Raw genomic sequence first — 115,343 nt, forward strand, 5'->3', positions numbered from 1 at the left:
ATTACTCTCCTTCGGCTCCGACTCGCTCCGCTCCCTGCTGTCCGTTTTGCCTTGCCAAGCAAGCTTGGGGCAAAAAGGCAACGCCGAACTCGAGAAATTACTCTCCTTCGGCTCCGACTCGCTCCGCTCCCTGCTGTCCGTTTTGCCTTGCCAAGCAAGCTTGGGGCAAAAAGGCAACGCCGAACTCGAGAAATTGCGTTCATTATAACATAACTTTATGTCAAATTTATGTTGCAATCATGTTACAAATTTAAAAAATCAAAAAAACGTTTGACAATGGTAAACAAAAATTATATCATAAATAAATATTTTACCACTCGGATAAACATGCTTGCCAATGTATATTTATACAATTCAGTTTATATTTTAACTACACGGAGGTAGTACAATGGCAATTCATACCAATAATATACCAGAAATTTTAGATATTCTTACCACGCACCGACGTGCTCTTCATTTAATTCCTGAAATCGATATCTATTTACCCAAAACAAGGGATTATATAATGAATATTATCGGTAAAATGAACTGTGAAATTACAACAGTTGTACATACAGGTCTTTGCGCTTTTTTTGATAAGGGAAAACCTTCGACTGTCGCGTTTCGTAGCGATATGGACGCACTTAAGGTGACTGAAGCGAATACACACGATTTTGTTTCCACTCATCCGGGACAGATGCATGCTTGCGGCCACGATGGACATATGTCCATACTGTTAGCCTTTGCAGAATATGTAAATTGTACGGAAGATTTCCCGCATAACATTCTCCTTATTTTCCAGCCTGCTGAGGAAACCACCGGAGGAGCAAAAGAAATTGCGGAGTCCGGTATCTTCGAGAAATATCATGTCATTCGCACATTTGGAATACATCTATGGCCGCCTCTTGCAAAAGGCCAGCTTTCTACGAAACCAGGCGCCCTTATGGCGAAATCCTCTGAGTTAACCATAGAAATCGAGGGAAAAAGTGCTCATGCTGCTACGGCACATGAAGGGATTGACGCACTTTACATTGCAGCGCAATATCTCCTAGATATCTATAAGATGCAGGTAACCGAAATCCCTGTAGAAGAGAAAACCCTATTAAAACTTTGTAAAATGACGAGCGGAACTGTCCGAAATGCAATCGCCGCACAGGCTTCACTTCTTGGGACAATGCGTGCCTTTAATATGCATACCTTTGATTTCATGGCAAAACGATTAAACGAAATTGCTAACGCATATGAAAAGGAGTATGGCTGTAAGATTGACGTAGATATAACAGAAGGTTATCTGCCTGTAATCAATGATGCAGAACTATATCAGACCATTCAGCCTTATCTTGAACAGCTTGAGAATTACCAAGAATTAAGCGAGCCAGTCATGATTTCGGAGGATTTCTCCTTTTACGGGACGAAAGCACCCTCTGTATTTATGTTCTTAGGGACCGGACGGGATCTCGCTCTTCACAGCGATCACTTTGATTTTGATGAAGAAATCTTGTTAGCAGGCTATCAGTTTTATCAAACGGTAGCTTCCATTCAATAAATTAGTCCTCAATTATTTTATAATATTTCCTACAGTTCTACCAAAACACGTAGGAACGCACCTTCTCAACAGGTGTGAATGTAACTCAACATAACAAAAAGCGCTGCCTCAACATAGAAATTACTCTATTCTGAGGCAGCACTTTTTTGCCCTATTAAATTATCAGCTGCATTACATGTCGTTGCAGATGTATTGACCCCAATGTCAAAGGATGCTATGATACAATTTAAGATAAGTAAGAATTGGGAGATAGAAGAATGAATGCTTTAGAAAGAAGAAATTTAATTGTGAACGAGCTAAAAAATGCAAGCTCACCGATAAGTGCATCTTCACTTGCCTCACAACTAAATGTGAGCAGGCAGATCATCGTAAGTGATGTTGCATTGCTAAGGGCCTCCGGTATTGATATTTCTGCGACTCCAAGAGGATATATTTTAGCGGATCAAGAAATACCCTCGGACTATGGGTTTATAGGGTTCTTAGCCTGTAAACATACAGCACAGCAGTTAAAAGAAGAGCTTTATACAATAGTTGATTTTGGAGCAGAAGTTCTAGATGTTACTATTGAACATTCTTTATATGGGCAATTATCCGGCCGATTAGATTTAGGCTCCAGATATGAAGTAGATTTATTTTTAAAGAAGGTACAAAATGGTCCAGACTTGCCTCTTAGCATTTTAACGGAAGGTATTCATCTTCATAAAATAGGCTGTAAAGATGAAAAAACGTTTGAACTGATCAAGCAGACCTTAACCGAAAAAGGGATGCTTCTTATATAATGAAATAGGATATACAAAAAAGCATGCTTTACGGGCATGCTTTCTTTTTTACATAATAACTCAACATATACCAAACAATCATACTACGGGGCCCATGTAAAACCAACAGCAAGCTTATACGTTCCCTTCCTGCGGTTCATGGATTAATCACCACTTAATCCGATAAGCCTTCGTAATATCTTTCTAAGACCAACCTTCAACCTAAAACTCCTCCAATTTTAGTCCGAATGCCGGCTTTAACCGTCCTCAATTTTTCATAAAAACCCTCCTGCCCTCAGGGCAGGAGGGTTTTGTTTAATTATCTATGTAACTAAATTAAATGTTTTCCTTAATGCAAGCTTCGAAGATTTCAAGACCAGCATCAAGCTGAGCATCAGTTACGCAAAGTGGGCAAAGGAATCTGATAACGTTTCCGTATGTTCCAGCTGATTCAAGAAGAAGACCCTTCTGAGCAGCACCAGCAACGATCTTGTTAACAACGTCAGCATTAGCTTCTTTACCAGCCTTAGTCTTAACGAATTCAACACCCATCATGGAGCCAACGCCTCTAACGTCGCCAACTACTTCATACTTATCCTTCCATTCGTTGAACTTAGCCATGCACTTGTCAGCGATTGCTAATGCCTTACCAGGATAGTCATCTCTCTTCATAATTTCAACAACCTTTAATGCAGCAGCTACAGCTACAGCATTACCGTTGTAAGTTCCGCCGATTGTTCCTGGAGCTACCTTATCCATGATTTCCTGGCTAGCAGTGATCGCGGAAAGTGGAAGACCACCAGCGATTGACTTAGCAGTAGTCATGATATCAGGAGCACATCCAGCTTCAGCAAAATACTGAGAAGCGAACATTCTTCCGGAACGAGCCCAACCGGACTGTACTTCGTCACAAACCATTAAGATACCATACTTGTCGCAGATAGCTCTAACAGCCTTAACCCATTCGATTGGAGCAGGAACGAATCCGCCTTCACCCTGAACTGGTTCGAATACGATAGCAGCTACATATTCAGCTGGAGTAGCTTCTACGAATACTTCTTCTAACTTATCGATGTAGTACTGGATAGCTTCATCATCAGTTAAACCAGCTGGCTTTCTGTATAGGTAAGGGAATTCAGTTCTGTAAACGCCATCAGGGAAAGGTCCCATACCAACGGAGTATGACTTCTTAGCAGTCATAGCCATTGTCATTACAGTTCTTCCGTGGAAAGCACCGGAGAATACGATGATGTTAGGTCTGCCAGTAGCACTCTTAGCAATCTTAACAGCATTTTCATCAGCTTCAGCACCGGAGTTAGCAAACATAGTCTTTTTCTTGTCGCCCTTAACTGGAACGATTTCATTCATCTTTTCAGCTAATTCGATAAAGCCTTCGTGAACAACAATGTTCTGCATAGCGTGGAAATACTTGTCACACTGTGCCTTAGCAGCTTCAATTAGTTCAGGATTGCTGTAACCGATATTTAATACGCCTACTCCGCCAATCCAGTCAAGGAAAATGTTTCCGTCAACGTCTTCGAACATAGCGCCTTCACCACGAGCGATAACGCAAGGATATCCACACTTAATTGCATTTGGAATAGAAGCAGCTCTTCTGTCCATAATAGCCTGTGCTTTAGGTCCAGGTACTGTTGATGTAATAATCTTAGGTAAAGCTTCTCTTAACATTTTCTTTCCTCCATAATCATCTTCAATAAAATATAACTTTAAATTAATTAATTTATTTCCAGCTCAGTGAGCTTTCGATACAGAGTCGCACGTGACAGCTTTAACTCATCCGCTACTAACGCTTTTGCGTTTTCGCTGTCCGCATATTTTTTGAGTTTACGTTTAATGATTTCTCTCTCGTAATTCTTAACCTGTTCCGCAAGCGGCAAATTACTGTCCTCAAATTTTAAAACAGTATCTTCTCCGCGTTGAAGCCTCATAGGCACTGCATCCATTTCGATGATCTGCCCAAAAGCCATGTTAGTACCATATTCTATCGCATTTTCTAATTCCCTTACATTCCCCGGCCAATCATAGTTCATATACAGTTTCACTACGTCTTCAGCAAACCCTGTAATATTCCTGTTCATGAACGTATTGTATTTTCTCAGGAAATAATGCATAAGCAATTTAATATCTTCCCGGCGTTCCCTAAGAGATGGTGTCTGCAACGGTATTACACTCAACCGATAATACAAATCTTCTCGAAAAGTGCCTTCTCGAATCATTTCTTCCAAATTTTTATTGGTAGCAGCAACAACCCTTACATCTACGATGACCGTCTCGTTTCCTCCGACCCTTTCGAATCGCATGTTTTGAAGAACGTGTAATATTTTTACTTGTAGATGAAGCGGCATATCTCCTATCTCGTCCAGAAAAATCGTGCCGCCCGATGCAGCCTCAAATTTTCCTACTTTACCTTTTTCATTCGCTCCTGTAAAAGCCCCTTTCTCATAACCAAAAAGCTCACTTTCCAGTAAGTTTTCCGGTATAGCACCACAATTAACTGTGATAAAAGGCCCGTTTGCTCTGGCGCTAGCATAGTGTATGGCTTTAGCAAACATTTCTTTGCCGGTTCCACTTTCTCCGTTAATCAAGATCGTGGAATTTCCTCTAGCTGTTAATACTGCCTGATGTTTCGTTCTTTTAATCGCATCACTTTCTCCGATGATGTCATCAAAAGTATATTTCAAGGCTCTGTTATTTATATTATAAATTAGCTTTTGTGCTTCCTCAATGTCTCTGAAGCACAACACAATACCCTCGATTTTTCCTTTTTCATAATAAGGCTTCGCCGTGACAATCAGGTGAAGATTTCCTTGAGAACCTTTGTAAATTTCTTCATTCTCCGTATATCCGATACCTGTCCGCACCACTTCCAAAGCGGGCGTGCCCATCATGAATTTGTTAATATGACATCCAAGGATATCTCCCTTTGTTGTCTTAAAGAGATTTTCCGCTATGCTATTGCAATGTTTTATGTACCCACTTCTATCGAGTGCAAATATGCCCTCATGGGTCGTCTCTAAAATAGTCGTCATCTCATTCATGGATAACTCTGTATTGGTTAGATCCGCTTGCTGTGCAGCCTTAGCCGCGAGAAGATCTGCCATCTTTTCCACAAAAGTAACCATATGGCGGTTTTTATCGAGTAATATGCGGCGCTGTTCTTCGCTTACCGCAATAAGCCCTATGATGCCAATGATATTATTTCCGACTTTTATCGGTGTACAAATTTCTGCAAGCTCTAAAATTTCTCCTTTATACCAGGGAGCACTGTAGAATTTTTCACTCTGAGCATCTGCAATATATTCCGTTTTCCCGGTTCGGAGCACCCTTGCATATAAATAATTCCCATCCAAATGCCCTGCTTCTTCCTGCAGGCCAATTCGGTCAATGTAGTCGCCTGTTCCGCCTACAATGGTCAATTGATTATCTACAATTTCTACTTCCAGACCAACGGCTATCGCTATCGCTTCCGCAACCTGCTGTACACTGTCTGAGACATTTTTTAGTAACGACAATTTCCCCTCCTTACGGTTCCCGTAATTCTTCATTTCACTGGCAAAATCGCTTCTGAAATTTGTTTAAATAAAGCCGAAAATTTCAGTTGCATTTATACAAAATATACTTCAAAATTTTGCCCTTTGTCGTCCCATATCCTTAATTATAACAAATAATTTCCAAATGCATAGTCATTTTATAAAAGTTGTTATTGTCTGAAAATTTAAGATTCATTGCGCCCTTTTTTGGGTATATAAGCGTCAGAATTTACTGAATATTCTCTTTAATTTTTTAACTTGTTTGCAACAATATGCATTTTTTTATAATTAACTTGTCCTCTTTACTCTGGTTTCATCTCCAAGTTCGTTTCCTCTTCTTTCGTTACCGCAGACCCAAGATTTAAGGAGTTTTTCTCCAGTTCAAGAACGATATTTCCGATCTCTGCCATCCTCTCCGGAGACAGGTCAGAACTAATCGCCAATTGGGTATTATAGAGGATTTTTTCCAGTTCATCATGAATCGTTGAGATGCGTTTTTTCACAGCTATTAAATTGTCAGAGTCCATCGCTTCTCTATAAGCATCCTCTCGGTTCACTACCTTATGATTCTTTAAGTCAAACTCAGAAGTACCTTCAACAACAGTAGCATCATAGCCTAGCTCTTCTTTTATTGTTTTCGCGAAATCATATTTGACTTGCTGCTCGCCATGAACCAAAAATATTTCTTTAGGCTTTTCTGTAAATCCGCCGATCCAAGAAATTAAGCCGTCTCTGTCCGCATGTCCGGAAAAGCCTTCCAAATTATAAATCTCCGCATTCACATGCACCGTTTCGCCAAATAGCGTGATGTCTTTTTCTCCGTCAACGATCAATCTGCCCAGCGTTCCCTCTGCCTGATAACCCACGAAAATAATACTTGTCTTCGGATTCCATAAATTATGTTTTAAGTGGTGTCGGATTCTTCCGGCTTCACACATTCCGCTGGCTGATATAATAACTTTCGGATGCTTATCCATATTTAAGAACATAGATTCCTCCGTGCTTCGGGTGAACCTTAAATTCTTAAAATCAAGGGGATTATCTCCTTTTAATATATAGGCTTTTGTCTCTTCATCAAAAACCTGTGCATTCTTTCGGAATACTTCTGTCGCAGTTGTTGCCATAGGGCTGTCAATGTAGACGATCAGGTTTTCGAGCTGTTTTCTATAGGCGGAATTATCTTGATAAAAGCGATTAAACTGATAAATAAGTTCTTGTGTTCTCCCCACTGCGAACGATGGAATCACAACAGTTCCACCTCTTTGAATGGTTTTTAATACAATCTTGATTAATTCTTCAATACTAGAAGAGTTTTGCGGATGTAATCGATTTCCATAGGTACTTTCCACAATCAAATAATCGGCTTTTTTTATCACGGTCGGATCCCTTAAAATGGGTCTGCCGGCTACACCTAAATCTCCCGAAAATACGAGTTTTGATACATTTCCATTTTCTTTTATCCACAATTCTATAATAGCAGATCCTAAGATATGGCCAGCATCATTAAAGACCACTTCCACATCATCACATAATTCAATCAGCTGATCATATAAAACCGGTTTAATATATTTTAAAGAGTCCAATGCATCATTATATGTATATAATGGCTCCACCAAAGGCTTCCCGGCTCTTTCCGCTTTTCTGTTCTTCCATTCGGCTTCCTTTTCATGGATATAACCGCTGTCCTTCAGCATGACTTCAAGTAAATCAGCTGTTGCATCTGTACAATATATTTTATTCTTAAATCCTCTTTTCACCAGCAAGGGGATCCTTCCGCAGTGATCAATATGCGCATGACTTAATACGACGCAGTCAATCTCTGCCGGGTCAAAAGGAAAATCTTCAAAGTTCATTGCTTCCATAGCCTTACCGCCTTGGAATTGTCCGCAATCGAGCAAAATTTTATGTTTTTCCGTTGTAATTAAATGGCAGGAGCCTGTTACACCTGATGCTGCCCCGCAAAACTGAATCTTCATTCCCTAGTCCTCCTGAATATATTGCAAAAATTCTAGCAACCAACACTTCTCTATCAATCTTTGATTTGCGATTTGTTTACAAGAATCTTTACTCCTACCTTGCCATGATCAACCAGATTACTCTTGCATGTCTTTATTATACCCCTCTATTTTACAAATGGAAAGGAAAAACCGCAGATATCCTTCGTTTCTCTTTTTTTGCGGTACTTTTTTGTTATTTTAATAAGTTATCTATAGTAAATATGGTCATTTCCGTAACAGTATGATATGCTATTTTTAATAGTTTATATCATGCAAGCAACGTCGCAGCATGATTCAGTGAACGCTTCCTTGCGGCAACGCCAGTTTCAATGAATTGCGTTCATTATATCGTTTAAAAAGGTGTGCTTTATTATGTTTAAATCCATTCAAACCAGAGCTATGTTTTTTTTGGTATCCTTATCCATCAGTTTATTGATTGTACTCGGTTATGTCATTATAGCGAGCACGGAAAATATCGGGCATGATATGAAATCGACCGCACTGGAAGAGCGCTCTGTCTTACTGTCGCAGCTGATCAAATCGAACTATTTGCAGAAAAATGTTGAACTCTCCCCTGCAAAAAGTTATTCGCTCTTGCTTAAGACAAATGAACTCCCCTCCAAAATCATTCAAGAAACTTTTATGATCAATAAGGATGGTAATACGATCGGGTATTATGACAAAGAAGTTCCGTATAATTTGAATTTCAAAGATCAAAGCGACGAGCAAGTCATTTATAAGAATGGACAGGATTATATTGTCGGACTATCTTCTTTAGCGGATATTCCCGGACTGGAGGGCTGGTATATTGTTACGGAAGAATCCTTTAGTTCTTCCTTTGCTAAAATCAATAATATCAAAACAGTTGCTATCATACTTATTACAGCCCTTTTATTTGTGTTTTGGCCCCTATCTAAGAAGTTTTCATTTTATATTACGAACCCAATTAAAGATTTATCTGCCGCAGCTTCTCAGATTGCTGCAGGCGATATCAGCCATGAGATTACGGTGAAAAAAAATGATGAACTGGCGGACATTGCCGCTTCATTTAATGCCATGTTAAACAATCTCAAATCCACGATGCGCCAAGTGTTGGCCAAGTCCGGCGAGGCGGCTTCCATGCATGAAATTATGGAATATGTAGAACAGGCATATGACAACCTGCCCGGAGGCATCATCAGCATCAACAACATAGGAGAAATAACGACCTTCAATGAAGTAGCCTCCGATCTTATCGGCATTAAAGAATCGGAGGTGTTAGGGCTCGATATCAAGAACCCTTATCCGAAAGAAATTAAACCGCTTATTGATCCTTTAAGAAGATGTTTGGCGAAGGGAAGTATTAAATTAAAAACCATTACCGACATTTTTTCCGTGTCAGGAGAAAAAATTCCTATTCTATACAGCATCAATATTCAGTTTGGCTTAAAAAACGAAGTAATCGGTGCCGTTTGCGTTTTTCGAAGAATAGAGGACATCAAACGTTTCGAAGAAAGTGCTAACCGTGCTAAAAATTTGGAATCGTTAGGCGAGATGGCAGCCAGTTTAGCCCACGAAATCAAAAATCCTCTGACGAGTATCCGAGGTTATGCTCAATTAATTAAGCTGGATTTAAGTGAGAAGAAATTGAATTTGGAAGAATTGGATATAATTATGCATGAAACCGATCGGCTTACGCTGATGTTGGACCGCTTCTTGAATTTTGCCCGTCCAAAGATACCCGAGCTTGTACCGATTGATTTAACACAGATGGTGAAATATGTACTGACTTTGACTCAAAATGATTTACCTCATAATATTAAAATTAATACCAACTATCAAGGAACGCCGAAAGTTATGGTGGATGCTGAACTTTTTGAACCCGTTATATTAAACCTTGTACTCAATGCAATCCAAGCAATGCCGAACGGCGGTGCAATAGATATTAAGACCGGCTATAATGATATGCGGAAAATGGTTTATTTAGAGGTGAGGGATAACGGTATAGGGATCCCTATCGAAATCTCAGAAAAAATTTTCGAACCATTTTTTACCACAAAAGTAAACGGAGTAGGTATGGGACTTGCCATCTCTTCTAGAATTATCGAAGCACATAAAGGTATTTTAGAGGTGGAAAGTGTAGTAGGGCAGATGACGAAATTTACCATACTGTTGCAGTCTGTTGAAGATAAAAGTTATCAAGATTTTCAGGAGGAATAGATGGTGGAACTAATAAACATATTGGTCGTTGACGACGAACTGAATGTACGGCAGCTTTTAAGCAAGGTCCTCACAAAGGAAGGATATCGTGTCTATACTGCTTGTGACGGGATAGAAGGTCTGGAATTGCTGCAGACAATAAGCATTGATATTATTATCAGTGATATTAAAATGCCCCGCATGTCCGGAATCGAATTTCTGCATAAAGTAAAGGAAATAGAACCCGATATAGGCTTTATTTTAATCACAGCATTCGCCACCACAGAAACAGCCATAGAAGCTTTAAAAAGCGGAGCACAGGATTATGTGACCAAACCATTTGACTTTGCTGAAATTCTTACTGCGGTAAAAAAACTCAGCATAACAAATCAGCACGGATACAATTATAACTTTAAACAGGAGAACGAAAACTTCGAAACCAGCAGCAATAGCCCTACGATGATAGATATCCTGCAACTAGCTAAGCAGGTGGCCGGTTCCGGTTCCACCGTCTTATTGACAGGAGAAACCGGAACCGGGAAAGAGGTCATCGCATCCGCGATTCACCGATGGAGTCCACGAAGAGATAAATCCCTTATAAAAGTAAATTGCGGAGCCATTCCGGATAACTTGCTGGAAAGCGAATTATTCGGATATGAAAAAGGAGCTTTTACCGGTGCTGTTTCTTCCAAACCCGGGCGATTCGAATTTGCTGACGGCGGCACCATTTTTCTGGATGAAATCGGGGATATTTCGCCGTCGTTGCAGGTAAAATTATTGCGTGTCTTACAGCAAAAATCATTTGAACGATTAGGCGGTCTGAAAACCATTGTTGCAGATGTACGGGTCATCGCTGCCACCAATAAGAATTTATTCGAAGAAGTAAAGCAAAAGCGCTTCCGGGAGGATTTATACTATCGGCTGAATGTAGTGCCCATTCACTTGCCTCCTCTTCGTGAGCGACCTGAAGATATAGAGAACTTAATCAATTACTTCCTAGAGAATTCGGCTAATATCTCGGGGATCAATGCCCCTAAAATAATGAGTGCCGATGCCCTGGACTGTTTAAAAAATTACTATTGGCCCGGCAACATCAGAGAACTCGAAAATATCATCGAACGCTGCGTGGTCATTTCATCGGGTTCCATTATTCATGTGAACTGTCTTCCTATTGAAATTCGAGAAAGCAATATGGATTTTGCCGTTAACCAAGAAAATGAAACCATGCTGAATGCCGCTATCGACAACAGGGAGAAGGAAGTTATCTTAAAAGCCATTCAAGAAAACAACGGAAATAAAACGAAAGCAGCATTAGCCCTGGGAATCAGCAGGCGTTCACTCCATAGAAAGCTTCAGAAATATGATATGGTAGATTAAACATTTTGATTTTGCAGGTTAAACTTATCCCTATGAAAACGTACTATTAAAGAATAGCGCACAATAAAGGGAAGTTCTTTTAAAAAGAACTTCCCTTTATCTTGTCATAAATTATGTTAAGAGTTATATAATGGTGGAACCAAAAATGAGTCCATATTATACTGCTTTTGCCGGCGCTTTCTTTTCTTCTTCATCCAACGTGTTTTCTTCGTCAGTCATCGCTTCAACTTCCGGAGACCAAAGGTGCCCGAATGTAGTATCGCCCTTGAAGAAGTCTGTTCCGTAGGATAACAGGCAGCAAAGAATACCAACGCCAAGACCTGCCGCCGAACCGCTTGTTAACAGCACACCGGCAATAACACCGGCAATACCAAGGTCCTTAAAGCTCTGAGCCTGCTGCACTCCGATACGTACACTTACGAATCCCTGAACGATCATAGTCAAAGACATGGCAACGGTTAAGATCGGCTGAACCAAGGTTACAATCGGTAACATCCAGTAACCGGTAAAGGTTCCGAATCGGAAAGACGCTGCACCGCCAAATAGAGACTGCATGCTCTTTGTGCCCTTCTTATAACGTTCACAAACAACCACCTGCATTGCTGCCCATAGAGGACCGCACATCGTGATGTCAGGACCAATAACACCCATAAGGGTATTTCTTAAACCGAAAATTAAATGTGCACGGTTTGGATTATAATCAATCAGTTCATCATCTCTGGTTACATCTGCATCACGAACTAACGCTTTACTTTGAACCACATCTCCGAATAAAACGATATAGATAGCAATTACAGTAGGGATGGCTTTAATAAACATTGTCACGGAAGGCCAGCCAACTGCACCCCAAGGTACCCATTCTGTCCAGAGTTCAGCAAAGTTCGGATTGCTGAAACCCCATTGGATATGCGGCCAAGGGCTTTCACCCACAAGAGGAGCAACGATTACCGCAATAAGAACGGCTGGTAAAATGCCTAAGTTGGCAACTACTTCCCAAAACTTGTTTTTCGTGCTTAATCTTTTGAATCCATTTGAAAACAATAAGTAGAACGCTACCACTAAGCAGAGGGTTGTTGTATATGGCATAACCCCAAACTTTCCGCCTTCTTGAAATATCATCGTTATGGCAGAAATACCGGCGCCTAAGATAATTCCGGATTTGATAGCCGGAGGAATCAGCCCAATAATTTTTCCTGCAACACCTGTTAAGCCTAAAATAATTGAAAATACACCTAACGTAATTTCAAAGGCTACTAACGCCTGCATTCTGGCGTGACCTTCCGGGAAAGTCAAACAATACGCTGTTAATAGGGGGATAGCCGGTGTGATCCAGCCCGGAACAACCGGGTCACCTAAAAACGTATGCCACGTGTATAAAAATCCATTTAACACGACTACAGCTAGTGCAACTTCAAAAGACATTCCCAATGCATCCTGCAAAAGCGGAATGGCACCTAGGCAGACGGCACACATCAATAAACCTTGAATATAGTCTGCAATCTCAAAACGGTAATGAATAAACGGCAGACGAAGTTTGAAAGGCCCTGCTTTAATAAAAGGGGCTTCTTCGCCATACGGCATGTACTCTCTCATAGATATACCTTCTTTCCTTTATAAATAGATAATTGCTGTTTCGAGCACTCCTCCTTAAATCTTTCAGAGGGACTGCTCTTTTTAGTTTACGTCTATATATAAAGCAATTGTCATGCCAATCATCAAATAAAACACCTTATTTTTCTAAATAGGACTTGCTATATATCCTAGACTGATTAATTTCAAGGGGCTTGCCTTCATATAACATTTTTTATCTGGGTTTCTAAAATCAATGTTTTATATTTTACTGTGACATACCTGTCACACAACGGGCTTTTGTGTCATAGCAGCTTTTATCCATGGCGGGCGTTATCGTCTCAATCGGGCGCCCGTTTTGTTACTTTTCCGCACATCTTGTCCACCTTTTGATTACTATATCGCTTTTGCACCAATGACTTGGTTGTTTGAAAATCATCCTATTTATCGCATCAAAAAGGGGCTATCTAAAAAATTCAAACTATTTTGAGATAGCCCCTCCTTATGTGGTTTTATCCTTGTTCTATACTATTTTATGTTTATGCCCGTATCAACAAATAGGTCTATCAGCTTGCATCTGCCTTTAATACTGCATTCAGCATGACGGTTGCACCGTTCGTACATTGCTCAGGACTGGAATACTCCGGCTCGCAATGGGAATGACCATCTTTTGAAACGACGAAAATCATAGTCGTTGGAAGCATGTAGCTTACAAATTGGGCATCATGGCCGGCACCGCTGTTAATATATTGATGCTTTACACCGGCTTGCTCGGCGGCTTCCTTTACATAGCTCACGAGTTCCTTATCAAAGTATACCGTATCTCTGGCCCAAGCCAACTCCACCTCACATCTGCATTTTGCCCATTCCCTGTCTGCAAGGCCTTTTACAATGGCAAGAACTTTCTGTCTTACCGCAGGGTCTTCGTGCCGTACATCAATGGAGAAATCAACAAAATCCGGAATAACCGTATGGACGCACGGATGGCATAAAATCTCTCCAGTGGTATAAACCAATTCAGGTCTGTCAAGCTTATCAATTTCCTCATGAAGATAACATAAAGCCTGGGCGGCTGCATGAAGTGCATCCTGCCTTTTATGCATAGGAGTGGTTCCCGCATGGTCAGACTGACCATAGAACCGGATTCTATAATTAAACATGCCTAATACGCAAGTGACTACGCCCACATCATTTCCTGCATCCTCCAGAATCGGACCCTGCTCGATATGAAGCTCAAACATGCATTTATAGTCATCAGGATTCAATCGGTTCTTTTTATCTCCTTTAAATCCGCTTGATTCCAGCGCTTCACCGAAAGTTCTCGTGCGATCCAGCACGCTCTTCGATGCCAGCATATCTTCTTGTTTAAATTTCTTTGCGATCTCAGTCGGTAAAAAGTCATTGCAGACTACGCCGGAAGACATCATAGCAGGCGGATAAAGCGAGCCTTCTTCATTCGTCCAAATCATGGCCGTAACCGGATGTGTATGCGGAATATCCTCTGCTGCGATCGTTTCCAATACCTCCATAGCCCCCATGACACCCAGTATGCCATCGTAATTTCCGCCATTTTTTACAGAGTCGCAGTGCGAAGCCATGACAATCCTTTTTGCTGAAGGGTCTGAGCCGGGAAGTGTTGCATACATGTTTGCCATGTCGTCCGTAACAATTTCCGCATGAATTGCTGTCATCCTTTTTATAAATTCATTTCTTGCCATAATAGCTTCCGGTGATAGTGAATATCTAGTGATGCCACCGTGCCCGGCATCCCCGAATGTGCTAAACGTCTTAATTTTGTCCTCCATCCTCTTCACGTCACAAGTATACATTATAATACCCCTCCATTCGTTTTATTCGTAATGCTTCTTAATCTGCACACCGCTCGGCTTTCGGCCCTCTTTCCACTTGATTTCACCCGGTCTGATACAGCCTTGAACAGGACATACATTGAGACACAAGTGGCATCCGACACAGTGTTCATTTAATTCAGGCCGTCTTTTTTTCTCGTTCCAATCAATCGCCTGATGAGCTGCATCGTAACAAGAGATGTAACACCTTCCACAGCCAATACACTTCTCCTCATCGAACTCAGGCAGAATTTTGAAATCTCTGTTCAGTTCCTCTGCCGGAACTAAATTTGGAAGGGCCAGGCCGATAAAGTCCTCCAGTTTTTCATAACCATGTTCATCCATAAAATGACTGACACCGCTTATCATATCTTCAACAATGCGATATCCATATTGCATAATAGCCGTCGTAACCTGAATATTTCTGCATCCAATTAATAAGAATTCTACGCAGTCCCTCCATGTTTCAATTCCACCTATCCCGGACATCTCTGTCTTCCCAATGGTTTCATTTTTCATCATTTGAGTGATAAAGCGAAGCGCAATCGGTTTAATCGCTGCACCCGAATACCCTGAAATAGAAGATTTTCCATTCACCACCGGCATACCTGTCATATTTTCAAAATCAATATTCGTGATAGACTTAATCGTGTTGATGGCCGAAATTCCGGCGGCTCCGCCTTCCAACGCGGCAAGTGCAGGAACCTCTATATTGGTAATATTGGGAGTCATTTTTGCTATGAAAGGGATTTTGGTAGTGCTGGTTACAGCCTGACAATATTGTTTCACCAGTTCTACATTGGTACCGACGTCCGAGCCCATCGAATGGGTCGTCATCTGAGGGCAGGAAAAGTTTCCTTCAATCAGGTCTGCACCTGCCTGTTCACACATCTTCGCCAGTTCTCTCCACTCCTCATCGGTGGATCCCATAATAGAGGCAACCATCACTTTTTCCGGATAATCCCGCTTTAGCTTCATCATATTTTCAAAGTTCACTTCAGTGGGCTTATCGGAAATCTGCTCCATATTCTTAAAGCCTAACCATGGCAGCCCCTCTTTATTTGTCTGATCAAATCTAGGCGAACATTCATCGGCTACAAATATGCCAACGGTTTTATAAAAAACGCCTCCCCACCCTTTTTCAAAGCTTTTGGCGACCATTTCATAATTGCTTCCGACTGGTGAAGAGGAAAGGAAGAACGGGTTCTCACATGGAACACCTAAATAGTTGATCGATAAGTCTTTCTTTACTGCCATTCTACTTCACTCCTTTCTGCGCAAGATAAGTGAGGATGGCATCAGCAGCTTCTTTCCCTGCCGCTACCGCTTCTACAACAGTCTTTCCGCCATTCACGATATCCCCGCCGGCAAAGACTTTAGCATTACTGGTCTGTCCGCTCGAAGTTACCGCGATAGTCCCTTTATCCGTCAGCGTGACTTCCGCAATTTGTTTCACATTCTCCGGTTCCTGCCCGATTGCAAATACAATCGTATCGGCATGAAGACTGAGAACGGAATTCTTGTCTCGGCCTATAAAGTTGATTCTTTCAACAAAATCAGTCCCTTCTATCTCTTCGGGAGCCATATTTGTTGTAATTCCGATTCCTAAGCTTAGCGCATATTGGAATTCCGTCATATTGCCGGGAGCTTCTTCCAACGTTCGCCTATAAACAATTCGCACCTCTTCCGCACCTAAGAGTTTTGCCGTCACGGCACAATCAACTGCAACATCTCCGCCGCCCACTACAACAACTTTCTTTCCTGCCTCAAAAGCTTCCGTTCTTGCTTCCTTTAAGTACTGCGCTGCAGCATAGACACCTTCCAATTCGATTCCTTTTATAGGAGGTAATTTTGCACCCCAAAGACCTGTGCCGACAAAGATCGCGTCAAAGGCTGTCAAATCTTCCGCTTGAACCTGTTTGCCAAATTCAAATTGAACGCCTAATGCTTTTACTTGATCGATATCATGATCTACCACATACTGCGGCAGCCTGCTTGGAACAATTCCATACGTAAGCACACCTCCGGCTTTTTCTTCCCGTTCAAAAATAATTACCGCATAACCCTCTTTAGCCAGCTGTGCAGCGCAGGCTAAAGAAGAAGGCCCTGCTCCGACACAGGCAATGCTTCCTTTTTTCTTCTTGGCAGGTGCTTTTAATACCTGCATGCCATATAGTTTTTCCTGCTCGATCGCATATCTCTGGAGTTTGCCGATTTCGATCGGTTTATCGATGCCGCATCGGCTGCAGGCTTCTTCACATAGTTTATCGGTTGGACAAACTCGGGCACAAGTTCCTCCCAATATATTATTTTCTCTGATTGTTTCCGCAGCGCCCTTCACGTTTCTAAATCGTATGGACCGTATAAATTTTGCAGGATCAGTGCCAGCCGGACACCCTTTACTGCATGGCGCATCATGACAAAGCAAACACCTTGCCGCTTCTTCCATAGCCGTCCTATGCGTAAAACCAGCAACGGCTTCGGAAGTAACCTTTCCTTCGACTACTTTACTCAATTTGTCCTCCTCCTTTTTCATACCTCATAACCACCGCAACATCGATATGCGTGTTAATTCGTGCATGGACTAGGGAAAATTTTCCCTATGAAAATAGTCTTGGGTAAGCCGGTATTCCACTATTTAATTAAAATGTTTCTTCAGATAAGTGAGCCTCTTTAGATCGGTTATAGTGTAACCGGTTACACAGAATAAGTATATTACTGAGTTTTCAAAAAATTCAAGAGGCCCATCGTTTTTATGTAATTTTTTAGCGGTGCTGTTTTCACCACGTTAACGTTAATTTATTGGTTGGACATACATCATTGCATAAACCGCAGCCACCGCATAGGTTTTCGTTTACCAGCACATTCTTGTCTCTCCTTTTGATCGCACCATAAAGACAGGAATGGATACATTGATTGCACCCCTCTTCACAAATTTGATCATTTGTTGTACAAGTTACCGGTTCCACTTTCATCTCATCAAAGGACTTTAAATTTCTTAAAGCTTTCCCCCGTATGTTTTTTATGCTGGTGATGCCATTCTTTCGTTCCCAGGTCTCTAAGTCATGAATCATCTCTGAAATGATTCCATGGCCATGCAACATGACCGCCGTCCCCACTTGTACAGCCGAAGCACCCAGCATAATGTATTCCAGCACATGCTGATAATTTTCCACTCCGCCTATCCCGCATATCGGTACATCCACAGCTTGTGCAACAGTGGCAACCGAAGCCAGGCCCAAAGGCCGAATAGGTGCACCGGAATAGCCTCCGTACGTCGTTAACGTAGGCTCACATTTTTCCAAATCCACCCCTAATATACATCGAATCGTATTAATCGCACTTACTCCGGAAGCTCCGGCTTTCTGAGCGGCTTTTGCTACTCTTGAAATATTCGTGACATTTTGAGAAAGCTTCACAGCAACAGGGATTTTCACGTTATCAACCACTTCTTTTGTCATTTGAAAAATAGTCTCCGGGTCGGAAGCTACAATTTCAAGTGATTCCCACATCGGATTCGATAAGCTTATTTCAATTGCGTCTGCACCAAAGACCTCCATTTTGGAAGCTAAATAGGCTAGCTCCGAAGGAGTGTGCGCCGAGATGCTCGCGATAACGATCCCACCGTTTTTCTTTGCATACTCTAAATCCTTCTGCCAGCCTTCTACCTGAATATCACAATACATCCTTATATTTTGCACACCACAGCCATTATAGGCAATCCTAGGGCGAACATCTACCGCTACATCCGTAACAATGGTTTCAGTGACAACAGCACCGGCACCGGCAGCAATACCCTTTCGTATGCTGCTTCCATCCCGGCTCCATGGTCCTGCAGCGACCATCACCGGATTTTTCATCTTTAATCCCAAAAATTCTGTTTTCATAAGCATCCCCTTATCTGCATACGAACGTGGAATTGACATTAACCGCGAAACATTTCCTGAAGTCTTTCTGTGTGCCCGCATGATTTTCTTATTTTTATTTTCGACTGCAATTCGATTTCTTTTGATCGATGCAGTTCTAAATATGCTTGGTTTTTTTGATCTGCATCTTCTATCATGTCAAATAATAGTCTGGCACCGACTACCCCCATCTTATGCAATGGCTTCTCAATGGTGGTCAGCTTCGGGTCTACCATATTTGACATCCGAATATTATCAAATCCTATGATGGATATTTCTTCCGGCATTCGGATGTTATGGTCTTTCATTGCATCCATTACGCCAAATGCAATCAAGTCACTGGTAGCAAGGATGACCTCCGGACGTTCTTGCATCTCAATAAATCTTTTGGCACCCAAATATCCACCTTCAATATTATTTTCTGTTGCTATTATATATGCCGGATTCCGCTCTATGCCTTCTTTCGCCAGAGCTTGTTCGTACCCTTCAATCTTTCTCTTATTCTCCAGCTCAGGCGTCTTCCCATACAGAATGGCAATTTTACGATAACCGACCTCCATTAAATAATTTACGGCTTTAAAAATCGCCTGCTGACAATTTGTTCGAACAACAGGTACGTTGGGCTTGCCCTTATTTTCCCCGATCATCACCACCGGCACACCCTGACTATAGATGTTCTCAATTTCGTCCGCCTCTAGATGAGACGAAATCAAAATGATGCCGTCTACTTTTCTATGGATCAGGCTTTCTGCGTATTGTCTTTCCTTTTCAGGATCATTTTCAACATTACACATAAAGGTAATATAATCCTTTTGACGGGCCACATCTTCCACACCTTTCACAATTTCCATATTGGCCGGATTCAAAATATGTGGGATCATCAGACCTATGGTCTTGGTCTTGTTAAAATTCAGTCCCCGCGCGAACCAATTCGGAGTATATTCTGCCTCTTGCATAATTCTTTCAATCTTTTCTTTGGTTTCCGGTGCCACACTTTCAGGATGATTTAATACTCTTGATACGGTGGCTACCGATACGCCGGCTTGTTTTGCAATTTGTTTAATATTCATTAGGCTGCAATCTCCTCCTCTTTATCCTTATCTTATGTTGTGAAATGCTATAAAAAAAGCGGGTATTCTGAATGAACCCGCTCCTGAAAGTTATTGTCGATTCTGCTTAAACATCACTTTGGTTACGATATTGTTCAGAATTTTCCTTTATGTAGATTAAACCACTTTCATTGTCTCATTTCAAGGGGAACCTTCCCTTGAATCACTTTTTTGTTACTGGTTACATGTTGACATTTCACCTCATTCTAGAGATAGGTTATTACTCTTGAAGCTTCTTACATGCCATGACTCTTTCCGTGTCGGATATCCCTTTGGAGGTAGGATCGGAAACATATCCAATTAAAGCAACAATCGCACACCCCAGTTTAAATGGATTCATCAGCAGCTCTTTCACTTGTTCCCATAATATATTCCAACTGGTAAATATCTCAGGGCTTATACCTATTGCAGTAAAGATAACAGCAAACAGGCCAATCCAGAAATAAGGGTTTTGTGCTCGAAGCAGCCAATTGATATGCATAATTCCTCTTCTATTGCGTCTGTCGTCCTTCGTTTTTACTTTTTTGCTTTTACGTCTAAATCCCACGACCGTTCTCCTCTCACCTGTTTTAGTAACATTCTATGTCATTTCTTTTTCTATCAGTACCTTTGATTCCTATTTTTGCGATTAACAATCAAATGTCATTTTTTATGTGCCAAGAATGTGTTATATACAATTTTTAAAAAACTGTATATTGTTATTGTATATATCGTTTATATCTACTAATTATCATTTATTGTATCTATTAAAATTATTATTTTTATATCTTTTTTTATATACAACTCACATAGTATAATAGACAATGAACAAAAATAGGAGGACTTTATAATGAAACAGGATACAACTATAAAACGCTTATGTGAAACAGCACTATTTACTGCGTTAGTCTTTTTAGGGATTTTTACGTTTAAATTTCCGCTGCCTTTTGGCTATGTTCATTTAGGAGATTCCATGATTTTTCTTGCTGTACTGATGTTGGGCGGAAAAAGAGGTGCCCTTGCCGGTGGGATTGGCGGCGCTCTTGCAGATTTAATAAGCGGCTACGCCATTTGGATGCTTCCTACATTTCTATGCAAATTCTTTTTGGCGATATGTATGGGAATCATCATAGAAAAACAATTATTTAAATTAGAAGGAAAATCTGCTTGGCTTGTCGGAGGACTGTTGGGAGGACTGGTTCAAACCATCGGATATATGATTGCATCTTATGTTCTGTATGGAATGCCTGCTGTTGTGGTTGCCATACCATCTCTGGCTTTTCAAAGTATCGCTGGGCTTATTATCGCTCTGGTTGTCGCTGCAGCTCTTCAAAAAACAGCATTGCAGAAATATTTTTTACATAGAGCAAACAAAAAAGTAAGTAACGAAGTATCCGATTCTTTATAGATAAAACAATCTTATTCACATATTCATACGCTAATAAGGGCGTTTCCAAACTGTTCACAGTTGGAGACGCCCTTTTTTTTGCTCTATAGATGCTATGCGGCTATGCAGCAGCAAGAAATTATTTTTCTGAGCTAGTTGTTCCTCTTACATATTGCTCGTTATACTCACCGGGGATATGGCCCCTTAAAATAGCCTGCTTCACAGGATTCGCCTCATCAATCATTGTGTTATGGTCTTCCGAATTTTTAAACTCGGAAGTCTCAATTAAACCTTCCGGAAACATTTCGCCGTTAGAAGTTCTCAAATCCACATTATCAACTTTATTTTCCATATTTTTTACCTCCTATTACGATTAGTATGGGTATGGAAGTATAAAATATTCTGTCACAAATAGTTTTTATTAAAAGTAAACTAAATACTCTTTTATTCTTGTCCTTTTTTTGTCCCTTATAAGCATACATTTTAACTTTCCCGATCTTTACAGGAACAATCGGAAGGATTGACACATTTACTTCATCCCTTTCAGCTTTCGGTCATTTTTTATTCCGTGACGGAAATTGAGTTGGATTTTCTGCCACTGACACCGTTCGCTTCATCTACAACAAGAGAGAAGATGTGCGGGGTCATTATAAATATGATTGAAGTTGCATCTGCTAAAACAATGATACCATACTCGTTCAGAGAAATTTCACCAGAAGCGCTTGTAGTAGGACCTGCCATTACCGATATGCTGTCACCAACTTCAACGTAATTATAAATATTTTTAAGAAAGTCCGTATCACAATTTTGCGGGAACGGATCAGGGGGATTCAAATAAGTTATTGAATCATCATACACACTATCAGGGAAATAAAGCATCGTTATTTTATCAATGCTGAAAGCAGCCGGTTGACCTCCTGATTGAAGAATAAGCAAAGGAATGCTTCCGGCATCAGGCGCTTTGTAAAGTGAGTCGATTGTTCCTGAAACGGTTGCAAGCCTATTCGAGAACATACTAACAGCTGCACCCGGATAGATAGTCACCACTTGCTCCAAAAGATTGGCAAATTGATCCAAGGCAAAGCAACGGCTATTGTCAATTGTATATTCATTTAAATAAAAAATACGCAGATTCGCTTTAAATGTCATCATATTTGGTAAAAAAACAGTGGCATTTGAAGCATTTACCAATGAAAAATTAACAGGAGCATCGTCAACATTTAAAACGGCTATTCCGCCCATGTTTCCTGTTTTAATCGGTGAACTGCTATCAAATTCAGTCCCTTTGTCAGAGATCAACTTAAAAATGACACCAGACGAACCAGAGGTTGACTGCATAGATACATACCAATCGATTATATACAGGCCTTGTTCATAAACAGTAATAACCCCGGTGGTGTTATTATAACTCACGTTCCCTATCATACTGATTGTTTCATCAAATATAACATTATCATTATTGTTTATAATGCTATCATTATTATTTTTTTGAAGCTGCAATACTATATTACTCATATCTATACCCTATAACCTTATTTTTTCTTTATATTTATTATATGCTTTTGATTGAAAAACGTTAAAGATAATGGGTGATTGTATCAGATGGCTTGCCTTTCCCAATAAAAATAAGGTACAGCATGAACTGTACCTTATTTTTATTGGGTTTTTAGGAAACATAAGTTATTCTTTTAATGATGCGGTGATAATGGCCATTTTATAAACCTCATCTGCATTACAGCCTCTTGAAAGGTCATTAATTGGGGCATTTAGTCCCTGTAGGATCGGTCCATATGCATCAAATCCCCCGAGGCGCTGAGCGATCTTATAACCAATATTGCCGGCATTTATATCGGGGAATACGAACGTGTTGGCTTTACCTGCGACAGGAGATTCCGGCGCTTTTGTTTTGGCAACTTCAGGCGCAAAGGCAGCATCAAACTGCAACTCACCGTCTATTGGGAAATCAAGATTCATCGCCTTTATTTTTTCAACGGCTTCTCGAACTTTATCTACAGTTTCTCCTTTACCGGATCCTAATGAGCTATATGATAACATGGCAACTTTTGGTTCAATTGAAAAAACTCTTGCCGTTTTAGCCGTTTCGACTGCGATTTCAACAAGTTCGTCAACGTTAGGCGTTATATTGATAGCACAATCACCCATCGCATATCTTTCGTCGCCTTTTTCTGTTACGCGCTGTAAAATAAAGCAACTTGAAACAATGCTGTTTCCAGGTTTTGTCTTAATGATTTGAAGTGCCGGACGAACCGTATCTGCGGTTGAATATGTTGCACCTCCTAAAAGGCCTTGAGCATATCCTATTTTTACCAACATAGTTCCGAAATAATTTGTCTTTTTCAAAACCTCTCTGCAAGCTTCTTCATCCATTTTTCCTTTTCTCAGTTCAACCAATTTAGCAACCATTGAATCCATTTCCGGATAATTTGCCGGATCGAGAATTTCAATACCATCTATAGGGAATCCATATTTTTTTAATGCTTCATGGATTTCCTCGGGATTCCCCAACAACAGCGGCTCCAGAATATTTTCTTGCTTTAAGCGGCTTGCAGCTTCAAGAATTCTTGGATCCGAGCCTTCCGTAAACACAAGTTTTTGTTGATCTTTTTTTAAATTTTCAATCATAGTTTCAAACATCATCTTCATCCTCCTAAAGAAACTTTACCAACTTCGACTCCATAAAAGTATAATGAAGCATTTCATATATTGGTTATGTATTAGTATCTCATTAGAGTATACCATATAAATAGTAGTTCACGACATATTGAGCTTACATTTTGTCCAGTATTTTTTATAGAACTATCGAAGGTTTTTTTAACAGGGCAATTATGAAACTCATATAATAATTAATGATTTTATTTAATAAAAATGATGTTATTCATTAAGTTGGTATGAGGAGTAATAACAATGATTCATAAAAAACAATATGAAGGGATCCCTTCTTGGCAAATAAACATAATCCTTCGTTTATCCAATGCATGGAAAGAATTAGCCATCTTTTCCAGACTTTATCTAATTAGTTCCTATACGGGTCTAGAGGACCGCGAATCTATATCTGATAGATTAGCTGAAATACCAATAGAACTTGGAAATACAATTAGATTATTTTTTGGAGATGATATAGCTGCCAGATATACAGACTTAGTAAATCTACAAGTTTCACTAATAAAAAATTTAATTGACGCTCAAGTAAGAGGTGATGATGCTGCTGTAAAGGATAATATAAATCGATTATACGGCACTGCTGATATGCTTGCCGCTTTACTTTCAAATGCTAATCCATTTTGGACACAAAGTGAAATGCGTAATTTAAGGTATACTTACTTGAGTTTAATGCTAGAAGAAATAACAACATTTATAACAAAAAATTATGCAACTTCTATAGATATATTTGATAGACTTTTATCTTATTCAACTGTATTAGGAGACTATTATGCAAAGGGACTATACGATTATATAATGGCTAATAGAGCAAGAACCCCCTAACCCGTACCCTTGATTCGATTCCCTTCTTGCGAACAAAAAATAAAACAAGAGAGAATAAATCCCTCTTGTTTTTATGGAGCGGGTGAAGGGAATCGAACCCTCGCCTTAGCCTTGGGAAGGCCACGTTCTGCCATTGAACTACACCCGCAAGTTTTTTATGTTGCTGATACATTATATCAAATAAAAAAACTTAATTCAAGCTCATATCAAAAGAAAAGCACCAGAAAATGTCTGGTGCTATCGCTTCATCGCGGTTTATTTTTTATTCGCTTCCATAATCAAGTCACGAACACGTGTAGAAATATGCTTCGCTTCTTCTTTGGATAAACCTGCCGTCTCAATCGGCGGCAATATCGTAATCTTAACGTGTGCTGGATGAATCCAAAAACCATGTGCTTCCATCGCGCGATAAGAACCGTCAATCGCCACAGGCACAATAGGGGCACCTGTTTTCATAGCAATTTTAAAAGCACCCGCTTTAAATTCTCCTGCTTCGTCTTGTTTACTTCTTGTTCCTTCTGGGAAAATAATAATCGAACGGCCTTCTTCAATAACTTTCTCTGCTTCCGCAAAAACTCTTAGCGATTGTCTTGCATTGTCACGATCAATGAAAAGACAGTCAAAAAGTTTCATCCAATTAGAGATCATCGGCATTTTCTCTAAACTGTCTTTTGCAATCACTGGATTGGGTTCTCCTAGTTTAGCAAGCATCAACGGAATATCAAAATTTCCTTGATGATTGCTTGTAAACAACACCGCTCGGTCTGCAGGAATATTCTCAAGTCCCTGTACGGTGCAAGTAACACCTGCCATTTTTAGCAAACTAGACGCCCACTGTAGGACGACTTGATTAATTCCAGATAAGTCTTGCTCCTTTGGAGCGCCTTCAGCTCGTCGCTTCTCATAATATTTTTGTTTTGGGTATATCTTGATGAGATACAACCAAAAATATATGAACCAAATAATAGTACGCATAAGAATTATTACTCCATCTATTTCATTGCTGCTAAAATTTTTGCTGGCAGCATTCTACATCTTTCTTCTGAAACAGAAGCCACAGATACTCTAAGACCTTTTGCTAGCGGTACTAGAAAAATTCCTTCAGCCTGCAGTTTCTTTCCAATTTCATCAGGATTCTCACAAGGAATGGATGCAAAGAAACCTGAGTCAAACGGTACAATTTCAAGACCTACCTTGGCGGCTTCTTCTTCGAAAGCCTTTCCTCGCTTCACTAACACTTCCCTGTAGAATTCTCTTTCTTCGTTCACTTTTTCCAGCAGCTTCAGATCATCATAGATCTTTGTTAAAACTACCATAGAAGCTCTTGTACAGTTGGACCAAGAAGCTCTTGCAGAGAATTGCGTTACCCTTACGAATTCATCTGCTATTTGTTTGTCAGGTGTCATACAGATCATTGCTCCGCATCTCATGCCGTAAAGCGTAAAGGTTTTTGATAAGCTGTACGCAATAATCGGAAGGATATTCTTCGGAAGATTTTCTAGCTTTGGCATAAATTTTCTATACTCAATGCCATCTCCTGCAAAGTCGATATAAGCTACGTCTACTAAAAGCGCCACTTTTTTATCTTGACCTGCAGCTGCCTCCACTGCCGCTAAAATCTGATCCCAATCTTCTAATGTAAAGGTATATCCTGTTGGGTTATGTGCAGGTGTGTTTAAAATAATCATTAGGCTATCTTGCTTCATTAACAGTTCGTTTATTTTTGTTTCAAAAGCTTTTACATTGAATCGGCCTTCTTTATCAAACAAGGTGTATGTCGTAACGCTTCTTCCGATTTCTCCGGCGATAGAGTTATAAGTTGCCCAGAACCAGTCGGAAGTCAGTACCTGATCTCCAATAGCGGTATAGTTCGCAATCGTATTTCGGATTGCGCCGGTTCCACCCGGTGTCGCAACGGCTTCGGTAAAGCACTTTGGTTCATAACTGCCGAAAGTAGCTTTCTTAATGCTTGTTTTAAATTCCGGCGTACCGCCAATCGGTGCATACTCCGCATAATCTTCAGGAGTTAAATTTCTCAATACTTCAACAACAGAGGATAGCACAACGAGTTTCCCTTCATCATCTAAAAGTGCTCCAATTGTGGCATTCGTTACTGCATCTTTTCCTTTTTCTGCAATCATCTCTTTCGCTAATCTGCTGATACCAAAGATCTTATCTTCCAATGGAATAGTTCTTCCATTTGCCTGTGCCATAATAAATTCCGACATGTATACACCTCACTATCACAAAATTTTCCAACTAAAAATTCCCATAACGTCTAAATATCACGAGATATTATACTATAAGTATGCATTTTACACAAGGTTTATCCGTTTATTTATTCATCGTAAAGATTGTATGAAATGCTGTAATAGGGCAATAATAACTTAAGGAGGTGTAAGAAATGCGTCAGAATAGAATAGGAAAAAGTTCAAAAGATAGAGTAGCTATTGCTCTTGTGTTATGTTTCAGTGTTGTTGCCTTGGCTTCTGTTTTTACTGTAAAATCAAGCATCGATAAAATAAATTTATCCAATGACGGTATGATAGCTCAAAACAGTAAACCAGAAGAACAAAGCGTTACAAAGCCGGTCCCAACAGTTGACAGTATGGATAATCCAAGCAGTAAGCAGGGAGAAAATAATAGTAGTGAGAAAAGTGCCGCGTCGTCATGGGCACTCCCTGTAGATGGCACCGTTAGTGTAAAATATTCCACAGATGTACCGATTTATTCAAAAACCCTCGACCAATATATGGTTCACAATGGTATTGACATAAGTGCTCCGCTTGATACGCAAGTAAAAGCTGTAGCAAATGGAACCATCGTAAATGTATATAAGGACGATGCGCTCGGAACAACAATAGAAATTAATCATGGAAATGGCTTTATTACAACATATTCAAATCTTTCTATCGACAGTATGGTAGAACAAGGGGATGTCGTGAAAAAAGGTGATATCATCAGCGGGGTTGGTGATACAAGTCTGTTTGAAGCTTTAGATGGCCCACATCTTCATTTTGAAATGAAGAAAGACGGACAATTGGTGAACCCTGCAGATTATCTGCCCCTATAATAGTTGATAAACCCTGAGTATAGATCACTACACTCAGGGTCTTTTTTTATACTTTAAATCGTACGTAATTTATATTTTTTCCTATTGTTTTAAATTTATCCTCATATTCCGTAGTAATATATTTTGCCGCCAAGTCAGATTGATGGAGGTCTTTACTGCAAAAAACAATTTTATATTCATTTTGTTGAATTTCCTCTAGTGTAAATTCAAATAGCTGATCATTATCTGTTTTAAATTCTATAAAAGCATCTGGCTTCAAGATTTTTTCATATCCTTTTAAAAATTTTGTATGCGTAAGTCTTCTTTTTGCATGTCTCTCTTTCGGCCATGGATCGCTGAAATTTAAAAATAAGCCCGATAGTTCTTCTTCTTCAAAAAATTCCGTGACGTCTTGCATAAAAGCTTGCACAAATCGTATATTACCGATATTAGATTTGTCTGCTTTTTCAAGGGCCCTTAGAATAATAGTTTCTTGCGCCTCTATCCCTATAAAATTAGCATTCGGATTATGTTCAGCTTGTTTCAATAAGAATTGTCCCTTTCCGCATCCAAGTTCCAGATACAACTCTTTTTCATTTTCAAAAACTGTGTTCCATTTTCCTTTCATGGCTTTGCCATCTTTCACGCTGTAGGCAGCGTACTCTTCTAACCGTTTTTCTACATTCTTTACTTTTCTTTGTCTCATTCTATTGTCCAATCTATTACTTAATGAAAACCAATGGTTTGATCCTTTACTATAAGTTTTCCTCTACTCGATAACGATCACGATAGTTTTACCGTGTTCATACCAATTGTAGACAAACTTGGCGTGAGAGGTGTAGTTTCTGACACATTTGTGCGATAAAGGAATTGTACCGATGGTGCTGGAAAATTCCTTTATACCCGGATCAAGCCTCTGTCCGGTGGATGAATATTTATAAGCAGTGGAGATTCCGTGAATGTAAGCACCCGCGGTAAAACGTACCGCATACGGTGCATACCCCTCTATCGTATTTGTGCCGTCTTGCAGATAATAAAAACGTTCTCTCCTCTCAATCGCATAATAGTAGCCTAAAGGAGTGGGCTGATGATATTGCCCGACCTTGCCTGTAGTGGCCATGCTATAAGAAGTAATAGACCAGACGTCATTCCATCCTGCCTTAATACCGTTTCCCTCTGCCTTCCATAATAAGTCCGAATTGTCCTTGTCTCCGCCTGAGGTGTATTCTCTGCCTTTTTCAAAAGTTGCGATATTTTGGTTCGTTCGATCTACAACGATTGCTTTTTCCAGGGAAGTTAAGCAGTCATCCGTTCGAACATATTGTCTTGGAACAGAATACTCCAGATCCGTTCCTACCGGAGAAATCAAGGTGTAATCGCTGTCCTCTTCCAACACATTGACCAACGTACCATCCGGTAGATACACAAACTCATTCAAGTCCTGTAAGTTCGGATAGGCAGGGGCGCTCGCACTCCTGCTGTTGCCTAGGCTGTCAACAGTTCCATTTTTATAATAAGGAGAATATCCGTTTCGATTTTTATAATTATCAATGTACGTTAAACGATGCTGCGTGGCAGCTTCATCTGCTATTTTGATATGTTTAAGCATTTCGTCAAATTGGAAATGCCTTTCCTCTCCGTTTATCGTATACGTATACGGCTCTTCAACCAAATATTTGTCATACTTTAAATTAAATCTATACGGATTGGTTCCTTGTTCTTTTTCAGCAGACTTGTCTTGCGGCTTCTCCGCTAATTCATCTGAATCTTTCTTCTGTGTTTGACTGATTTCAGAAGCCTGTCCTTCGGATAACTCCGTTAAGCTGTTCGATTCCTCCGATTCAACAGTCACCGATTCTGAGCTTTCTAAAATCTTAGCCTGTGAAGTAGGGCCTATAATCAATATAAATAATAGAATCACAATTAGACTCAATGTTATGAGTATCAATTTAATATGCTTCACTCAACACCTCGACTCCTGACATTTTAAAGTTTGATAGCAGTAAAAGATTTATTATACTATTCTCCATAATATATGTGATTCAAAAATTATTAATGCTAAAAACATGATAAGTATTACAATTGCTGTCGTATCTCTGCCCTTCAACTTCATTTCATGGAGCCTCGTTCTGTGCTCACCGCCCCTGTAACACCTAGCCTCCATCGCCATAGCTAAATCCTGTGCGATACGAAACGCACTGATAAATAGCGGTACAAGCAACGGAATTAACCCCTTCGCTCTTTTCATGATATTTCCGCTTTCAAAATCTGCTCCTCTTGCCATTTGCGCTTTCATGATTTTATCCGTCTCTTCAAGCAGCGTTGGAATAAATCGCAGGGCAATGGTCATCATCATCGCCAATTCATGAGCGGGTACCCCGAATTTTTTCAGCGGGTTTAATAGGTACTCCATCCCATCTGTTAAGCTGATTGGCTTTGTGGTTAACGTAAGCACGGAAGAACCGAAAATAAGCAAAATAAGCCGTGATCCCATAAAGCATGCATTGTATAAGCCTTCTTTGGTTAACCTCAAGAAACCCAGTTGATATAAGGTTTGTCCGTCCGTCATAAACATGTTAATCAAAAAGGTAAACGCAATAATTAGAAATACTGGTTTTAATCCTTTTGCAATAAAACGAAAAGGCACTTTTGATATAGCGATTACAATTGCTAAGGCCAGTGAAGACAATACAAACCCAATAAAATCTGTTACTACAAAAAGTGCAATAATATATAGAAATGTACCGACAATTTTAACCCTTGGATCCAGTTTGTGAATCGGTGATTCATTTGGGTAATATTGCCCTAACGTAATATCTCTGATCATAATTTTTCCTTTACACGAAAAACGTGCCTTACGCACTTACCAGACAATTGCTTCGCAATTGTCTGGTAAGTGCTATACGGAAATTCGCCGGCTTGAGCCGGTCGGAATTTTTCCGTTCGCCACTCATTGTCTATTTTAAATGCTTCAGTAGTTCTGCTACCGCTTCGTCCATAGTAAGAACATTGGCCTCTAATGGAAGCCCTTTATCGGCAAGCCGATGCATCAATTCCGCAACAGGAGGCACACTGAGTCCCATTCTTACCAGCTTATCACGCTGTCCGAATATCTCTCTTGGCGTACCGCACATAACAAGCTTACCGCCCTCCATCACCAGAACCTTATCCGATAATCGGGCGATATCTCTCATATTATGAGAAACTAAAATTAAGATAATGCCCTGCTCCTGATGGATTCGTTGAATGACATCCAATAAATCCTTATGTGCTTTGGGATCTAACCCTGCTGTAGGCTCATCAAGCACTAAGATTTCTGGTTTCATAGCTATTACACCTGCAATAGCAACTCGTCGCTTTTGCCCGCCTGACAATTCAAATGGAGACCGTTCGGCTATTTCATCATAATTCAGTCCTACCAGTTCGATCGCTTCTCGAACACGACTTTCTATTTCTGCCGGGTCTAATCCTAAATTCTCCGGTCCAAAAGCTACATCTTTCTTTACGGATTCCTCAAAAAGCTGGTATTCCGGGTATTGAAATACCAAGCCGATTCGTTTGCGAATTTCTCTCAACGGCACGCCGGGTTTGGTGATATCCACATCACCGATAAGGATGCTGCCCGATTTGGGTTTGAGCAGTCCGTTAAAATGCTGTACTAATGTAGATTTCCCCGATCCGGTATGCCCGATAATGCCCACAAATTCACCGTCATTGATTTCAAAGGAGACGTTATCAAGTGCTACGGATTCGAAGGGCATGCCTTCGCTGTATATATGTGTTAGGTTTCTTACTTGAATTGACATAAATAATCCACCATTTCCTCTGTTTTAATAATATGCTCCGGGATAGGAATCCCTTCTTTTCGAAGCCTGTCTGCCAAATCCACAGCCACAGGAACATCGAGCTCTAATTCTCTTATTTTCTCTATATTTGAAAAGATTTCTACAGGAGTACCGTCCAATATCATTTCACCTTGATCCATAATGATCACTCGATCCGCGTCTGCCGCTTCCTCCATGAAATGCGTAATCAATACTACTGTAATTCCTTGATTATTCAACTTGTTTATGATTGCCATGACTTCGCTCCTGCCTTGAGGATCCAGCATGGCCGTCGGTTCATCGAATATGATGCAGTCCGGCATCATCGCTACAACGCCTGCAATGGCAATACGCTGCTTCTGTCCACCGGATAAGGAGTGGGGTGCTTTTTTCCGATGTTCGTACATATTGACCGCCTGCAATGCATCATCTACGCGTTTTCTGATTTCAGCCGGATCAATCCCTAAATTTTCCGGCCCAAAAGCAACATCATCCTCTACAATGGAAGATACTAACTGGTTGTCCGGGTTTTGAAATACCATACCTGCAGACTGACGAATATCCCATATATGCTCATAATCTTTGGTATCGTAACCGTTTACATAGACTATCCCACTGGTAGGCAACAATAATGCATTTAAGTTTTTTGCTAAAGTGGATTTCCCCGAACCATTTTTGCCGATGATTGCAACAAAACTACCCCTTGATACTTCAAGGGTAATATCTTTAATTGCTTCCACTTCTATTTGATCAGCTTCTCTGATATAGCTGAATCTCAAATTTTCTATCTTAATGATCTCATTCATTTTTGCCTTTGTTTCCTACTCTTTGTTTATAAAATATTACTATTTACAGTGGATTTTTAGAAATACAACAGATACGCTCTCGGTTTCGGATGCGCATCATTCTAAAGCTCATTGAAGTATATGGAATGCATTTTGATAGGAAATGCAGATGGATATTTTGAGAAATGTTTATTTTTCAAATTTCGTGAGCAATGCTTTCAGCGAGTTGGCTTTTCTATCTGAAAGCAGTGAAAGAAATTTACTAAAAGATTCATTCCGAAAACCAATCCTGATGCATTATCTATCAAAATGCACTCTTATAATCCATCTTGTGAATTTGAAAAAAAGGCAACGTGCACTTCGTGCTCTCCGACTCGCTTCGCTCCCTGCTGTCCGTTTTTTCACTAAATTCACTTCGTGAATTTGAAAAAAAGGCAACGCCTTTGGCTCCTACGCTCTCTTCGTTCGCTACGCTGTCCGTTTTTTCACTAAATTCGCTTTCGCGAATTTGAAAAAAAGGCTCGCAGTTACTGCGAGCCTCATTATTATTAGTTATACAAGCTCTAAGAATACTACTTCTGCGCAGTCTCCTTGTCTTGGTCCTAATTTTAAGATTCTTGTGTACCCACCGTTTCTTGTAGTGTACTTTGGAGCTATTTCTTCAAATAACTTTGTCACCACATCTTCATCGTAAACATATGCAAGAACCTGTCTTCTAGCATGAAGATCACCTCGCTTTGCAAGTGTGATTAACTTTTCAGCTTCTCTTCTAGCTTCCTTTGCTCTATGGTCAGTTGTCGAAATACGTCCTTCTCTGAAAAGATCCGTTACGATGTTTCTCAACATTGCTTTTCTATGAGCAGTAGGTCTGCCTAATTTCCTATATCCTGGCATTGCTATTCCTCCCTTCCTGACTTGTCTTTTTTGCCCACTGCTTTGTCATCCAGCTTGTGCCGGTGCTAACCTATCATTTATATGATCCGCTCCTCGCAATCTGTTTTCCTCGCATTAGTCAAAAAATTCTTCGCCATCAATTATTGCTTAATCGTCGCTTGGTCTTAAACCAAGACCTAACTCTTCAAGTTTGTGCCTTACTTCATCTAAGGATTTCTTACCTAGGTTTCTAACCTTCATCATATCTTCTTCCGAACGATGAGTAAGCTCCTCAACAGTATTTATCGCAGCTCTCTTTAAGCAGTTGAATGAACGAACTGAAAGCTCAAGTTCTTCAATGGTCATTTCAAGAGCTTTTTCCTTCTGGTCTTCTTCCTTTTCAACCATGATTTCCATGTCATCCGCTGCATCATTAAGCTCGATAAACAGGTTCAAATGCTCCTGCATAATCTTTGCTCCGATGGATACACCTTCATCCGGCTGAATGGATCCGTCCGTCCAGATTTCTAGGATCAATCGATCATAGTCTGTTACCTGACCAACTCTTGTGTTCTCAACTGTAAAGTTCACTTTTCTAACTGGTGTGTAAATCGAATCCACAGGAATCACTGCGATTGGTGTGTTTTCATTCTTGTTTTGTTCAGCAGGAACATAGCCTCTGCCTTTTGCTAAGTTTATTTCCATAACCAGTGTTGCATTTTCTTCAAGTGTTGCTATATGCAAATCGGGATTGAAGATTTCCATTTCCATATCGCCGATAATATCTGCAGCAGTTACTACCTTCGGACCTACAGCATTAATAATCACTCTCTTGGTATTCTCACCGCTTAACTTAACAGCCAGTTTCTTAAGATTCAAGATTATTTCTGTAACATCTTCTTTTACTCCTGGAATAGTTGAAAATTCATGAAGAATTCCATCAATTTTAATAGAAGTCACAGCAGCTCCAGGAAGCGAGCTAAGAAGAATTCTTCTTAAGCTGTTTCCCAGTGTAGTTCCGTATCCTCTTTCAAGAGGCTCAACTACAAACTTACCATAATTCGCATCTTCATCTGAGTAGATACACTCTATTGTTGGCTTTTCGATTTCTATCACTCAAAAACCCTCCTTCTTCTTCCCAAAGTAATTTGACTAAGCAATATTACTTGGAATACAATTCGACGATAAGATGCTCAGCAATCGGAGTATCAATATCCTCTCTTCTTGGAACAGCAACTACCTTACCTTCAAGCTTTTCTACGTCAACTGTGATCCATGCTGGTACGCTTATTGCCATGTCCTTGATTTCCTTGAACTTAGGTGAGTTTTGGCTCTTTTCCTTCACTTTGATTACATCTCCAACCTTTACTTCTAAGGAAGGTATATCTACCTTCTTACCATTTAAAGTAAAGTGACTGTGTGTAACAAGCTGTCTCGCTTCTTTTCTTGATGATGCGAATCCCATTCTGAATACTACATTATCAAGTCTGGTTTCAAGCATAATTAAAAGGTTTTCACCGGTCATTCCCTTTCTCTTTGCTGCTTTATCAAATAAATTTCTAAACTGAGTTTCTAACATACCGTAGAATCTCTTAGCCTTCTGCTTTTCTCTTAACTGTAAACCATACTCAGAGATTTTCTTTCTGCTCTGACCATGCTGTCCAGGAGCGTAATTTCTCTTTTCTATAGCGCACTTGGAGCTATAACATCTCTCGCCCTTTAAGAAAAGCTTTTGACCTTCTCTTCTGCATAATCTGCAGTTAGCACCTGTATATCTTGCCATCTTAAATTACTCCTCCCTTCAATTAAACTCTTCTTCTCTTTGGTGGTCTGCAACCATTATGAGGAATTGGTGTAATATCCTTAATCATATTGATTTCTAAACCTGCCGCCTGTAATGCTCGGATTGCAGCTTCACGTCCGGAACCAGGTCCCTTTACGTACACTTCAACCGTCTTTAAGCCATGTTCCATAGCAGCCTTTGCTGCTTCTTCTGCAGCCATCTGAGCTGCAAATGGAGTGGACTTTCTGGAGCCTTTAAATCCAAGAGCTCCTGCACTAGACCAGGATAACGCGTTCCCGCTCAAATCTGTAAGAGTCACAAGAGTATTGTTAAAGGTGGATTGGATATGAGCCTGGCCTTTTTCAATGTTCTTACGTTCTCTTCTCTTTTTTCTTACTGTCTTTTTTACAGTCTTAGCCATTATTTCCTACCTCCTTACTTCTTCTTCTTTCTACCTACAGTCTTCTTCGGACCTTTTCTAGTTCTAGCGTTTGTCTTAGTTTTCTGACCTCTTACAGGAAGACCTCTTCTATGTCTAATTCCTCTGTAACATCCGATTTCCATCAGTCTCTTGATGTTAAGCGAAACTTCTCTTCTTAAGTCACCTTCTACTACATATTCCTGTTCAATAGCTTTTCTGATTTTACTAGCCTCATCCTCAGTTAAATCTTTAACTCTTGTATCAGGATTGATTCCAGTTGCTTCTAGAATAGCTAATGCAGTTGGTCTGCCAATACCATAAATATAAGTAAGGCCGATTTCTACTCTTTTTTCTCTAGGTAAGTCTACTCCGGCTATACGAGCCATAAATTCCTCCTTCTCCCATCTTCCGTCACGCAATAAAAGCGTAATATAAACGGGGTATTACATTTTTCAACTAAAGTAATTGTTTTTAATCACGCGTTAGGGCAGTCCCCTGATTGATAAAGGACTCAGCCGCTCCCCTCTTACATGAAAATATCATATCAACCTTGTTTCTGCTTGTGCTTTGGATTTTCACAGATAATCATCACTTTACCGTTTCTCTTGATTATCTTGCACTTTTCACAGATAGGCTTTACTGATGCTCTAACTTTCATCTTTAAACCTCCTTGCTTGTAGAAATTCTATAATAACCTAATCTAATTCGCTATTTATACTTACAGGTACTCTATTCCCTTTGAAGCTTAGATTCCTATTATAAAAATCTCCTACGCAACTAACTTTATTTATCTCTCCAAGTAATTCTTCCACGAGTCAAATCATACGGTGATAATTCCACCTTTACTCTGTCTCCCGGTAAAATTCTTATGAAATTCATTCTGATTTTTCCTGAAATGTGTGCAAGCACTTCGTATCCATTTTCCAGCTTTACTACAAACATTGCGTTTGGCTGAGCGTCTACAACGGTACCAAATACTTCAATGACGTCTTTTTTCGCCATAACTTCCTTTACACCTTCCTTTATAAGGTAAGCAACTCTGGCTCACCATCAGTGATAACAACAGTATTCTCATAATGCGCAGACAACATCCCATCAAGAGTCACAACTGTCCAATTGTCCAGTTGAACTTCAACTTCGTAGTCGCCCTGATTAATCATCGGTTCAATGGCTAACACCATTCCCTTCGCTAATCTAGGTCCTCTACCTGGCTTCCCATAGTTCGGAATCTGCGGTTCTTCATGCATTTGCTTTCCTACACCATGGCCTACAAAATCTCTTATTACCGAGAACCCTTCCCCTTCCGCCTTCGTTTGAATGGCATGGGAAATGTCCGATAGTCTATATCCGACTTTACAGAATTTTAAACCTTCGAAAAAACTCTCTCTTGTAACTCGTATCAATCTTGCAGCTTCGTCACTTATCTCGCCTACAGCGTATGTCCTGGCAGCATCGCTTACATATCCCTTATGGGTACAGCCTACGTCCACACTGACAATATCGCCTTCCTTGAGTATTCTTTTTTTTGAAGGGATTCCATGAACCACTTCTTCATTTACCGATACACAAGCGGCAGCGGGATAACCGCAGTAGCCTTTAAAGGTTGGGATCATATGATGCTTGAGGATGGTTTGTTCTACAAACTCATTCACATCCATGGTGGATATGCCGGGTTTTATAAAATTTTCCAACTCCCTCAAGATAAGTCCTGTAACCTTACCTGACTCTCGCATTATGTTTATCTCTTGTTCAGATTTGATGATGATCATATTGCTATTCTCCTAAAACGTTTACGATAGCAGTAAATACGTTATCAAGGCCGGCTGCTCCATCAATGTGAGCAATATTTCCTTTTTCAGCGTAATAATCAACAAGCGGCATCGTCTGTGAGTTATATACTTCAATACGATTTGCTACAGTCGCCTCCGTGTCGTCACTTCTCTGATAAAGTTCGCCACCGCATACATCACAAACACCCTCTTTTGCAGGAGGCATGTTCACTACATGAAAAGTAGCTCCGCAATTTCTGCAAACTCTTCTGCCTATCAAACGGATCATCAGTTCTTCCTTTTCCACAGCAATGTCTAAAACCTTATCAATCTTACGTTCATGCTGCGCTAAGAATTCATCTAATTTTTCAGCTTGGTAAACAGTTCTTGGGAAGCCGTCCAGAAGGAACCCTTCTTTACAATCATCTTCAAGTAATCTGGTTGTCGCTATCTCTATTACTAAATCATCAGGAACAAGCTCGCCCTTGTTCATATACTCTTGAGCCTTTTTCCCAAGGGCTGTTCCTTCCTTTATATTTTTTCTAAAAATATCGCCAGTAGATATATGTGGTATACCATACTTTTGTATTATTCTGGTCGCCTGTGTGCCTTTTCCGGCACCCGGAGGGCCTAATAAAACTAGATTCATTTTTGTCTCCTCCAATTGGCAAGTCTACTTTAAGAAGCCTTGATAATTTCTCATTACCATCTGGTTCTCGAGCTGCTTCATAGTGTCAAGGCCAACGCCGACAGCAATCAGAAGCGATGTTCCACCGAACTTTAAGTCTAAGGCAGAGAAACTGCTCACTATAGTAGGCAATGTAGCAATGACCGCTAGGAAAACGGCTCCTACAAATGTGATTCTTGTCAATACTTTATTTAAATATTCAACAGTCGGCTTTCCCGGTCTGATTCCAGGGATAAATCCACCATTTGCTTTCATGTTATTTGCCACTTCTGACGGGTTAAAAGTAACCGCTGTATAGAAGTATGTGAAGAACATAATCAGCAAGATGTTAAATGCCGCATGCACCCATACCCCCGGATTTCCTGAACCGGAGAACCACTTTGTCACAAACTCAGAGAACCCTGAATTAGGCCAAAAGTAGGTTAAGGTTAATGGAAATTGTAGCAGGGAGAGGGAGAAAATTACCGGAATAACGCCGGCCTGATTTACTTTTAGCGGAATGTGTGTGGACTGACCGCCATACATTTTTCGTCCTACTACCCTCTTTGCATACTGAACCGGGATTCTTCTCTGACCTTGCTGAATTTCAATGATTCCAACAACAACAATGATCGCAAAGAATAAGAATATGATTACAGTAATCACACTTATTTCTCCGGCAGTAAACTTCGCCCAGTTTGTATGAAGCGCACTTGGTACTCTCGCTACAATACCTGCGAAGATGATTAAAGAAATACCGTTTCCGATACCATTTTCATTAATCTGTTCACCTAACCACATCAAAAATGCCGTACCGGCTGATAAGGTTAAGACAATAACAGCAATTGAAAAGAAATCAGTGCTTATTAATGCCTGCCGGAACAGACCTACAGCCAAACCAATGGCCTGTATAAACGCAAGTACCACCGTCAAATATCGAGTATATTGCGCAATTTTTTTCTTTCCTTCCGTCCCTTCTTTCGCTAAACGTTCCAGGGAAGGAATCGCAATCGTAAGCAATTGCAAAATAATCGAAGCAGTGACATAAGGAGTAATACTCAAAGCAAATATGGTAAAGTTGCTGAAAGCCCCCCCTGAGAATAAATCAAACAAAGCAAACAGCCCCGTTCCGTCCTTGAACACATCCGCAAGTACGTCTCTGTTCATACCAGGAACCGGAATATTTGAGCCAATCCTGAAAACAACAAGCATTAGGAATGTAAAAATCATTTTCTTTCTAATGTCTGCGATCTTCCAAGCTTGAGCTATTGTTTTAATCATATTCATCTTAGATCACCTCTGCCTTTCCTCCGGCAGCCTCAATCTTTTCTACTGCAGTTTTGCTAAATTTGTGAGCCTGAACGGTCACTCCTTTTTCAAGAGTTCCCTCTCCAAGGATCTTAATTCCGTCTTTCACCTGCTTAACAAGTCCCGCCTGTGCAAGAACGTCAGGGGTAACAACAGTACCAGCTTCAAATCTATTTAGATCATCCACATTCAAAATAGTATATTCTGTTCTCCAAATATTAGTAAAACCTCTTTTTGGAATTCTTCTGTATAATGGCATCTGACCGCCTTCAAAGCCAAGTCGTACGCCGCCGCCGCTTCTAGAGTTTTGACCGTTCATACCTCTACCACCGGTTTTACCCTGTCCGGTAGCTGTACCACGACCTCTTCTCTTACGGTTCTTTGTTGAACCTTCAGCCGCTCTTAATTCATGCAGTTTCATATATCCCGCACCTCCAATCCTACAGTTCTTCTACAGTTACAAGATGCTCTACTTTTTTGATAGCTCCACGTGTCTGCGCTGTATCAGGCAGTTCATTTGAACTATGCATCTTCTTTAGACCTAACGCTTCAACAATCTTCTTGTGTTTTGGGAGAGCGCCAATTGTGCTCTTTGTTAAAGTTACTTTAATCATATCAGCCATTTGTGCTTTCCTCCTATCCTAAGATTTCTTCTCTGGTCTTTCCTCTTAATCTGCTGATTTGTTCAACAGTCTTTAAGCCGTTAAGACCTTCCAGTGTAGCATAAGCCATATTTACTGTATTATTTGAGCCAATAGACTTAGCTCTTACATCTTTTACTCCAGCAGCTTCCAGTACAGTACGTACGGATGAACCTGCGATTACTCCGGTACCCTGTGCAGCAGGCATTAGAAGAACCTGACCTGCTCCGAATATACCAAGAGTTCTATGTGGAATTGTTGTTCCTACTGTTGGAACATATATTAAATTTTTCTTTGCATCTTCGATAGCTTTTCTTACAGCTTCAGGAATTTCCTGAGCCTTTCCAAGACCTACACCAACGTAGCCTTCGCCGTTTCCGATTACGACGGATACGCTGAATCTCATATTTCTACCGCCCTTAACAGTCTTCGCAACACGTCTGATGTTAAGGATAGTTTCCTTTAAGTCAAGCTTGGATGCATCAATAATATTTTGTCGCATTCCTATTTCCTCCCGTTAGAATTTCAATCCTGCTTCACGTGCAGCTTCAGCTAATTCCTGTACTCTTCCGTGATACAAGAATCCACCTCTGTCAAAGCAAACAGTCTCGATTCCTTTTGCCAAAGCTCTCTTCGCGATAGCTTCTCCTACTAACTTAGCAGCTTCCTTGTTTCCACCGTAAGCAGCCTTTAAATCTTTATCAAGGGATGATGCGGCTGCAAGCGTTACGCCATTCACATCGTCAATCACCTGAACAGAGATATTCTTAAGGCTTCTGTAAACGCAAAGTCTTGGTCTTTCAGGAGTTCCATGTAAGCTTTTTCTAACTCTTTCATGTCTAGCTACTCGTCTATCATTTTTACTTTCTTTTGCCATTTAACTCACTCCTTTCTTACTTCTTACCAGTCTTTCCTTCTTTACGACGGATAACTTCGCCTTCATAACGAATACCCTTTGCCTTATATGGCTCAGGCTTTCTCCACTTTCTGATGTTAGCAGTATAGTTTCCAACAACTGCTTTATCTGCACCCTTTATAATAATCTCAGTAGGTGTTGTCACCTCTGTAGTGATTCCTGCAGGGTCTTCCATTTCAACCGGATGAGAATAACCAAGGTTCATTACAAGTAGTTTGCCTCTTTTTTCAGCCTTGTAACCTACACCTACAAGCTGAAGCTTCTTTGCATAGCCTGTAGTTACTCCAATTACCATATTGTTAATCAGTGTTCTTGCCAATCCGTGCTGGGATCTGGAATTCTTGTCATCACCATCTCTGGATACTGTAAGAACTCCGTCTGCAATTTCAACCTTCACTAGCTTGCTTACCTGTTCTGTAAGTTCACCGTTTGGTCCCTTTACAGTAACATTGTTATTACTGTCAACCTTAACCTCTACGCCGGCAGGAAGGTTAACAGGTAATTTACCTATTCTTGACATAATACGTTCCTCCTACCAAACATAACAAATTACTTCGCCGCCGATTCCTAGCTTTCTGGCTTCTTTATCGCTGATAATTCCATTTGAAGTAGAAATAATCGCGATCCCTAGACCTCCTAATACTCTTGGTACGTCGTCAGCCTTTGCATAAACCTTTAAACCTGGCTTTGAAATTTTCTTTATTCCGCTAATAACTCTTTCTTTCTCAGCACCATATTTCATCTGAATTTTGATGATGCCCTGCTTGTCGTCTTCAATAACGTCATAGCCTTTAATATATCCTTCTTCAGTTAGAATACCTGCGATGGATTTCTTCATCTTTGATGCAGGAATTTCAACTGTTGCATGTCCTACAGTATTGGCATTTCTGATTCTTGTTAGCATATCTGCTATTGGATCTGTCATTGTCATTACAGTTTTTCTCCTTTCTTTGCCGGTGGCTCCCATCCGGTGCCCTCTATCGGCACCAAGCGAAACTCCTTGGCAATCTTTCGCATAGTTTACCAGCTTGCTTTTCTAACGCCTGGGATTTCTCCCTTATAAGCAAGTTCTCTAAAACAGATACGGCAAATTCCATATTTTCTTAACACTGAATGTGGTCTTCCACAAATCTTGCATCTTGTATATGCACGAGTTGAAAACTTAGGTTTTCTAGCCTGTTTTACTTTGAGAGATGTCTTTGCCATGGTTCCCTCCTATTTCTCAAACGGCATGCCAAGCAACTGCAATAAAGTAGCAGCTTCTTCGTCTGTCTTAGCCGTTGTAGTGAATACAATGTTCATACCCTTAATCTTATCAACCTTATCAAAGCTGATTTCAGGGAAGATTACCTGTTCTTTGATACCCATTGAGTAGTTTCCTCTACCGTCAAATGAGTTCTTGCTTACGCCCTTAAAGTCTCGAACTCTTGGAAGAGAGATGTTGAAGAACTTGTCAGCAAATTCATACATTTTGTCTCCTCTTAGAGTAACTTTTGCTCCAACAGGCATTCCTTGTCTAACCTTGAAGTTAGCAATAGACTTTTTGGACTTCGTGATTACTGGGCGCTGTCCGCTGATAACAGCTAATTCTTCAACAGCAGTTTCCATAATCTTGGCATTTTCTTTCGCTTCACCAAGGCCCATGTTAATTGTAATTTTCTCCAGTACAGGAACTTCCATAACGTTCTTATACTGATGTTTATCCATCATCCCTTTAAACACTTCATTCTTGTAAGTTTCTTTTAATCTGGCTGTCAAAATCGTCTCCTCCTTTCTTAATCAATTACCGCTCCGGTTTTCTTGGATACTCTAACCTTCTTGCCATTCTCAATTTTGTATCCAATTCTTGTTGGAGTCTTTGTTTTAGTATCGTAGTACATCACGTTAGAAATATGAATGGATCCTTCCTGATGCTTAATTTCAGACTTAGCAGTTCTTGTTTGCTTCTGATGCTTTGTCTGCATGTTAATTCCTTCTACAATAACTCTATCCTGCTTTGGCATAGCTTTTAAAACTTTACCATGTTTACCTTTATCTTTACCAGTGATTACTAGCACTGTGTCGCCTTTTTTAATATGCATGCGTCAACACCTCCTATAACACTTCTGGTGCCAATGACACGATCTTCATAAAGCTCTTATCTCTAAGTTCTCTAGCAACTGGTCCAAAGATACGAGTTCCAACTGGATTCTTATCTTCTTTTATAATTACTGCTGCATTCTGATCGAACTTTACATAGCTCCCGTCATTTCTTCTAGCGCCAGTTGCTGTTCTAACGATTACAGCTCTTACAACGTCGCCCTTCTTGACAACGCCGCCTGGGGTTGCTTCTTTAACAGCGCAAACGATTATATCTCCAATATTCGCAGTCTTTCGGCTTGTGCCTCCAAGAATACGGATACATAAAAGCTCCTTCGCACCTGAATTGTCAGCAACTTTTAATCTAGTTTCTGTCTGAATCATAATCTGGTGCCCCCTTTACTTCACTTTCTCAACAATGTTCACAAGTCTCCATCTCTTATCCTTGGATAGAGGTCTTGTTTCCATGATTCTTACTTTATCTCCGATATTGCATTCGTTATTTTCATCGTGAGCCTTGACCTTCTTGGTTCTCTTTACGGATTTACCATAAAGGGAATGTCTTACGAAGTCTTCCATCGCAACAGTGATAGTTTTATCCATCTTGTCGCTTACCACGATGCCGACCTTAGTCTTTCTGCTATTTCTTTCAACTGTCATATTACATCCTCCTTTCTATTAACCCTGAACCTTCTGAAGTTCTTTTTCTCTGATAATGGTTTTAACTTTAGCAATTTGCTTTTTTGCGTCCCTTAACTTAATAGGGTTCTCTAACTGACCAGTTACATGCTGGAATCTTAAGTTGAATAATTCATTTTTCACTTTCTTCAATTCAGCATTTAATTCAACGTCTGTCATTTCTCTCATTTTCTTTAATTCCATTACGCTTCACCACCCTCTGCTATTTCTTGACCTTTGATGGCAAACTTACACTTTACAGGTAGCTTATGCATAGCAAGTCTCATCGCTTCTCTTGCCTGTGCTTCTGTAACACCTTCAATTTCAAACATTACTCTACCTGGCTTGATTACTGCTACCCAGTACTCAGGAGCACCTTTACCGGAACCCATACGTACTTCAGCTGGCTTCTTTGTAACCGGCTTGTGTGGGAAAATCTTAATATATACTTTACCACCTCTCTTGATAGATCTTGTCATGGCTATTCTGGCAGCCTCTATCTGATTTGAGGTAATCCAACCACACTCCTGTGAAATTAGGCCGTACGCTCCGTAAGTAATTGTATTACCCTTTGTGGCTACGCCCTTCATTCTTCCTCTGTGGACTCTTCTGCGTTTAACGCGCTTTGGCATTAACATCGCTGTCTTCCTCCTTTCTCTATGCCGTGGTACAATTTTGCCTACTATTATATAGGAGACTTTTCTGTACCCGGCTCCTCAATCTATTCAGTCGCTTCTACTTTTTCTCCTACAACAACTTCCGCCTGTGGCTCTACTGCAGGAGCAGCTTCAACTTTTGGAGTCTTTCTTGCTCTTGGATTGATTGCCTTTGGAAGTTCTGGCTTAGCGTCCCTACTGTCTCTTCTAGGTCTTCTGTCACCGTCTCGGTTGTCTCTATTGTCTCTTCTAGGTCTGTCTCTATTGTCTCTGTTATCTCTTCTGCCTCTTCCTTCGTTCTTATCCTCAGGAATAGCACTCTTAAGACCCTTATCAAGAATTTCGCCGTGGTTAATCCAAACCTTTACACCAATCTTACCGTAAGTCGTGTCAGCTTCAGCAAAACCATAGTCGATATCAGCTCTTAAAGTATGAAGGGGAACATTACCCTCACTGTACTTTTCGTTTCTGGCAATTTCAGCTCCACCAAGTCTTCCGGATACTAAAACCTTAATACCCTTCGCACCGGATTTCATCGTTCTTCCGATTGCCTGCTTCATTGCTCTTCTGAAGGAAATTCTCTTTTCAAGCGCCTGTGCAATGCTTTCAGCAGAAAGCTGAGCATCCATTTCTACCTTCTTGATTTCAATGATGCTGATTTCAACTTCCTTACCGGTTATCTTGGCGATGTCCTTCTTAAGAACGTCAATGCCATCACCGGCTCTTCCGATTACCATACCTGGCTTACCAGTTAATACGATAACCTTAATCTTATTGTTTGCAGCTCTTTCAATTAATACCTTTGAAACGCCTGCAACGTATAACTTCTTCTTTGTGTATTCTCTAACCTTTTGGTCTTCAATCAGATAATTTGAAAAATTATTCTTACCTGCATACCATTTGGAATCCCAGTCTTTTATAATGCCCACTCTTAAACCATGTGGACTTACTTTCTGACCCATTCAATGAACCTCCTATCTTAGTTTCTTTCCTTAAGAGTAACACCAATATGGCTGCTTCTCTTAAGAATTACTGATGCTCTACCTTGTGCTCCCGCTCTCCATCTCTTCATAGTTGGTCCTTGATGAGCATATACCTCAGCAACATATAGATTATCCGGATTCATGTCAAAGTTATTTTCAGCATTTGCTGCAGCTGATTTTACAACCTTTTCAACAATTTCAGCACCCTTACCAGGTGTAAATTTTAAAATGGTAAGTGCCTCGCTTAAATCTTTTCCTCTTACTAAATCAGTAATCGGCTTTAGCTTTATAGGAGACATTCTTACGTATTTTGCAATTGCTTTTGCTTCCATTTTTCTTCACATCTCCTTTACTTATTTTTTCTTTGTTGTCTTGTCAGCAACATGACCTCTGTAGGTTCTTGTAGGAGCAAATTCTCCAAGTCTGTGTCCTACCATATCTTCCGTGATATATACAGGAACGTGCTTCTTGCCGTCATGCACTGCAATTGTATGCCCCACCATCTGTGGGAATATTGTAGATGGTCTTGACCAAGTTTTTAATACTTTCTTTTCGTTAGCTTCATTCATTGCCATGATAGCCTTTAAAAGCTTAGCGTTGACGAAAGGGCCCTTTTTAAGTGATCTACCCATTATCTATGCTCCTTCCTATTTTTCATTTCTTCTCTTTACGATATACTGATTAGAAGCTTTATTCTTCTTTCTTGTTTTATATCCAAGTGCAGGCTTACCCCATGGAGTAACCGGACTAACTCGACCGATACCAGCCTTACCTTCACCACCGCCGTGTGGGTGATCGTTAGGGTTCATTACGGAACCTCTTACGGTAGGTCTCCATCCCATGTGTCTCTTTCTTCCTGCTTTACCGATTTGGATGTTAGCGTGGTCAGCATTTCCTACTTCGCCGATTGTAGCTCTGCATTCCATTCTCACCTTTCTAACTTCGCCGGAAGGAAGTCTTACCTGTGCATACGGATCTTCCTTAGCCATTAGCTGAGCACCGTTCCCTGCGGAACGAACTAACTGTCCGCCCTTGCCAGGCTTTAATTCAACGTTGTGAATAATGGTACCAACCGGAATATTTGCAATTGGAAGTGTATTTCCAATCTTGATATCGGCATCTGTTCCGGATACGATTACATCCCCAACAGTAAGCTTATTAGGAGCAAGGATATATCTCTTTTCTCCATCTGCATAAACGATCAACGCAATGTTTGCCGTTCTGTTTGGATCGTATTCGATTGTAGCAACTTTTCCTGGAACACCGTCTTTATTTCTCTTAAAATCGATGATTCTGTATTTCGGTCTAACTCCGCCGCCTCTGTGTCTTACTGTAATCTTACCTCTTACATTTCTTCCGGAATGCTTCTTAAGAGTTACTGTAAGAGACTTCTCAGGGGTGCTCGTTGTAATTTCTTCAAATGTTGAAACCGTCATTCCTCTTAATCCAGGAGTGGTCGGATTATACTTTTTAATTCCCATATTTTTCGTCCCTCCTTATAGACCTTGGAAGAATTCGATTTCCTTACTCTTATCAGTCAGAGTAACAATCGCCTTCTTTGAAGCCGCAGTTCTACCAATGTTTTTTCCCATTCTTTTTACTTTACCTTGAACATTCATAATGTTTACTTTTTCTACTTCTACACCAAAGATTTCTTCGATAGCCAACTTAACTTCTGTCTTGTTCGCATCTGTAGCAACTTTGAAAGTGTATTTCTTTTCCTGTGCGTTATCCATACTTGTTTCGGAGATAACCGGCTTAATAATTACGTCGTAAGCTGTTCTCATTATGAATACACCTCCTCAATTTTGTTTACCGCATCCTTTGTTACAATGAAAGTAGTGTAATTAATAATTTCATATACGTTCATTGTACCTACCAATGCAGTTCTTACTCCTGGAATATTAGCAGCTGAACGGATTACGTTTTCATCCTTATCAGCCATAACGATCAATGCTTTCTTAGCAGCATTTACATTTCCTAATACCTTAATCATTTCCTTTGTCTTAGGAGCTTCGAAAGTTAAAGCATCTAATACGATGATTTCCTTTTCAGCAACCTTTGAGGAAAGAGCGGACTTCATTGCAAGTCTTCTTAGCTTCTTAGGAACTGTATATCTGTAATCTCTCGGCTTTGGTGCGAATACTACACCACCGCCAATCTGTGATGGGTCTGTTGTACTACCCTGTCTGTGACGACCGGTACCCTTCTGTCTGAAAGGCTTTCTGCCGCCGCCTCTAACTTCGCCTCTATTTTTAGCTGACTGTGTACCTTGTCTTTGGTTAGCCAGATAATTTTTTACTACCGCATGAACAGCGTTCTGATTTGGTTCGATACCAAAGATCGCATCATTTAAATCAATGCTGCCAACTTCTGCTCCTGCCATGTTTAGCATAGTTACTTTTGCCATTTTCTACTTCCTCCTTTCTGAAGTTCTATTTATTTGTCCTGACCTTTTACTGCATACTGAACGCGAACCAAGCCACCCTTAGGGCCAGGTATAGCACCTCTTACCAATAGAAGGTTTCTCTCTTCGATCACCTTTGCTAAAACAACGTTCTGTACAGTTACTGTGTCACGTCCCATTCTACCAGGACCCTTGTTACCCTTGAATACTCTGGAAGGGTACGTACCTGCAGCTAATGCACCTGCAAGTCTCTTATGCTTCGAACCGTGGGTGGTAGGGCCTCTATGGTGTCCGTGTCTCTTGATGTTACCCTGCGTTCCTTTACCCTTTGAAGTTCCAGTTACATCTAACTTCTTGCCAGCTTCAAAATCAGCAACTGTGATAGTCTGTCCCACTTCATAAGCTTCGCCGTCTTCCATTCTGAACTCTGCAAGATATTTCTTCAATCCAAGTTCATTCTTCTTGAAGTGACCTGCCAAAGGCTTTGTCACTCTGTGTTCCTTTGTATCTTCGAAGCCAATCTGAACAGCATTGTAGCCATCTGTTTCAACTGTCTTAACCTGAGTTACTACTGCAGGTCCTGCCTCGATAACAGTTACAGGGATCACTTCTCCTGCTTCTGAGAAAATCTGAGTCATTCCGATTTTCTTACCTAAAATAGTTTTCATATTTCTTCTCCTTTTCTTACAGCGGATTGTTCCGGTTTGGTGTAATGCCCTCTCGTGCAATCTTTCTAAGGGGAGTTCCCTTACTGTTTCAACATGTCAGTTAACATGTTTCAGTAAATTCATTCTCGTAGTCTCCTAAGAGTGAACTCACTATAACTTAATTTCGATGTCAACGCCTGCCGGTAAATCAAGCTTCATCAAAGCATCTACCGTCTTCGGTGTTGTGTTTGTGATGTCAATCAATCTCTTGTGCGTTCTCTGTTCGAACTGCTCTCTGCTGTCCTTGTACTTGTGAACCGCTCTTAAAATTGTAACGATCTCTTTTTCTGTTGGAAGCGGAATAGGTCCTGAAACATCAGCGCCTGTTTTCTTAGCTGTCTCAACAATTTTAGCTGCAGATAGGTCTAATGACTTGTGGTCATATGCCTTAAGCTTAATTCTGATTTTTTGTTGTTCGCTCATTTTTTCTTTCCTCCTAAATTTTTTGTACGTTTTCGCTATGCCTGTACAAGGGGTTCTAAACTCCTGCTTTTCAACGTGCACGCAACGTTTGCTTTCTTTGCACACGCTCCCGTGTGTTTCATGTTTTTTTAACACAGAGAAAAAGCCGGCGAATCCCTTCGCCCCCATCGAGTGGGGACAATTCTCCGTAGAAATTACCTGATAGCTCAGCAACTTCCTACTTCATCGCCTAAAGCAAGCTTTTACAATATACACTATATTTACAATAAATGCAATACCTTTTTAAAAAATAATTCAATAGTTTTTTCCCTCTATTTATTCGTATATTCTCATGTTTTCAATGCTTCGAGCGACTATTTTCATACACTGTGCCATGTGTTTCATGTTTCCCCATATATATAGGGCACCGTTGTGTTGTGCCCTATATATAGTGTATGGGTTTTTTTAATATCCTAAATTTTCGTTTACCAGTATTACTTTAATTCTCTTCGGAACGTTGCTGAATCGTGTAACCATCGTCGTACAGCACATCGTTTCTCCCGGAACGAGACATTCGGTGCATTTGCCCGTTACTCCGCAAGGGGTTTGTTTTTTTAAGCGAATGGCATTCGGAGGACAACTTTGGGTTTTAATTCTAGAAATCGCATGCTTTTCCGACTCTACAATTTTATTGGCTCCTACAACTACAATCACTTGCTTCGGTCCAAAACAAAGTGCAGCGACACGATTCCCGGAACCGTCAATGTTCACCAGTTCACCGTCCAATGTGATGGCATTGGTACTCATCAGAAAACTATCGGAACGGAGCAGTCTAATTTTAGCAGCCATTGATTCTTTCGGATCGCTCATGCTATAGGGATCGATCACCGTTAATTTTCTTTCCCTCAAGCCTTCTTTTATTCCGATTTCACTTAAAGTGGAAGAACCGCCCCATCCGACAACCGTATCGTCTGCAATGAGAGACATGACCGTATCATAAGCATCTTCCATGTTTTCGCAATAGTAGCCCGCCATATTACGTCTTTCCAAGTTTTTAATAATACATTCAATCTGTTTTTTGTTTGCTGCTTTTATTGCGTCGCTCATCTTATCACTCCCTTTATTTCACTACTCAATCAATACATTATTATTCAGTAAACTTAGATTAAATATGCCTTTTCTTAATTTTTCATCAATCGATTCCAAACACATCTTCGGATTGACAGCTGTTTTTGCCTCCATCGCAACAGCAGCCGCCGCCATGCCATAGCGAGCCGTTTCTTCTATATCCATCTGCTTTACATGAGCATCCATGATGGCTGCTGAAAAAGCATCCCCCGCACCGGTTGCACTGACCAAATGAACAGCTTGGGGCCTAATGATGCCTTCCCGCTCACCTTCCTTATAATACACCCCGCCCGAACCCAAGGTAATAAAAATCCGTTTCACGCCTTGCTGAGAAAACCACCTGCCGGCGCCCCTCAGCTGTTCTTCATTTAGAATACTCAATCCGCTGAGAATTTCAGCTTCCCCGCGGTTTGGCTTTATGGTATGAAATCGGCCTATCATCTTTTTGGCCCGTTCTGCTTTCGGTGCCGAAACAGGATCTAAAAAAACAGGAATACCTGCATCATGCAGTTTCCTTGTGATAAAGTCCTGCACTTCTTCCGTCAAGTTGGCATCAATGCCTACTATTTTTGAAGCCTTTAATACCTTCATTGCATCATGAATGAAATCAATTGAAATCCGCTCCAGCACATCCATGTTGCAAAGTGCAAGTTCCATATCCCCCACAATATTTAAAATAGAAAGGTACATTGCCGTATTCTCATCATCCAGCAAGCTTACTTTCTCGATATTAACACCAAGTTGTTTTAATTCCTGTACTGCTGCACGTCCTACAAAATCATTTCCTGCCGCTGAAACAAACGCAACGTCCGCTCCTAGCCTGGCAAGGTTCTCGGTAATATTTCTGCCTACCCCTCCGTAGGCAATTGAAATTTTCCCCGGATTGGATTCTCCTCGTGCAAGCTGACCATAAGGATTCCCTTCAATATCCGCCGTTATACCCCCAATAATCGTAATATCACTCATCAGCCTATTCCTCCAAAGCCGTTCTTATACAAAAATGCTTCCACCTATAAATTCTCGAAGAATGGAATTATTCGCGATCATAGAATCATCCTCTATCGCTTCAAAAAAGTTTAGAAACTTTAACAGCCTAACCGCTTCACAATACTCCGGTTCGTCCTTCGTAATCGCTTTTAAAAGAGGCTCTGCATACTTTTTTAAAACCGCCAGTTCATATAGATGAACCGAGTTAAAGAAGACGTCTGCTTCATTGCTATACGGGAAAATATTGCGATCTTCTCCGTCCCTCACGCTCTTCCATCCATCAATGGTGCGTTTTGCGGAATTACCTCTGAACTTGTAGTCCCGCACCATTCTCCTGAGCATACGTGCATCGGTGGTCGGAATACGGTTATGCTCATCAATATTTAATTGAGTCAGCGGGCTGATATAAATTTTAAATTTCTGATATTCCTCCATATAAGGAGTGAGTTCCTGATTGAGGGCATGTATTCCTTCTATGATAATAGGCTGTTCAGAACCAATAGAAGTAATCCGTTCACCAAACCGCTTATGGCCTGTCATAAAATCAAAAACAGGTAAATCGACGTCTTTTCCAGCCAATAAGTCATTCATATTACTGTTAAACAGTTTAATATCAATTGCCGATATATCTTCAAAATTGGGTTTTCCGTGTTCATCCAATGCGGTATCTTCCCGTTCAACAAAATAATCGTCCGTGCCCATATAGAGCGGTTTTAATCCGTTCACTTTCAGTTGTATAAGAAGCCTTTTAGCAAAGGTTGTTTTTCCCGATGAAGATGGCCCTGCAATTAAAATAATTCGTTTTCTTTGTTTGGTAATTAAATCCGCGATTTCGGCAATTCGCTTCTCATGCAATGCTTCCGAAAGCTGAATTAGTTCTTTATATTGTCCGTTCCTGACTTTTTCATTTAAATCTGTTACATACGAAACTTCCATCAGTCGGCCCCAAAGCGTCGCCTCGCCAAAGGCCGCATACATTTTGGATTCATCTATAAACTCCGGAATCACATTTGGATTATTAGGATGAGGAAATCTCAGCAGCACGCCTTTTCTGTATTTTTTTAATTCAAAATGCTGAATATATCCCGTAGACGGAACCATCAAACCATAAAAGAAATCCTTATACCCATCTAAAGAATATGCTTTTACGGTCTTAACCTTGGGGTTGGCTTGAAGCAATTTTAATTTTTGAAAAAATTCAGAATAAAGTAAGGCTTCCGTGGCTTCATTTATATCAATCACTTGTTTTATATACGGAATATCCGCTTTTACAATTTCACGCATTCTATTGTCAATAGCAAGAACTTCTTCATTGGTAATCAGCTCGCGCTTTTTAATCATCGTATAGATGCCCTTGTTAATCGAATTCTGTATTTCGACAGTGACTTTTCCAAGAACATCTTCCACTGCTTTCAAATAAATCAGGCATAAACTATATTGATAAATCAAATTCGCAGCCTGAGTCCGCATATCCAGTAATTCTACTTTGCAAGGATTGATTAATGCCGTATTTAATTCAACTAATTCATTATTCCGTTTAGCGGCTAGTATCGTATATGGTAATTGTTCTTTAAATTTTTCGATCAATTGTATAATAGTAGTATTTTCTTCTATATCAATAGTAATTTCATTTGACCTTGGCTCCAGCTTTAATACAATCTGCATGTAAAGTCCTCCTAAAATACAAATTTTGTTTAATAGCTTATTGTATCATATTTTCTACATAAAAGGGTTAAAATACTCTATGAAAGGAGTGATATCTTTGAGAAATTTAGTACTTGCACTTATTATTATAGGCGCTATTAATTGGGGACTTGTTGGCTTCTTTAGATACGACTTGATCTCCAGTATTTTAGGTCAAAATTTAGAATTGGTCACCCGCACTATTTTCGCTCTTGTAGGGCTTTGTGGATTATATGCTATCACATTCTTTAGGCCGCATAGGCAGTAACTTAAACATTAAAAATGCAGACACCATCCAGTGTCTGCATTTTTATGTTGCTACTTAATTAGCACCCACATGTATCGCTGCCGCCGCATCCGAAGAATGACGGATTGCAAAACATTAAAACTAGTATCAGGAAAAAGAAAAGTAAGCTGTCATCTATTCCTCTGTTTCCGTAGTTTCCGCATGACATAATATTTACCTCCTCAGCAAATAGTAATTATATATTTACTAATTAATTTATTATTTACTATATGCGGAGTGTAGGAATAATGTTCTATGCCAGTTGCGCATCTGTTAAAAGCTCTTTTAAAATTTTTACTTCTTCTAAGTGCAGGGTGATCCCTCGGGACATATGTTCGTGTTTTTCATCCCAATCTCTGATATCAAACTTCGGATTTGTTCCGTTCCAGCTAATCCGATTTAATTCTTTTGTCCAATTATTCGGATATTGCGCAATAACACCTATATGCTCGGTTATTTCGTAAGTAACCTCACCTTTTTTCTTTTCTAAATCGGCCATAAAGTAACTCTCCTTTTCAAAATATTTTAACTCATTTTACAATATTTTACATATTTTGTCAACGCAAAAGTACTCTTGCTGCCTTTCTAAGCAATAAAAAAATAAAACCTCACGCATGAGGTTTCTCAAATTCAGGCCCATGATAATCCGAGCCTTCCGTAATATGCAAATGATATTTTTCAGCCAGCTCAACAAGACGAAGGCTCTCTTGATTCGTTTGATCGGTATGGTAGCATTCGATTCCCTTTAATCCAAATGCTTTCATTTTTTGAATGAGTTTCTCCAGTTCTTCATAAAACTGATCTGTTCCGCGGTCACCTATTTTTTTTATTTTCATCGGATGCGCCAGTACGGCAATGCCTCCTGCCTTTTTAATCAGCGTGATCGCTTCTTCCGCTGATATTTTGTCTTTTTTAACAGCCTTTGCTTCCGGTGATTCTAGAAACTTCCCCGATTCAAAAGCCTGCTTTGCATCCGTGATATATCCTTTTTTTAAAAGAGCCCTTGCGATAATCGGTTTTCCAATATAGCTTTGCCCCTCTGTAAAGCGCAGGTCTTCCATTGAAATGGCATAGCCCATTTTGTTCAGTACCTCAATCAGCTGATCGTTTCTGTCTTTGCGCTTTTGTTTTAATTCTTTCAATTTATCTAATAATTCCGGATTGTCAATATCAATATCATAGCCCAGTATATGCATAGAAATGCGCTGCTCATCTTCCGTAGAAAGCTCAATCCCAGGGATCACTTTAATTCCTAAAGCCTTTCCCGCAATCGTTGCTTCCGGTATACCGTCTACACCATCATGATCCGTAATGGAAATCAGTTCATAGCCCATTTCCTTCGCCCGTTTCACAATATCCGTCGGCGACATGGAGCCATCGGAAAAATACGTATGCAAATGTAAATCTGTTTTGTAAGACATATTAATTTCCTCATTTATCACAGCATTAAATCATCACTAAATCATTTTTTAATTTTTCGGCAAGCGCCTTGCCCTTCAGTAATTCCACTATTGTAACGGCAAACTCCATGGCTGTACCGGGACCTTTTGAGGTAATCACATTTCCGTCTACTGCCACACGGTCCGTGCTGTAGGCCGCTCCTATCAAATGCTCCTCCATCCCCGGATAGATGGTTGCTTTTTTGCCTGTCAACAGCCCGTTATGTCCAAACACCATCGGGGCCGCACATATTGCCGCAATCCATTTCCCATTCGCCGAAAAATCCTTTATATGTTGAACCAAGCCTTCATGCTCGCCTAAATTTTTTGCCCCCGGCATTCCTCCCGGAAGAACAATCATTTCACAGCTTTCATAATCGGCTTCTTCAAATAAAATGTCTGTTTGTATGCCTATATTTCGAACACTTTTTACTATTTTTTCTCCTGTCATGCTAACCATAACAGCTTCAATTCCGGCTCTTCGCATTACGTCTATGCAAGTTAAAGCTTCCACTTCTTCAAACCCTTGAGCAAAATGTACGTAAACCATCTTCTCCTCCTCTGCTAATTCCTTGAAAAGATTCTCTTTGGTGCCGTAATCTTATAGATAACATACCCGATGATGCCCATAAAAACCCCTGATATACACAAAGAGGCCAGTTCAATCTTTCTCACCAAACCTTCTGTAATAAGCTGAGGCAGAAGATCCGTCGTCTCTTCTTTTACAACGTAATCGGTCAAATGCCAAATAGTAAACTCGGCAGATGACAATAGGGTTATGCTGATTACCGCTACAATTAATAGTATAACGTAAAGAAGCAATCCCCTACAATAATATTTTCTTATTTCTTGATTCAGCTCTTTCCTTCTTAACAGAATAAAAGCTATCAGCATAGGAATTATCAATATCATACTCACAATGGTCAGAACATTTAAATCATGTCTCAATTGGCTTGCCGCAGCCATTTCATCGTTCGAAAAAACCGGATCAGGCTTATCGTCATCCTCCGTCCAAAGCTGGAATTGAGAGGTTCTGCCCATCATAAAATGTGAAATGAACTCACCCATTTCATCATCCGTCAAGTCTATGTTCATGCTATCTAAGATATCAGTCGACTTAAATTCATACTGATAAACATCCGGCATTCTGGTTGCAACGTTGATCCCAAGACAGATAGTCACAATTGGTATCGCTACTACCAATAGAATGGATAGTATCCTTAAAAAAATTTTCATTTTCTCTCATTCCCTTAATTTATGTACTAATTTACTTATTTTTTTACAATTATCGTCATTTTTTTGCGAATTTATACTCATTATAACCATTATTTTTGATTCGTGCAAGTCCCCACTTATTTCTATTTATAAATACTCCTTTACAATAGCCTCTATGCTTGACGGTTTAGTTTTATCTAAAAAAATAATATTTTTAGGTGACAAGAAGGACGTGCCGCTCTATACATTTTTTGTTTTGTATAAGACCAATCACGTCCCATTATTAAATATCTTTATCGTTCTTCTCTAAAATAATTATTTCCCAGATCAGCAGGCGGCTGGCTTTCTTTTTTCCTTTTATGTGTACTGATGATGACGATTACGACAGTTGCTACATACGGAATCATGTCTACTAAGTATTGGGAGATGGAAAATCCCATTGCTTGAAGTCTCAATCCAAGTATACTTAAACCGCCGAAGAAAATGGCTCCGATCAAAGCTTTTAACGGATTCCACGAAGCAAAGATTACCAGGGCGACAGCAATCCATCCGCGTCCCGTAACCACATCAGCCTGCCAGATGGGCACACGTATCAACGAAAGATATGCCCCTCCCAACCCGCATAGGGCTCCTCCGGTTATGATGTGCGCATACTTATAGAGCGTTATATTAATACCGGATGCATCAGCGGCGCCTGCATTTTCTCCTATAGCCCGCATATTTAAACCGATTCGGGTTCTATACAGATAAATACATGCTACAATAACAAGAATATAGCTCAGATACACAAAAATATCTTGTTTAAAAAAGATGGGTCCAATAAATGGGAGGTCCCCTAAAACCGGAATGGGCGTTTTCGCAAAAAAGTGACTCACTGTTTGCGGTACAGAACAACCAATATTCGGCTGTCCTACAAAACTGGCAAATCCCGTTCCGAATATGGTTAAGGTCAAGCCGGTTACTACTTGATTCGCCTTGAGTGTGACGGTTAAAAACGCAAAAATCAATGCACCAAATGCCCCCGCTAAAGCGGCACAAACGACTGCTAAAATCGGATTCCCAGTTGTAAATGCTGTCATAAATCCCATGACCGCACCGATCAGCATCATTCCCTCAACACCTAGGTTCAGGCTCCCTGATTTTTCTGTAATCAATTCCCCTACAGTGGCAAAGACCAACGGAGTTCCGGCTACAATACATGCTGCTAAAAAAGCTTCCATAAATTAAGCCACCTCCTTCGATGTCTGCTTCCCTGTTTTGCGGGTAAGACTCACTTTATATTGAATAAAGAATTCACTTCCTAATACAAAGAACAAGATCGTACCTTGTACAATACTTGATACTGCGCTAGGCACATTCATGGCAAGCTGGATATAAGCGCCGCCTTGAATCAGCATCGCAAATGCAACGCATACAAAGAATGTCGTAATCGCATTTAACCGTGCAAGCCAAGCGGTGATAATGGCAGTAAATCCATATCCGGCGGAAATTCCGGCCACAAGAGTTTTTTCAATCGCAGAAGCCTGAATCATACCCACTAGTCCGCAAAGTCCTCCTGAAATCAGCATGGCTACTACGATAACCCGATTAATATTCATTCCTGCATAACGTGCCGTTTCTATACTTTCTCCGACTACCGTAATTTCATATCCCAGTTTCGTATACTTCATTAAAAAATAGACAGCCACAATGCAAATAAGTGCGATTACCCATCCGATATGAACACCAAACAAAGACGGTAAAACGGCATTGACACCAAAAGGCACTACTCTAGGGAAGCCGTTCGCATTGGGGTCCATCCACGGTCCATATTGCAAATAGGTTACAAATTTAATAGCGATATAGTTCATCATCAGCGTAAAAATAGTTTCATTCGTCCCCATTCTAGCCTTGAAGATCGCCGGGACAAAAGCCCAAAAGCCACCTGTTATCATGGCCGCTGCCGCCATCGCAAAGAGCAGTACCGGCTTCGGCAAACTACTGAAGTTTAAAGCGACAAACGTGGCTGCCATTGCACCCATTACAATTTGTCCTTCTCCTCCGATATTCCAGAATTTCATCTTAAACGCAACCAAGATACCAAGAGACGTTATGATCAACGGAATAGCTTTTATGATGGTTTGCTTTATTCGTAAGTCTGTTCCAATAGCCCCCTCAAAGATGGCTTTGAAAATTTCCAGTGGGTTCAATCCGAAAATAATCAAAATGATACCCGCGCAAACAATAGAAAGGACAATGGCAAGAGTACGGATTATGATTTCATTTTTTCTGTTTAGATTGTCTCTCTTTGTTATTTTAAGCAAATTCATTAAATCCAACATCCTCCTTTTCCAGAACAGTACCGGTCATTAACAAGCCAACTTCTTCCTTTGTTACTTCAGAGGCTTTCACAATTCCTGTTACTTTTCCTCCGCATAGTACCATGATTCTGTCGCATAGTTCCAGCAGCACATCTAAATCCTCTCCTATAAATAGGATGCCAACTCCATTCTTTTTCTGCTCATTGAGCAAGTCATAGATTTTGTAAGAGGCTCCGATATCCAATCCTCTTACCGGGTATGCCGTAATCAGTACTCGCGGAGAAGAATCGATTTCTCTTCCAAGCAGTACTTTCTGAATGTTTCCTCCGGAAAGCTTTTTTACCGGAGTATAAATATTAGGGGTCTTGATCTCCAATCGTTCTACCAATTCTTTCGATTTTGCGATATAAGGTCCTCTTTTTAAGATCATTCCCGGCTGGCTTTGATAATCCTTCAAAATCAGATTATGAACAATATCCATGCTTCCAACTAACCCCATGCCAAGTCGGTCCTCCGGAATAAACCCCATTCGAATCCCAAGTTTTATGATGTCTCTCGGCGTTTTACCCACAATATTGTCGCCTTCAAAAAAGATACGACCTTTATTGGCAATATTCAAACCTGCAATGGTTTCACACAATTCTTTCTGTCCGCTTCCGGCCACTCCTGCAACGCCTAAGATCTCTCCGCCGTACAAAGCAAAGCTGACCTCAGCTAAGGCAGGTTTTTTTTCATTATCCAAAACGGTTACATTATCTAAATCCAATAAGACCTTCTTATTGGGTATATTCTCTCTTTCAAGTGAAAGATCCATTTTCTTCCCAACCATCATCTCAATCAATGCCGGGACTTCCACATCTTTCGTATTTACGGTTTCGACCGAATGTCCTTTTCGGAGTACCGTAATCCTGTCGCTTATTTCCATTACTTCATTTAATTTATGTGTAATGATAACAACAGCACAGCCTTGTTCTTTCATATTGTTTATAATCGTAAACAAACGTTTTATTTCTTGCGGTGTAAGTACTGCCGTAGGTTCGTCCAAAATCAGAATCTTAGCACCTCTAAATAGCACTTTAATGATCTCTAAGGTCTGTTTTTCCCCTACAGACATTTCATAAACTTTTTTATCCGGATTAAGGTCTAAGCCATATTGATCCGAAATATCTTTTACTTTTTTAGACAGCTGCTTTCCTTTCATAAAGAAACTTGTTTTCTGTCCTAGAATCACATTATCTTTTGCCGACAATACATCCACTAATTTAAAATGTTGGTGAATCATACCGATTCCCAATTTAATCGCATCTCCAGGTGAAGTGAACTGGACTTCTTTCCCATAGATATAAATGGACCCTTCATCAGGCGTGTAAATACCCGATAACATATTCATCAGAGTACTTTTTCCTGCCCCGTTCTCTCCAAGCAAAGCATGAACTTCTCCCGGATAAATAGTCAGGTTCACATCGTCATTCGCCTTTAAGGAACCAAAGGATTTGGTGATATGATTCATTTGTATAGCTGCTTGCTGCTCGCTCATGAATACCTCCGCTGGTTTGTATAGCAAGTAAAGGGTATGGCTTGTCTGAAGTCATACCCTTTAAACGTTCTAAATTAATTTATAACATGCAAGCCATGTCGAAGCATGTTTCAATGAACGCTTCCTTACAGCAACGCTGTATTTAATCTTAGCGTTCATTATAACATGCAAGCAATGCCGAAGCATGTTTCAATGATTACTAGTTCGCTCCCTTTACAAGGCCGTCAATCTTCCAGATTTCTTCTCTTGTTAAGGTCTGTCCATCCTGACAAAGAACTGTGCCGTCATTGTATTCAATCTTTCCGGAGAATGGAGCAAATTCGCCTGCTTTCATTTTAGCCTTTACTTCGTCCACCTTCGCTTGTACATCTGCAGGAACCAAATCTGTCATTGGAGCGATGTCTACATAGCCGTCAGCAATTGTACCATAGTATGATTCAGGAGTCCATGTTCCGTCCATAATAGCCTGAATAGTAGGGATTAGGAATACTTCATGGTGCCAAATCGGTGCTGTTAAGAACGCATCCGGAACAACCTGGCTGTTGTCCATGTTGTAACCGATTGCATAAGCACCTGCTTCTGAAGCAGCTACCTGAGGACCTGTTGTATCACAGTGCTGTGTTAAGATATCGCAGCCCTGAGCTAATAACTCATCTGCAGCGCTTCTTTCCTTTTCAGGATCATACCAGCTGTTGATATATACAACCTTCACTTGTACATCCGGATTTACAGACTGTGCGCCAAGAGTAAATGCATCAATACCAATTTGTACTTCTGTATAAGGATATGCTGCGACATAGCCAAGCTTGTCCGTCTTTGTCATCATACCGGCAATAATACCTGTTAAATATCTTGGCTCTTCTGTAGCGCCGAAGAAGTTACCGAAGTTCTTATCGTTCATTTTATTTCCTGAGAAGTGAAGGAATTTAATATTGTCATAATCTCCGGAATTCGCCAACTCATCCAATGCATCCATAAAACCATAGCTGCATCCAACGATTACAGTACATCCCTGATCGATAAGGTTTGTCGCTGCATCCTTCGCCGCAGACTTATCCGTGTCAGGTACATTTTCCATTGTTAAAATTTCTACTTTTCCGTTGAAGTGTTCTTGCATTGCTGCAGCACCTTCGTACTGAGCCTGAGTGAATCCACCGTCATTCTTTGTTCCGATGTAGATAAACCCTACCTTTAGGGCTTCATCTGTCTTCTTGTCAGTTGCTTCTTCCTTTTTACCACAGGCGGTAACGCTGAACGCCATCACTAGGATTAAGAAAATAGCTAAAAACTTTTTCATCATTTGTCTCCTTTTTATTATTAATACCAAATATAAAAACAAACAAAACGGTGCTGACTCATTTACACATATTTTGTAAAATCCTGCAAGCACCCCTATGCATTATTAATTATACGCATTCGTCCTTGTGAAGTAAAGTTGTTTTATAGTAAAACGAAAGCTTTTGCGTATAAAAAAAGCATAAAGTTCGTGACTTGTCGAACTTCATGCTTCTATTTTTGCTCTAAAATACGTCATTTTATACTTCTGATTATTTGAATGCAATAATACCATCTTCAATCTTTACGATAACAGCCAGAGACTCTACCCTGCAATCCATTTCGCGAAGCTTGGCACCGCCGCCTTGGAATTCTTTTTCAATCACAGCACCAACGCCAACTACCTGTGCACCTGCTTTGCGAGCCATTTTAACCAGTGCAATCGATGCCTCTCCTGAAGCAAGGAAATCGTCTAAGATCAATACCCTGTCACCTTCTGAGAGAAATTTTTTAGAAACTCTCAGGCTAGAGACCGTTCCTTTCGTAAAGGATCTCGCTTCAACACTGTAGCAACCTTCTACCATCGTGCTCGGAGCAGCTTTCTTTGCGAAAACGACAGGGATATAATCAAAGGACTTTGATGCTTCACAGGCGATTGCAATGCCGCTGGATTCTACCGTTAGTATTTTTGTCACTTCTTCCCCTTGAAAACGTTTTCTAAATTCCCTTCCGATCTCCTCCATAAATTTAACATCGATTTGATGGTTCAGGAACCCATCTACTTTAATAATTTCCGAGCCGATTGTTTGCCCTTCTGTTCGTATTTTCTGCTTTAAACTTTCCATTGATTCTCCTTACTATTTTCGCCCAGACACTTTTTGATTGAGCGCAGTATCCAATTTAATAATTTTGGCCAATAACGCTCCAATTCTTTTATTCGTATCATAAATATTGGTTTCTAAAGGATTATCTAAAGTAATCGGTTCAGCTTCTTTTTTAGGTATGATAATACTTTCTATTCGCTCTCTTAAAGGACTTGGTAAATGGGAGGCTATTTCCCTGTTCTCTGAATCCAGTTTATCCACCATCTCCATGACGTTCCCCCTCATGTCCAAAATTGCTCCTAAAGACACCGTATCGTTCGAAAGAATGGCTTGTTCCAGGTCTTTCGTTAAATTCATGATATTATCCACATACCGATATTTCAACTTTAAGTTGTCTAACACTTTATTTGTTGCTGTAAAACTATCCAACTGCATCTACCTCCGCTTAACACTTTAGTGGCTGGGCAATATCGCAAGCAATATTGACTATATCATAAAGAAGTCTCAGCCGACGCTGCTATCCGGATTTGACTTTACAGCATTTACGCTGTTTTTCGCTAAACGATCTGCCTCTTTAAACGTATCTCTTAAGTCCTTCACCAAGGGCGTTATCTCATCAATAATACTTAAATTACGTCCTGATTTTAATCTTGAAAGGTCAAAATTAATAAAATCATACATTCTATATAAATCATTACTGATCGGATAGCGTCTGTCAAGGCTTTTTATTAAATATCTTACGATATCAATCGCCCGTTGAACGTCCGCCTCAAAGAGTTGAACTTCTCCCTCTGCAAGGCTTTTCTTCGCTCTCAACAATCTTTTATTAATCTCATCATACAAAAGAATCAGCATTTCTCCTTTTGTCATAGTTTCTACAGACTGCGCCTTATATTGTTGATATCCATAACTTATCATGAGCCTTTTCTCTCTTTCTATGTATTTTAATCACACACATTTATTATCGCTTTTTATTCTGCCATTAGCTCGTTGAAGAAGCCAGCCAACTGCTCTGAGAATTCATCTTAGATATATAAGTTTCAAGACTCGTAAATTTGGATTGATATCGGTCCTGTCTGGCTGTCAAAAGATCTTGTAAATACGTCAGCCTATTTGAAAGAATCTTCTGTTGCCTTGCGATGTAGTTATCGGTAGTTGTTGTGTTATTTGCAATACCTGCCAGGGCCACCAATTTCCCCTTATAGGCGCCGCTTGACTTCGCATAGGCTTCCGTTATTGTTTTCAATCGAGTTGAAAGTCCTCCGGCCAGATATCCGCTTCCAGTTACGCTCGCACTTTGTTCCGAAGTAGCGGTAAACAGATTCTTTACCTTGTCGGGGTCCGATTCGAGGGCGGATTTCAGCTTTGCTTCATCCAGTGTAATCTTCCCGTTATCCGAATAGTAGGAAGACGTGCTGATTCCTATTGACGAGGCATTCCCCACCCCACTTACGACTGTTGAGAATACAAATCGAAGACTGGAAGCCAAAGAAGTTAAGGTGGAATCGCCAAACAAAATCCCTTGCTTTGCCTTCGCCTCCCATTTCTCGATCTCCTCCGTCGTCATTTCCTCTTTTTGTGCATCTGTCAAAGGTTTATAATCGGTATCTTTCTTCGTTTCCGTATAACTCGTGATTTGATCAATCAAGCTGTTATAGTCGGTAATCATCGACTTAATCGCATCGACAACCTTATCCGTTTCGGAAGAGGCCGTAAACGTAATCTCATCCGCAGTACTAGCATCAAACGTGGATTTAGCCGTAAAGTTCAATCCGTCCAAGGTGACACCATTGGAACTTCTGATGATGTCTGTATCGCTTGAAGCCCCTGAATAACGAATCGTCATTTTCAGGTCCTGGCCCGCTGTGATCAGAGAAGATTCGGTACTCGTTGTTTTATTATATAAAGCATCCGCACCAAAGAGCGCCTCCGCTAATCCTCCCGATTCGTCATAAATGTTGACCTTCCCCTGTATGCCGGTTTCATCCGCAGTGATGTTAAATCTTCCGGTAGTGTTCAAATAAGTGACATTAATGCCTGCATCCGTATCGCCGTTGATTTGACTCAGAACAGCGCTGATTTCCGTATCTCCTGTAAAGGACAAGGATTTTCCATTTATATTGATCGTATATTTTCCATCTGAGCCAGGCGTTAAACCGAGCTCAGAAATTTTCTTTGTGGTGTCCAGTCGATTGGAAGCCTCATTTGATAAATTAAATACGCCGGTGGCTCCTAATGTATCGCTCGTTGTCGAAGTGATTTTTAAGGTAGATGTGTCATCCGTACTGAACTTTAAAGTTCCTGCAGTGGTATCTTCAGTAACTGTAATTTTATTGGAGCCAAAAGAAGTATTCAGTTTGTTTTGAAGAAGTGCTTGTAGGTCACTTACATTTGCTACGCTGTCGGATTCCGCTTGGGTGAACGTAATCGTCTTACTGGTGCCATTGAAGTTAAAAGTCAAACTTTTGTTTGCCAGACTGTATGGAATCGTCTTGGCAAGATCTGCTTCGCTTGACGCAGTAATTTTCCCGCCGCTCTCACTATCGCCTGCGGAAAAACCCAAAGCAGCTAACGTAGCGGTTGTTCCACCGCTAATCGAGAAGGTATTGCTGTCCTCTCCTGTAAAGCCGAGAGAAAGTGTCTCTCCTGATGCGGAAAAAGCAAGCTTGTCCCCCAGCGTACTGCCGGAGCTGAGTGTTACATTCTTCATCGCATCGTTTAACACGGTCGCCATATCTTCAGCAGTTAATGCGGATACATCATTCCCGATGCTCACATTGTATACGCTTCCGCCGTACTTTATAGAAAGGGATCCTCCTGCTGCCGCACATACCGTTCTATCGCCGAAGGAAATAGCCCCCGTTGTAATGGTGGATTTGCCTAAACTCCCTCCTGTCGTCATGCTCGCTTTTGTAGCCAGCTGACTAATCCCCGTAATGCTGTAAGTCGGCGTTGACGTTGTGCTTGTCCCGCTCACGGCAATAGCACTCGCATTTTTCCCTTGCGGTACCATGGTAGTCGTATTAAAAAATGCAGCCGAAAGTAGGTTGGTAGGGGATGTATAAGAAAAGTACTTGTTTTGAAAGTTGGTTATAGCAGTGATAACCTCTCGGTAGGCCTCCTGCTTCCATGAATAAGTCTGCTGCTGCTGTTTTATTTTATCAATCTTCGCCTGTACATCTGAGGTCATAGCTTGTACTAAAGCATCTGTATCCAATCCGCTCACTAAGCCTGAAAATCCCTTCGACGAATAGGTAGTAGCACTCGTGGAAGTACTGCTGCTGCTTATATTCATACTCATTCCTCCCTAAATCTTTATATTTTATAGCGCCGACTTCCTGTCGCGCCCACTTTTTCTGTTTTTTTAATCCTATCAAAATCATTTTTTCTATACTTATATATCGTCATGTGATAAAATTAGTTAAGTAATAATAAAGGAAAAGGGAGAAATAAATTGGCAAAAGTAATAGCAGTCACCAACCAAAAAGGTGGCGTTGCAAAAACTACCACTTGCAATGCATTAATCAGTGGTCTTTCAAAAATGGGCTATAAAGTTTTAGGCATTGATTTGGATCCACAAGGTAGTCTTGGGTTCAGTTTAGGAATCAACATTGAAGAAGGGGTAAGCTTATACGAGGTCTTTAAGGGAAAAGCAACCGTTCAGGAATCCGTTCGTCAAATAGACTGCGGGCACTTTATACCATCCAATATCCTTTTGAGTACTGCGGAGCTTGAATTTAGTCATGCCGGCAGAGAATTTCTTCTTTCCGAAGCGATTAAAGATATCAAAGATGTATACGATTACGTCGTCATTGATACCCCTCCCGCTTTAAACATACTGACTGTGAACGCCTATGTATGTGCAGATGATCTTATCATACCGATGATTCCGGAAATATTAAGTTTACTGGGGATCAGTCAAATCAAAGAGACGATTGAAAATGTGCAGAAATACTATAATCCAAAATTAAATTTAACTTGTATCCTGCTGACAAAATATAATAAACGTGCCGCACTGACTCAGGAAGTGGCGGATATGACCCAAAAAATTGCAGACCAACTTGGAACGAAGTTGGCCAAAACTACCATAAGGAACAGTGTAGCAGTGGCTGAAGCACCTGCACATGGTTTAGGACTTTTAGAATATTCCCCAAAGGCAACCGCTTGTGTGGATTATTATAATTTTGTAAAAGAATTAATAAACGGAGGTCTTTAAAAATGCCAAAAAAAAGCAATAAGACAGCACACGTTTTAAGTCTTCTCACAAATGGTTCAGGAGAATTGAACGATTCCACCTCTCATGAAAAAGGCGATAATCATCTTGCCTCAATTCCATCAACAGAAGAAAAATCCGCATCACCTTCAACAGTAGTAGTAGAGATTCAGGGGGAACCAAAAGATGATCTGCTATCCGATTTAGTGAAGCAAGAATTGGAACAGGAGCTAATAAAGCAAGAGCAGTTAACCTCTTTACAAAATCAAGAAATGAGTCCAGTTGAAGAAGATGCTGAAATAGAATTAACGGAAGAATCACTGACTGAATCTGATGAAATAAAAATCGAAGAAATAGTAAGTGAAAAATTTGTATTGGAAGAGTTTGATGAGGAGGAAAATCCAGAGATGCCAACCAAATTAAATATGATCAACGATTATGAGCCCAGTTGCGCAAATGATTCTAAAATACTTCATAATCTTGCGGAAGATGTGATTCGAGCCAAAGTACCGGATGTCATGAAGTCTTTTAATATGTGTACTTGCCAGAACTGTACTTATGACGTGATGGCCTTTGCACTGAATCATGTAGCCCCTCTTTATACCGTAACAGATAAGGGGCATTTATACCAAAAGCTATCCAGCTATGAAACACAGTATGGTGCAGATTTAACCTCTGCGATTACAAAAGCTTGCATTCGAGTGAAAATTAATCCGAATCATGTAAATTCGAATTCTGATTGAACATAAATAATATACTGATAAAAAGAAAACCCTGAAAACTATTCCTTTCGTTTTCAGGGTTTTTATTTTACCATGTGCTCATTCCTCTTGAGAACGCCTTAATGGTTACCATTCCGTCCGTAGCATTAAAGAACATGGTTCTCGCATAATTAGAACCTACATCCTCTCCTATGATCGGAATCCTTAACGTTGCTAAAACACTTTTTACAGCCGTAATATTTCGATCTCCTATATTGCCTACTAAAGAGTCTCCCGGAATATCGAACATTTTAGCCCCGCCGGCAATCTTTGCCGTCAAGGAAACTTTTTTGGCTCCCATGCTTTCCATTTTTTGCAGCAGTGTCGGTACCCCGGTATCTGCATATCGGTAGATTGAATTTTTAGCACCGGCTTCAGGAGCCGTAGGCAGCATAATATGTACCATCCCTGCAATTTTTTGATTTTTATCGAATAAACATACACCAATACAAGAACCTAACGCATAAGTGACTAGCTGGTCGGTACCTGTTGCGATGCCCATTTCAGCAATACCTACAGTCACTAGTTTACTCATTGTACACTCCTAATCTTGAGAGAATTGTCTTTAATGAATTTACTTCGGGGATTAACAATAAGTTGTCCTCATGCATTTGCCCGTCAAAAGAAAAATGCCCTTCTATCATCATGATTTTTTCTGCTTCATAGCAATAAGTAGCCATCGGTACGGTAATCATTGCTCCCATCATGTTGATTGCTACTCCGGGAACAGAGATGGTGACTTTCATCCCTATCATTTCCGCAATTGCGTTTACATAAGAAGCCATCAATATATTGCCGATTTCGGTGATGGCGGATATCTGCATGTCATCCATCTCTTCAAAGCTCACAGACTTAGTCCCCATCAATCCATCCAGCATGGTATTGATCATTTCAAGAGACTGTATGCTGAGCATTGCCCCTTCAATACCGCCTCCCAGCTTCACCAGTATGCCGGCCACAATTTTTTCCGGCCCCCCTAACTTTTCTACCGCATCATTGATGTCCAAAATTTGAACATTCGGCAAATCAATATGTACTGGCTTTCCTATCGTCTCTGATAAAGCAGTCGCTGCATTGCCGGAGCCTATATTTCCGATCTCCCTTAATGCATCCAGCTGCATTGCATCTAGATCTTCGTAGCTTTTGATACCCATGGTACTCCTTCTCCTTCTCGTTTACCAAAATTAAACTAATTATGTTGCTGCCCTCTCGGAGCACTTGATCCAACCATTTACCTTCCCGGCACCATATTATGAGATTCTATCACTCGGTTATTTTCTGTAAACGTCTGCATTGCCATATCTGCATTTAGACGAAGCATAGCACTTCCGATGGTGATTCTTGTATTCGTGTGAATCACCTTTTTCGCTATCACCATACAGCCTTGACAATCATTTAACCGTTCCAGCTTCTCTTTTTCTGACTTTAAATTCTGTAATTCTTTCTTGACAGTTTCATATTTAATAATTAAATTCTTTAATTTTTCTTTTTTTAATTCAATATCATTCGGCGTATCCATGTTACGCCTTTTGCTGGCGGCAGCCATTTCAACTTCCAGCATTTCATACAGCTTTCTTAACTTTGAGACCCCTTTATCCATCTCCGACAGTGCTGCGTGAGTCTGCTTGATTCGTTCAACAGGTTCTACCTCTAAATTTTTTAACTCCTGCCAGAACGGAATGATTTGAACGTCCATCGGGATATTCATATCGCTGCCTATTGTATTCGCTTCAATCACTTTCCCTGCAATATAATTCCCTCCAAAAAGAGCGGCTCGATTTCCTTTTCCAATAATCGAATCCCCTGCGCGAACATCGCTGTTCATACAGTAATCACAATATACAAAGCCTCCCGCCACGATCTTAGCCATTTCAGCAAACTTTACGGTAACGTTTCCATCTGCTTTGATTACGCCTTTTCGCATACCATTTCCGTCTACACCATTGATGCCTTTATGGATCACAATATTCCCGGAAGCATTCAAAAAACTCCCCTCTACAAAACCGTTTACAACAATGTCACCATTTGCAAAAACAGAAAAATTAGATAAAACACTTCCAGTGATATTAACGGTGCCGTTAAAGCGGATGTTTCCGGTTGCAGGGCCTACGTCACCAGATACGGTGTATATATCCTTTACTTCTATCGCGTCTCTATTTTTCTGTACCATGCCATTCGTAGCTGCAATATATTGCAACTGGTCTTCCGAAAGCGTCACGTTTTTCCCGGCCTTGATTTGAGGCCAACTCCCCGACTTTGCTTGGACTGATTCACCGAAGATAGTAGTCCCCGCAGTCCCTTCCGTAGGTGGTATAATCTTGCACAATAGATCTCCTGCTTCAACATTTTTTATTAAGCCAAGGTCTTTATAATCTACTGTTCCATCCGGCAATTCCTTTGGTTGATAGCTCTCTTCTGTAGAAAAAAAATATTCTACCGTTCCATCTGTACCGTTTACAGGTCTCAAGCCTTGAGCTGCAATGAAGTCTTTGTAATAGATCATGCCTTTACAATATTCGGCAATGCCCTCATGATCAATACCATACACCACTTTCTTTTCACTGAGCAGCGCATAAATTTCCGACGTCGGAACGCTATTATCAGCATCTTTTTCTTTGCTGTAATTTTCTGCCCGCACGTAAGCCGTCATGTTATCGGGTGAAAAGAAAATATTAAAAGATACTTTTCGGTCCATAGCCTCCAATTCGGCAAAAAAGTCATCAGGAAGTTTCAGGCTATCTAAATTCTCAGGGATATTTATATCTTCCTGACCATTAGGCTCCTCCGACGCGGATTGCTGAACAAGCTGTTCAGTTTCCAAATTTTTCTGTTCCGTTTGATCTTTTTCTTCAATTCTGTTGTTCATACTGTCGAATCTTGCCATAATCAGCACCTCTTCTTTAGCTATAAGCCAATAAGCGAATTCTTATATTATCGTTTATCTAAGGTTGTTAATAGTCTCTTCCACTTCATTTGAAGTTTGGACCATTTTTAATGCTAAGGAATAAGATCGTTGTGATTCAATTAATTTTACCATTTCGTCTGACACTTCTACGTTTGAAGCCTCGAGGTATCCGGTTGATAATACCGCATCTTTCTGCAATATTGCCTGACCATTTTTCTGTGTAGGTGAATATAAATTATCTCCGGCAAGCAACATGCCGTCTTTCACATTAAAGTCAAATACACCCGGTTTAAATTCCTGACCGTTCAATTCAATTTTTTTCAGGTTCTCGTCCAATACAAAATCACCGACTGAATTCACCAGATAGCCCTTCCCATCCTTTGCAACAGATTGTTGGAAAGCACCGCTTCTCGTATAATAAATTTCATTCGTAGCAGGATTTTGTACCGCAAAGAAACCATCATCTCCTACAATTGCATAATCATATTCCCCATCTGTAGGCATCATCCCGCCGGAAGAGAAATTGATGTCGGTCTTTTCCACTCGAACTCCGCTTCCGACTTTCAGCTGAGAGTCCGCTGCCTCTGCATCTCTAATATTGCTGTAGAGTAAATCTTCGAAACCTGCGCTTTGGGATTTATAACCGGTTGTATTAGCATTGGCCATATTATTGGCAATCACATCTAATTTAGCTTGCTGCGCTTTAGCACCAACGCCCGCTGTGTAGAAAGAAATATCCATTGAAAATCCTCCTTAAATTATACTGCTAGACTAAAGTGATCCGAGTTCAACAGCCTTTGCCATCAGCTGGTCATATTGCTTTGCAATTTGACTGGCACTTTGAAAGGCTCTTTGACTGGTGATCATCCCCATCATTTCATCCATAGCGGATACGTTGGAGCGTTCTAACGCTCCTTGCAAGACTTGTCCTGCTGAAGTCGTTGCATTCGCCGCATCCGTATTTTCAAACATTCCTTCGTCTACTTTCTGCAGCTGCTTATACTCCGTAAAATCGGTTAGCTTAAACTGCGCTACTGTTTTGCCGGTGTCGGCGTCTGTTATATTGCCTTCCTTATCTGCACTAATCTTATCGGTAGTCAGCTGTATCGGGCCATCCTTCCCCATTACTCTGCCGATATGAGGTAACGTCAGATACCCTTGATTGTCTATCGTAAAAGAACCATTTCGCGTATATTGTGTTTCTCCGTCAGGTGTTTGAATCTCAAAAAAACCTGTGCCTGATACCGCAAAATCCAACTTTCTCTCTGTAAAGTTCAAGCTTCCTTCCGTATAATTCGTCACCAATTCATCAGCAGTACGAATCATAGCAGAAGTATTAAGAGGAGTATATGTACTCTTGTCTTTATTTCCTGTCCGGCTAATCATCGTCTCCTCAAAAGTGGTTGTTGCCAATGTATCTGCCTTGTATCCGGGCGTCGATGCATTGGATATATTATTACTGATCGTATTCATAATCCGCGACTGGGTTAACATACCTGATGTTGCCATATAAAATCCCTTAAACATTACAATTTTCCCTCCTGTTATGCGGTGTAATAATTTCCAAGACTAAGTCTGAGTTTTCTAAGCGCAGAGGCATGTAATTGTGAAACCCTTGGTTCACTTATGCCCATCACACCCGCGATCTCCTTCATACTCAATTCCTTATTGTAATATAAAGATACCACTAATTGTTCGTTCTCTTTCAATTCATGTATGGCGTTTTTTATCATCTGCGCCAATTCTTTTCTTTCTAACGTATATGTCGGGGCTGAATCCAAGCTTTGATCTTTCAAAAACTTTTCATTTTGACCTTCCTCTTGCAGCCCATCTACCAATGCATCTAACGATAAGATATTAAACAAATTGGTCTCGCTTAATGCTTTATGGTATTTACTAAGAGATATGCCCAGTTGTTCCGCCATTTCAGTCTCAGTGGGATATCTGCCTAAAGCAAAATATAAATCCGAAAAAGTCTGATCAATGGATTTCCCCAGTTTCCTAACATTTCTAGGAATCCAGTCTTGTTTTCTCGCTAAGTCAATAATAGCCCCTCTTATCCTTAAAGAGGCATACGTTTCAAATTTAGCATTCTTACCAGGATCAAATTTATCAATGACTTGCATGAGGGTAATAATGCCTTCATTTATTATATCGTCCATTTCTGCAAAACTAATATAGACACCACGCAATTGTATTGCAATAGTTTTTACAATTCCACTATAGTGCAACACGATTTCCTGTTTAACCGCTATATCATGTGTAGTCTTATATTGTTCAAACAGTTCTTCTACAGATTTAGCTTTCAATAAATTATTGCATATCATACTCTACCCTTTACATGCTAATGTTCCCTAATGCTTGAATTTGCACATTGCTAGCCACTTCATTAAAAGCCAGCACATATACGTTTGGATAAAACTGCTCAATTAACCTATAAAAATATACTCTAATAACATTGCTTGTCAGGATTATCGGAACCGTATTCAGTTCCTTGAACTTACCAAGATGTTCCCCAAGTTGAGTAACAATTTTTTGTATTAAATCCGGGCTCAACGCCAGATATACCCCATGTTCACTGCGCGTTAAGCTCGATAATATAGCTTTTTCCACCTCACTGTCCAACGTAACTACCATCAGTTGTCCGCTTTCACAAAATCTTCTGGTTATCGTACGTTTGAGTGCCGTTCGTACATTTTCCGTCATGACATCAATGTCATTGCTGGATTGGACCGTATCAAGAAGACTCTCGACAACTGTCACCATATCCTTAATTGGGACGCCTTCTTTTAATAGGTTATATAAGACTTTCTGAAGCGTTCCGTACGAGATGACGTTCGGGATAGCCTCTTCAACCAATTCAGGAGAGGATTTTTTCGCGTTTTCAACGATCTGCATGATCTCTGCTCGAGTAAGCAGTTCGTGTGCATGTCTTCTAATAATCTCAGACAAGTGCGTCAACATCACCGAAAGTGGATCAATAACGGTGTATCCGTAGATTTCGGCCATATCCTTCAATTCCGGAAGAATCCATTTGCTTGGTATTCCGTAGGCTGGTTCAATCGTTCGGATCCCATCAATGTCGCCTGTCGCATTTGGCGGTTCCAGTGCAAGATAATAATCTACCAAAAGCTCACCTTTTGCGATTTCTTCCCCTTTCAGTTTGATAGAATACTGATTGGCATTTAAAGCTGCACTGTCCCTTAAGCGGACAGATGGAACCACAAATCCCATTTCCTGCGCAAATTGTCTTCTAAAAATGACAATTCTGTTGATGAGATTTCCCCCGCTGGTTTCATCCACCAGCGGAATCAAACTGTATCCGAACTCCATCTCAATCGGTTCCACATTGATGAGAGAGTAAATATTATTAATATCCTTAAAATAGGCATTTTCATCAAATTGCTCTTCCGGGTAGACTTCGCGAACTTCTTCTGCTTCCAGCTGCTTTTTCGCTACTTTATCTGAATATAAAAGTCTCAATCCAAGAACTATCAGGAATGTTCCCATTATAACCGGCTGCCAAAACGGTGCCCCTGGTATGATAATCATAGCTAAAATGGTAATGCCGGCAGCGATTAGTACCCTCGGTTGTGAAAGGAATTGTTTTAATACATCTTCATTCAACGTTCCTTCTGCTACCGATCGTGTTACGATCATGCCTGTCGCAGTCGAAATCAACAAGGCCGGCATCTGGGAAACCAATCCGTCTCCAATCGTCGCAATGGAATAAATCTCGAGCACTTCACTGAAAGGCATACCCCCCTGAACAAGGCCGATAATCGTTCCGGCTATAAAGTTGACAAGTACGATTATGATGGACATAATCGCATCGCCCTTTACAATCTTCGTCGCTCCATCCATCGCTCCGTAAAAATCAGATTCCCGTTGAATCTTAATTCTCCTGAGCCTCGCGTCCTCCTCGTTAATCAGTCCTGAGCTCAAGTCGGCGTCAATCGCCATCTGTTTCCCCGGCATAGCATCCAAGGTGAATCTTGCTGCAACTTCAGCTACACGTTCTGCACCCTTCGTGATAACGATAAATTGAACCAATACTAAGATCAAAAAGATCAGTACCCCCACTACGATATTGCCTTGGAGTACGAATTTTCCGAAAGTGGCGATGACTTGTCCAGCCTCGCCCTGATGCGTCAAAATTAACCGGGTGGAAGAAATGTTCAGCGCCAGCCGAAACAAGGTCGTAACCAGAAGCAAGGATGGAAATATGGAAAATTCCAGCGTCTCTTTAATGTACATGGTCATCAGCAGAATGATGAGTGCAATGGTAATGTTGATGACAAAAAGCATGTCCAAAAGGAACGGGCTAAGCGGCACGATAAACATCACCACAACCATGACAACGAACAACGCTACCACGTTATCTAACAGTTTTCTCATTTAAAAGTCCTCATTTTTATTTTATGTCCATTTGCAAGCTTCCGTCTTATTTCGGTTCAAAAGGTTGTCAGACAGAAATTACACATCCAGCTAGCCTTTACCGATTGCTGACCTAATCCTAGAAAACTGGTCATTAATCTGGAAAACATGATACTGATATTGAAGCTGTGCCCTGCTTAATTCCACTTGTTCAACATCCAGATTGACATTATTGCCGTCCAATCGGTTACTCTCTTCTTCACTAACGTCTATTTTAACGTTTGTGTCTAAAATCGCATCTCTAATGTCACTTGCCTTTGGATTTTCTATATTTTTAAATTTAGCCAGCTTTGAACTCAATTCATTTTCAAAACTGATTTGTTTCGATTTATATCCGGGCGTATCTATATTCGCAATGTTTTCCGAAATGATTCGTTGTTTTTCCCACAAATAGTCCAAACTTTTTTGGGAAAGCAGCATATTATTGTTATCAATCCAACTCATCGTTTTATCCCCCTCGATATACTTTTTATTCAATAAATGTATTATTTTTACAACTACTTCTTCTCTTTATCTTCATTTGTCTCACATTATACTATTTTTTACGCTATTTAACAATAAAATTTGACAAAAAAGTGCATTAAGCCGATCCCCATATTCTGGATTATTTCACCATTAATTTTTTTAATTTTCCTACATGTTGAAAATATCTCCCAAGCAATATACCCCTTCTACTAGCTTTAGCTAAAATTTGTCTTAACAAATAATACTAGAGGTGTTTAAACTGTTTAAAAAAAGGTCATACCAATTTCAAATGTGACCTTAAACCCATAACAGATATTAGTTTTTCAACATCGGCTGCATCAGTGATTTTATTCGCCATTCGCTGTTGATGAGCCCATTTCCTCGATATATCGGTCGGTGGCAGCACCGTTTGCATCCAGACCTAATCCGATGTTTTGTCCTTTATAAATCTTATTTTGTATATAATAGCATTACCACAAAAATCCCCTGAAGAGTTTGAACTCCATCAAGGGATTTTTCTTAAAGAATACTTTTATATTGTCGATATTTGATTACTTACAATAGCTTCATGATCACTGTAAAAAGACAAAACTAATCAATGCTTATTTTTCTAGCCTTTAAGGATAGTTCAGCATTAAGACCCAATATACCTGCTCCTGGCATCTTTGAAATTGCTAATAATCGTTCTTCTGCTTGATGTTCTTTATAATTTAAATCCAAAGCTTTTTCAGCAGCCCAGATTTGTACATTAATGTTCTCATGTTCTAATAGAATATCTAACATCTGTTTCGCAATCTCTATCTCATTATCCATTACCTTGTAAATTTTAAACCGTTTCGCACTTGCCTTATTACCTTTTTTATATTCACCGGTATACGTAGCTTCTCCCTGAATTATAGCATTTTCTATAAAATCGTTAATTAATTTATTTGTGTCGTAAGTTTTCATTTTATAGCTCCATACCTCTTTAATACATCCTTGCTAAAATTATATTGTATATATCTCCTTTGCTTCAAGCATTAGAAAAGCGATTTTAAAATTAAGCACCCACACTTGTCCTAATTCTATTAATACTAATGCTACGCTTCTGCATAAGCTATAAATCCTACATCTAGTCTGTTGTAGGTGGGTGATCGTAAACCCAACGCCCACTGCTTTTAACAGGCCTCCTTAAGAATCCTCAAAGCTCTTATGGTTCAAGCAATTTTATTTTTTTATATAGCTCTGTAATTTTATTTTTATCATCGATTAGATCAGCTGGAACCTTTTCCTCCAATTTAAGTAATATATCATTCAGAAAATTGAAAATGACTAATTTAAATTCAGTTTTCGGTATTATGCGAATCCCTCTAGGATTCGCAAATATTATTTCTTTTTCTCGGTAAAAATCATTGTTCCAAGATATCTCCACATTCTCCTGTTCCCTTCTAAAATATACATTAGATAGAAATGATCCACCTCTATTGCAAAACCAAGAGTGTTTAAAAAGCCATGAACTTTTTGCCTGATACCATAAATATATTTCATCTTCTTCATCAGAATCAAAATCATCGGCATTTTCAATTAACTCTAACGTACTCTCTCCCTGCACAGGCAATGGAAATGGATCATATCCTATTAAATATTGCATATTTTCGCATAACCATTCTAATATATAGATTAGATTCCAATTGTAATCAGTATTCTTATTATCTATTGTGTATTGACATATATCTTTTCCTTCAATCAATAACTTAAAAACACCCCACGATTCTCCTACGATTCCTTTTTCATTATGAGGATTTGACAAAAAAGTATATTGGATTGCAAATTTGTTAGGGTTGCCAAAATTATTATCCATTTGCTACACCTCCAAGACAAAATTAAATATCAAAATAATTTTTCTAAGGCATAATGCTTTAAAGCATTATGCCTTGAATATATAATATTTTACTTATTTTTTATAAATTTAGTATATTGTGAATTTGTTATTAGCCCATCTTTTTTCATCTGTCTTAGTATATCTGCCGGTACTTCTTGCGCTGGATTAATAACCTCATAAGCATGCCATCCACCTTGATTATCTGGCTGAAATTTTACTAGTTTTCCATCTTGGACATTATATAACTGTTTAGTATTAGTTGAAGAGTATGCAGAATTTAAGGATTTTTGCCCCACAGTTTTATTATTCCAGAATGGATCTGCACTTACATCACCTCTTGAGGCTCCTTGATGCTTCCCATCATTTGGAACAAGCTTTCGTTCAGTTTTGTTCACGCCCTTACTTGCAATACCGCAAGGATTAGTTCCGGTATTGTGTACAAGAACCTCTGAATCGGATACATAGTATGTATGCCAGCCTTGTACCTCAAAGTTATAGACCTTTATAGGAGTTTCCAGATTTTCTATCTTTAAGGCTTCTACTTTCGCTGTTTTTCCGTTTGCTAACTCCAATACATCCGCCACTTGTAAGTCTTTTGCTTCTACCCATCCTTTTCCGACAACATAGAATGGATGCGGGAAGGTTGTTCTTATTTCTGTATCTTGTACAGTAATATGGATTAAATCATAAGCCTCATTGATAAAGATTTTCTTTACTGCCTTATATCCCTTTTCTCTTGTTTTGACATTTTCAGCATAAACTTTATCTCCTATTGTGATGTCTTCAATCTTCTTATGTCCTGATTTTGTCTTGATTAAAGTATCTCCGGTAAAACAAATCCCTTTAACAGCTTTGCTATCTGAGTTCTTGATCGCTTTTTCTACAATCTTCGTTACATCTGCAAGATTATCCGCTTTTTCAAGAGCTCGTACTATTGCTCCGCCTCCTGTTAAGCCCGGAACAACTGCACAAAGCGCATCTGCTGCCAGTGCAGCCCAATTTCCGCCACTATTCGGATCTTTTACTATTTTCCAGATGTCATAAGCTATAAATCCGACATCTAAAACCACATCTATAAAGTTCCCACTCGGATCATTATACATTACTGGATTGTTTTCGCAATAAGTATACAAATTCAAGCTCAGTGGGTCACTTTCTTTGCCTTTTACCGTGTCTTCTGTCAAGAACCTTCCGATCTCAGGCTCATAATATCTCGCTCTTAGATAAATGCTTCCTGTCTCTGAATCAAAATATTCTCCGCAGTATCTAAATGGATTTGTGTCATTAGGATCACTGTTCTTTTCATTTCCAAAGGCATCATACGCATATTCTTTTATGACAGTACCTGCATTGTCAGCTAATTGTACCACATCACCATGTCCATTGAACAGATACCAACCATTTTTATCACTGTTAATCAGTCCGTTTCCTCGGATGTATCGATTGACAACCCCACTGTTTGCATCCAGCTCTAAGCTAATGTTTTGACCTTCCCATATATGAGTCGTTGTTACTCCATTTACCGTCTTAGAAAGCCGTAATCCATCCGGTTTGTAGGTATAAATACTGGAACCGCTGCTGTTTTGTACACCAATCAATCGGTCAAATCCATCGTATTGATATACTTCACCACCCTTGAAATCCAAAGAAAGGGCAAGGGATTCATTTCCGGTTTTATCCTTTAAAATTCCGGTTTTCTTAGCAATGGTGTTGCCGTTGTTGTCATAATAGTAATCGGTAATTTCCGATTCGCTTCCTATTTGCTTCGTTTCGATGGTCAGTCGATTATCTACATCATACGCATAGCCTACGGTATAATTATCTGCTCCGCTTACCGCCATAGTTGCACGGTTTCCGGCAGCATCAAACGTGTATGCCTTGGTAATCGCATCCGAGGCCCCACTTTCCGCTTCCTTGCTCAGCCTGCCCAAGCCGTCATACGTATAACTTGAGGTTCGTCCTTTATTATCTGACTTCGCCGCTTGATTTCCGTCCAAATAATAGGTATACGAATACTTCGACAGAGTATTTGCTCCATTCTTATTATGCAGAGAAATCACTAAGTTTGCCAGATTATATGCATAATCTGCACTGTCTCCGTTTCCGTAAGTCAGGCTGCTTCTATTGCCATTGATGTCATAAGTATACGTAGCAACTAACTTACCGCTTTCATAGACTTGACTTAATCGATCTTTTTTGTCATAGGCATAGGTCATTGCTTTTTTAGAAGTGCCGTTTACCTTTACGTCGGAAGTTTTTAAATTACCATTCACATCATAGGTATAGCTCTTTTCTATGCCGTTTGAATCCGCTTCCTTCGTAAGTCTTCCACGCTCATCGTAACTGTAGTCGGTTCGGATATTTCCGTTTTGACTAAAGGCTAGCGCTCCCGTTGCGGTATAACCCATAGTTTCCAGTTGAGTAATTCCGTCCTCTGCAACATTTTGGCTGAGCTTTCTCGAAAGTCCGTCATACGTATAATCTATTTTAATCCCATTTTTGTTTATTTTAGAAGTCAAATTACCGTTTATATTATATGTATAGGTTTCTTTTAAGCCCAACGGATCGGTTAGACTGATCAGGTTTCCGTAACGGTCATACTCGTACACCGTCCTCTGATTGCCGCCTATCGTCATGGCCGTCTTGTTCCCTACTGCATCGTATTCATAATCTACTTGACTTGCCAAACTATTTCCATCATAACTTTTTACCTGAACCAGTTGATTCTTCGCATTATAGACATAGTCCACCTTTGTAAAATTCGCTTCAGTTCCCGGCAAACTGTTTTCTACTTGCTTTTGAACCAAGTTACCGTTTGCATCATAGTAACATTTTGTTATTGCCTTAGAATCCGCAGTAAACGGAGTCTCTGTTTTAATTAATCTGCCAAGAGAATCATAGGTATAAATCGTACTGTAGGTTCCTCCGCCTGCATTGCTCTTTGCATCTGTTGCGGAAATTTTATTCCCTGTCGCATCATATTTCGTTGTGATATAGTTGCCAAATACATCATATTGATTTGATACTTGACCATCAAAATTATATTCATATTTTGTGGTATAATCTTCCGGAAAATTTTCCGTATTAGCTCTCGCAGCTTTTTCTTTTATTGGTTCTCCAAGATAATTGTAGATGAAAGTAGTGAATACTTCAGAGCCGTTTATAAAATTTCCCTTTTTAAAAACTCTTCCATACTTATCTACATATTCAGTAGAAATAATCGTCTTACTGTTTTCATCTCCATCTACACTCTTAGTAATCTTATCGTCGTAGTAGATATAGTTTTCCTGTGATAACTTAGTATTGGAGGAATTCATGGCACGTTTATTGGTCACACGATCTTTGTAATCATAACTATAGATTATAGCTCTGCCACCTTCTGACACATTATTTTGCTCTTTTGTCAATCTATATAGGCTGTCATATTCATTCGCTTTCAGCAGTTTTGCGCTTCCACCATCTATCGCATAAACCGCAGTCAAATTTCCAGCTGCATCATACTGATACTGGGTTATGTACCCTCTTTCATCCGTTACTGTAGTTTGATTAGCAGCAGTATTGTACGTATAGGTTTTTGAACTTCCGCCTGGATATTGTATTTTCAGTATTCTGCCAAGGGCATCGTACGTGTACGTGGTAACATTTCCTTTACTGTCTGTTTCAGTCGCAATTCGCCCGTAAATATCATAAGTAGCCTGTCCTGATACACTTCCAATATTTTTCCCGTCTGCATCTTGAATATTTTGGACGGTTACCCCTGTCAAATAAGTTCCTGATATATACGTGTTATCAGTCTGGATATATTTTCCGTCGACAACATTCGTATATCTTTTGGTTTGCGTTACATTTCCGTAAGTATCATAGTTGTATTCGCTCTTTACCTTTAAATTTCCGTTTTCATATACCTCCGATTTTACGATTGTTTCTCCTTCATCTGAAGGCGTGTTTTTTTCTAATATTATAGTATTGGCATCTCTTTTATAAGTTTTACTTAGCAAAAAGTTATACAGACGATCATAAGTCATTGATACCTTATATAGGGTATCCAAAGTATTTCCATCAGACAAAGCAGGCCAATAATTAATTACATTACCTTTGTTATCATAGTCAAAGCATTCAACTGTTGTACGCGACTGATGGTCTGAAGTATCACTGCGCACTGCTGTTATTTTTATTTTAGATGGATGAACAATCCGATTATACACTCGATATTCATTTGAAATATCCTCTTTTAAATCAGAACCTAAATAGGTTTTTTCCTGTACACAAACACCCATTTTACGCGGATCAAAATAATATTCTTTTACGATATTCCGATCGCTATCTTTTTCTTGAATCCAATACTCTTTCCAATCGTCAAAGCAGCGATCTTCTCTTAGCGTATTGTTATACCCATCAGCGTTATAAAGTATATCTTTGGTTTGACCTGCTCGTTTATATTGATTTGAATAAACGTATTCTTTTTGATTGCATACTAAAGAGCCTTTTTGGTCATATCGTTTTTTTATTGCAATATCCATAATACAGCCGTAGTCATACCAGTTGTTGTATCTTGGATAATATTCATAATTAACCGTTAATCCTGTAGGATATATAATTTTCGATAATCCTGCATAAAAATTTGGATAATATCGAGCACCATCATCAAACGGATCAACTCGCATAAACAAATTGTCTGTTTTGGATTTAAAACGTGCCGCGAAATCTGAAGAGCACTGAATATCTGAATAGCTATAAGTGGTTTCTTCCCCTTCTTGGTTAATAACTTTTACAAGATTGTACTCATTATTTTGACCTGGATATTGTTCATATTGATCTAATTTATCTATTGTTCTAGCAACATTTTGATTAATAACATAGGTGATCTTTTTTCCGTCAGGAAGGGTTAACACTTTATTATATCCGCTGCCAGCTGCTTGATTTTTAATAGTTGTTATTCTTCCTACTGTATCCGTTATAGTTATTTCAACCATGTTATTTACAATGGTATATGTAAAAGAAATCGTATTTCCGAATCTATCTACGATGGCAATCAATCTACCTTCAGAATTAAAATATTCTTTTTTCCCATCAGCATATGTTACGACATAGGAAGAAGTTTGTCCTGCAATACTTTTTGATTTTTTAGCGAAAATTACATCTTTATACGTATAATGACCAAGATTATTTACCCAATTTGTTGAAATTCCGAATTCTCTGCCATCAGATAAGTGAAGTTTCATATAGTCATAGTAAAAATCGTCTATGTCTATATATGAAAAGTTAAATTTCCAACCCGTTCCTAGCTGCCATAAAGAATCATTTTTCGTTACTGGTGTTGTATACTGCATAGCGCTTATGCTTGTAGCATCTGTAGTCATTTCTGTCTTAAATAAATGCGCAGCATAATAGTCCTCTTTATTGTCAATTTGTTTCTGATTATAGTATCCCCGTAGCTGAGAAGATCCTATAAAATCGTCAAGGATCAACTTATATGAAGTATCTTCAAACCTTTCACCCATCGTGCCATCTTCATTCTTCGTAAAATGGTACTCTCTTTCATATACCTTCATTCTTGAATCCAAATTTTTCCCGTATTTCAACCTTGCTCCGAGATCATAATAATTGGCATCATCCGTACTATATTGCCTTTGAATTACTAGATCCAGCCCACCTGCACCTGGCAACACAGCATCTGTGGAATCATAATTGAGTGTTCCTGCAGAGAGGTTAATCTGCTCATTGGCTGTAACAGTATGTTGAAAAGGTGCACTTAACGACTTTTCTTTGTCATATTTGACATCTTCAAAAGGATCTGATGACGTTGAGGATAACGCTGCTCGCATGAGCCCTTTAGAATTTGTCTTATTTGACCACTCTCTTTCTTTTGTGGACATAACTTGATCTCTTGTATCATCTTGAATAGATTTCTGTATTTCTTCAGGTGTCAATCCATATCCCAGCATTTTAAAGTACGTTAATATTACCGTTTGAACACTTTCTCCTTTTTCTTCTGAATAGCTAAAAAACTCAGGGCTTATTCTGAAAAATTCACAAAGTTTTGATTTATTATCATCTGTCAAAGAGGAATATACGCTATCAGGTTGAGATAAGATTGCTATTATATTGCTAACATCTACTGTAAGCTGCTCTCGTGAGCCAGTATAATTAGTCATTGAATAAAAAAGCTGATGTGCTATCTCATCTGAAAGAGAGGTGGTATCCAAGCTATTATATACTTCTTCAGCAACAAAATTTGGAATCCCGATACCACCTGTAATATTTGTAACCTCATAATTAGTAAACGCAATTACGTGGTTGCCTGCTTTATCTTTTAAATTGCCGTCTCCTGAAGGAGTATAATTTATCGTAACTGCTCCGGAAGAGGTAATTGTCTCGGCAAGAGTTAACAAAACCTTATTGTCATATACACTGATTTCAGTCACATTTGCAGAAACCGAATAAATAGTGGTATCCGTTGGTGCTGTATAAACAGGATCTGAAGTCGTTGTATAAACCGGATCCAAAATCCTTTCATAGGCAGGATCTATTGAATTTGTATTCTCTTCGGCATTTTCATCAGGATTGCCAAATCGAACCTTAAACTCACTTGATGAAGGAACTCCCTCCGTGTCAAGTGCTTCATCAAAGTTTAAGGTTAAATAATTTGCGTTAATAACTGCTTTATTTAATATAGGTGCTTCTTCATCTGCATCTCTTAAAGCTTCCGATAGCGGATCTCCACTTTCCGTTGATATTGTGCTTTCTTCACTGTCCGCGGCGGCAATAATAGTCTGAAAGTTTATTGACGTAAAGATCAAACACACGATCAGCATCAAGCTGGTAAATTTTTTCATCTTTTTCATGCTTGTTCCCCTTTGCTTCTTTTAACTACACACTTTTTAGTTATATTTTGTGATAAAACTTGTATTTCCGGTTATTTTAGCTTTGAATTTAAAAATATTTAGATTACCGGACCAAGTTTTACCGTTAACAATTTCCTTATTCACTCTGAATTTAATTTCCCCAGGTGTATAGGAAAGAATCTCGATTCCGGTTCCATTAACAATCCCAATGGAAATTTCTTTTTTCTTTGTCTGACTTACCAGATCAATTACCTCCAAATTGGCGGCTTCATATTGTAGAGTAAACACAACATCATTTAAATGGCTTGCACCCATTACATAAAACGGAACCAACAATTCTTTGCCTTGTACACAATTCAAATCTAGGGCTTGTTCTAAAGATTTGCTGCTTACGGTGATGCTTTGTAAAATTGTCTGTGTTGTGCCGCCTTCTGTATAACTTATCGCGACGCTAGTTGTTCCGGCAGCAAGGTTGCTTCCGTCATTTACTGTCTCAAGAATGACCGCTGTCATTCCGTTATTATAAGTAGCCGTTATCACCATTCCTGTCGTATCAAAATTTTCGCCTTCGACATATTCTGTTTTAGTAGGGGCTGTAGTAATCGCTATCGATACTAATTTTTTTGCATTTACGATAATTGGTTGTGTTGTTATTTTCGTAACCCCATTTTCAGTGTAAGAAATATTTACACTGTTCATCCCGACAGTAAGACTATTCCCATTATCTGCCGTTCCGGTAATTATAGCAGTGGTATCGTTACTATAAGTAGCGGTGACTACCATTCCGGTTGCATCAAAATTTTCTCCCTCCGTATACGTTGCTTTAGTAGGGGCCGTTGTGACAGCTATTGATATTAATTGTTTAGCATTGACGGTAATCGGCTGTACAGCAGTTTTTGTAACGCCATTCTTTGTGTAGCTAACCGTCACAGAATCGGTTCCTTTTGCAAGTGCCGTTCCATTCGTAACAACGCCATTAACCGCAGTGGTACTACCGTCTTCATAAGTCGCCATTACTATCATTCCGGCCACATCAAAATTTTCACCTTCGAAATATACCGTTTTATCAGGAGCTTTTGTAATCTCTATGGATGATAAAAGCTTAGGGGTTACGGTAATAGGTTGAGTAACTGTTTTAGTTATTCCATCCTCTGTGTACCTTATAGTGATACTATTCGTCTCAGTTGTAAGATTGTCTCCATTGTCTACAGTACCATTGACAACAGCAGTAGTACCATTATTATATGTCGCAGTTACAACCATACCAGCTGCATCAAAATTCTCACCTTCAATATATGTTGCCTTGGTAGGAGGCGTTGTGACAGCTATTGAGGATAACTTTTTAGCCTCGCTTGGGCACCAAGAAAGTATATTAGTCGTAGTACCGTCTCCCAATTGACCATACTTATTATTTCCGGTAACCCATAACGTACCATCCGTTTTAATAGCATAAGCATCACCGCTAACTCCAATAATCTTCTTAACTTCTGTCAAAATTGGTTTCCAAGTTGTTACTTTTGTTATGGTACCATCTCCTAATTGGCCTGAGCTGTTAGAGCCTGTTACCCATAACGTACCGTCTTTCTTAATGACATAGGCACAACTTGAATCTTCTAATACTTGATCAACATCTGTCATCACTTGTTTCCAGGCCTTTACATCTGTCGTGGTACCATCTCCTAATTCTCCCTTGCTATTAAAACCTGTAATCCATAGCGTACCGTTTGTTTTAACAGCATAGGTGCTATATCCATATCCACCGAACTTACTTACGCCAGTCAACACTTGTTTCCAAGTTTTTATATCCGTAGTGGTTCCGACACCTAACTGTCCATAGTCATTTTTTCCAGTTGCCCATAACGTACCGTCTGTTTTAAGCACAAAGGTATTATAGTAATTTGATTGAACTAATTTCACCCCACTTAATAATTTCTTCCATGTTTTCACATTTGTTATAGTTCCATCTCCCAACTCACCACTACTATTTAAACCAGCTCCCCATAACGTACCATCTGTTTTAAGCACAAACATTTTATCTCTGGTGTACACAATCTGGCTTACTCCCGTTAACACTTGCTTCCATGTGTTAACGTTTGTAGTGGTTCCATCCCCCAATTGTCCATAAGAATTATTTCCAGCTACCCATAGTGAACCATCTTTCTTGAGGACATAGGCACTATGGCTGTTCGTTGCTACAATCTGGCTCACATTCGTTAATACCTGTTTCCAAGTAGCTACAATTTCAGCGGTTCCGTCACCTAAGATACCATAAAGGTTATTACCCGCGACCCATAACGTACCATCGATTTTAAGCACATAGGCATTTGCACCAGCTGTTGCCACTTGAGATACTCCCGTCAACACTTGTTTCCAAGTTGTTATTTTTCCATAATAACTACGCATATCACCCAATTGCCCATCAAGGTTATCCCCTGTCACCCATAAAGAACCATCTGTTTTAATAGCATAAGCACAGTCATACATTCCTAAAACAACTTTGCTCACATCCGTCAACACTTGTGCCTTGGTTGTTACATTTGAAGTTGTACCAACACCTAATTGACCTCTATCATTTCTTCCCGCCACCCACAATGTACCGTCTGTTTTAATGACATATGAAGACTGACCGAATGTTACAACTTCTTTAACTCCCATACCATCATCCGCATATACTGTTTTATTTTCAATAAAACAGCTACATATCATAGTTAGAACTATTGTTAATACTATTGCTTTTCGTTTGCTGCTTTTCATCATCTTATCTCCTCCTTTTAAGGCTTTAGGGCATTATCAATTACACAATTATTTGCCGCTGTTTCCCAAACTAACGGCATCTCATATACCACTTTCACACACTTTTTAATATTACTCTCCTTCTTTTATTTTTTGAATTTTATTACATTAATTATAATATATTATAATTAATCAAAAATACAGAATTAATATAATTTAATTACAAAATTTTAATAAAATACTATTTATTAAAAACATATACAGTTAAAATTAAATTCCGTCGCAAAACCGGAATCTAATCGTGTCATTGAGTTCCAAAGAAAATATAATTATTATCTGTGATAAAATTAAAGATATCTATTTTTCAGAAGCGTTGATACTTATCTCGAATTGTTAGTTCGTACGCTTCTAACATATCCGGTCGTCTCAGAAGAAATGGTAACTATTATCATGAATACTGTTTTCAATGGGCTTACTCTCATTTGGAAGCAAAAATTGCAGTTAAATATGTAATTATATTTATTTTTCAAAGTGTATAATTAATTTCCAGGTAAAAAGGTTGCGTTAATAAATGAAAAACCCCTTTCGCCAGATCGTTATCTAGCGAAAGGGGATTCTTTCATTACCTTACTAATTAATTCTTCATTTTGATTTTCTAATTTATAGTTCCAAATTTCACATCAAATGCACCAGTGGTTTTATCCTCGCTGGCCTTAAATACCATAATCAATTGTCCAGCATAATTAACCGACTTATCATAGATATGTCCCGGGAAGATGATGGAATCTCCATCTTTGATGCCATCGAAATCAATCGTAAACAAGACAATTGGATCCGACCCATCTTTCACATCCTCCGTGGTAGTGGTTTTTAAGGTAGAAGTCACTCCACTCGGTATAGAAATCAAATCTCTGAACTTTTGATCTGTCAACGCATTAGCGGTACCACCTTCTACTAAGCTATAATATAATCCTTCACTAAACAGAACCGTCACGCTTCCTTTGTAACGAATTGCAGAGCCTGTGCTCGACTCTGAAAGCTCGGCTGCGGTGCTGGCTGATTCAATTTTCGGAGCTTTATTATCTTGTGAACGAACCGGTTCGAACACCTGAATGTCTGAAAGTACCTTGCCATACTCACTCTGCGCCACCATAAACAACGTATAACTTCTGGTCGGTTTCATTTCAATTGCATTAATAGTAAACTCCATATTGGCTTTCGCAGTTGTTTGCCCATAGCAAGCCACATCGTTAGGATTATTGCCGACTTCCATAATATCTATCGCCGACATCGTCGTACGAGCGCCATATGGATACAATGCCCAATACACTTTCGAATTAAGATCTAGTTCTGCTTTGAATTCAACAGAACTTTCAGTTCTCTTTGTCGTAGGGGCAGGCGTTTGTATAAAATGAGGTTTAAGGTAAGCCTGAGTACGAATTGGCTCTTCTTTATAAACCGTCAAATTATCCAAAGATTTTGCTTTAAGCACATAATATAAAACATAATCTGTATTGGCTTGAAGATCATTAATCGTAACTGTATACGCCTTATTTCCCATTGCCAGCGAATAGTTGCCAGATGTACTTCCGATTGGCGAAGGTAATCCTGCAATAATTTGATCCGGTGTAGGGGTGCCGCTGATGCTACCTGCCTTTGCCATTACATAATACAGCGTGGCAGGTTTATCTGACATTACTGTCATTTCAACGGCTGTATCATAAATTTCAAAATTCGGCGTGCCATTGACAAATTGTGGATTCACGGCATCCGTATACACCTTTGTTATCGCCAGCGTACTCGGATTGCTTACCACAATGGTGCTGGAATTACTAGCTACTTTCCCTAGCGGGTCGCTGCTTGCATCCAATCCATTTCCTAAATTTCGAAGGTCTGCCGCTTTACCAATCACTGCTTTTACATTCAAAAGAACGGAAGCATCCCATGAATTAGAATCCGTCACTCCATTGATGGAAAGAATCTTTAATTTAAAGTTCGTCGTAGTAATCTGATCAAATTTTTTAAATGACGGGGCGGTCGCACTTTGCAATAATCGAATCATTCTTGCTTTTCCCGCCTGAATCGTATAAGTTCCGAGATCCGAGCCATCTTCATATAAAGTAAATCTTAATTGCTGATTCGGCTGAAGGACCAAGTCAAAATACATATCACTATTTATTGGTATGTCCGGATTAATTGTAAATCCTATTTCGTCAGATGCTAATGTTCCATCATAATCTGTCATAAAAACAAGCGGTGGTGATATATGGAAAATGCTCAATAAAGTCTTTTGATTCATGGCATTTCCATCTGAGTCGACAATATTATTTAACTCAAATTGATAGGTCCCACCATTGTTCAATCCTTTTCCATTGTTAAAACATTCCGGGCTAAACGTAACCACTGTTTTCCCGTTTTCTTCTGCGACAGCCACTGCAGCGTAAGAGACATAACCGTCCGCTACTGCATCTGATACTCCTGTTGTAATCAGCTTATCATGTAAAATAAACATCTTCTTCAATTGATCTGCTGTCGCATCTCTCAATCGCACATCCGTACCGGAAGGAGAATCATAATATACAATTTCATCAAAGACTATTTTAATATCCGAATCAATTGTCGGCTTACTATCCACTACTTTTTCAAACTTCATACTGGCTGTAGGTGCTAAATTATCAAGAGTTTTCAAATTTAGCAGACTGGTAACTGCCGAATAATTTCCGGATTTATCCATAATAACAAAATAGATATCATAAGGCGTCTGTTTGCTTAATCCACTGATATTTAAAGTGCCTTCTGTATTTTCTTTTATATTTACCTTACCACTTTTTAAGGCCTTTTGCCCTGTTGTAATAGCACGAACTTGAGCTGTTTTCAACGCACTTCCGGTTAAGGTATCTGGATTGTCTACAGGCGGAAATACTGCATCTAGAGCATAAGCCGCCCAATATAACGTACCTTCCTCATTGCCCATATATCGAATTTTCAAAGCGGTAGCAATACTCGGCTCAGCCCATGGATAACCCTCCATGAATTTAGGCGGAGTCGTATCCAATGTCGTTCCTATTACCTTAGAAAGTTTTGATAGATTTCCTTTCTGATCTTGCGCCACTAAATAAATATCATACGTAGTCTTTTCTGTAATGGCCCCCGTCGTCGTCGCTGTCATGAGTATGTCTTTTGTTTCATTCATACTGCAGCCGGAAACCGTTCCTTTTGCCACTGCCCCTGACACGTTTTGTTTTACTAAGGTCTCAACGGTAGGGGAAATTGACTTTGTCGGCAATACCGCCCAATAAACCATTACATCTTTAGAAGGAATCACCGTCATTGTAAAACTGCTTTCATTCGATGCCGTGATTCTTGGCGTGCTATTCAAAAAGGTTGGGATTACTGTGTCGATTGTCTGAAAGTCATCACTTGCTACCTTTGTACGGCCGCCTTTAAGATCTTCAAAGACCATGTAATATTCGTAATTTACACCGCTCTTCAAACCGGACACTTTTATGGTGACTTCTTTTTCTGTCATGACGTTTACATTCCCTGACTTCACTACCTCTTTGGAGTCCGGTTTCTTGACTTCGGAATACGTCATTCCTTTGTCCTCTAAATCTACATTTTTAATTGCCCAATACACTTTGCCCGGCTTGTTCGTCATCGCGTATAAATTGACGGAAGTCGCAGTCAATTCATCGTATTTCGGATAATCACCTATAAATTCAGGGTCCTCTGAGTTGGCTTCCGCTTCCAAACTGGTCATTACTTTGCCATTAATGGTTGCTGTCACTCCAGGACGAATATATATTTTTTCAGGAAGCATGCTGATATTGCTTCCGTCTGCGTTTATCACAATATTTTCAATTTCTCCTGTACCCGTTACGGTCGTTGCCGTATCGCAAAACATACTTTCAACGAAAGTGTTCTTTTCAAGGTACACCGTTCCCTTCTGGGCATCTTCATCGATCGTCAGCGTCTGAATCGACCCTTTATCCAATGACAACTTATTATTTGGATTTTTAACGGTAACTTCTTCAAAATCACCGGAAAGACTCAATTTAACATCTTTCGGCCCCTTCAGGGTCACATTTCTAAACGCACTGTTTCGCTTGGAAGAAGCTTCTTCCAGATAGGCATTGCTCTTTACAATGGTATCCGTTATAACAGAACTTCCTTCTGCCCGTACGCTCATAATATTTTTTCCGGAGCAGTCTATGACCAGTCTGTTAATATCGCAATCCGTTAAAATAACACTGATTTCACCCTTTTCACTGTTTCCGGTTCCGCTGATAATCAGATCTCCTCCAACGGTCACATTATCCAGTACCGTGTAACCGGTTCCTATCCCCGCTGTTATATACATGTCTCCGGGCACAGTCGTGTTGCTCAAATCCGCTCCGGATTCTATGACAGAAACATTTCCGGAGGCATAGCCGATGTAGTTATCACCTGAATGTTTTACAATTTCACCGGACACTTTGGATAAAACTTTTGCCATTTCACCCCGGGTCATATAGTCAGCAGGACGGAAGGTTTGATCCGGATAACCGCTTAAGAAATCTTTTTCAACAGCAGTGTTTATGTAGTCCTTGCTCCAACTGCTAAACGCTTTACTGTCCGAGAATTTCATAGAATCTCCGTTGTTTCCTTCTATTTTAAGCGCCCTGAAAAGCATCGCTACAGCCTGTTCTCTTTTCAAATAAACATTCGGCCCTGCCGTATCGGGATAAATTCCATTGAAATACCCTTGATTGTAGGCAGTGCGTATATCATCATAATACCATGCATCTGCAGGCACATCATTAAAAGCAATATTTCCTGTTTGTCTATATCCGAAAGCACGATTCATCATGGCGACAAATTCTGCTCTGGTTATAGAGTTATCAGGATATAAATTCCCATCGTCATCTCCCCGCATTATTCCTTGAGAAACTAAATTATTCAAATATTGGTCGGCCCAATGTGCAGCATAGCAGTTTTCCGTGGATAAAACTCCTCCCATACACACAAAAACGCTACACAATAATATTGCACATAATTTCCTCATATCTTGTGTCTCCTTTCTACATCATATCCCTTTTTTTATTTCGACATAAAGACGCCCTTTCAATACTATAATTTAAAAATAACATACCCACATTCAAAAATAAAATATATTTTTGACAAAAAACTTGTCAACGTGTAATTTTTTTCTAACTTCTTTCATTTCCTGACAACTTCCTATTTATCATTCGACATAGATATGCTATAATGCATTCGTATAAGTTTATGCAATTTTAACATCAATTATAAGGTGGTGTTCTTGTTATGGATAATGGATTAGACAACATGCTGGATATGTATTTGTTTGAAACAAATACACTATTAGAGCAGCTCGATGAATTACTTTTAAGTGCAGAAAGCCAAGATTATTTCTCAAGTGATCAAATTAACGAGATCTTTAGAATTATGCATACTATTAAAGGCTCTTCTGCCATGATGCAGTTCAACTCTATAATGACAGTCGCACATAGAATCGAAGATACCTTTTTTGTTATAAGAGAAAATGGTGCTGTAGAGGATCAGTATAGCCGGCAGCTATTTAATCTTATGTTTAAGTCGACCGACTTTTTGAAAGTCCAAGTGTCGATCATCGAAAATGGAGGCGGTCAAGAGGAAAGCTGCGATGAGATCGTAGCGGAGATTGAAGAGTTATTGGCATGCATGAAGGGAGAAGCCTCTCCTGCAAGTGCAAATTTTGAGCCTGTCATCGTAGAAGAAACGCCATCAGAACAACCGGCTCCAACCGAATCCAAATCCGGATTGACGGTTTCGATTAGTTTTGATCAAGGCGGTGGTATGGAAAGTTTGAGAGCGATCATGTTGCTTAAGAACATTCTCGATGTATGCAGCGAAAGGATTACTACCGTACCCGAAGAAGTGGAGGCGACCACTGAACTTACACAATACATCATTGAACATGGACTTATTATCACCTTCAGTTCTGAAGAAGACTTTGTCAGCGGCCTAGATGTGATTAAGCAAGATATATATGTAGATAGTTTCGAGATTTTATCAGAAGGACAACTAAACGCATTGCCTTCTGAGCCATTCAAATCAAGCGAACCGGAAAACAAGCCTGTACAATCTATACAATCTGTACAACCTACACAGCCTACAGAGGCTAAGGTAAGTAAAATGGAAGAGTCCAAACCGGTAGAAAAAGAAGCGAAAAAAGCAGTTGTCAGCGAGCACCGAGAGGAAGAACATCCGGATGCTAAAAAAGCTGCTGCCAATGGGAGCAAAACCAATTTGATCAATGTAAACCTTTCAAAATTGGATTCCTTGATGGCATTAGTAGGAGAATTGGTTATTACCCAGTCTATGGTGACTTCTTCTTCCGATCTGAAAGATTTAAAATTAGATAATTTTACAAAATCCGCCAGACAATTAAGAAAATTAACCAATGAACTTCAAGATATCGTCATGTCCGTACGAATGATTCCTGTTGCCGGCGTTTTCACGAAAATGAACCGAATCGTAAGAGATATGGGTCATCAGCTTGGAAAAGATGTTCAGTTGGTAACCATCGGAACCGATACGGAAATTGATAAGACCATCGTGGACAGTATTCAGGATCCATTGATGCACATTGTAAGGAATTCGATGGATCACGGCATCGAAACAGATGTAAATGATCGTGTCGCTCTGGGTAAACCAAAACAAGGAACGATTACCTTAAAAGCACAGCATACCGGCAGCGAAGTTATTATTACGATCTCAGATGACGGAAGAGGGATGGATCCCGAAAAAATTCTAGCATCTGCAAAAGAAAAAGGTTTATTAACAAAGCCTGAAAATGAATATACTAAAAAAGAAATACTTATGTTAACACTCCTTCCTGGCTTCTCCACCAAAGAACAAGTCACAGAGTTCTCCGGCAGAGGCGTTGGTATGGACGTGGTAACAAAAAATATAGAAAAAGTAGGAGGAACCGTTTATATTTCTTCTGAAATTGGAGAAGGTACTACTACGCAATTTAAAATCCCTCTAACTCTTGCTATCATTGATGGGATGGAATTGACAGTCGGAAACTATCAGTTCACGCTTCCGATTTCCAACATCCGTCAATCTTTTAAGGCGACCAAGGAAGACATCGTCCATGATGCTTCGAGAGGTGAGATGGTTAAACGTGAAGATGAATTTATTACGTTAGTTCGTCTCAACAGACTTTATAAGATTGAAAATGCCATTGAAGATATCGAAGAAGGCATTGTTATGTGGGTAGAATTCGGAGGCCGTTCTTATTGCTTAATGGTTGACGAATTAATCGGACAGCATCAAGTAGTGGTAAAACCTTTACCGCTCTACTTTGGGGCGTATAACCTTAGAGACTTCGGTATCGCCGGCTGCACCATCCTCGGAGACGGAAATATCAGCATTATCTTAGATGCTCCAAATATCTTTAATTTTGCTTCCGGTCTTTTTGGAAACCGTAATAACACGTTAAAGGACTCTTCCATTGATGTAGAAACAGTAATTGAAGAGGTCACCAATGAGGATGAAATCAACTCCAATATGTTAAAACTTTTAACATTTAGAGTAAATTCCAAACCATTTGCGATGAATACCGATTATGTAATGGAAATCATCAATGTATTTACTATAACAAGATTCCCGTTACTTCCTGATTATATCAAGGGGGTTATCAACCTGAGAGGTCAGATTATCCCTGTCATTGATATACGTCTAAAGCTGGGCAATGACTCTGAAACAGACGTAAACAGTATGAAATCCTGTATCATTATATTGGAAGTAAACGGCACTACTATAGGCATCTTGGTAGATGAAGTATTTCTTGTTGCTGACGTTGCAAAAGATACTATTTCACCACCTCCTTCCAATAACAAACATGATCTGATTACAGGCATTGTTGAAATCGAAGATGTTGTACACTTAATCTTTGATATGGCTGCACTGACCAGAGTGTAGTTTAGGAGAGTTTTATGCTTACAATTTCCGAAAATGATTTTATTAGATTAACCGACTTCGTAATCAAAAATTACGGCATTAACCTAAAAGCAAAAAAGGTTTTGATTGAAGGCAGATTATCGAACTACATAGCTGCTCAGGGATATAGGAGTTTCACGGAATATGTAGATCATATTTTAACGACCAAAAATCCCAGCGATATTGAAATGATGTTAAATAAACTGACGACCAATCATACGTTTTTTATGCGTGAAGAAAATCATTTTGCCTTTTTTAATGATACGATTCTCCCCTTCTTAGAAGGAACGAAGAAAAATGGTGTCCTCAGTATATGGAGTGCCGGCTGTTCGTCTGGCGAAGAGCCCTACACCCTTTCGATCATTTTAAAAGAGCATTTTAAAAATAAGCCGGGAAAATGGGATACGCGGCTGTTAGCTACGGACATTTCACAAAATGCCCTAGGCAAAGCAACAAGGGGTTTCTATACAGAAGAGGCGTTGAAATCAATCCCTGAACCATGGAAACGTGCTTATTTTATAAAAAAAGATAACGGTTATCAAGTTACTGAAGAATTAAGGAAAAACGTTATATTTAAAACCTTTAATTTAATGGAGCCTATTCAGTTTAAATTAAAGTTTGACGTAATATTTTGTCGAAATGTGATGATTTATTTTGATAAGCCTACAAAGGCTGCCTTAATCCAGCGGTACTACGATGCATTAAATCCCGGTGGGTATCTGCTGATTGGGCATTCTGAAACAGTAGACAGAGACGAGTCAAAGTTCCAATACATAATGCCCGCGACTTACAGAAAGCCGCTATAAGGAGGATATTATATGGGGATTCAAGGCAAAAATATAAGAGTTTTGATATGTGATGATTCGCCCGTATTCAGAACCTTCATTAATGCATATCTCTCAAAAAAAGAAGGTATCGAAATCATCGGTATTGCTCGAGATGCTTTCGATGCACAAGATAAAATCCAGCAGCTTAAACCGGATGTTTTAAGTCTAGATGTTGAAATGCCAAGAATGAACGGTATTGAGCTAACAAAAAAATTGATGACGACTTCTGCCTTACCCATTATTTTAGTAAGTGCTGCCGATCTAAGCGTATTTGATGCACTTCAAGCAGGAGCCGTCGATATTGTAAAAAAACCGGATGCAAATATCACTTCACCGGAAGCCTTTATCGATGAACTAGCTTCTAAGATACGCATTGCTGCCATCGCTAAAGTCTCAAAATCAGCTCCAATAAGATCCGCAGCTCCGGGAGCAGCCGTACCGCCAAAACCCGCCGCTCCGATTATAGGAGCAAAATATTCCGAATCCGTTGCAAGTTCGGCGATTATTGCGATCGGTGCATCCACAGGCGGTACAGAAGCAACACTGGCAGTTCTTCAGCAATTGCCCGCACAAGTTCCGCCTATTTTAGTTGTTCAACACATGCCTGCCGGATTTACAAAGCTTTATGCCGAAAGGTTAAATAAAATATGTGCCATGAACGTGAAAGAGGCACAAGACGGAGACAGTGTCATGCCGGGTACGGTTTATATTGCTCCCGGTGATTACCAAATGGAACTTATCCGATGGGCCGGAGGACATAAGCTGCGCTGCACGGGAAAAGAAAAGGTGAGCGGTCATTGCCCCTCCGTCGATGTGTTATTTAGCTCGGTAGCCAAAGAATCCATGAAAAAAAACATAGGGATTATCCTGACGGGTATGGGTAAAGATGGTGCAACAGGGTTGCTTGAAATGCGCAAAAAAGGTGCTTATACCATTGGTGAAAGTCAAGAATCCTGTGTTGTTTATGGCATGCCAATGGTTGCACAAAATATCGGAGCTGTTATGGTGCAAGCAAGTAATCGAGAAATTGCTCACTTGCTGATGAAATATTTAAGTAATTTAAGTTAATCAATAACCTGTAAAGGTTAATAACAGCCACTTCTTTGCTTTCATAGCTTTTAGTGGCTGTATTTAAGTTGGAAAGGAGTTTAGACCTGATATGGAGGAGAAAAAGATCGTATTTGCCCTAGATATTGGTACCCGATCCGTCGTAGGTGTCGTAGGTGCCTTAAAGGATGGTAAATTTAATGTGTTGGATTATGAACAGGAATTTCACGAAAAGCGTGCGATGCGTGACGGTCAAATTGAAGATATTGATTTAGTGGCAAGGATTGTCGGGAATGTAAAGGCAAAGCTAGAACAACGAACCGGACAAGCCTTTAAAAAGGTTTCCATCGCTGCAGCTGGACGTGCTCTTCGAACAGCTCCCGCCTCCTTTTCATATGATCTTATTGAAAGTGATCCGATCAGCGAAAAACTCGTACAATATATGGAGTATTGCGCTATAGAGAAAGCACAGCAAACGTTTTTAGAGGAAGCCGCAAACCTAGAGGCCGGCGGCAAAAACTATTATTGTGTAGGGTACAGTGTAACCGAATATTTGCTTGATAATTACCCAATAAAAAATTTGGAAGGTCATAAAGGAAGCAAAGCAGTCACTAATATTATCGCTGCCTTCCTTCCTTCCAGTGTTTTAATCAGTCTATATGCGGTTACTTCCAGATGCGGACTTGAAGTAGACAATCTGACCTTGGAACCTATTGCAGCTATTCATGCCGTGGTCCCGGATGATGTTCGTTTTTTAAATATTGCACTGGTCGATATCGGCGGCGGTACTTCCGATATTGCCGTGTCCCGAGATGGAAGCGTGATTGCTTACGATATGGTAACGACCGCAGGTGATGAAATAACAGAATCGATTATGCGTACTTACTTGACTAATTTTGCCACCGCTGAACGGATTAAATTAGGTCTGAACGGTGATGAAAACATCGGCTTTCGGGACATCCTCGGCAATCAGGTTACGTTGACACCGGACGAAGCCTACGAAACGGTAAAACCCTCTATTGATGCACTCTGTGATGCAATAAGCCAACGTATCATATTGATCAACGGCTCCGCTCCCGCGGCGGTATTCCTTGTCGGCGGAGGAAGCCAGCTCAGAGGATTATGTAAAACAGTAGCGGAAAAACTCGGTATGCCTCCGAATAGAGTGGCAATTGGTATTGCAAATACGGAGAACAATTTATCCTTGTTCAGTGAATCCTTGTATAGCCCAACCTTCGTCACACCGATAGGTATCGGTATTGTTTCCTCTTTATATCGAGGTTGTGATTTCTTTTCCATCACGGTGAACGGAAAACGTATCATGCTCTTCAACCATCAAACCATTAAGGTAATCGATGCATTGATGTTAGCAGGAATTAAACCCTCAGGCTTGATTGGACTTACCGCGCCAAATCTTGTGTATGTTATAAACGGAGTGAAAGAAACCGTGAAAGGAACGTTAGGTGTTCCCGGCGAGATTCTGGTCAACGGCTCCCCTTCTACTATAGAAGCTGAAATTAAGCAAGGGGATATCATTGAAGTAACCATGGCTAAAAATGGTTTGCCTCCTGTTATGACCATTGCACAAGCTCTTTCAGAACTTGATCTCCAGGAGGTAGCTCAAGTATCCGTTAATGGGGTGGAAATTGAACCGAATCAATATACTGCAAGAAAAATTAATTATATGGATCACATTAAAGTGTTCATGACCTGGGAAATGCCCCAAGAGGTACTCCCAGCGGGACAACCGGTCCAAGCAGCGGAGCGAAATGCCGAACCCGTTCAGGAAATAGATTCTCTGGCAGCGACAGTCTCTTCTTTAATTTCAGAGCCTGTATCCGTGCCCACGATCGAATTAAATAATCTATCCCCTAACATCCATTACGAGAACGTTGAGATGGATAAAATTTATTCCCACGCCATTCAACAGTCCACCGTATCGCTCTTGTTAGCCGACTCTGAAACAAGCACGATCATAGAGGCATCAGAACCTGCAACAAACTTCGAGAGGCTCGAAGTCGAAGAGAAGCAATCTGACTCCCCTGCCCCACTGGTGCTGCGAATCAAGTTAAACGGAGAAGCGCAAGAGTTGATTCAGGAGGGTGATGAACCTTACATCTTAATGTACCTGCTACGGTATATTGAAATTGACTTGGCGAATCCACGCGGTGAAATTGTGTTAAAAATCAATGGCCGGGATGCCAACTATGCGGATCCTTTAAATGACGGTGATTCTGTTATTATTTGCTGGAGCGATGATCTGATAGGACTCTAAAACGGAATCAAATGATTTCGAGGGGCTGTCTCAAAAGTTTGAAATTGAGACAGTCCCTCTTTTGTTCATCAAAATATTTTTTCTCTAAATATTAATTATTTTATTATCATGTCGATATAATTATTGAGTTTTAAAAAAATTACTCTACTAAGCAAACCAAATGAGGTGTTTATTTATGAAGATCACAGGAAATTATTTCAATTCTCAAATCGAGAAAAAAACAATTCAAAAACCCAATAATATGGAGCCTGCAGCGCTTAAAAATAAAGCCCAAAGTGTTGATACCATTACCATTAGCAATGCTTCTAAAGACACGATTGCCGAAAATCAATTTATCAACACTTTAAGAAACCAGATTTCTTCTGAGGTAAAGGCAAGCATCTCACCACAGGAATTGAATTCAATCTCTGATCAGGTTGCCAAAGGAGAATATGAAATCAACGCCAATGAAATAGCTAAAAAGATTTTATTAGCTGATAGCGATATATAGTTTATTTCATAGGAGGAATAGATATGGAAAATTATAAAGAGATTCAATCGGTCATTGATGAATATATCCAATTGATGGATAAACTGATTGCTTTTGAACAAGAAAAATTAGATGTTATTTCCCGCGAGGATATAGAACTGCTCAATAAGTACATGAAAGAGGAACAGGTCTATCTTCTTCAGCTTAGAGGGTTGGATCAAAAACGGGAAGCCGCTCAAGAAAAATGCGGGGTAACAGGTTTAACATATAAACAAATCATTGAAAAGATGGATGGAGCTGAAGGAAATGAAATGCAGGAAGCCTATCAAATCTTATCTTCAAAGACAAATGAGTTTAGGCAAATCATCAATACCATCCGATCTCATATAGAAGTTAAATCTCATATTATAGATCATGTGATACAAAAACTAGGCGGTAAGACCGATTTTACTAACAATACCTACGGTACATCCGGGGAACCGCTTCATCCATCAGGCATACAAACCGGCAGATTTCAATCGACAAAAGTTTAACGGAGGGAACATCCATGTTACGTTCTACATTCTATTCTTTTACAACTGCATTAAGGGGTTTAAATACCGCACAAAAGCAGCTTGATGTGACAGGTCAAAACATTTCCAATATCAGCACAACCGGTTACACGAGGCAACGTGCCGATACGTATGCGTCTTCTGCTGCCGGATATGGAGATAAATATGCCAGCATAATAAACAGCAGTTTAGTCGGTCAAGGTTCTGTTGTCGGTGGCATATCGCAGATTCGTGATCCTTTTCTCGACGTACGATTCAGACGCGAGTCTAGTGCTGTAGGGGAGCAAGATGCCAAAGCCGCCTGCATGGAAGACATGGAGCTCATTTTTGATGAAATAGAGTCTTCCGGTTTAATGACCAGTTTCAGTAACCTTATTTCTAAGCTTCAGTCGTTCAGCGGCAACGCCAACAGTTCCGAATTTGACAGCATTGTACGAGATGCGGCCAGTACATTAGTTAATCAATTGAGGCAATACGCCAGTCAGCTAAGTACTGTTCGAGAAGAACAAGAATACCAATTAAAAGAGGTTACCGTTAATAAAGTGAATGACTTATTAACCAATATCGCCAATATAAATGAAAGTATACGATCTCAAGAAGTGGCCGGAGGCTCTGCTTTGGAACTAAAGGATGAAAGAAATCTCCTTTTGGACGAGCTTTCCTCCTATGTAAAACTAGATGTTACTTATAAAAAAAGTGACCTGCCTAACGGAAGCTCTGTGAATGATATTTATGTCAGTATGATTGGGGCTGACGGCAGCAAAACCCAGCTCGTATATAACAATGCCGCCGCTAAATTCTCGGCAGCTCTCCCGGGAGAAAAGGATGCATCAGGCAATACACTTCAGGAAGCAGTTGTTACGATAGACAATTCAGACATTCAGGCTAAAACGATTTTAGATAAGGTAAACCAAGCGATCAGCAGTATTTCAACGATCAATAACCAGCTCGCTACTATTTTCACTGCACATGGTACAGACACAGATAGTTATGCTGCCGACTTAACAACTGCTAAATCAGCTCTGGTTACCAATCAGGCATTATATGATGCAGAGACTGATCCGGCAATTAAGAAAACTCTTGGTCAAACGATTGCAGGCTTAAAAACTAAAATTAGTGACTTGGAAAAGGCAGATAAGCTTCTTACGAATAGAATAGCAAGTGAAGCAGTATTAACTGATGCTTTCGGATCTAATGTCCATATTGAGAATTCTACCGATACGAATTTCGACGGCAATATTGATATTAAAGATTATAGTATTACGCTTTTAAATACGGACAGCACGACACAATCTCTTGTGTCTCAATCTGCCGGAACAAAACTGACAAAAGCGGATTTAATCAATGCAGGTACCACATTCACCAGTACCACAGCCAATAAAGTACAATCCCAAGGCGCCCTCAAAGGAACCTTGGACATGCTAAACAGCAAAGGCACTTTTGATTATAACAATAACGAAGTCAGAGGGATCGGATACTATGAAGAGATGTTGAATTCTTTGGCGAATCAATTTGCATCCAAATTAAACTTGTTAAACAGTATGTACACCACAACGGATGGCGGCTATGCAAATATAACGGATTCCCGTCCCCTATTTGAAACTTCAGACGGTTCCGATACCATCACAGCCTCCAACATTAAGATTGCAAATGATTGGCTGACAGGAAAATACGGTATTACCGCTACCAAGCAAACAACCACAGACGGATCCACCGGAGCTAATGATAACATCCTTCTGATGATTTCGGCGTTTTCTTCTAAATATAACTATAAAACCAGTACGATTGTCGCTCAGGATGCAAACGGTAATTATTTGAATCAATCCGGTGACATCTTCGCAAATGGAAGAGATTCTGACGGAAATTATACGTTGAACGGCACCAAGGTCGCCGATAAAAATCTGATCGATTATGATACATCCACCGGGCTTTTAAAGGCCAACGTGCTTACGATAACCGATAATGGAGACGGCACTTACTCTACCGGTGGTGCAGTATTCGCAAACGGAAGAGATTCAGCAGGAAATTACACCTTAAAACTTGTTGATTCGGAAGGTAATTTGCTCGACGCAGATGGAAACATAACAGGCAGCATCGATCCATCTACTGATATAACCAAGAACGGAGACGGCACTTACACCTATGGAGGTCAAACACTCACGAAAGATTCCCAAGGCAATTATGTCGTGAAAGTTGCCAATGAAAAGGCGATCGCCTATGAAGCGGACGGAAAGACCTTGGATGCAACCTCCAGCTTAAAGGCTCGTACCAATGGTTTCCTTTACAACGGAACATTCCAAGAGTTTCTGACAAATATCAGCAATGTACTCTCTCTTGATGTGAGCAGTACAAGCAATTTGCTGGCAAATCACACCACGGTTTTATCTGATATTCAGAATTCAAGGGATGCCCTTTCATCGGTTTCAATAGACGAAGAAGGAATTAACATGATGCAGTATCAAAAAGCCTATAATGCAGCAGCCAGATTAATGACTACGCTTGATGAAGCCGTAGGTAAAATCATTGAAATGGGCGTTGTAGGCAGATAAAGGAGAGATGGAATATGAGAGTGACACAAACAATGATGTCTCGTCAGTATACCGCTCGAGTGAGCAATGTACTGAACAGCATGAATTATGTTAATAAGCAAGTAGGGACTGGCCGAAAATTCTTTAAGGGCTCTGAAAATCCATCTGCTGCTGCACAAGCTTATCAGCTTAGGCGACAAACCGCCCAAACAGAGGACTATTTGTCCAATTTAGAAGATGTGACTTCTTCTCTTCAGACGAAAGAAAGCAGCATGACACAGGTCAATAAGGCCTTGGAGGATGTGTACAGCAGTCTTATCGGCATATTGAACGAAACAAACAACACCGATACGAAATCAATTGTAGCGCAGCAGCTCCGTTCGGTTCAGAAAACTATTGTCATGGATATGAATACCAAGTACGGAGACAAATTTCTTTTCGGCGGCAGTGATGTGTCAGATGTTCCGTTTGAACTAGGCACTGACGGTTCTTTAAAGTACCGAGGTGTCGATGTATCTGGCAGCGGTTCTTTCACCTACCCTGACGGTACGACAGAAGACGCTATGGATGTTTTAAAAAAGCTTTCAAATGACAGCCTATACACGGATCTAGGGTTCGGCCTTTCGTTTTCCAACGGGGAAGTAGTCGGCGGAACGGCCTATAATTCGGCAACACCTGGTCTTAATGTTTTAGGCTATGGCACAGATAGCAACGGAATGTCTAACAATGTAGTATTGTTACTTGGACAAATTGCTGACAAATTGGATGATAACTGCTCTTCCTCTGAATTAAATGATTACGTTACTAAATTCTTAGAAGAGAAGCAAAATGTTTTGGACAATATTACGAAAGTGGGCAGCGAAAGTACTTTCTTAGAATATACAAAATCAAGATTGGAAGATGTTCAAGATAACTTGGCAGAGAAATCGAGCAAAGCGGAATATATTGATTCTGAAGAAGCCATCATGAATCTAAATATGGTGGACTATATGTATCAAGCTGTGTTAAAGACTAGCTCGAATATTCTTTCCATTTCTTTTATTGATTTTATGAAATAATATAAAAAAATAATGTATTGGCAAGGATGCCATCATCGATAGGTGTGTGTTTTACAAGGAGGATAAAAATGAAACCGCTTATAGAGATTCAAACAGTCCCTATTTCTATTGAGTTTAAAACTACTTCTGCAAGTTTTCAGCCGACTGAATCAACAGCACAGTTGGAAATGACAACGGACAAAGGAGGCTTGCAAATCAAAAGCAGTCCAATCAAATTGAATGTGGATACTTACGAGGCCCGAAAAAGCGTCAATCCAACGTTGAAGGCCAATATGGAGAAATTTGCTTCAGACGGGAAGCAGGCGGCATACGAAGCGACTGCTCAGTATGCTCAAGAAGGGAAAATTCTTCTGAACATTCATTTGAATCAGGATGCCTTCCAGCAAATTGCAGATTTAAGATTAGGAAACAATGAACATAAGACCCCTAACATTAAATGGATTCCTGAGCATCCGGCGGATATATCTTGGGAACCCGGTGATATGACTATTAAATACGAAACGGATAAACTAAATTTCGACTTCAAACAAAACAAACAGCCGTTGGAGTTCGTTCCGGGAGATATCGAGTTTGTCATTAATCAAAGACCGAAAGTGATTGTCACCTACGTAGGTGATCCTCTCTATGTTCCGCCAAGCGCTGCTCCTGATTATATCGATACAGAAGCATAAATGAGGTAATTAGAGGTAATTATATGAATACAAAATATTTTGGGGATATCACGATCCATGAAGATGAGATCATAACATTCCCTACAGGCGTTTTTGGTTTTGAAGATAATACACAATACGTGCTGTTATCTTTTAAAGATGATACTGAGGAAAGCAGTGAAGATTTTCTCATGTGCCTTCAATCCGTAGAGGATTCAGACCTTGCTCTTATTGTCATGAATCCATACTATATCCAGCCAAATTACGACCCTTATCAAGTATCGGATAAGATCTTCGCAGAGATTTCTTTAGGCGAAGAAACGAAGCATACCGTTACCTGTGTAGCTGTGATCCGTGAAGATTTTAAACAATCAACGATCAACTTAAAATGCCCTATTTTTATCAATCTTGAGAATAACCTGGCAAAGCAAATTATACTGGAAGATACCAACTATTCTATGCGCCACCCGATTGCCGAAAAGGAGGTATAGCGTATGCTGATATTAACAAGAAAGCAAGGGGAAGCGTTCCTTTTGGGGGATGACATCGTGATTTCCGTCTCTGAAATCAACGGAGATAAAGTTCGAATCGCCATCGATGCCCCCCGAGAGATCAAAATACTTAGAAAAGAGTTGAAAGATGCCGGAGAGCTTAATAAAGAATCTGCCACCACCGCTTCTTCAAAAGAGGCGATTTCCAACATAGCTGATTTATTTAAAGATCACAAATAATCAACAGAACTATTCGAATTTATAATATTTTTCAATATGTTAGTAAAGGCTCAACAACTAATTTTAGTATGCTGAGCCTTTTTGTTTTCAGTAAATTGAAAAAAGTGTAGGGTAATCCTTTATTCTATATTTTATCTAGTTACTCTAACATAAATCTGATACATTTCTCCGTTATAAGTTGCTTGAATGATGGTCAAGCCCCTGTTTATACCGATAATCACTCCATCAGATGAAACTGTTGCAATACTTTCGTCCATAGAGCTCCATGTAACTTCGCTTATATCATCTGTTACATATAAAGCAGCTGTTTCTCCAATCTTCAAATGTACAGCAGAACGTAATACGTCAGTTCCTGCTACTACTTTAATTGGAATGCATTCATTAAAGGTACCGTCTGCATCTTGCACATAAATATCTGTATTGCCCGCAGATACTGCCGTTACTTTTCCGTTACCGTCAACTGTAGCTACGGATTCATTTGTAGAACTCCATGTGTAATTAGTATTCTTATTTAGATTGTATGAGTTGCTAAGTTGAACAGTATCCCCTTCTTCAAGTAAGACGGCTAAAGAAGGAGTAGGCATCTCATTACTTACATCAAGGGATTCAACTACTTTTAAGGCACCACTAGAGTTAATGCCACCAATAGCATAAATTTTACCCCCTACTGCTGTAGTTCCTAAATTCTGCCTTTTGGTAAGCATAGATGGACCATTAGTCCATGTATCAGTTTGTGTATCATAGATTTCTACTTTATCAAGATAACTTTCCGAAGGGCTATAGCCACCAATAACATAAATTTTATTGCCTACCACTGATAAACTTAACGCACATCTTCTTGTAGGCATAGATTGACCTGTAGTCCAGGTATCGGTTTGTGTATCATAGATTTCTACTTTATCAAGAATATTTCCACTTCCACCGGAGCCACCAAATACATAAATTTTATTCCCTACTGCTGCAGTACTGAGTTGATCCCTTTTTGTGGGCATGGATTGACCTGTAGTCCATGTGTCTGTTTGTGTGTCATATATTTCTACAGTAGTATACCACTTATTACCTGCATCGGAACCACCAAATACATAAATTTTATCCCCTACTGCGGATGAGCTTATGTGCTGCCTCGTTACAGTCATAGGTTGACCCATGGTCCAGGTGTCTGTTTGAATATCATAGATTTCTACAGATTTAGATGAACCACCAATGATATAAACTTTCCCCTCTACTAATGAACAACCAAAACCCGTCTTATATATAGGCATAGATTGCGCTATAGCCCATGTATCGGTTTCTGTATCATAGATTTTTACAGTATGGCCTGAAGATATTGCGCCGAACACATAAATTTTATTTCCTACTGTACAAGCCTCCGCTGGATTTGTCTTTTCAGGCACTGGTGTCTCCGATTGCCAAGTTGCAGCCTCTGTTGCCCATACGCTAACGCTGGATAATCCTAAAATTAAACATAGTGTCATAATAATTGCTATAAATCGTTTCATATTTTCTCCTTCTCTCTTGTTGTATATTTTAACAATATTGTTTCATGTTACCAATATAATTACAATTCTTTATTTTTATATTGTCCCATAATATAATAAAGTTTTATATCATTACTAAAAATTCGGCTGATTATGGTTTGTTAACAATCTAAAAAATATTTTTCCTCTTTTTTTATTTTTAGTCTTAAGTTTCTTCCAAATTTTACGATATATCAGGTAATAAGACAATGGGGTGTTGGTTGCGTACGAACTGATGCCCTCGTCTTGGACAACTAATCATTGAGAAAGAGCAAAGGATTGCTCGAAACTATTTCAAGGAGGAAATAAAAATGAGAATTCAACACAATATCGCTGCTATTAACTCAAATAGACAGTTAGCATCCAACAATAACGCTATTGGCAAGAACTTAGAAAAGTTATCATCCGGTTACAAAATCAACAGAGCCGGAGACGACGCTGCCGGATTAGCCATTTCCGAAAAAATGAGATCTCAGATCACTGGTTTATCGAAGGCTCAGGACAATGCAAACGACGGTATTTCCCTTGTTCAGACTGCTGAAGGTGCGTTAACTGAAGTACACAGCATGCTAAACAGAATGACTGAACTTGCTACTCAGTCCGCTAACGGAACTTTTGACGATGCGACTGATAGAGCAAACCTTCAGAAGGAAGTGGACTCCCTACTTTCTGAAATTGACAGAATCGCAGATTCAACAAACTATAATGGAATCAACCTATTGGACGGTTCCCTTGGCGGTGGTGTAGCCGGTAGCGCCGGTGGTACCGTTTATACAGGTGCTAGCATCGCGAAGACTGCTGCTGCTACACTACAAGGCGTGGCTTTTAATGCAGCAGGTTTAGGTGCGGCTGTTGCCTCTGTAGCTGCAGCAACAGATACCTTCTCTGTTAATGGTCAAAAACTGAAGATAGACTGGACTAAGGGTGATGCGAAAACCATTGCCGATCAACTTACTGCTGCAACAACCGGATTATCTACAGATCAGGCAAAGGATATGGCAACTAAGTTAACTGATTTGTTTAATGCTCAGATGAAAGAGCAGGGACTTAACGGTTCTGTAAAGATTACTTCTGATGGTACAAACTTTGTTTTTGCTAGTACCGATAAAACTGCAAATTCTGAGTTCTCCTTTATAGGAACAACGAGTGCTGCCGGCACTACTGTTACAAGTTTAGGGGCCGCACTAATGAGTAGTACAGCAGCAACAGATAATTCTGCGATAGAAAATACCGCTAAGCTAACTTACAACGGTGAAGCTTTAGCATCTGGTGACACTTTTACCATGACAATTAACGGCGTAAAGAGTCAGGTAAAGCTTGGAGCTGGAGCATCTATAAAGAAGGGTGATGATCTAACAGGAACAACCGTTTCAACAATCCTGCAAACTGCTATTAGAGCTGCAGCTAGCAGCTACAATACTACATTAGGTTTAATTAAAAATGTCAAAGATACCGATTCCGGCTTAACCGGCTTAGATTCAGATGACTTTACAGCAGAATTTGACAAAAGCGGAGCTCTTGTTGTGAAATATACTGGTGACGTAGAGGGTGTTTCTTTCAGCTTTAGTGATATCGGTGATAAGACAGTTGCCTCTTCTTTAGGTTTAGGCACAGGTAGCAGTAAAGTAGGCGGCGGCCGCGGCCTAACGCTTCAGATCGGTGATACTGCTGAAAAGTTTAATAAACTTACTGTAAGCGTTGACTCCATGAGTTCTAAATCTTTAGGTATTAGTGATGTTAATATTAGTACCCAGGCAGGAGCATCTGAAGCAATCGACAAGATTAAGACGGCTATTAACTCCGTATCCTCCACAAGAGGTGACCTCGGTGCTGTACAGAACAGATTGGAACACACCATTAACAACTTAGGTGTAACGGAAGAAAACATGACATCTGCTGAATCCCGTATCAGAGATACAGACATGGCGAAGGAAATGATGCAATACACAAAGAATAACATTCTGATCCAGGCTTCCCAGGCAATGCTTGCTCAAGCAAACCAGTTGCCACAGGGCGTTCTTCAGTTATTGGGTTAATCATTCTCATTGCAAGAACATCAAAAAAGACGAGCAATTCGCTCGTCTTTTTATATTCATTGGTATTTTAATTTATCGATATAAAGGTTGCTCCAGAAGTTTTTCATCCAGTCTTAGCAATTCCATCATTTGTAATGGCTGTCCCTCGTTATTTATAAAGTATAATTCCTTGCTTAAAACATTAGCTATGTTTTTATTCATTTCTATGATCGGCTCCAGGTATGCTTTTGTGGCACGTTCTATCTTTTCCGCATTTCCTTCCAACTCAGGCGTATTTTGTCCGGTTTTTAAACAAGTTTCACGAATCCCACTATAAAGTTTATCCAGGTTTTCAACAATATTTATTAGTTGCTCATCCTGAGGTTCTGCTCCATCATAATAATTGAATCCATATCCACATTTTTCATAAGCATCTTTCATCAGATATTCAATCAGATACCGTTCATTTTTACCCGCAAACTCATCGTATGTTTTATACACCGAGGAAGGATCAAACCCGATGGAATTTCCTTTGAAACTTTCTTGGTCTTTCTCTCCATATATTGAGCAGTAGGTCATGGATTCGGTATACGGAATATCTAGAAATGAAGCTAACGCCGTAAAAGTTGCCTTTGGATTTAATTTGCCGTCTTCAAACCGAACCAATCTGGAATCCTGATACAGCTTTTCTGACTTATCTACTCTGAAATTGCACGATAACACCACGTTGGCGATGACATTGTCAAGCACCACATTTTCTTTCTGAAGACTGGGATCCAGCTTAAACTTTACGGTGGCTGCGTAACTGCTTGTAGGTCTTCGTACAGGGATAAACGTTTTGATGTATTTAAATTGTTTAAATATCGGCTGATTTTTTATTTGTTCCAATGCATCAGAGTGAAGTGTTACCCGATCTTGTTTATCGTGTATGATGCCATAGAAGATATTCGGGAAATGAGGCTGAAGAAACACGGCCGGTACAATTCTTGCTCCTTCATCCAAGGATTTATATCCTCTGGCTAAAGCTAACGTATAAGCAACCAATACATCTTTCTCATTAACATTTTTTTTGAATCTCAAATAGTTTCCAAATGGTATTTTATGTGTCTTTCCGTCAATTTCAAGATCAAGGTTGATGGGTTTTTTCTTAATATTTGTCTTTAATCCTTTTAGTGCCTCTCCAAGCTTATCCATCATCAGGGAATGCAATAGTAATAAATTTGGATGATTATCAAAGACTTCATTAAAAAAGTCACCGCCGTTATGGGCGCTCAGTTGTGCATGCCAGATCAATTTAGTGACTTCTGACACATCAATAGGCTTGACTGAATAAGAGCTGTAATCAATCCCAAACCGTTCTGAAAAGTTTATAGGATATAGTTCTGCTTCCTCTTCTATGAGAAATACAAATTTTTCATCTGTAAGCAAATGATTAAAATTAACTACCTGCAAATACGCACAAAAAACTTGCCAATTGGAGTAGTGCATATAAATATGATTATCCTTTGCCACCCACTCGCTTTTCCGAACATTATCCCATAAATATTCTAACTGGTATTGAGAATATAAGTCCTTTTCAAAAATTGGCTTTTCTAAGTCGCTAAAGAAGTTACGGTCTATCACTTTCCGCTTAAAATCCACATAGTCTCCAAATCGATTTTCCGCTGGATAAAAAGGCACAAAGCCATCTCCGAAAGGGAAAAATTTAATATCCAATTCTACAAAATTCACAAAATCTTTACGAAACAGGTAGGGGTATTTGGATAATTTTTTTACATTGATATCATATTGTTTCTGCCTATTTGCTATTTCAGGTATGTAAAAGTGCTTTGTCATGATATCAAGGATTTCTTCTTGAAAGTCTCCATTATTGTATAATCGAACTAGCTGCGTAAAGGCTACTTTTGCGTCACCACCTGTCAGTAAAATATAAGCTGCTGCCTCAAAGTCCACTAAAGGGTCTTGATGGCCATTTTCCTTTAAAACGAGCATGTACGCTTTTTGGGCATCCTCCACCATTTGCAGCTTTGCCAGCTTTTGTGCAATCTCAAGTGATTTCATGATTATTCTCCTCTCGTACAAAATGTATGATATATCTGCTTAGCGATTGTCTCTGGCGTTTCAGAGCCATCATTGATAATAATCATGTTTGGTGTTTTTGGCTCCTCGAAATCCAAGTCTAAGCCTAGCACATTTTTTATTTCTCCTTTTAGGCATCTGCTATATAACCCTTTTTGGTCTCTTTTCACCAACACTTCAATCGGTACTTTTAGATATATTTCAATATAATTCTCTATATTTTTTCTGTTCCAATCTCGAATCTCATCATACATCCCAATATTGCAGCAAATCACGTCAATCCCTTGATCCGATAACAATTTATATAATCGGATATTTCTCATTGCTATTTTTTTTCGGTCATTTTCTTCGTAACCTAAGTCATTTCCATACACTTCCCGGAGTTGGTCTCCATCCAGTAAAACCACTTTTCTATTCTCATCCTGCAGTTTTCTGAATGCCCTACCAATGGTAGTTTTTCCTGCTCCTGACAACCCTGTTATCCAAAACACTTTTCCTTTTTCGTTCACGATGGCCTCCTTTATTTTAACGGAATGAAGCTGATAACGTCTTTTATCGGCATACAATCCTCTTCTACGCATTTTGTTGAGCCATGAAGTAATATCTTCTGGGCTACCTTTTCCATTGCCGGGAAAGCACTTCGCAGCAAGTGGTTTGCATGGATCACAATATCGAACCCATGAGCTGCTAAAGCCGCTTCTGTTTCCGTATTGTAGGTGGTGGGTACAGCAACGAGGCATACATTTGGAAATCGAAGCTTAAATTTCTCCGAGAACTCATAGACTTCATCCGGTGATTTTTCTTTGGAATGAATCATGATGCCATCTGCTCCTGCCTCCACATAGGCTATCGCTCTCTTTAGGGCATCTTCTATCCCCTGTCCCAGAATTAAGCTTTCAATTCTGGCAATAATCATAAAATCATTGGTACGAAGAGCTTGTTTGCCTTTTTTAATTTTTTCACTAAAGTTCTCTATGGTATCCTGTGTTTGTTCCACCTCTGTTCCAAAGAGAGAGTTCATTTTTAAGCCAATTTTATCTTCAATTATTATTGCGGAAACGCCCAATCGCTCCAAGGTCTGAACAGTATAAACAAAATGTTCTGCTAACCCACCAGTGTCTCCATCTAATATAATCGGCTTCGTAGTAACCTCCATAATTTCATTGATGCGCTCAATTCTTTTCGATATATCCACTAACTCTATATCCGGTTTGCCTCTTGACGAGGAATCACATAAACTGGATACCCACATGGCATCAAATTGTTTTATACCACCGTCTACGTTTACTTGTGTGTTTTCAACAATCAAACCGGTCAACCCATTGTGCGCTTCCAAGACAGATAGTGGCTTCTTTAATTTAAGGAGTTTTTTCAACATCCCTCTTCTAATTTCCGGTACCGTGTATCTTTCCGCAAAACGTCCCTCCAACACATTGATGTTAATGTCATTTGTATAAGGGAACTCTATCACTTGTCCGCCATAGCTGCTAACTAAGTTCATAACTTCTTCTCTTAAACTTGCTTGTTTTCCTGTTACCCAGTCGTCACCATGGACTATAACGTCAGGCTTAAGTTGTTCTATAATCTTTTTATAACTTAATTCATCCTGTTCTACAACATTGGTTACACAAGATAAAGATTTTATTAAATTAATTCTTTCCTGAAAAGGCACTAAAGGGATTCTTTTATATTGAGCAACTACATGATCCGTCAATACGCCAACTGTTAATTCACCTAACTCCGCCGCTTTCTCAAATATCCGGATATGCCCATAATGCAATATATCCGAACTGCAACTCATAAACACTTTTTTAGCCATTATTTCCCCTTTCGCTGACACGCATTAACTGTTCTGTTAGTTATAATATTTTACGTAAAATAGCTTCTACATCTTTAGGCTCTAAATCTACCGGATTATTGTCCATACGTCCGGCCGTAAACGCCCTTTCAACGATGTAAGGTATATCCTCTTCATGAATGCCAAAGTACGTTAAATTTAATTGAACGATTCCTTCACACACTTTGTTGATCCAATTTCTTATTCCTGAAAATTCTTCAAATACTTTATATAATTGATCGATATCTTCCGTATTTTTTTCATTCAACCTTGCTACTTCTGATAAAGTCAAAGCGACTGCGAACCCGTGCTCCACACCAAAATGCTGAGTGATCGGATAGGAGATGGAGTGGCAGGCTGTTGTTCTCGTATTTGAAAATGCTAAAGCGGAGAGCAACGATGCTCTCATCAGATTCGTTCTCAACCGTATATTAGTAGGGTCTTGCAAGGTTTCTGATAAGTTATGCGTTATCAGTTCCACGCTCCTTAAAGCAATATCCTTTATCAAAAAATTTGTATTTTTACTCCAATAGGCTTCAATGGCTTGGGCTAAGGCATCTAACGCAGTAGCCAACGTGATTCTTTTCGGTAGCGTTACCGTTAATTCCGGAATCATAATGGCTTTTATTGGGCTTAAGGCAATATCATCAATAGAGAACTTTCCCTTTCCATTGGTCTCCCAAACGGTTGCCCACTGAGTTAATTCTGAGCCTGTTCCGGATGTGGTGGGAATAGCGATTATGTCCAGTGTTTTATAATTCTCTTTATATTTTTTATCCTTAATGGTAGACAATACTTCCTCTGGGGTACTCAAGTTCATATAGAATAAAGCACTGATTGCTTTTGCTAAGTCTATAGACGTGCCGCCACCTATTGTCATGATTATCGTTGGCTCAAAATTATGCTTTTTAATCTCTTTAATCACCTGAAAAATTCCATCTTGTGTAAGAAATTTAAATCTTTCTTTTATCCACAAGATGTTCTTATTCTGAATAGCATGTACCTCTTCAAGGAGCCCCCAGCTGCTTAGATCGTTTTCACTGGCAAAAAGAATTAACTTATCGTTTTCCAATGATTTTAACTGCTGAATGATATACTGTTTTTGTTCCCAAATGATCTCCGTTTTGCAAAATGATTTGTATTCCATTTTAACCTCGCTGTCTTTGTCACGTTATCGCAATAATTTTTTAATGGTGATCAAATCCCGTTCATTATCGATTTCCTTACAAAGCCTATCTTCTACATCATAAGGAAATAGGTTTAGTTCTTTGCTAATAGCATTGAAAGCTTTTTCTGCATAGCAATTATCTTCTCCGTTGCGACAAAACTCTTCCATTTTATTTAGCCACTTCAACCAATCCGCTTCCTTTAACAAATATAAAGGCTGCGCTGCCAAAGCATGTTCAAAGAATTCTATACCGATTTTTTCAATTTTATTATCGAAAACTACCGCCTTAAAATCTTTATCCGGCAGTGGCAAGGTTGAACTAATAGCCATACAACTACGTTCCTGTTCGATCAGGTTTTGAATCACTTCAAAATCAAAAACCAAGTCCCCATGCATAAATAGAATCTCATCTCCCAGTTGTTCTTTGGCTAAATAGATGGAGTATATATAGTTGGTATTTTCATATCGATCATTGTGTACAAAATTGTAATCTTGTTTTAAATTTAGTCCTTTAACATAGTCTATTAGCCGTTCTGCTTTATAGCCTGTTGTTATGACGATATCATTAATACCAAGTGTATAAAGTTGTTTTAACTGTCTGCTTAAGATCGTTTCTGTGTCAGAGATTTCAGTCATACATTTAGGATGTTCGTAGGTCAGCTCACCCATTCGGCTTCCTCTGCCAGAGTTTAAGATTAGCGCTTTCATTCTATTTATACTCCTTTAAATATCGCATAAACTCTTCTTTATTTTGCTTTGGTGTGGTTTGAGGTCTTCCTAAATCCGATCTTGCACGAATGACGGCTTTCGCCTCAATTAATATAAGTTTGTCTGCTTTTTTTGCATCATGAAGGGCTTTTTCCAATTCGTCATACGTTTTCACACTAATTGCTTCAGAAAATCCGCATCCAAGGGCAATTTGAGGGATATTTATATGTTGAGCAACAGTTGGCATGCCACCTACCGATTCATGCGCTTCATTATTAATAACGACATATTTCAGATTATCCGGCTTGCTGGCTCCAATTACTGCAAGGGCTCCAAGATGCATGAGCAATCCCCCGTCACCATCTACACACCAAACTTTACTGCTTGGTTTATGCAGGGCTATGCCCAAAGCAATGGATGAGCAATGCCCCATGGAACCAACCGTTAAAAAATCATATTGATGGCCTTGCCCGTTTCTCTCTCTTATTTCATATATTTCTCTTGATGCTTTGCCTGTATTTGAAACAATGATATCATTTTTGGTTTCCGCTACAAGCCGTTCCAATATTCCTTCTCTCGTCATTTCAAAGCTATTACTGTAATTTATTTTTCCTTCGGAATGTAAAGCGTCCTTTTTTATAACAAAAGCAACACTTTGACCTTTCTCCAGTAATTTCTCAAAGGAATTCATCTTCTCTTTAATCTGATTGATAGCGGTCTCTTTGTCTATTACCATTGTCTCTATATTCAATACATTTAGTAACTCCAAGGTAATATTTCCTTGATTTATATGCTGTGGTTCATCCTTTACGCCGGGCTCACCTCTCCAACCTATAATAAAGATGCACGGAATAGCATAAACATCAGTACTGGTTAATGAGGCTATGGGATTTATCGCATTGCCTATACCGCTATTCTGCATATAGATGACAGGTGTTTTGCCCGTAGCCAGATGAAATCCGGTTGCCAAAGCTACGGCGTTTCCTTCATTCGCAGCGATTATATGTTGGCTAGATATCCCATGCTTCTCATGAAGATAATCGCATAGCGCCTTTAATTGTGAGTCGGGCACCCCTGTGAAAAAGGTGCTCTCATCTATCATATCAATGAGTTTGTTTACATCCATAGTCAATTTCCTCAATAAAATAATCTTTCCATTTATATCGACATTTTTCGTCTAAAAATAAGCAAAAACCCTCATATAGCAGAGGGCTCCTTTAGTATAATTTTTTATTCACTTCATGCACTCTCGGTGATAGAGCCTCAAATTCTTCAATTATACGGTGATGTCCAAATTCCCGCCTTTTCCTGTATCCGGAATCGCATTATATTGTGGTTCTTGAGAGGATTGATCAGCTCTTGTCACCGTTCTTGTTGTTCCCCCTGATACGTAGGTCTTTCCGCATTCCGGGCAGACAGCAGTGTGCAACATAACAGTCTGTGAAACAACCTCTCTGTCTTCTTGCTCTGCCTTCATTTGATTTCGGCTTACGTGTTCCTGCTCATGAGCCCTTACCGAAGAGGCTACATTGTTTCCAAGCTTCGTCGGTGTTTGATAAGAAACCCCGGAATCGTTGGATTCATCCTGATATTTTCTATTCTTGCAGGTCTGACACTCACCGTCTTTGATCTTATTCGTGCTAGAAGCACTTTCCGTTCCATTGACCGGCAGATTGGTATCAACATCTTTATCAACCGGGGCGAAAACAGAACTCTGAGCAGCTCCAGCCTGTCCTGCAACATTGGAGTCGGCGGTTTTTGTAAACTGTGAGTTTTCATAGTTTTTAAGGCTTCCGCTGTTGAATCCAGCGTTAATCGAAGGAATATCCATCGTGCACTCCTTTCTTAAATGAAATTAGTATAAAAAGAAAAGGCCATTCGGACTTATTTATCCATCTTAAAGTTCAGAAAATAGACGTAAATTTCTACTACGGCATTGTATACCTCTTCCGGGATCCTTGCCCCCAGTTCCAGTTGGGAAAGTACTGTTGCAAGAGAGGTATCTTCATACACCGGTACATCGGATTGATTGGCAACTTCAACAATTTTTTCTGCCATATACCCCAGACCGGAAGCCACAATAATCGGGGCCGTATCTTTACCGTCATATTTTAAGGCAACTGCCTTTTGAGAGCTATATTGTGACATTAATCATATTCCTCCCCTCGTAAAGTTTACGAAACACTTCGGATATGGGTTTCGGTTTTTCACACTTTTCGGCCATATAGGACCGAAATTTCAAATCGTTTCGCTCTATAATAGTAAAAATATTATCTTTAATTTGGGAGCGCATCGGTTCCAACGCTTCCGGATAGAAAAGCTGCATATCAACCTTGCTGTCTTGCACAAGCATAATCATTTCAAAA

The 115,343-nt window shown here is 39.7% G+C and carries 112 protein-coding genes, 1 tRNA gene and 1 pseudogene (1 of these 114 running past the window's edge); 23 read left to right on the plus strand and 91 right to left on the minus strand.

Going from position 1 to position 115,343, the window contains the following annotated elements; translation table 11 throughout:
- From JYB65_RS09745 to JYB65_RS09755, 3 genes are all read left to right on the plus strand, one after another.
- Positions 1-208: hypothetical protein (locus tag JYB65_RS09745; protein ID WP_206582487.1), on the plus strand; the 208-nt coding region annotated here is incomplete at its 5' end.
- A 180-nt stretch (positions 209-388) separates the two neighbouring features.
- Positions 389-1,525, plus strand: coding sequence for a M20 metallopeptidase family protein (locus tag JYB65_RS09750; RefSeq protein WP_206582488.1), 1,137 nt, complete (start codon positions 389-391; stop codon positions 1,523-1,525).
- Positions 1,526-1,782: 257 nt separating this feature from the next.
- The gene (locus JYB65_RS09755; protein ID WP_206582489.1) at positions 1,783-2,304 is read left to right on the plus strand and encodes a transcription repressor NadR; all 522 of its coding nucleotides are present in this window, start codon (positions 1,783-1,785) and stop codon (positions 2,302-2,304) included.
- 315 nt (positions 2,305-2,619) lie between these two features.
- Here the strand turns inward: JYB65_RS09755 and JYB65_RS09760 are convergent, their stop codons facing one another.
- The 3 genes from JYB65_RS09760 to JYB65_RS09770 all read right to left on the minus strand — a co-directional run bounded on the left by JYB65_RS09760 (position 2,620) and on the right by JYB65_RS09770 (position 7,810).
- Entirely contained in the window at positions 2,620-3,972 is a 1,353-nt protein-coding gene (locus JYB65_RS09760) for an aspartate aminotransferase family protein (RefSeq protein ID WP_206582490.1), read from the minus strand.
- A gap of 47 nt (positions 3,973-4,019) precedes the next feature.
- Entirely contained in the window at positions 4,020-5,816 is a 1,797-nt protein-coding gene (locus JYB65_RS09765) for a sigma-54 interaction domain-containing protein (protein ID WP_206582491.1), read from the minus strand.
- 320 nt (positions 5,817-6,136) lie between these two features.
- Positions 6,137-7,810, minus strand: a complete 1,674-nt coding sequence (locus JYB65_RS09770; RefSeq protein ID WP_206582492.1) for an MBL fold metallo-hydrolase RNA specificity domain-containing protein — start codon at positions 7,808-7,810, stop codon at positions 6,137-6,139.
- A gap of 393 nt (positions 7,811-8,203) precedes the next feature.
- Between JYB65_RS09770 and JYB65_RS09775 the strand changes: the two genes are divergently transcribed.
- Together JYB65_RS09775 and JYB65_RS09780 are read left to right on the plus strand one after the other, a co-directional pair.
- A complete protein-coding gene (locus tag JYB65_RS09775; protein ID WP_206582493.1) occupies positions 8,204-10,030 on the plus strand; it encodes an ATP-binding protein in 1,827 nt (608 codons plus the stop codon).
- Positions 10,031-11,386: a sigma-54-dependent transcriptional regulator gene (locus JYB65_RS09780; RefSeq protein ID WP_206582494.1), complete on the plus strand. Its 1,356-nt coding sequence runs from the start codon at positions 10,031-10,033 to the stop codon at positions 11,384-11,386. It begins immediately after the preceding gene.
- Positions 11,387-11,542: 156 nt separating this feature from the next.
- Here the strand turns inward: JYB65_RS09780 and JYB65_RS09785 are convergent, their stop codons facing one another.
- From JYB65_RS09785 to JYB65_RS09815, 7 genes are all read right to left on the minus strand, one after another.
- Positions 11,543-12,979 (minus strand): solute carrier family 23 protein, encoded by a 1,437-nt coding sequence (locus tag JYB65_RS09785; RefSeq protein WP_206582495.1) that lies wholly within the window; start codon positions 12,977-12,979, stop codon positions 11,543-11,545.
- Between the two features lie 542 nt (positions 12,980-13,521).
- Positions 13,522-14,784 carry a Zn-dependent hydrolase gene (locus tag JYB65_RS09790; protein ID WP_206582496.1) on the minus strand — a complete coding sequence of 421 codons (1,263 nt, stop codon included), beginning with the start codon at positions 14,782-14,784 and terminating at the stop codon, positions 13,522-13,524.
- A gap of 21 nt (positions 14,785-14,805) precedes the next feature.
- Positions 14,806-16,059 carry an NAD-dependent dihydropyrimidine dehydrogenase subunit PreA gene (gene preA, locus JYB65_RS09795; RefSeq protein WP_206582497.1) on the minus strand — a complete coding sequence of 418 codons (1,254 nt, stop codon included), beginning with the start codon at positions 16,057-16,059 and terminating at the stop codon, positions 14,806-14,808.
- Between the two features lies 1 nt (position 16,060).
- Positions 16,061-17,317, minus strand: coding sequence for an FAD-dependent oxidoreductase (locus tag JYB65_RS09800; RefSeq protein WP_280634495.1), 1,257 nt, complete (start codon positions 17,315-17,317; stop codon positions 16,061-16,063).
- A gap of 265 nt (positions 17,318-17,582) precedes the next feature.
- Positions 17,583-18,689 (minus strand): dihydroorotate dehydrogenase, encoded by a 1,107-nt coding sequence (locus tag JYB65_RS09805; protein WP_206582499.1) that lies wholly within the window; start codon positions 18,687-18,689, stop codon positions 17,583-17,585.
- Between the two features lie 38 nt (positions 18,690-18,727).
- Positions 18,728-19,777, minus strand: a complete 1,050-nt coding sequence (locus JYB65_RS09810; protein ID WP_206582500.1) for a LacI family DNA-binding transcriptional regulator — start codon at positions 19,775-19,777, stop codon at positions 18,728-18,730.
- A gap of 259 nt (positions 19,778-20,036) precedes the next feature.
- Positions 20,037-20,363, minus strand: a complete 327-nt coding sequence (locus JYB65_RS09815; RefSeq protein WP_342366653.1) for a phage holin — start codon at positions 20,361-20,363, stop codon at positions 20,037-20,039.
- A gap of 282 nt (positions 20,364-20,645) precedes the next feature.
- Here JYB65_RS09815 and JYB65_RS09820 point away from each other — a divergent pair, with 282 nt between their 5' ends.
- The gene (locus JYB65_RS09820) at positions 20,646-21,203 is read left to right on the plus strand and encodes an ECF transporter S component (RefSeq protein WP_206582501.1); all 558 of its coding nucleotides are present in this window, start codon (positions 20,646-20,648) and stop codon (positions 21,201-21,203) included.
- 118 nt (positions 21,204-21,321) lie between these two features.
- On the opposite strand, the gene JYB65_RS09825 is transcribed toward JYB65_RS09820, so the two are convergent.
- The 3 genes from JYB65_RS09825 to pta all read right to left on the minus strand — a co-directional run bounded on the left by JYB65_RS09825 (position 21,322) and on the right by pta (position 23,837).
- Positions 21,322-21,534, minus strand: coding sequence for a hypothetical protein (locus tag JYB65_RS09825; protein ID WP_206582502.1), 213 nt, complete (start codon positions 21,532-21,534; stop codon positions 21,322-21,324).
- Positions 21,535-21,743: 209 nt separating this feature from the next.
- Positions 21,744-22,697 (minus strand): hypothetical protein, encoded by a 954-nt coding sequence (locus JYB65_RS09830; RefSeq protein WP_206582503.1) that lies wholly within the window; start codon positions 22,695-22,697, stop codon positions 21,744-21,746.
- A 165-nt stretch (positions 22,698-22,862) separates the two neighbouring features.
- The gene (gene pta / locus JYB65_RS09835) at positions 22,863-23,837 is read right to left on the minus strand and encodes a phosphate acetyltransferase (RefSeq protein ID WP_206582708.1); all 975 of its coding nucleotides are present in this window, start codon (positions 23,835-23,837) and stop codon (positions 22,863-22,865) included.
- A 270-nt stretch (positions 23,838-24,107) separates the two neighbouring features.
- On the opposite strand from pta, the gene JYB65_RS09840 reads away from it, so the two are divergent.
- Complete coding sequence (locus JYB65_RS09840; protein WP_206582504.1) at positions 24,108-24,686, plus strand: hypothetical protein; 579 nt, start codon at positions 24,108-24,110, stop codon at positions 24,684-24,686.
- Positions 24,687-24,760: 74 nt separating this feature from the next.
- On the opposite strand, the gene JYB65_RS09845 is transcribed toward JYB65_RS09840, so the two are convergent.
- The 3 genes from JYB65_RS09845 to JYB65_RS09855 form a co-directional block, all read right to left on the minus strand.
- Positions 24,761-24,834 (minus strand) — tRNA-Gly (locus JYB65_RS09845).
- A 107-nt stretch (positions 24,835-24,941) separates the two neighbouring features.
- Positions 24,942-25,661, minus strand: coding sequence for a lysophospholipid acyltransferase family protein (locus tag JYB65_RS09850; RefSeq protein ID WP_206582505.1), 720 nt, complete (start codon positions 25,659-25,661; stop codon positions 24,942-24,944).
- Between the two features lie 17 nt (positions 25,662-25,678).
- The gene (locus JYB65_RS09855; RefSeq protein WP_206582506.1) at positions 25,679-26,914 is read right to left on the minus strand and encodes a pyridoxal phosphate-dependent aminotransferase; all 1,236 of its coding nucleotides are present in this window, start codon (positions 26,912-26,914) and stop codon (positions 25,679-25,681) included.
- 176 nt (positions 26,915-27,090) lie between these two features.
- On the opposite strand from JYB65_RS09855, the gene JYB65_RS09860 reads away from it, so the two are divergent.
- The gene (locus JYB65_RS09860) at positions 27,091-27,759 is read left to right on the plus strand and encodes a M23 family metallopeptidase (protein WP_206582507.1); all 669 of its coding nucleotides are present in this window, start codon (positions 27,091-27,093) and stop codon (positions 27,757-27,759) included.
- Between the two features lie 46 nt (positions 27,760-27,805).
- Here JYB65_RS09860 and trmB read toward each other — a convergent pair whose 3' ends face one another.
- The 39 genes and pseudogenes from trmB to JYB65_RS10055 all read right to left on the minus strand — a co-directional run bounded on the left by trmB (position 27,806) and on the right by JYB65_RS10055 (position 52,417).
- On the minus strand, positions 27,806-28,444 hold the full coding sequence (trmB, locus tag JYB65_RS09865) for a tRNA (guanosine(46)-N7)-methyltransferase TrmB (protein WP_206582508.1): 639 nt from the start codon (positions 28,442-28,444) through the stop codon (positions 27,806-27,808).
- A gap of 63 nt (positions 28,445-28,507) precedes the next feature.
- Positions 28,508-29,701 carry a L,D-transpeptidase family protein gene (locus tag JYB65_RS15125; RefSeq protein ID WP_206582509.1) on the minus strand — a complete coding sequence of 398 codons (1,194 nt, stop codon included), beginning with the start codon at positions 29,699-29,701 and terminating at the stop codon, positions 28,508-28,510.
- 51 nt (positions 29,702-29,752) lie between these two features.
- Positions 29,753-30,565 carry an energy-coupling factor transporter transmembrane component T family protein gene (locus JYB65_RS09875; RefSeq protein WP_206582510.1) on the minus strand — a complete coding sequence of 271 codons (813 nt, stop codon included), beginning with the start codon at positions 30,563-30,565 and terminating at the stop codon, positions 29,753-29,755.
- Positions 30,566-30,695: 130 nt separating this feature from the next.
- Complete coding sequence (locus JYB65_RS09880; protein ID WP_206582511.1) at positions 30,696-31,544, minus strand: energy-coupling factor transporter ATPase; 849 nt, start codon at positions 31,542-31,544, stop codon at positions 30,696-30,698.
- The gene (locus tag JYB65_RS09885; RefSeq protein ID WP_206582512.1) at positions 31,529-32,368 is read right to left on the minus strand and encodes an energy-coupling factor transporter ATPase; all 840 of its coding nucleotides are present in this window, start codon (positions 32,366-32,368) and stop codon (positions 31,529-31,531) included. The genes JYB65_RS09880 and JYB65_RS09885 overlap by 16 nt, the downstream gene beginning before the upstream one ends.
- Before the next feature lie 531 nt (positions 32,369-32,899).
- Positions 32,900-33,241: a 50S ribosomal protein L17 gene (gene rplQ, locus JYB65_RS09890; RefSeq protein ID WP_206582513.1), complete on the minus strand. Its 342-nt coding sequence runs from the start codon at positions 33,239-33,241 to the stop codon at positions 32,900-32,902.
- Positions 33,242-33,388: 147 nt separating this feature from the next.
- Positions 33,389-34,336, minus strand: coding sequence for a DNA-directed RNA polymerase subunit alpha (locus JYB65_RS09895; protein ID WP_206582514.1), 948 nt, complete (start codon positions 34,334-34,336; stop codon positions 33,389-33,391).
- Positions 34,337-34,382: 46 nt separating this feature from the next.
- Complete coding sequence (rpsD, locus tag JYB65_RS09900) at positions 34,383-35,003, minus strand: 30S ribosomal protein S4 (protein WP_206582515.1); 621 nt, start codon at positions 35,001-35,003, stop codon at positions 34,383-34,385.
- A gap of 22 nt (positions 35,004-35,025) precedes the next feature.
- Positions 35,026-35,427, minus strand: coding sequence for a 30S ribosomal protein S11 (gene rpsK / locus JYB65_RS09905; protein ID WP_206582709.1), 402 nt, complete (start codon positions 35,425-35,427; stop codon positions 35,026-35,028).
- Positions 35,428-35,438: 11 nt separating this feature from the next.
- Positions 35,439-35,810: a 30S ribosomal protein S13 gene (rpsM, locus tag JYB65_RS09910; RefSeq protein ID WP_206582516.1), complete on the minus strand. Its 372-nt coding sequence runs from the start codon at positions 35,808-35,810 to the stop codon at positions 35,439-35,441.
- 158 nt (positions 35,811-35,968) lie between these two features.
- The gene (gene rpmJ, locus JYB65_RS09915; RefSeq protein ID WP_206582517.1) at positions 35,969-36,082 is read right to left on the minus strand and encodes a 50S ribosomal protein L36; all 114 of its coding nucleotides are present in this window, start codon (positions 36,080-36,082) and stop codon (positions 35,969-35,971) included.
- Positions 36,083-36,207: 125 nt separating this feature from the next.
- On the minus strand, positions 36,208-36,426 hold the full coding sequence (infA, locus tag JYB65_RS09920) for a translation initiation factor IF-1 (protein WP_206582518.1): 219 nt from the start codon (positions 36,424-36,426) through the stop codon (positions 36,208-36,210).
- Between the two features lie 20 nt (positions 36,427-36,446).
- Complete coding sequence (gene map, locus JYB65_RS09925) at positions 36,447-37,193, minus strand: type I methionyl aminopeptidase (protein WP_206582519.1); 747 nt, start codon at positions 37,191-37,193, stop codon at positions 36,447-36,449.
- 4 nt (positions 37,194-37,197) lie between these two features.
- A complete protein-coding gene (locus JYB65_RS09930; protein WP_206582520.1) occupies positions 37,198-37,842 on the minus strand; it encodes an adenylate kinase in 645 nt (214 codons plus the stop codon).
- Between the two features lie 24 nt (positions 37,843-37,866).
- On the minus strand, positions 37,867-39,147 hold the full coding sequence (secY, locus tag JYB65_RS09935; RefSeq protein ID WP_425331125.1) for a preprotein translocase subunit SecY: 1,281 nt from the start codon (positions 39,145-39,147) through the stop codon (positions 37,867-37,869).
- A gap of 1 nt (position 39,148) precedes the next feature.
- Positions 39,149-39,589, minus strand: coding sequence for a 50S ribosomal protein L15 (rplO, locus tag JYB65_RS09940; RefSeq protein ID WP_206582521.1), 441 nt, complete (start codon positions 39,587-39,589; stop codon positions 39,149-39,151).
- Positions 39,590-39,608: 19 nt separating this feature from the next.
- On the minus strand, positions 39,609-39,791 hold the full coding sequence (gene rpmD, locus JYB65_RS09945) for a 50S ribosomal protein L30 (protein WP_206582522.1): 183 nt from the start codon (positions 39,789-39,791) through the stop codon (positions 39,609-39,611).
- Between the two features lie 13 nt (positions 39,792-39,804).
- Complete coding sequence (gene rpsE, locus JYB65_RS09950; RefSeq protein ID WP_206582523.1) at positions 39,805-40,311, minus strand: 30S ribosomal protein S5; 507 nt, start codon at positions 40,309-40,311, stop codon at positions 39,805-39,807.
- 15 nt (positions 40,312-40,326) lie between these two features.
- Entirely contained in the window at positions 40,327-40,686 is a 360-nt protein-coding gene (gene rplR, locus JYB65_RS09955) for a 50S ribosomal protein L18 (protein WP_206582524.1), read from the minus strand.
- 16 nt (positions 40,687-40,702) lie between these two features.
- A complete protein-coding gene (gene rplF / locus JYB65_RS09960) occupies positions 40,703-41,245 on the minus strand; it encodes a 50S ribosomal protein L6 (RefSeq protein WP_206582525.1) in 543 nt (180 codons plus the stop codon).
- A gap of 12 nt (positions 41,246-41,257) precedes the next feature.
- Positions 41,258-41,656, minus strand: a complete 399-nt coding sequence (gene rpsH, locus JYB65_RS09965) for a 30S ribosomal protein S8 (protein ID WP_206582526.1) — start codon at positions 41,654-41,656, stop codon at positions 41,258-41,260.
- Between the two features lie 89 nt (positions 41,657-41,745).
- Positions 41,746-41,931: a type Z 30S ribosomal protein S14 gene (locus JYB65_RS09970; protein ID WP_206582527.1), complete on the minus strand. Its 186-nt coding sequence runs from the start codon at positions 41,929-41,931 to the stop codon at positions 41,746-41,748.
- 9 nt (positions 41,932-41,940) lie between these two features.
- On the minus strand, positions 41,941-42,483 hold the full coding sequence (rplE, locus tag JYB65_RS09975) for a 50S ribosomal protein L5 (RefSeq protein ID WP_206582528.1): 543 nt from the start codon (positions 42,481-42,483) through the stop codon (positions 41,941-41,943).
- A 17-nt stretch (positions 42,484-42,500) separates the two neighbouring features.
- Complete coding sequence (gene rplX, locus JYB65_RS09980) at positions 42,501-42,806, minus strand: 50S ribosomal protein L24 (RefSeq protein ID WP_206582529.1); 306 nt, start codon at positions 42,804-42,806, stop codon at positions 42,501-42,503.
- A 13-nt stretch (positions 42,807-42,819) separates the two neighbouring features.
- Positions 42,820-43,188 carry a 50S ribosomal protein L14 gene (gene rplN, locus JYB65_RS09985; RefSeq protein WP_206582530.1) on the minus strand — a complete coding sequence of 123 codons (369 nt, stop codon included), beginning with the start codon at positions 43,186-43,188 and terminating at the stop codon, positions 42,820-42,822.
- Between the two features lie 15 nt (positions 43,189-43,203).
- A complete protein-coding gene (gene rpsQ, locus JYB65_RS09990; protein ID WP_206582531.1) occupies positions 43,204-43,464 on the minus strand; it encodes a 30S ribosomal protein S17 in 261 nt (86 codons plus the stop codon).
- An 18-nt stretch (positions 43,465-43,482) separates the two neighbouring features.
- The gene (rpmC, locus tag JYB65_RS09995) at positions 43,483-43,686 is read right to left on the minus strand and encodes a 50S ribosomal protein L29 (protein WP_206582532.1); all 204 of its coding nucleotides are present in this window, start codon (positions 43,684-43,686) and stop codon (positions 43,483-43,485) included.
- Positions 43,686-44,120 carry a 50S ribosomal protein L16 gene (rplP, locus tag JYB65_RS10000; protein ID WP_206582533.1) on the minus strand — a complete coding sequence of 145 codons (435 nt, stop codon included), beginning with the start codon at positions 44,118-44,120 and terminating at the stop codon, positions 43,686-43,688. The genes rpmC and rplP overlap by 1 nt, the downstream gene beginning before the upstream one ends.
- Before the next feature lie 332 nt (positions 44,121-44,452).
- Positions 44,453-45,100, minus strand: a pseudogene (gene rpsC, locus JYB65_RS10005) (30S ribosomal protein S3); the annotation flags it as partial.
- 17 nt (positions 45,101-45,117) lie between these two features.
- Entirely contained in the window at positions 45,118-45,453 is a 336-nt protein-coding gene (gene rplV, locus JYB65_RS10010; RefSeq protein WP_206582535.1) for a 50S ribosomal protein L22, read from the minus strand.
- Positions 45,454-45,474: 21 nt separating this feature from the next.
- The gene (gene rpsS / locus JYB65_RS10015; RefSeq protein WP_206582536.1) at positions 45,475-45,753 is read right to left on the minus strand and encodes a 30S ribosomal protein S19; all 279 of its coding nucleotides are present in this window, start codon (positions 45,751-45,753) and stop codon (positions 45,475-45,477) included.
- Between the two features lie 15 nt (positions 45,754-45,768).
- Complete coding sequence (gene rplB / locus JYB65_RS10020) at positions 45,769-46,602, minus strand: 50S ribosomal protein L2 (protein ID WP_206582537.1); 834 nt, start codon at positions 46,600-46,602, stop codon at positions 45,769-45,771.
- Between the two features lie 15 nt (positions 46,603-46,617).
- Positions 46,618-46,908, minus strand: coding sequence for a 50S ribosomal protein L23 (gene rplW, locus JYB65_RS10025; RefSeq protein WP_206582538.1), 291 nt, complete (start codon positions 46,906-46,908; stop codon positions 46,618-46,620).
- Entirely contained in the window at positions 46,908-47,531 is a 624-nt protein-coding gene (gene rplD / locus JYB65_RS10030; protein ID WP_206582539.1) for a 50S ribosomal protein L4, read from the minus strand. Before rplD ends, rplW begins: the two co-directional genes overlap by 1 nt.
- A gap of 29 nt (positions 47,532-47,560) precedes the next feature.
- A complete protein-coding gene (gene rplC, locus JYB65_RS10035) occupies positions 47,561-48,196 on the minus strand; it encodes a 50S ribosomal protein L3 (RefSeq protein ID WP_206582540.1) in 636 nt (211 codons plus the stop codon).
- Between the two features lie 150 nt (positions 48,197-48,346).
- Entirely contained in the window at positions 48,347-48,658 is a 312-nt protein-coding gene (gene rpsJ / locus JYB65_RS10040; protein ID WP_206582541.1) for a 30S ribosomal protein S10, read from the minus strand.
- Positions 48,659-49,102: 444 nt separating this feature from the next.
- Positions 49,103-49,744, minus strand: a complete 642-nt coding sequence (locus JYB65_RS10045; RefSeq protein WP_206582542.1) for a lactate utilization protein — start codon at positions 49,742-49,744, stop codon at positions 49,103-49,105.
- 21 nt (positions 49,745-49,765) lie between these two features.
- On the minus strand, positions 49,766-50,731 hold the full coding sequence (locus JYB65_RS10050; RefSeq protein WP_206582543.1) for a carbohydrate kinase family protein: 966 nt from the start codon (positions 50,729-50,731) through the stop codon (positions 49,766-49,768).
- Positions 50,732-50,755: 24 nt separating this feature from the next.
- Positions 50,756-52,417, minus strand: coding sequence for a nucleoside kinase (locus JYB65_RS10055; RefSeq protein WP_206582544.1), 1,662 nt, complete (start codon positions 52,415-52,417; stop codon positions 50,756-50,758).
- 88 nt (positions 52,418-52,505) lie between these two features.
- On the opposite strand from JYB65_RS10055, the gene JYB65_RS10060 reads away from it, so the two are divergent.
- Complete coding sequence (locus tag JYB65_RS10060) at positions 52,506-52,703, plus strand: DUF378 domain-containing protein (RefSeq protein ID WP_206582711.1); 198 nt, start codon at positions 52,506-52,508, stop codon at positions 52,701-52,703.
- Positions 52,704-52,761: 58 nt separating this feature from the next.
- On the opposite strand, the gene JYB65_RS15130 is transcribed toward JYB65_RS10060, so the two are convergent.
- The 13 genes from JYB65_RS15130 to fliD form a co-directional block, all read right to left on the minus strand.
- The gene (locus tag JYB65_RS15130) at positions 52,762-52,890 is read right to left on the minus strand and encodes a hypothetical protein (RefSeq protein ID WP_280634496.1); all 129 of its coding nucleotides are present in this window, start codon (positions 52,888-52,890) and stop codon (positions 52,762-52,764) included.
- Between the two features lie 84 nt (positions 52,891-52,974).
- Positions 52,975-53,220 carry a YdbC family protein gene (locus JYB65_RS10065; RefSeq protein WP_206582545.1) on the minus strand — a complete coding sequence of 82 codons (246 nt, stop codon included), beginning with the start codon at positions 53,218-53,220 and terminating at the stop codon, positions 52,975-52,977.
- 109 nt (positions 53,221-53,329) lie between these two features.
- Positions 53,330-54,142, minus strand: a complete 813-nt coding sequence (locus tag JYB65_RS10070; protein ID WP_206582546.1) for a PHP domain-containing protein — start codon at positions 54,140-54,142, stop codon at positions 53,330-53,332.
- Between the two features lie 25 nt (positions 54,143-54,167).
- Positions 54,168-54,710 carry a DJ-1 family glyoxalase III gene (locus tag JYB65_RS10075; RefSeq protein ID WP_206582547.1) on the minus strand — a complete coding sequence of 181 codons (543 nt, stop codon included), beginning with the start codon at positions 54,708-54,710 and terminating at the stop codon, positions 54,168-54,170.
- A gap of 14 nt (positions 54,711-54,724) precedes the next feature.
- Positions 54,725-55,396: a lipoprotein intramolecular transacylase Lit gene (locus JYB65_RS10080; RefSeq protein ID WP_206582548.1), complete on the minus strand. Its 672-nt coding sequence runs from the start codon at positions 55,394-55,396 to the stop codon at positions 54,725-54,727.
- A 272-nt stretch (positions 55,397-55,668) separates the two neighbouring features.
- Complete coding sequence (locus JYB65_RS10085; RefSeq protein WP_206582549.1) at positions 55,669-56,595, minus strand: ABC transporter permease; 927 nt, start codon at positions 56,593-56,595, stop codon at positions 55,669-55,671.
- Between the two features lie 3 nt (positions 56,596-56,598).
- Positions 56,599-57,684, minus strand: a complete 1,086-nt coding sequence (locus JYB65_RS10090) for an ABC transporter permease (RefSeq protein WP_342366654.1) — start codon at positions 57,682-57,684, stop codon at positions 56,599-56,601.
- Positions 57,671-59,212: an ABC transporter ATP-binding protein gene (locus tag JYB65_RS10095; RefSeq protein WP_206582550.1), complete on the minus strand. Its 1,542-nt coding sequence runs from the start codon at positions 59,210-59,212 to the stop codon at positions 57,671-57,673. Before JYB65_RS10095 ends, JYB65_RS10090 begins: the two co-directional genes overlap by 14 nt.
- Positions 59,213-59,411: 199 nt before the next feature.
- The gene (locus JYB65_RS10100; protein WP_206582551.1) at positions 59,412-60,509 is read right to left on the minus strand and encodes a BMP family ABC transporter substrate-binding protein; all 1,098 of its coding nucleotides are present in this window, start codon (positions 60,507-60,509) and stop codon (positions 59,412-59,414) included.
- A gap of 250 nt (positions 60,510-60,759) precedes the next feature.
- The gene (locus JYB65_RS10105; RefSeq protein ID WP_206582552.1) at positions 60,760-61,332 is read right to left on the minus strand and encodes a xanthine phosphoribosyltransferase; all 573 of its coding nucleotides are present in this window, start codon (positions 61,330-61,332) and stop codon (positions 60,760-60,762) included.
- A gap of 12 nt (positions 61,333-61,344) precedes the next feature.
- Positions 61,345-61,740 (minus strand): hypothetical protein, encoded by a 396-nt coding sequence (locus JYB65_RS10110; protein WP_206582553.1) that lies wholly within the window; start codon positions 61,738-61,740, stop codon positions 61,345-61,347.
- Between the two features lie 75 nt (positions 61,741-61,815).
- A complete protein-coding gene (locus JYB65_RS10115; protein WP_206582554.1) occupies positions 61,816-62,229 on the minus strand; it encodes a flagellar export chaperone FliS in 414 nt (137 codons plus the stop codon).
- A gap of 64 nt (positions 62,230-62,293) precedes the next feature.
- Positions 62,294-64,606: a flagellar filament capping protein FliD gene (gene fliD / locus JYB65_RS10120; RefSeq protein ID WP_206582555.1), complete on the minus strand. Its 2,313-nt coding sequence runs from the start codon at positions 64,604-64,606 to the stop codon at positions 62,294-62,296.
- A gap of 159 nt (positions 64,607-64,765) precedes the next feature.
- On the opposite strand from fliD, the gene JYB65_RS10125 reads away from it, so the two are divergent.
- A complete protein-coding gene (locus JYB65_RS10125; RefSeq protein WP_206582556.1) occupies positions 64,766-65,527 on the plus strand; it encodes a ParA family protein in 762 nt (253 codons plus the stop codon).
- A 2-nt stretch (positions 65,528-65,529) separates the two neighbouring features.
- The gene (locus tag JYB65_RS10130) at positions 65,530-66,267 is read left to right on the plus strand and encodes a late competence development ComFB family protein (RefSeq protein WP_206582557.1); all 738 of its coding nucleotides are present in this window, start codon (positions 65,530-65,532) and stop codon (positions 66,265-66,267) included.
- A gap of 67 nt (positions 66,268-66,334) precedes the next feature.
- On the opposite strand, the gene JYB65_RS10135 is transcribed toward JYB65_RS10130, so the two are convergent.
- The 13 genes from JYB65_RS10135 to JYB65_RS10195 form a co-directional block, all read right to left on the minus strand.
- On the minus strand, positions 66,335-66,820 hold the full coding sequence (locus JYB65_RS10135; RefSeq protein WP_206582558.1) for a chemotaxis protein CheD: 486 nt from the start codon (positions 66,818-66,820) through the stop codon (positions 66,335-66,337).
- A complete protein-coding gene (locus tag JYB65_RS10140; RefSeq protein ID WP_206582713.1) occupies positions 66,813-67,439 on the minus strand; it encodes a chemotaxis protein CheC in 627 nt (208 codons plus the stop codon). The genes JYB65_RS10135 and JYB65_RS10140 overlap by 8 nt, the downstream gene beginning before the upstream one ends.
- Before the next feature lie 77 nt (positions 67,440-67,516).
- Positions 67,517-69,169: a flagellar assembly protein A gene (locus JYB65_RS10145; protein ID WP_206582559.1), complete on the minus strand. Its 1,653-nt coding sequence runs from the start codon at positions 69,167-69,169 to the stop codon at positions 67,517-67,519.
- A 54-nt stretch (positions 69,170-69,223) separates the two neighbouring features.
- On the minus strand, positions 69,224-69,931 hold the full coding sequence (locus JYB65_RS10150) for a flagellar hook-basal body protein (RefSeq protein ID WP_206582560.1): 708 nt from the start codon (positions 69,929-69,931) through the stop codon (positions 69,224-69,226).
- 30 nt (positions 69,932-69,961) lie between these two features.
- Positions 69,962-70,717: a flagellar hook-basal body protein gene (locus tag JYB65_RS10155; RefSeq protein WP_206582561.1), complete on the minus strand. Its 756-nt coding sequence runs from the start codon at positions 70,715-70,717 to the stop codon at positions 69,962-69,964.
- A 17-nt stretch (positions 70,718-70,734) separates the two neighbouring features.
- Positions 70,735-71,517: a sigma-70 family RNA polymerase sigma factor gene (locus tag JYB65_RS10160; protein ID WP_206582562.1), complete on the minus strand. Its 783-nt coding sequence runs from the start codon at positions 71,515-71,517 to the stop codon at positions 70,735-70,737.
- 10 nt (positions 71,518-71,527) lie between these two features.
- Positions 71,528-73,588 carry a flagellar biosynthesis protein FlhA gene (gene flhA, locus JYB65_RS10165; protein ID WP_206582563.1) on the minus strand — a complete coding sequence of 687 codons (2,061 nt, stop codon included), beginning with the start codon at positions 73,586-73,588 and terminating at the stop codon, positions 71,528-71,530.
- Between the two features lie 90 nt (positions 73,589-73,678).
- Positions 73,679-74,071 (minus strand): flagellar basal body rod protein FlgB, encoded by a 393-nt coding sequence (flgB, locus tag JYB65_RS10170; RefSeq protein ID WP_206582564.1) that lies wholly within the window; start codon positions 74,069-74,071, stop codon positions 73,679-73,681.
- A 612-nt stretch (positions 74,072-74,683) separates the two neighbouring features.
- Positions 74,684-75,040 (minus strand): DUF2019 domain-containing protein, encoded by a 357-nt coding sequence (locus JYB65_RS10175; protein WP_206582565.1) that lies wholly within the window; start codon positions 75,038-75,040, stop codon positions 74,684-74,686.
- Positions 75,041-75,281: 241 nt separating this feature from the next.
- Entirely contained in the window at positions 75,282-75,932 is a 651-nt protein-coding gene (locus JYB65_RS10180; RefSeq protein WP_206582566.1) for a hypothetical protein, read from the minus strand.
- Between the two features lie 89 nt (positions 75,933-76,021).
- Positions 76,022-82,798, minus strand: a complete 6,777-nt coding sequence (locus JYB65_RS10185) for a polymorphic toxin-type HINT domain-containing protein (RefSeq protein WP_206582567.1) — start codon at positions 82,796-82,798, stop codon at positions 76,022-76,024.
- A gap of 36 nt (positions 82,799-82,834) precedes the next feature.
- Positions 82,835-85,555 carry a bacterial Ig-like domain-containing protein gene (locus tag JYB65_RS10190; protein ID WP_206582568.1) on the minus strand — a complete coding sequence of 907 codons (2,721 nt, stop codon included), beginning with the start codon at positions 85,553-85,555 and terminating at the stop codon, positions 82,835-82,837.
- A 631-nt stretch (positions 85,556-86,186) separates the two neighbouring features.
- Positions 86,187-90,575, minus strand: a complete 4,389-nt coding sequence (locus JYB65_RS10195) for an S-layer homology domain-containing protein (protein ID WP_206582569.1) — start codon at positions 90,573-90,575, stop codon at positions 86,187-86,189.
- Between the two features lie 260 nt (positions 90,576-90,835).
- Between JYB65_RS10195 and JYB65_RS10200 the strand changes: the two genes are divergently transcribed.
- From JYB65_RS10200 to csrA, 11 genes are all read left to right on the plus strand, one after another.
- The gene (locus tag JYB65_RS10200; protein ID WP_206582570.1) at positions 90,836-93,499 is read left to right on the plus strand and encodes a chemotaxis protein CheW; all 2,664 of its coding nucleotides are present in this window, start codon (positions 90,836-90,838) and stop codon (positions 93,497-93,499) included.
- Between the two features lie 14 nt (positions 93,500-93,513).
- Positions 93,514-94,323 carry a CheR family methyltransferase gene (locus JYB65_RS10205; protein WP_206582571.1) on the plus strand — a complete coding sequence of 270 codons (810 nt, stop codon included), beginning with the start codon at positions 93,514-93,516 and terminating at the stop codon, positions 94,321-94,323.
- A 12-nt stretch (positions 94,324-94,335) separates the two neighbouring features.
- Entirely contained in the window at positions 94,336-95,412 is a 1,077-nt protein-coding gene (locus JYB65_RS10210; RefSeq protein WP_206582572.1) for a protein-glutamate methylesterase/protein-glutamine glutaminase, read from the plus strand.
- A gap of 91 nt (positions 95,413-95,503) precedes the next feature.
- Positions 95,504-97,666: a cell division protein FtsA gene (locus JYB65_RS10215; RefSeq protein WP_206582573.1), complete on the plus strand. Its 2,163-nt coding sequence runs from the start codon at positions 95,504-95,506 to the stop codon at positions 97,664-97,666.
- A 175-nt stretch (positions 97,667-97,841) separates the two neighbouring features.
- Positions 97,842-98,156 (plus strand): flagellar biosynthesis anti-sigma factor FlgM, encoded by a 315-nt coding sequence (locus JYB65_RS10220; protein WP_206582574.1) that lies wholly within the window; start codon positions 97,842-97,844, stop codon positions 98,154-98,156.
- Between the two features lie 23 nt (positions 98,157-98,179).
- On the plus strand, positions 98,180-98,668 hold the full coding sequence (gene flgN, locus JYB65_RS10225) for a flagellar export chaperone FlgN (protein ID WP_206582575.1): 489 nt from the start codon (positions 98,180-98,182) through the stop codon (positions 98,666-98,668).
- Positions 98,669-98,682: 14 nt separating this feature from the next.
- A complete protein-coding gene (locus tag JYB65_RS10230) occupies positions 98,683-101,235 on the plus strand; it encodes a FlgK family flagellar hook-associated protein (RefSeq protein ID WP_206582576.1) in 2,553 nt (850 codons plus the stop codon).
- 14 nt (positions 101,236-101,249) lie between these two features.
- On the plus strand, positions 101,250-102,272 hold the full coding sequence (locus tag JYB65_RS10235; RefSeq protein WP_206582577.1) for a flagellin N-terminal helical domain-containing protein: 1,023 nt from the start codon (positions 101,250-101,252) through the stop codon (positions 102,270-102,272).
- A 68-nt stretch (positions 102,273-102,340) separates the two neighbouring features.
- A complete protein-coding gene (locus JYB65_RS10240; protein ID WP_206582578.1) occupies positions 102,341-102,943 on the plus strand; it encodes a DUF6470 family protein in 603 nt (200 codons plus the stop codon).
- A 23-nt stretch (positions 102,944-102,966) separates the two neighbouring features.
- Complete coding sequence (fliW, locus tag JYB65_RS10245) at positions 102,967-103,413, plus strand: flagellar assembly protein FliW (RefSeq protein ID WP_206582579.1); 447 nt, start codon at positions 102,967-102,969, stop codon at positions 103,411-103,413.
- A gap of 3 nt (positions 103,414-103,416) precedes the next feature.
- The gene (csrA, locus tag JYB65_RS10250; protein ID WP_206582580.1) at positions 103,417-103,653 is read left to right on the plus strand and encodes a carbon storage regulator CsrA; all 237 of its coding nucleotides are present in this window, start codon (positions 103,417-103,419) and stop codon (positions 103,651-103,653) included.
- Between the two features lie 131 nt (positions 103,654-103,784).
- Here the strand turns inward: csrA and JYB65_RS10255 are convergent, their stop codons facing one another.
- Entirely contained in the window at positions 103,785-105,152 is a 1,368-nt protein-coding gene (locus JYB65_RS10255) for a Kelch repeat-containing protein (RefSeq protein ID WP_206582581.1), read from the minus strand.
- Positions 105,153-105,481: 329 nt separating this feature from the next.
- Here JYB65_RS10255 and JYB65_RS10260 point away from each other — a divergent pair, with 329 nt between their 5' ends.
- Complete coding sequence (locus JYB65_RS10260; RefSeq protein WP_206582582.1) at positions 105,482-107,206, plus strand: flagellin N-terminal helical domain-containing protein; 1,725 nt, start codon at positions 105,482-105,484, stop codon at positions 107,204-107,206.
- A gap of 72 nt (positions 107,207-107,278) precedes the next feature.
- On the opposite strand, the gene JYB65_RS10265 is transcribed toward JYB65_RS10260, so the two are convergent.
- From JYB65_RS10265 to JYB65_RS10305, 9 genes are all read right to left on the minus strand, one after another.
- A complete protein-coding gene (locus tag JYB65_RS10265) occupies positions 107,279-109,246 on the minus strand; it encodes a hypothetical protein (protein WP_206582583.1) in 1,968 nt (655 codons plus the stop codon).
- A 2-nt stretch (positions 109,247-109,248) separates the two neighbouring features.
- Entirely contained in the window at positions 109,249-109,773 is a 525-nt protein-coding gene (gene cysC, locus JYB65_RS10270) for an adenylyl-sulfate kinase (protein WP_342366655.1), read from the minus strand.
- An 11-nt stretch (positions 109,774-109,784) separates the two neighbouring features.
- A complete protein-coding gene (gene aepX / locus JYB65_RS10275) occupies positions 109,785-111,083 on the minus strand; it encodes a phosphoenolpyruvate mutase (protein WP_206582585.1) in 1,299 nt (432 codons plus the stop codon).
- A gap of 40 nt (positions 111,084-111,123) precedes the next feature.
- Positions 111,124-112,248 (minus strand): phosphonoacetaldehyde reductase, encoded by a 1,125-nt coding sequence (locus tag JYB65_RS10280; protein WP_206582586.1) that lies wholly within the window; start codon positions 112,246-112,248, stop codon positions 111,124-111,126.
- Between the two features lie 24 nt (positions 112,249-112,272).
- Positions 112,273-112,977 (minus strand): phosphocholine cytidylyltransferase family protein, encoded by a 705-nt coding sequence (locus JYB65_RS10285; RefSeq protein ID WP_206582587.1) that lies wholly within the window; start codon positions 112,975-112,977, stop codon positions 112,273-112,275.
- 1 nt (position 112,978) lies between these two features.
- Positions 112,979-114,103 (minus strand): phosphonopyruvate decarboxylase, encoded by a 1,125-nt coding sequence (gene aepY / locus JYB65_RS10290; RefSeq protein ID WP_206582588.1) that lies wholly within the window; start codon positions 114,101-114,103, stop codon positions 112,979-112,981.
- Between the two features lie 150 nt (positions 114,104-114,253).
- Complete coding sequence (locus tag JYB65_RS10295) at positions 114,254-114,808, minus strand: hypothetical protein (RefSeq protein WP_206582589.1); 555 nt, start codon at positions 114,806-114,808, stop codon at positions 114,254-114,256.
- Between the two features lie 53 nt (positions 114,809-114,861).
- Complete coding sequence (locus JYB65_RS10300) at positions 114,862-115,125, minus strand: EscU/YscU/HrcU family type III secretion system export apparatus switch protein (RefSeq protein ID WP_206582590.1); 264 nt, start codon at positions 115,123-115,125, stop codon at positions 114,862-114,864.
- A protein-coding gene (locus JYB65_RS10305; protein WP_206582591.1) for a hypothetical protein crosses the window boundary here: on the minus strand, positions 115,112-115,343 show its 3' end. The gene runs 1,181 nt beyond the window's last position; 232 of the gene's 1,413 nt are visible here — the last part of the coding sequence; the start codon falls outside the window, past its right edge; it ends in the stop codon at positions 115,112-115,114. The genes JYB65_RS10300 and JYB65_RS10305 overlap by 14 nt, the downstream gene beginning before the upstream one ends.

Source organism: Clostridium aminobutyricum (genome assembly GCF_017255415.1).
Classification (GTDB): Bacteria; Bacillota; Clostridia; order Peptostreptococcales; family Anaerovoracaceae; genus Aminipila; species Aminipila aminobutyrica.

Excerpts from the sequence above, each read along its gene's own strand:
- rpmD (WP_206582522.1), bottom strand. The coding sequence starts at position 39,791 with ATGGCTGATATGATTAAAGTAACTTTAACAAAGAGCACAATTGGCGCT.
- JYB65_RS10145 (WP_206582559.1), bottom strand. The coding sequence starts at position 69,169 with ATGGCAAGATTCGACAGTATGAACAACAGAATTGAAGAAAAAGATCAA.
- flhA (WP_206582563.1), bottom strand. The coding sequence starts at position 73,588 with ATGAGAAAACTGTTAGATAACGTGGTAGCGTTGTTCGTTGTCATGGTT.
- JYB65_RS09750 (WP_206582488.1), top strand. The coding sequence starts at position 389 with ATGGCAATTCATACCAATAATATACCAGAAATTTTAGATATTCTTACC.
- rplX (WP_206582529.1), bottom strand. The coding sequence starts at position 42,806 with ATGCATATTAAAAAAGGCGACACAGTGCTAGTAATCACTGGTAAAGAT.
- rplV (WP_206582535.1), bottom strand. The coding sequence starts at position 45,453 with ATGGAAGCAAAAGCAATTGCAAAATACGTAAGAATGTCTCCTATAAAG.
- map (WP_206582519.1), bottom strand. The coding sequence starts at position 37,193 with ATGATCATCATCAAATCTGAACAAGAGATAAACATAATGCGAGAGTCA.
- JYB65_RS09875 (WP_206582510.1), bottom strand. The coding sequence starts at position 30,565 with ATGATCAGAGATATTACGTTAGGGCAATATTACCCAAATGAATCACCG.
- rplO (WP_206582521.1), bottom strand. The coding sequence starts at position 39,589 with ATGAAACTGCATGAATTAAGAGCGGCTGAAGGTTCAACAAAGAACCGT.
- JYB65_RS10055 (WP_206582544.1), bottom strand. The coding sequence starts at position 52,417 with ATGCAGATTGTATTAAAGCTGGAGCCAAGGTCAAATGAAATTACTATT.
- JYB65_RS10155 (WP_206582561.1), bottom strand. The coding sequence starts at position 70,717 with ATGTTTAAGGGATTTTATATGGCAACATCAGGTATGTTAACCCAGTCG.
- rpmJ (WP_206582517.1), bottom strand. The coding sequence starts at position 36,082 with ATGAAAGTTAGAGCATCAGTAAAGCCTATCTGTGAAAAGTGCAAGATA.
- rplC (WP_206582540.1), bottom strand. The coding sequence starts at position 48,196 with ATGAAAACTATTTTAGGTAAGAAAATCGGAATGACTCAGATTTTCTCA.
- JYB65_RS09860 (WP_206582507.1), top strand. The coding sequence starts at position 27,091 with ATGCGTCAGAATAGAATAGGAAAAAGTTCAAAAGATAGAGTAGCTATT.
- JYB65_RS10265 (WP_206582583.1), bottom strand. The coding sequence starts at position 109,246 with ATGAAATCACTTGAGATTGCACAAAAGCTGGCAAAGCTGCAAATGGTG.
- JYB65_RS09825 (WP_206582502.1), bottom strand. The coding sequence starts at position 21,534 with ATGGAAAATAAAGTTGATAATGTGGATTTGAGAACTTCTAACGGCGAA.
- JYB65_RS10045 (WP_206582542.1), bottom strand. The coding sequence starts at position 49,744 with ATGAGCGACGCAATAAAAGCAGCAAACAAAAAACAGATTGAATGTATT.
- JYB65_RS10230 (WP_206582576.1), top strand. The coding sequence starts at position 98,683 with ATGTTACGTTCTACATTCTATTCTTTTACAACTGCATTAAGGGGTTTA.
- JYB65_RS09780 (WP_206582494.1), top strand. The coding sequence starts at position 10,031 with ATGGTGGAACTAATAAACATATTGGTCGTTGACGACGAACTGAATGTA.
- JYB65_RS10280 (WP_206582586.1), bottom strand. The coding sequence starts at position 112,248 with ATGGAATACAAATCATTTTGCAAAACGGAGATCATTTGGGAACAAAAA.
- JYB65_RS09790 (WP_206582496.1), bottom strand. The coding sequence starts at position 14,784 with ATGTATACTTGTGACGTGAAGAGGATGGAGGACAAAATTAAGACGTTT.
- JYB65_RS10285 (WP_206582587.1), bottom strand. The coding sequence starts at position 112,977 with ATGAAAGCGCTAATCTTAAACTCTGGCAGAGGAAGCCGAATGGGTGAG.
- JYB65_RS10210 (WP_206582572.1), top strand. The coding sequence starts at position 94,336 with ATGGGGATTCAAGGCAAAAATATAAGAGTTTTGATATGTGATGATTCG.
- rpsJ (WP_206582541.1), bottom strand. The coding sequence starts at position 48,658 with ATGAGCGAACAACAAAAAATCAGAATTAAGCTTAAGGCATATGACCAC.
- JYB65_RS10135 (WP_206582558.1), bottom strand. The coding sequence starts at position 66,820 with ATGAGTAAACTAGTGACTGTAGGTATTGCTGAAATGGGCATCGCAACA.
- trmB (WP_206582508.1), bottom strand. The coding sequence starts at position 28,444 with ATGAGACAAAGAAAAGTAAAGAATGTAGAAAAACGGTTAGAAGAGTAC.
- rplR (WP_206582524.1), bottom strand. The coding sequence starts at position 40,686 with ATGGCAAAAGAAAGTAAAAATGATAGACGAGTAGCTAGACATGAAAGA.
- rpsS (WP_206582536.1), bottom strand. The coding sequence starts at position 45,753 with ATGGGTAGATCACTTAAAAAGGGCCCTTTCGTCAACGCTAAGCTTTTA.
- rpmC (WP_206582532.1), bottom strand. The coding sequence starts at position 43,686 with ATGGAATTAAAGAAAATGAGAGAAATGACAGACGTTGAATTAAATGCT.
- JYB65_RS10300 (WP_206582590.1), bottom strand. The coding sequence starts at position 115,125 with ATGTCACAATATAGCTCTCAAAAGGCAGTTGCCTTAAAATATGACGGT.
- fliD (WP_206582555.1), bottom strand. The coding sequence starts at position 64,606 with ATGAATATAAGCAGCAGCAGTACTTCCACGAGTGCTACTACCTATTCG.
- rpsH (WP_206582526.1), bottom strand. The coding sequence starts at position 41,656 with ATGACAATGACAGATCCAATAGCAGATATGCTAACAAGAATCAGAAAT.
- rpsM (WP_206582516.1), bottom strand. The coding sequence starts at position 35,810 with ATGGCTCGTATAGCCGGAGTAGACTTACCTAGAGAAAAAAGAGTAGAA.
- JYB65_RS10115 (WP_206582554.1), bottom strand. The coding sequence starts at position 62,229 with ATGATAAGTTATGGATATCAACAATATAAGGCGCAGTCTGTAGAAACT.
- aepY (WP_206582588.1), bottom strand. The coding sequence starts at position 114,103 with ATGGATGTAAACAAACTCATTGATATGATAGATGAGAGCACCTTTTTC.
- JYB65_RS10090 (WP_342366654.1), bottom strand. The coding sequence starts at position 57,684 with ATGAATTTGCTTAAAATAACAAAGAGAGACAATCTAAACAGAAAAAAT.
- JYB65_RS10065 (WP_206582545.1), bottom strand. The coding sequence starts at position 53,220 with ATGGCCGATTTAGAAAAGAAAAAAGGTGAGGTTACTTACGAAATAACC.
- JYB65_RS10175 (WP_206582565.1), bottom strand. The coding sequence starts at position 75,040 with ATGAAAACTTACGACACAAATAAATTAATTAACGATTTTATAGAAAAT.
- rplW (WP_206582538.1), bottom strand. The coding sequence starts at position 46,908 with ATGAGAACAGCTTACGACGTAATTATTAAGCCGGTTATCTCCGAAACA.
- JYB65_RS09855 (WP_206582506.1), bottom strand. The coding sequence starts at position 26,914 with ATGTCGGAATTTATTATGGCACAGGCAAATGGAAGAACTATTCCATTG.
- JYB65_RS10080 (WP_206582548.1), bottom strand. The coding sequence starts at position 55,396 with ATGAAAATTTTTTTAAGGATACTATCCATTCTATTGGTAGTAGCGATA.
- JYB65_RS10255 (WP_206582581.1), bottom strand. The coding sequence starts at position 105,152 with ATGAAACGATTTATAGCAATTATTATGACACTATGTTTAATTTTAGGA.
- JYB65_RS09785 (WP_206582495.1), bottom strand. The coding sequence starts at position 12,979 with ATGAGAGAGTACATGCCGTATGGCGAAGAAGCCCCTTTTATTAAAGCA.
- JYB65_RS15130 (WP_280634496.1), bottom strand. The coding sequence starts at position 52,890 with ATGTCATGCGGAAACTACGGAAACAGAGGAATAGATGACAGCTTACTT.
- JYB65_RS09805 (WP_206582499.1), bottom strand. The coding sequence starts at position 18,689 with ATGAAAACAGAATTTTTGGGATTAAAGATGAAAAATCCGGTGATGGTC.
- JYB65_RS10235 (WP_206582577.1), top strand. The coding sequence starts at position 101,250 with ATGAGAGTGACACAAACAATGATGTCTCGTCAGTATACCGCTCGAGTG.
- JYB65_RS09820 (WP_206582501.1), top strand. The coding sequence starts at position 20,646 with ATGAAACAGGATACAACTATAAAACGCTTATGTGAAACAGCACTATTT.
- JYB65_RS10200 (WP_206582570.1), top strand. The coding sequence starts at position 90,836 with ATGGATAATGGATTAGACAACATGCTGGATATGTATTTGTTTGAAACA.
- JYB65_RS09840 (WP_206582504.1), top strand. The coding sequence starts at position 24,108 with ATGATTCATAAAAAACAATATGAAGGGATCCCTTCTTGGCAAATAAAC.
- JYB65_RS09830 (WP_206582503.1), bottom strand. The coding sequence starts at position 22,697 with ATGAGTAATATAGTATTGCAGCTTCAAAAAAATAATAATGATAGCATT.
- aepX (WP_206582585.1), bottom strand. The coding sequence starts at position 111,083 with ATGGCTAAAAAAGTGTTTATGAGTTGCAGTTCGGATATATTGCATTAT.
- flgB (WP_206582564.1), bottom strand. The coding sequence starts at position 74,071 with ATGAGTTGGATTGATAACAATAATATGCTGCTTTCCCAAAAAAGTTTG.
- flgN (WP_206582575.1), top strand. The coding sequence starts at position 98,180 with ATGGAAAATTATAAAGAGATTCAATCGGTCATTGATGAATATATCCAA.
- infA (WP_206582518.1), bottom strand. The coding sequence starts at position 36,426 with ATGGCGAAAAAAGACGTCATTGAAGTATTTGGTACCGTTGTAGACGCT.
- rplD (WP_206582539.1), bottom strand. The coding sequence starts at position 47,531 with ATGGCAAAAGTAACTATGCTAAACATGGCAGGAGCAGAAGTTGGCAGC.
- JYB65_RS10295 (WP_206582589.1), bottom strand. The coding sequence starts at position 114,808 with ATGGATATTCCTTCGATTAACGCTGGATTCAACAGCGGAAGCCTTAAA.
- JYB65_RS09930 (WP_206582520.1), bottom strand. The coding sequence starts at position 37,842 with ATGAATCTAGTTTTATTAGGCCCTCCGGGTGCCGGAAAAGGCACACAG.
- JYB65_RS10085 (WP_206582549.1), bottom strand. The coding sequence starts at position 56,595 with ATGGAAGCTTTTTTAGCAGCATGTATTGTAGCCGGAACTCCGTTGGTC.
- rplB (WP_206582537.1), bottom strand. The coding sequence starts at position 46,602 with ATGGGAATTAAAAAGTATAATCCGACCACTCCTGGATTAAGAGGAATG.
- JYB65_RS10260 (WP_206582582.1), top strand. The coding sequence starts at position 105,482 with ATGAGAATTCAACACAATATCGCTGCTATTAACTCAAATAGACAGTTA.
- csrA (WP_206582580.1), top strand. The coding sequence starts at position 103,417 with ATGCTGATATTAACAAGAAAGCAAGGGGAAGCGTTCCTTTTGGGGGAT.
- JYB65_RS10220 (WP_206582574.1), top strand. The coding sequence starts at position 97,842 with ATGAAGATCACAGGAAATTATTTCAATTCTCAAATCGAGAAAAAAACA.
- preA (WP_206582497.1), bottom strand. The coding sequence starts at position 16,059 with ATGGCAGTAAAGAAAGACTTATCGATCAACTATTTAGGTGTTCCATGT.
- JYB65_RS10215 (WP_206582573.1), top strand. The coding sequence starts at position 95,504 with ATGGAGGAGAAAAAGATCGTATTTGCCCTAGATATTGGTACCCGATCC.
- JYB65_RS10075 (WP_206582547.1), bottom strand. The coding sequence starts at position 54,710 with ATGGTTTACGTACATTTTGCTCAAGGGTTTGAAGAAGTGGAAGCTTTA.
- JYB65_RS10140 (WP_206582713.1), bottom strand. The coding sequence starts at position 67,439 with ATGGGTATCAAAAGCTACGAAGATCTAGATGCAATGCAGCTGGATGCA.
- JYB65_RS10050 (WP_206582543.1), bottom strand. The coding sequence starts at position 50,731 with ATGAGTGATATTACGATTATTGGGGGTATAACGGCGGATATTGAAGGG.
- JYB65_RS09770 (WP_206582492.1), bottom strand. The coding sequence starts at position 7,810 with ATGAAGATTCAGTTTTGCGGGGCAGCATCAGGTGTAACAGGCTCCTGC.
- JYB65_RS09775 (WP_206582493.1), top strand. The coding sequence starts at position 8,204 with ATGTTTAAATCCATTCAAACCAGAGCTATGTTTTTTTTGGTATCCTTA.
- JYB65_RS10185 (WP_206582567.1), bottom strand. The coding sequence starts at position 82,798 with ATGAAAAAGATGAAAAAATTTACCAGCTTGATGCTGATCGTGTGTTTG.
- rplQ (WP_206582513.1), bottom strand. The coding sequence starts at position 33,241 with ATGCCAGGATATAGGAAATTAGGCAGACCTACTGCTCATAGAAAAGCA.
- JYB65_RS10240 (WP_206582578.1), top strand. The coding sequence starts at position 102,341 with ATGAAACCGCTTATAGAGATTCAAACAGTCCCTATTTCTATTGAGTTT.
- JYB65_RS10100 (WP_206582551.1), bottom strand. The coding sequence starts at position 60,509 with ATGAAAAAGTTTTTAGCTATTTTCTTAATCCTAGTGATGGCGTTCAGC.
- secY (WP_425331125.1), bottom strand. The coding sequence starts at position 39,147 with ATGAATATGATTAAAACAATAGCTCAAGCTTGGAAGATCGCAGACATT.
- rpsD (WP_206582515.1), bottom strand. The coding sequence starts at position 35,003 with ATGGCAAGATATACAGGTGCTAACTGCAGATTATGCAGAAGAGAAGGT.
- JYB65_RS10190 (WP_206582568.1), bottom strand. The coding sequence starts at position 85,555 with ATGATGAAAAGCAGCAAACGAAAAGCAATAGTATTAACAATAGTTCTA.
- JYB65_RS09880 (WP_206582511.1), bottom strand. The coding sequence starts at position 31,544 with ATGTCAATTCAAGTAAGAAACCTAACACATATATACAGCGAAGGCATG.
- JYB65_RS10160 (WP_206582562.1), bottom strand. The coding sequence starts at position 71,517 with ATGATATGCAATAATTTATTGAAAGCTAAATCTGTAGAAGAACTGTTT.
- JYB65_RS09760 (WP_206582490.1), bottom strand. The coding sequence starts at position 3,972 with ATGTTAAGAGAAGCTTTACCTAAGATTATTACATCAACAGTACCTGGA.
- JYB65_RS10150 (WP_206582560.1), bottom strand. The coding sequence starts at position 69,931 with ATGGATATTTCTTTCTACACAGCGGGCGTTGGTGCTAAAGCGCAGCAA.
- rplN (WP_206582530.1), bottom strand. The coding sequence starts at position 43,188 with ATGATTCAGACAGAAACTAGATTAAAAGTTGCTGACAATTCAGGTGCG.
- rplP (WP_206582533.1), bottom strand. The coding sequence starts at position 44,120 with ATGTTAATGCCAAAGCGCGTTAAACGCAGAAGAGTCCACAGAGGAAGA.
- JYB65_RS09850 (WP_206582505.1), bottom strand. The coding sequence starts at position 25,661 with ATGCGTACTATTATTTGGTTCATATATTTTTGGTTGTATCTCATCAAG.
- JYB65_RS10130 (WP_206582557.1), top strand. The coding sequence starts at position 65,530 with ATGCCAAAAAAAAGCAATAAGACAGCACACGTTTTAAGTCTTCTCACA.
- JYB65_RS09810 (WP_206582500.1), bottom strand. The coding sequence starts at position 19,777 with ATGAATATTAAACAAATTGCAAAACAAGCCGGCGTATCGGTAGCCACC.
- rplF (WP_206582525.1), bottom strand. The coding sequence starts at position 41,245 with ATGTCAAGAATAGGTAAATTACCTGTTAACCTTCCTGCCGGCGTAGAG.
- rpsE (WP_206582523.1), bottom strand. The coding sequence starts at position 40,311 with ATGCGACAAAATATTATTGATGCATCCAAGCTTGACTTAAAGGAAACT.
- JYB65_RS09885 (WP_206582512.1), bottom strand. The coding sequence starts at position 32,368 with ATGAATGAGATCATTAAGATAGAAAATTTGAGATTCAGCTATATCAGA.
- JYB65_RS10205 (WP_206582571.1), top strand. The coding sequence starts at position 93,514 with ATGCTTACAATTTCCGAAAATGATTTTATTAGATTAACCGACTTCGTA.
- rpsQ (WP_206582531.1), bottom strand. The coding sequence starts at position 43,464 with ATGACAGTTGAAAGAAATAGCAGAAAGACTAAGGTCGGCATCGTGGTA.
- JYB65_RS09970 (WP_206582527.1), bottom strand. The coding sequence starts at position 41,931 with ATGGCAAAGACATCTCTCAAAGTAAAACAGGCTAGAAAACCTAAGTTT.
- JYB65_RS09755 (WP_206582489.1), top strand. The coding sequence starts at position 1,783 with ATGAATGCTTTAGAAAGAAGAAATTTAATTGTGAACGAGCTAAAAAAT.
- JYB65_RS10070 (WP_206582546.1), bottom strand. The coding sequence starts at position 54,142 with ATGTCTTACAAAACAGATTTACATTTGCATACGTATTTTTCCGATGGC.
- fliW (WP_206582579.1), top strand. The coding sequence starts at position 102,967 with ATGAATACAAAATATTTTGGGGATATCACGATCCATGAAGATGAGATC.
- JYB65_RS10195 (WP_206582569.1), bottom strand. The coding sequence starts at position 90,575 with ATGAGGAAATTATGTGCAATATTATTGTGTAGCGTTTTTGTGTGTATG.
- pta (WP_206582708.1), bottom strand. The coding sequence starts at position 23,837 with ATGTTTGAAACTATGATTGAAAATTTAAAAAAAGATCAACAAAAACTT.
- JYB65_RS10095 (WP_206582550.1), bottom strand. The coding sequence starts at position 59,212 with ATGAGCGAGCAGCAAGCAGCTATACAAATGAATCATATCACCAAATCC.
- JYB65_RS10105 (WP_206582552.1), bottom strand. The coding sequence starts at position 61,332 with ATGGAAAGTTTAAAGCAGAAAATACGAACAGAAGGGCAAACAATCGGC.
- JYB65_RS10180 (WP_206582566.1), bottom strand. The coding sequence starts at position 75,932 with ATGGATAATAATTTTGGCAACCCTAACAAATTTGCAATCCAATATACT.